The following is a 114,905-nucleotide window of genomic DNA, read 5'->3' as shown; positions in this document are numbered from 1 at the left end:
CCCGCGCTGCAGCTCCTTGAGCAGCTCGATCACGGCGGACGCTACAACCGTGTCGAGCGCTGAGGTGATTTCGTCGCAGATGATGAGCTTCGGACCGGCCGCCAGCGCGCGCGCGAAGTTCACGCGCTGCTTCTGGCCACCCGAGAGCTCCGAGGGATGACGGTAGCGCAGCGACCTCGGCAGGCGCACCATGTCGAGCAACTCGTCGACACGCTTCGAGCGCGCCTGCCTGTCGAGCCCGTGATAGAAGGCCAGCGGTCGCGAGATGATGTCCTCAATGGGCTTGGCGGGATTGAGCGCGGTATCGGCATACTGGAACACGATCTGCATCTCGCGCAGTTGGACGCGAGTGCGTTTCCGGGCGGCGCGCTCCAGTGCCTTGCCGTCGAAGACGATATCGCCGGTCGCCGCTGGATGAATGCCCGCGATGGCGCGCGCCAGCGTCGATTTTCCGCAACCGGACTCGCCGATGACACCGAGATTGCGGCCCTTCTCCACGATCAGGCTGACGGAATCGACCGCGCGGATAACCGGCTGCCCGTCACGTTTCACCGGGCCGTATCCGGCTATCAGATTGTCGATGCGAAGCAGCGGTTTTGGTCCGGAATCTTCATCGGCCCGTATCTGCCTCGACTTCGGCTCGAAAGCGGCCAGCAATTCCCGTGTATAGGGATGCTGGGCAGCCGAAAGGATTCCGGCCGTCGTGCCGGTCTCCTGCACCTCCCCGCCCTTCAGCACCACGATGCGATCTGCGATCTGGGCGACGACCGCGAGGTCGTGGGAAACGTAGACACCCGCTATGCCGCCCGCCTTCATCACCGACTTGAATGCTTTGAGCACGTCGATCTGGGTCGTCACGTCGAGTGCGGTCGTCGGTTCGTCGAAAATGACCAGTTTGGGATCGCCGATCAGCGCCATGGCGGCCGCCAGCCGCTGCAGTTGCCCGCCTGAAACCTGGTGCGGATAACGGGCGCCGATCCCGTCCGGATCAGGCAGCGACAAGGCCCGGAACAGCTCGACCGCGCGCTTTCGCGCCTGCTGGGGTGGCATCAGGCCGTGAATGCGCGTGACTTCGATCACCTGCTCCATGATGGTCGACGAGGGGTTGAAGGCGGCGGCGGCGCTTTGCGGAACATAGGCGATGTCGGTGCCGCGCAACCTGGCGCGTTCCCGCTCGGTAAGCGCAGCCATGTTCTTGCCGTTGACATTGATCTCGCCGCCAGTAATCCGGCAGCCGGGCCGCGCATAGCCCATGAGGGAGAGCGCCACCGTCGTCTTGCCGGAGCCGCTCTCGCCGATCAGGGCGACGATCTCGCCATCGGCGATGTCGAGGCTGACGCCCTTGATGATTTCGACCAGACGTCCGGCGTCGGTCTTTGCCTCGATCCGAAGGTTTCTGACCTCGACGAGATTGGTCATGCGTCCCGGTCCCTGATCTTCTGCGGCAGGTTGTCGATTAAGAGGTTGACGCTAATGGTCAGGCTGGCGATCGCCAGCGACGGCACGATGACGGCCGGGGCCGCGAAGGGCAGGCCGCCGATGTTCTCGCGCACCAGCGCGCCCCAGTCGGCTAAAGGCGGCTGCAGACCGAGCCCGAGGAAGGACAGGCCGGAGAGCAAAAGCACGATGAAGACGAAGCGCAGGCCGAAGTCGGCAAGCACAGGCCGGATAATGTTCGGCAGGATCTCGGAGCCGATGAGATAGATAGTGCTCTCGCCGCGGACGCGGGCGACGGTCATGAAATCCATGGTGTTGATGTTGACGGCAAGCGCCCGCGCGAAGCGGTAGGCGCCCGGGATGTAGATGACGGCGAGCGTCAGGATCAGCACCGGGATCGATGAGCCGACCGCGGCGACGACAACAAGGCCGAACAGCTTGCTGGGGATGGAGTTCATGGCGTCGAGGAAGCGGCTGAGGCAGGTATCGAACCAGCCGCCGGTGACGGCCGCGATCATCCCCAGCACGACCCCTGAAAAGCAGGCGATCGAGACGGCGGCAAGCGATATGCCGACGGTGTAGCGTGCTCCCATGAGAACCCTGGAGAGCATGTCACGCCCCAGATAGTCCGAGCCGAGCCACAGCCCCTGGCGCATCGGGCCGAAATAGTCGTCGTCGACGATGTCGCCGATCGGATGGGGAATGATGAAGGGCGCGAAGATCGCGACCAGCGTCCATGCCAGAATGACCAGCGAGGCCACGACGCCCACGACGTTGTAGCTGTGGCCCAGGAAGGACCGTCGGGAGGATGCCGCGCGCGCCACTGTCATCTGAGCCTCGGGTTGGACATGATGGCGACGATGTCGGCGGCCGTGATGAGCAGGAGATAGCCAAGGCAGAAGATCATCGCGCAGCTCTGGATCAGCGGCAGGTCGCGGGTCGCGACCGCATCGACCATCAGCTTGGCGATGCCGGGATAATTGAAGATCGTCTCGACGATGATGACGCCGCCGACCAGATAGGACAACGAGAGCGCGACCGCGTTGACGATCGGCCCAAGCGCGTTCGGAAGGGCGTGCTTGAGCACCATGCGGCTGCGAGAGGCGCCTTTGAGAAGCGCCATCTCGACATAAGGCGTTGAGAGCGTTTCGATCACCGCGGCGCGCGTCATGCGGATCATTTGCGCCGAGATAACGAAGGTGAGGGTGATCACCGGCATCGAATAGATGCGCACGAGGTCGGCAAGCGAGTGCGCCTCGTTGACCGAAGACAACGCCGGAAGCCATTTCAGATAAACGGCAAAGAGCAAGACGGCGAGGGTCGCGACCATGAATTCCGGCACCGAGATCACGCCGATAGAAAGCACGGTGACGGTGCGGTCATAGACGGAGCCTCGTAGCATCGCGGCGGTGATGCCGAGCGTCAGCGCCAGCGGCACCGAGATCAGCGTGGTGATGCCGGCGAGCTTCATGGTGTTGACGAAGCGCCCGCCGATCAGGGCCGCGACCGGCATTTCGTTTGCGTAGGAGGTCCCGAGATCGCCATGGAGCAGACCGACAAGCCAACGCAGGAAGCGCAGGATCGCCGGATCATTGAGATGCATGGCCTCGCGCAGACCGGCGACCGCCTCGGGCGTCGCCGCCTGGCCAAGCAGGATCGACGCCGTGTCGCCCGGCAGCATGCTGGTGGCGAAAAACACGGCGAACAGGACGATCAGAAGGGTGACGATCGCGATCGCCAGCCGCTTCAACACGAGGTTTAGAACCCCAGACTTCATGGAAGCTCCCTGCGGTTGCGTTCGGCCAAACAATCTTGCGCAATGCAGTGCAGGGGACCGGCTGACCGGTCCCCTGCAGGCGCCTCTCAGGCTTCGAGCCAGAGGTATTCCGCCATTGCGTACCCCATCATGCCACCGAGCGGGTTCGCCTCCAAACCCTTCACCTTGCTGGAAAGGGCATCGACGTTGGAGATGTAAGCCGGGATGATGGTGCCTGCTTCCTCGGAGATCATGGTCTGCATCTGCCCGTAGATCTCCTTGCGCTTGGCCTGGTCGAGCAGGCCGCGCGCCTCGACGAGCAGCTTGTCGAACTTCTCGGACTTGTACTGGCTTTCGTTCCAGGGCGCGTTGGAGGCGTAAAGCAGCGAGAACAGGATGTCCGGCGTCGGGCGCGGATTGATGTTGCCGAAATGGACAGGCGCCTTGAGCCAGTAATTGTCCCAGTAGCCGTCGGATGGGACCCGCTGAACGTCGAGCTTCATGCCGATTTCCGCGCCGGCGGCCTGGATGATGACCGCCATGTCGATCGACGAGGTCGCGGCGTCCGAGGCGACCACCGGAATGGACTGGCCGAGCAGGCCCGCCTTCTTGAAGTGGAACTTCGCCTTGTCCGGATCGAAAGCCTTCGGCTTGAGGTCCGCATTGTGGAAGATGTTCGCCGGCGAGACGGGCTGGTCGTTGCCGATTTCGCCGAGGCCGCGCAATGCCGATTTCACGATCTGCTCGCGTTTGACGAGGTATTTCATGCCGGTCACGAAATCGGCCTTGCTGCCCGGATCCATGTCGAGCCGGATGTTGAGGTCCGTATAGTTCCCCGAGGTCGTCTTCGACAGTTCGAAACCCTGCTGGCTCTGCAGCAGCTTCATTGCGCGCGGATTGATCGCGGCAGCAAAATTGATATCGCCGGAAAGCAGGGCGTTGACCCGGGCGCTGTCGTCGCTGATGGCGATGAATTCGAAGGAGTCGAGATAGGGCTTGCCCGACTTCCAGTAGTTCTTGTTCTTGGTGACGACCGAACGGACGCCCGGTTCGAACGTCTGCAGCACGAAGGCGCCTGTGCCGTTGCCCTTGGAGAAGTCGGTGGTGCCGTCGGCCACGATCATGAAGTGGTGCAGCGCCAGGATGGTCGGAAGGTCGGCATTCGGATCGGCGAGGGTGATTTCGACCGTCGATTTGTCGACCGCCTTGAAGCCGGTCATCTGTGCGGCGATCTTGGCGACCTTGGAGCCGACCGACTTGTCGAGATGGCGCTTGAGCGAAAAGACGACGTCGTCAGCCGTCAGGTCCTTGCCGTCGTGGAAGGTGACGCCCTTGCGCAGCTTCACCGTCCAGGTCTTTGCGTCCTTGCTGTCGATGCTTTCGGCCAGTTCCATCTGCGTCTTGCCATCCTTGTCGAGGAAGGTCAGACGGTTATAGAGCGAGCAGCAGCGGACATAGTCCGTGGAGAGCGATGCCTTTGCCGGATCGAGCGTGTCGGCCGTCGATGACGACCAGCCGGCCGCCTTGAAATTTCCGCCGGAGACCGGCGTGGCGGCGACGGCCTGCGTGGCACGGCCAAGCACAACGCCGCCCGCGGCAACCGCGGCGCCGCCCGCCAGCAGCATCTTGAGGAGTTCGCGGCGGCTCGCGCCTCGCCGGATGGCGTTTTCGACCATCGCATCGTCTGCTCCGGTCCAGTTGGTGATCTTGTCGGTCATGTCATTCCCCTTTCGTTGGTTGGTCAGGACGCGCGTCTTGCTGCGGCTTTTCCGGGCTTGGGTTCAGGTTCGTTCTTTCATGCTCTCCCGCACGGCCGCCGCAAATGCGGCCATCGAGGTGAAGTGGTAGTCCGGCACGGTGAAGCGCTCGGGCTCGATCGTGCCGCCATAGCCCTTCTGGGCATGACGGCGCTCGATCCAGCAGTTGGTCATGCCGAGCGCCCGGGATATGCCGATGTCGTGATGCTGGCTTTGCGCGACGTGCAGGATGTCGTCCTTGCTGTCGCCGCGCGACGCCACGAAATCGAAGACTTTCTGGAAAAAGGCGGGATCCGGTTTTTCCGTGCCGGTATCGTCGGCAGTGAAGGTGGCAAAAAAGGGCGATCCGAGCTGCTTCTCGAAATGGTCGAGAGCCCAGCGCCGGGCATTGGTCATGGCAATCAGCTTATGAGACGTCGCAAGGTCGGCCAGCGCCGCCCTGCTGTCGGAGAAGCCCTGCCAGACGCTGGCCGAGTCCCGCAGGCGGGCGCCGTATTTCTCCTCGGCCGGCAGGCCGAGCCGCGGTGCGATGACCATGTAGACACGTGCGAGATCGTCGGGGAACAGGTTCGCATCGGGCGTGTAGCGGGCCTGCCGGTAAAGGGCCAGCGCTTCTTCGCCGTCGATTGAGACACCGGCGTCCGCAGCGATCCCGGCCAGGCAGGTCGTTATGCCGCCTTCGAAGTCGATCAGCGTGCCGACCACATCGAAGGTCATGTATTTGAATTCGCTAAAGCCCCTGGCCAAGACTGGCTCTCCTCTGCGCGCGGCCGAATTACTGATGCTGAACAGAACAAAATTCCGTGCTGTCCGGGGCGTCGGCCTTTTTCAAAAGCCCGGAAATCCGGGCTTTCTGGCCTTGTCTTAAAAAGCAGTCTGGCACTTCCCCCGCGCTGGATTCGCCGAAAAGGCGCGAGGTAGCGGCACAAAATTGCGAAATCGTCTGCCGCGGCGATATTTCGAGATGCGAAAAATGCGTCGCCCTTCATGCAAGCGCCCGGCGGACATCGGCGTCGTCCAGCGTCTGGTCCAGCGTCCGGCGCGTGCGCTCGATGATCGCATCGATGTCGCCGTCGGTGCAGCAGAGCGGTGGGGCGTAGCCGAGAACCCCATGCGCGAAGGCGCGGATGATCAGGCCGTTGTCCCACGCCCTGTCGAAGACGCGCCGCGCCGGCATGGCCGAGGCCGGAAGCGGCGTTTTCTTCTTTTTGTCGACCACCAGCTCGATGGCGGCAAGCATGCCGCGACCCCGCACATCGCCGACCAATGGATGGTCGCTCAAGGCAGACAAGCCCGCCATCAAGCGCGCGCCGGCCCTGGCGCCGTTCTCCAGAAGGCCTTCCTCATAGAGCTTCAGCACCTCGAGCGCGACGGCGGCGCTGACCGGATGGGCGGAATAGGTGTAGCCGTGGCCGACCGCCGAGGCGCCTGCGCCATCGGCGATGACGTTATAGACATGATCGGCCATGAAGACAGCGCCCATTGGCACATAGCCCGAGGTCAGGCCCTTCGCGGTGGTCATGAAGTCGGGAACGATATCCTCCTCCGTGCAGGCAAACAGGGGGCCGGTGCGGCCGAAACCGGTGATCACCTCGTCGGCGATGAAGAGGATGCCGTATTCACGGCAGAGCTCGCGCATCGCCTTGATCCAGCCTTTCGGCGGGACGATAACGCCACCCGAGCCCTGGATCGGCTCGGCGTAGAAGGCGGCGACCCGCTCCGGCCCGACCTCCTCGATCTTCGCCTTCAGCGCGGCGAGCGATGCGGCGATGATCGCGTTCGGGTCATCGCCAACCGGATTGCGATAGGGATAGGGCGAGGGGATCTTGTGCTGCCATTCGAACGGAATGCCGAAACCGGCATGAAAGGCGGGCAGGGCGGTCAGGCCCGCGCCGACCACCGACGATCCGTGATAACCCTGCTCAATGGAAATAAACTGGTCGCGTTCAGGCTCGCCTCTGGCATTCCAGTAGTAGCGGACGAACCGGATCGTGCTGTCGACCGCGTCCGATCCCCCGAGAGTGAAATAGACGTGATTGAGATCCCCGGGCGCCCGGTCGGCCAGCTCCGAGGCGAGCCGGATGGCGGGCTCCGAGCCGAGATCGAAATAGGCGGTGGCGTAGGGCAACTCGCGCATCTGCCGGGCCGCCGCCTCGACGATGCTGTCGTGACCATAGCCGGCATTGACGCACCACAGTCCGGCGAAGCCGTCGAGAAGTTGCCGGCCGGACGCATCGGTCACGGTAGCACCCTTCGCCGATTTCAGCACCCGCACGCCGAGCGCCTCATGGCCGCGATATGAGGCGACCGGATGGATGAGATGGGCGCGGTCGAGTTCGATCAGGGAATTGGCGAGCATTGTTGTCCTCCGGACTATCCGAGCGCCTGGTTGGCGAGGGCGTAAACTTTTGGCCTGGCCTGTTCGGCCCCATTCTTGGCCGGACGGTCCATAGCGACGCCGCCGCCGACATGAGCGAGGCCGATTTCTCCGAGCCAGCCGGCGATGCCGGTCCTGCTTTCGGTATCCACGCGCAGGAAAGCGCCAGGGCGAGACGCGGCGAAAAAGCTGATCAGGGCCTTGGCGTCGTCTGCATTTCCCGCGATGACGGGGCCGATCACCTCGCCGCGTCCGAACGGGCGGATTGCGGCATAGGCCGCGATGACGCCACTGCGGCGGATGACTACGAATTCACCCCGCTCGGCCAGCGCATCGATCAAAGCTTCTCGGTCGGCGCCGTAGGCGTCACGGTCCAGGGCCTTGATTTTCCGCAGGTCGTGGGTGCCCGCGGCTTCCACACCGCCGGGAGCCTCAAGCGCTGCCACCTGGCCCTGATGCTGAAGAATCGTGCCCGAGGGCACGAAGCCAAGCTTCTCATAAAGGGGCATGCCGTCGGTCGTGGCGACGAGCCGCAGCGGACGGTCGCCGGCAAGGGCGAAGGCCTGTTCCATGAGCCGGCGCCCGAGCCCTTTGCCTCGCGCGTTCCTGTCGACGATCACCATGTTGATCATGGCGCAATCGGCGCCGTAAGGCGTTACCAGGATTGTCCCGGCGACCCGGCCCTGGTCGTCGAGCGCAACCGCGCCGCTCGAAAGCTGCAGCGCCATCTGCCAATCCTGCGGGCGATGCGGCCAATTCTCCTGCCGAGATAGCGCGACTGCACCCTCGATATGATCCGGCCCGAAGTCCTGGAGTTCGATCTCGCCTTGCTGCATGACGCACCTTTCAGTCTGACCCCAAGTCTCGATCATCAGTGCGCCGCAGATCGTCTGAAGGTCTCGACTTCGGCGGTATCATTCGCCGTTGCTGAGGGCGTGCGCCGCATCTTGTGCTGGCCCCTATGGAACTGGATGCGTTTAGCGCCTCGACCGGCGGCATCCTTCGACGCTCAAGATGCTACAGCGTGCCAAACGGAACCGCGGATACGGAACTTTCTGCTTTCGGCAGGCGCTTTTCGGTCAGGTAGGTCGCTTCCTGCCGGCCTATAATGAAAGACGTCCCAACGCGGATGTGCTTCCACCGGAGATCGACGGATATGGCTTCTTTCAGGCCCAAATACATCACCTTCGACTGCTACGGCACGTTGACCAATTTCCAGATGGCGGAGGCGGCGCGTGACCTCTATGGCAGCCGACTCGACGAGCCGCGCATGCAGGCGTTCATCAAGAACTTCGCGGCTTACCGGCTCGACGAGATCCTGGGCGACTGGAAGCCCTATGCCGACGTCGTCCACAACGCGCTCGAGCGCGCCTGCAAGCGCAACGGCGTTGCCTTCAGCCCGGACGACGCCACGATGGTCTATGAGCGTGTCCCGACCTGGGGGCCCCACGCGGACGTTCCAGCTGGCCTGGCGAAGGTTGCCAAGGAAATTCCGCTGGTCATCCTCTCCAACGCCATGAACGCGCAGATCATGTCCAATGTCGAGAAGCTCGGCGCGCCATTCCATGCCGTTTACACGGCCGAACAGGCGCAGGCCTACAAGCCACGCTTCAAGGCTTTCGAATATATGTTCGATAGGCTGGGCTGTGGTCCAGAGGATGTTCTTCACTGCTCGTCCTCGTTCCGCTACGACCTGATGTCGGCGCATGATCTCGGGATCAAGAACAAGGTCTGGGTCAATCGCGGCCACGAGCCGGCCAACCCCTATTACGGCTATGTCGAGATCGCCGACATTTCCGGTCTTCCGGGCGTGGTCGGGCTTTGAAACTGACGGATTGCAAATGAAGCTGGTCTCCTACTGGCACGACACCGCTCCAGTTTTTTCCGGCGGGGCGCAAGGCCCGGTCGAGGGACACTACGACGCCGCCATCATCGGCGGCGGCTTCACCGGCCTCGCCGCCGCCCGCCAACTGGCGAAGGCCGGCGCCAAGGTGGCGGTGCTGGAAGCAGAGCGGGTCGGCTGGGGTGCGTCGGGACGCAATGGCGGGCACCTGAACAACGGCCTCGCCCACAGCTACCTTTCGGCCAAGGCGGAGCTCGGCAAGGAGCGCGCGATCGCGCTCTACCGGGCGCTGGACGATTCCGTCGACACCATCGAGGCGCTGGTCGCCGAGGAGGGTATCGACTGCAACTTCCGCCGCGCCGGCAAGCTGAAGCTCGCCTCCAAGCCGCAGCATTTCGAAGCGATCGCCCGTAACTTCGAGGCCGTCCATGCCGAGGTGGATCCGGATACGGCGCTGCTGTCGCCGAACGATCTCAAATCCGAGATCGGCTCGCCCTTCCATGGCGCGATGCTGTCGAAGAAGAGCGCCATGATGCATATGGGCCGCTACGTGGCCGGGCTGGCGACGGCCGCGGTTCGCCATGGCGCCGTCATCCACGAGAATGCGGCGGTGACGGATCATAGGCAGTCGGGCACGCGGCATCAGCTGACCACCTCCCGCGGCCGCATCAGCGCCGACAATGTGCTGGTGGCGACCGGCGCCTACACCACGCCGAATTTCGGCTATTTTCGCCGCAGGATCATTTCCGTCGGCAGCTTCATCATCGCCACGCGACCGCTGAGCGACGCCGAGATCGCCGCGACCATGCCCGGCAACCGGACATGCGTGACCTCGATGAACATCGGCAACTACTTCCGGCTTGCGCCCGACAAGCGCCTGATCTTCGGCGGCCGCGCACGCTTTTCGGCGACATCGGACCAGCGCTCCGATGCCAAGAGCGGACAGATATTGCGGGCAAGCCTCGCGGCGATCTTCCCGCAGCTCGCCAGGGTGGAGATCGACTATTGCTGGGGCGGGCTGGTCGACATGACCAAGGACCGCTTCCCGCGGGCCGGCTACCAGGACGGGGTCTGGTACGCGATGGGCTATTCCGGCCACGGCGCCCAGCTTTCCACCCATCTCGGCATGATCATGGCCGATGCCATGCTTGGTCGCGCGGACCGCAATCCGATGAAGGGGCTCGAGTGGCCTGCCATTCCCGGCTATTCCGGCAAGCCCTGGTTCCTGCCGATGGTCGGTCTCTACTACAAGGCGCTCGACCGGATCCAGTGATCGGGGCTGGGGTTTAACCCAGCCCGCCCATGTGGAAGCTCTTCAGTTCCAGATATTCCTCGATGCCGGCCTGCGCGCCCTCGCGCCCGAGGCCGGACTGCTTGACGCCGCCGAAGGGGGCTATCTCCATCGAAACCGAGCCGGTGTTCAGACCCACCATGCCGAACTCCAGCGCCTCGCCGACGCGCCAGGCGCGCTTCAGGTTCTCGGTGTAAAAGTAGGAGGCAAGCCCGTAAGGTGTGCCGTTGGCAAGCGCGACCGCTTCCTCTTCCGTCTCGAAACGGAAAAGCGGTGCGACGGGACCGAAAGTCTCCTCGCTGGCGAGTTCCATTTCGTTTGTCGCACCGGCCAGCACCAGCGGCGCGACATATTGAGGACCCTCCGGCAGCACCGGCTTCTCGGTGACGATCGTCGCGCCTTTGGCAAGCGCGTCCTCGACGTGCCGATTGATTTTCTCGACCGCCGCCATGTTGATCATTGGGCCGATGGCGACACCGGGCTGCGTGCCCGGTCCCACCGTCAACGCATTGACGCGGGCGCTGAGCTTGGCGGAGAAGGCGTCATAGACTCCGGCCTGGACGAGAATGCGGTTGGCGCACACGCAGGTCTGGCCGCCATTGCGGAACTTCGACGCCAGCGCCCCCTCGACGGCGAGGTCGAGGTCGGCGTCGTCGAAGACGATGAAGGGCGCGTTGCCGCCGAGCTCGAGGCTGAGCCTTTTCACGCTGTCGGCCGCTCCGCGCATCAGCAGCGAGCCGACCCTGGTCGAACCGGTGAAGGAGATCTTGCGCACGGTCTCATTCGCCATGATCTCGTTGCCGATCTCGGCCGGCATGCCGGTGACGATGTTGATGACGCCGGCGGGAATACCCGCGCGTTCGGCGAGCACGCCGAGCGCCAACGCCGAATAGGGCGTGAACTCGGACGGCTTGATCACCACCGTGCAGCCGGCGGCCAGCGCCGGCGCAACCTTGCGGGTGATCATCGCATTGGGAAAGTTCCAAGGCGTGATGATGCCGCACACGCCGACGGGTTCCTTCAGGACGATGATGCGGCGGTCTGATGTAGGCGAGGGGATGGTGTGGCCATTGATCCGGCGCGCCTCCTCGGCGAACCATTTGACGAAGGACGCTCCGTAGCGGATCTCGCCTTTGGCCTCGTCCAGCGGCTTGCCCTGTTCCGTGGTCAGGATCAGTGCGAGATCGTCCAGATGCTTAAGCATCAGACCATGCCAGGCCTCCAGCAGGGCGGCGCGTTCGGCGTGGGTCTTCTTTTTCCAATCCCGATAGGCGGAAGCCGCGGCCTCTATGGCCGCGCGGGCCTCCGGGCCGGCCATGTCGGGCACTGTGCCGATCGATATCTGTGTTGCCGGATCGATCACATCGACCGTTCTGCCGGAACCTGCCGCGACCCATCTGCCGCCGATCAGACCGGCCTCGCGGAAGAGAGTTTTGTCTTTCAGGCTTTTCATCGAAAACGACCTCGCAAATCAGGTGAGCGCCGCGACAACGGCGGATGTGATGGCGTCCGTACGATCTTTGCCGGCCGTGGTTCCCACCCCTCGCGCCGTTGTCGCTTCGATCGCGTTCATGACGCGGCCGGCTGCGTCCTTTTGGCCCAGATGTTCAAGCATCATTGCGCCCGACCATATGGCGGCGATCGGGTTGGCGATGCCGAGGTGGGCGATGTCGGGCGCGGAGCCGTGCACCGGCTCGAACATGGACGGCGCCGAGCGGTCGGGGTTGATGTTGGCGGAAGCTGCGTAGCCGAGCCCGCCCTGGATCGCCGCGCCGATATCCGTCAGTATGTCGCCGAAGAGATTGGAAGCGACGACCACGTCGAGGCTCTGCGGATCCATGATCATGCGCGCAGCGAGTGCGTCGACATGATAGCTGGTCACGTCGACGTCCGGATAGTCGGCGGCCAGCTTGCGCGTGATCTCGTCCCAGAACACCATCGAATATTTCTGCGCGTTGGACTTGGTGACGGAAGCCAGCCTGCCGCGCCGCGCCCGTGCCTGCTCGAAGCCGAAGCGCAGGATGCGCTCGACCCCGGCCCGGGTGAAGATCGAGGTTTCCACCGCGACCTCGTCCAGCGTGCCTTGATGCACACGCCCGCCGGCGCCGGAATATTCGCCTTCGGTGTTTTCGCGGATGCACAGAATATCGAAGCTCTCGGCTCGCAGCGGCCCCCTCACACCCGGCAGCAGCCGGTGCGGCCGGATATTGGCGTATTGCACGAATGCCTTGCGGATCGGCAGCAGCAGCCCGTGGAGAGAAACGGAATCCGGCACCTCCGTCGGCCAGCCGACGGCCCCGAGCAGGATGGCGTCGAAGCGGCGCAAGGTCTCGATGCCGTCCTCGGGCATCATGCGACCGGTTTCCTTGAAGAAACGACAGGACCATGGAAACTCGGTCCCAGTCAGGGCAAAGCCGGAGTGCTTCGCCACGGTTTCCAGCACCGTCCAGGCGGCGGCGGTCACATCGCGACCGATGCCATCACCGGGGATCAGGGCGATCGAGTAGGTCTTCATCGGCATCTCTTCACAGGCTGATCAGGACGCTCTTGGTCCTGCGGTTGGCGAGATAGGCCTCGCGGCCAAGGTCCTTGCCGATGCCGGAGCGCTTGTAGCCGCCGGTCGGCAGGATGTGGTCGCGCGAGCGGCTGTAGCGGTTGACCCACACGGTGCCCGCTTCGAGCTTGCGCGCGAGACGGATCGTGCGAGACAGATCGGCGGTGAACAGGCCGGAAGCCAGTCCGTAGGTCGGATGGCTGGACAGCGCCAGCGCCTCGTCTTCGGTCTCGAAGGTCTGGACCGTCAGGACCGGGCCGAAGATTTCCTCGACGATCGCCGGATTGGCCTGGTCGACATTGGCGATCAGCGTCGGTTCGTAGAAATAGCCGGGGCTGTCCATAAAGGTGCCGCCGGTCAGGCATTCGCCGCCGCCCTCGACCGCGGCCCGCACGATGGCGTCGACACGTCCCCGCTGCCGTTCCGATATGATCGGCGAATACCGCGTCGTCTCGTCCCAGGTCGGGCCGGGCTTCACCGCCTTCATCTTTTCCAGAATCGAGGCCGTCAGCTTGCCGGCCACACTCTTCTCGACGATCAGGCGCGTGCCGGCCACGCAGGCCTGGCCGGCATTGAAGGTGACGCTGCCGGCGATTGCGGCCGCCGCCTTGTCGAGATCGGCATCGGCAAAGACGAGCTGCGGGCTCTTGCCGCCGAGCTCCAGCGTCATCGGCTTGACGCCGGTGCGGGCGACCTTCTCCATGATCGCTGAGCCGGCGCGGGTCGAACCGGTGAAGCTGACCTTGGCGATCTCGGGATGGCCGGTCAACGCCGTGCCGGTCGTGGGACCGTCGCCGAGCACCACGTTGATAAGTCCTGCCGGCAGGCCGGCTCTGACGGCGAGCTGCGCCAAATGAACGGTCGAGAACGGCGTCATTTCGGACGGCTTCAGCACGACTGCATTGCCCGCGGCCAGCGCCGGGCCGAGTTTCCAGCCGGCCATCGAGATCGGAAAATTCCAGGGCGTGATCGCGGCCACGACGCCATAGGGTTCGCTCATGATCATGCCGAAACTGGCGTCGTCGGTCGGCGCGAGTTCGCTGCCTTCCTTATCGGCGAACTCGGCAAAGAAGCGGATCTGCTCGGCGGTCACGGCGATGTCGCCGGCGGCGAGCTGGCCGACGGGCCGGGTCGAGGACAGTGCCTCGATCCTGGCGAGCGTTTCGGCTTCCGCTTCCATCAAATCGGCCCAGGCGTGGAGCGCCCTGGTGCGCTCGCGCGGCCGGACGCCGCCCCAGTTGCTGGCTTTCAGCGCCGCCTTGGCACTTTCCACCGCCCGGTCCACCAAGTCCGCACCGGCCACGGGGCAAGCGGCATAGGACTTGCCATCGGACGGACGGCGCATTTCGATCGCACCCCCGGCCGAAATCAGCTCTCCATCGATGAAGTGGCCGACGGGAAGCGAGATTGTATCGGGATCGAAGCTCAGGCTCATGGGCAACCACTCGGCAGCATCGGCCTCAGCCTAGCCCGTGCCGACACGCAGCATGCGCTGTTCGGCGATCCGCCGCCGACGAATGTTGCGTGCTGGGGACAAGAGACGGCAAAATCTTCCGCGGCGGTCAGGGCCTGCGCGGGCGCTCGCTAGCCCACTGTGACGTAGATCTTGCGCACGGTCTCGATGGTCTTCCAAACACCCGTGAAGCCCGGCTTCATGACGAAGCTGTCGCCGGCCCGGTAGGTCACCGTTTCGCCGGCGTCGGGCGTGATTTCGACCACGCCGGCGAGGATATGGCAGAACTCGAAGGTTTCCCCCTTGATCGAGCGCGTTTCGCCGGGCGTGGCCTCCCAGACGCCGGTATGGACAAGGTCGTCCTTGGCCACGTCCTGCGCCCAGGTTTTGAAGGCGGGATTGCCGGCAATGAGCCGCTCCGGCAGCGCGGTCGATTCGCGGGGCGAAAAGCTCGGGTTGATATCGATGGACTTGAGCAGGGACAAAGGATGGCCTTTCCAGTTGAGTTTCAATAACCGCGCGACCGGTCGACGAGCCCGATGGGATCGAGCCCGGCGCGGTGGCGCTTGATGTTGTCGATGACGGCCTGGGCGGCGGTCGCGGGTTGGGTCACGCTGGCTATGTGCGGAGTGAGGATGATCTTCGGATGCGACCAGAACGGATGTCCCGCGGGCAGCGGTTCGGGATCGGTCACGTCGATCATCGCCGACGACAAATGGCCGCTATCGAGCGCGGCGACAAGCGCTTCGTGATCGAGCTGCGGGCCTCGACCCGTATGAACGAGAGCCGCCCCGTCAGGCAGTTTCGCGAACAGGCCGGCGTTCAGAAATCCGCGCGTCTCCTCGGTCAGTGGCAGCAGGCAGATCAGTATGTCACTGGCCGCCAGCATCTGCTCCAGCCCAAGCTCGCCATGATAACAGGTCACCCCTTCGAGCCGCCGCGGGGAGCGGCTCCATCCGGAGAGCTGGAAGCCGAAAGGTTTCAGCCGGTCGAGGACGGCTTGGCCAAGCTGTCCGAGGCCGAGCACGCCGATCCGGCGCGACGCGGCTTGAGGCTGAGGGATGTCGCGCCATTCTCCGGCGCGCTGCTGCGCCAGATAGGCCGGCAAGTTGCGGTGGAGCGCAAGCACGGTGAGCGTCACATACTCCTGCATCATGCGCACGATGCCCTCCTCGACCATGCGCACGATCTTCACCGGGGCGGGCACCGCGTCGAAGCGGAACTGATCGACGCCGGCGCCGATGGAGAACAGGATTTCGAGGTTGGTGTAGCGGTCGAGGTTCTCCGGCACCGTCCAGGTGATCAGGTAGCGCACTGCGTCGGGATCGACCGTAGCGGCATCGATCGTGAAGGGGAGGTCCGGCAACTCCTTAGCGAAGGCCTCGGCGAAGATCGCGCCACGCCGCGCGTCGGAATTGAAGAGGAATGTCATTCCGGCTGCTCCTTCAGGCCGCGCATCGCGCGCCCAGCGCCTCGATCATCTGCTGGCAGGCGGCGAGCTCGCTGGCGAGAATATATTCGTCCGGCTTGTGGGCGCGCCCGATATCGCCGGGGCCGCAGATGATCGCATCGAGCCCGGAGCCTTGGTAAAGTCCGGCCTCCGTCCCGTAGCTGACGGCGGCTAAAGGCGCTTCGCCGGTCAATTCGCGCAGCAGTCCCGCCAGAGCCGAGTCTTGCGGCAGCGACAGCGCCGGATAGGCGCTAATCGGCTTCCATTCAACAACATAGCCTTGAGCGGCAAGAGCTTCAGCCCGCGCCTTGACCGGGGTGAGCAAGCCAGCCGGTTCGATGCCCGGTATTGCGCGCGCCTCCAGGTCGAGCGTGCAGCTGTCGGGGATGATGTTGACCGACTGGCCGCCTGCGATCACACCGGCCTGCAGCGAGGAATAGGCCGGCTCGAAGGTTGGGTCGGACGGGCCATGCATCAGCCGCTCCGCTTCACTCACGGCGGCGCTCAGCACATCGGACATCGCATGGATGGCGTTAAGCCCAAGATCCGGTCGCGAGGAGTGGCCGGAGCGGCCGCTGATGATTACGCGGGCGGCCGCCTTGCCCTTGTGGCCGCGCACGGCGCGCATGCCGCTCGGCTCGCCGACGATGACGCCGAGCGGCTTGGCGCAAAGCTCGGGCAGCCCGGCGATCAAATGCGGCACGCCCCGGCACCCGATCTCCTCGTCATAGGAGAAGGCGAGGTGGATCGGTCTGGCGAGGCGCAGCCGCACAAGCGCCGGCACGGCGGCGAGCGCGGCGGCGAGAAACCCCTTCATGTCGGTGGTGCCGCGTCCGTAGAGCCGTTCGCTCTCCCGGCGCAGCGAAAAAGGGGCCGAACTCCATTGCGGCTCGCCGGCGGGGACGACGTCCATATGGCCGGATAGGATGTAGCCCGGAACCTCGGCCGGGCCGATGGTGGCGAAAAGATTGAAACGGTCGCCCTCTGGCCCTGGGAGCAGGCTGACCTTCGCGCCTTGTTCGGTGAGATGAGCCTCGATCCAGCCGGCAATGTCGCCGTTCGGCTTGCCGGCGACCGACGGAAAGGCGACGAGACGGTCGAGGATGTCGAAGACGTCCATTCCAGCCCTCAAGGCATTCAGGGTTTTGCCGGCATCGAGCCGCATGCTGGTGAATTTCCGCAGAGGATGGGTGCGTTGCCACGCGATTGCATGCCGAAAGCGGAAGTGTTTCAGTTGAATCTTGCGTTGGTGCACGGCTTTCGAGCAAATCCTGTGGGGTTTGCTTGTCTAGCGTTGGCGGGCACGGGGCAGCGGTCTGCTCGCCCGTTGATTTTTGAGGGTTCTTTATTTTTGAGGGTTCTTTCAGGGCCATGGAAGTGAAGCCGTCCGAGAGCTTGAAAATCGATGCCTTCTCCATGCGTATCGGCGACGTCCAAGATGTCGACCTGGAGAGGTTGCACGCGCTCTCCCTGTCGGTGGGATGGCCGCATCGCGCCGAGGATTGGCAATTCCTGCGTGAATCGGGCCAAGGCTTCGTGGCGCTCGATGAGATCGGCCGGGCTCTCGGTTCGGCCATGTGGTTCCCGCACGGCGCCAATTTCGCCACCTTGGGGATGGTCATCACCTCGCCGCGGCTTCAGACGCAGGGGGCGGCGCAATGGCTGATGAAGCGGATCTTCGACAGGATCCCCGGGCGCGATCTGCGCCTCAATGCAACCCGTGCTGCGCGGCGGCTTTATCTCTCCCTCGATTTCCAGCCGGAGAAGACCGTCTATCAATGCCAGGGCATCGCCCGCGTGCCGACAGCGGGCCGGCCGACGGAAGGGTGCGGCAACGTCCGGACCTTGGACGCGGGCGATATTGCGGCGGCGATCGCGCTGGACGCGGCGGGATTTGGCGTGAGGCGGACAGCGCTCATTGAAAAGCTCTTCGAGCATTCGGCCGGCTATGGCCTTTTCGACGGGAACAAGCTGACCGCTTTTGCCCTCTGCCGACCGTTCGGACGGGGCCATGTCATAGGGCCGGTGGTGGCGGGAAGCGACCCCGACGCCCTGGCGGTCGTCAGGCCGCACGTGGCCGACCATTCGGGATATTTCCTCAGGATCGACACGCACATGGACAATGGCGAGTTCGCCGCCTTCCTGTCGCACAGCGGAATGCCGGTCTTCGACACGGTGCTGACCATGTCGAAGGGCAAATGCCTCGCCGATTTTTCCGACGGCGGCTCGGCTAGGCCGAAGACCTATGCCTTAGCAAGTCAGACCCTCGGGTAGTTGTCTTCGGATTGCTTCCTTCCCCCGGACGGATGGTTGCCGAGCCGTCAGCCTAAACGGCTTCTACATGGGCGTTGGCTCGTTCCATGATCCACCCTCTGACGGTCCTCACCACGCTGCCTTTCGAGAGCTGGCTCTCCGAAAGATAATAGGTCCATGGACTGGCGGCCCGCACGGGAAAAGGCTCCACCAGAAGCCCGCGGCTGATATAGGTTCTGGCCAGCGAATATTGCGTGGCGACGCAGCCCGCACCCATCGCCGCCAGTTCCAGCGCGATGTTCGAGGCGTTCGTGGTGATGCCTTTCTCATAATCCGAAATGTCGATCTGCAGCGCGTCGCCCATGCATAGCCAGTATTCTTGGCGGCCATGCACGAAGATCCAGTCGACGTTGAGGATATCGCGCGGCGAGCGCAGACCTTTCGGGCCGGACAGCAGGCCGGGTGCGCAGAGGATGGCGAGCTGGTCGTTCCACAGCGGAACGCCACTCGGAGGGCGGTCGTCGAAGCGGCGGGTCGAGATGGTGATGTCGGCGATCTGCTCGCTGAGGTCTTCCCAGATCGTGCCGTGCAGAACGACCTCGATCTCCGGATGGATTTGCCGGAACGCCGCCATGCAGCCGGCCAGCCAGTTTTCGGCCAGGCTCATCGGACAGGAGATGACGACCGTCCTGTTGCGCGAGGAGGCGACGATCGCCTCCGTGGCGTGATCGATCTGGTCGAGCGCCTGCCGCAGCGTCGGCAGGAAAGCCTCGCCCATTTCGGTCAGCTTCAGGCTGCGCGGATAGCGCACGAAAAGCTGCCGGCCAAGATAATGTTCCAGCCCCCGCACATGATTGCTGACCGCCGCCTGGGTATAGCCGAGCTCGTTGGCAGCAAGGGTGAAGCTGAGATGCCGCGCGGAGCACTCGAACGAGCGGATATAGTTCAGTGGGGGTGGCGGCTTCATGCGATCGCTCCTTGGCAAAGCGAAAACTAGACCGGCGTCGTTGGCCTCCGCAACCGCCTTGACCTCGATTTTTTTGTGCGATGGCGCCAAACTAATTACGTGCCTGGCCCATGAGACCAAATTATTCGTAGTTACCTTGGAGCGATCGGGACGCGAAAGGTGGCGCCATGGACCAGCGGACGGCGGAAGGTGAGTCTGCTTCCACCGTATTTGCCCGTGTTGCCGACTTCGTGCTGCGCAGGTTGGCCGGCGCGTTCCCGCGCGACGTTCTGAAATCGGCAGCCCTCCAGTTCCTCGACACGATGGGCATTGCCATCGCCGCCGGCCCGATGCAGGCCGGACAAATCGCGCGCGATGCCGCGGTTATGCTCTACGGTTCCGGCGCCGACCGGCACGCGGCGAGGATGATCTTCGACGGCAGGCGCGCCAGCATGGCCGGCGCCGCCTTCGCGGCGGCGACCCAGACCGACAATCTCGACGGCCATGACGGTTACCCGCCGACCAAGGGGCACATCGGCGTGGCGGTTATCCCGGCGCTGCTTGCGCTCGCAGAAGAAAAGCCTGAGTTGACCGGCCCCGAGGCGCTGGCCGCGATCGTCGTCGGCTATGAGATCGCGGGGCGGGCCGGCATTGCGCTGCACGCAACCGTCTCGGACTATCACACCTCCGGCGCGTGGAATTCTCTTGGCGTGGCGGCGGTCGCGGCCCGCCTGCTTTCGCTTGACGACGATCAACTGCGCCATGCTTTCGGCATCGCCGAGTATCACGGGCCGCGCAGCCAGATGATGCGCGAGATCGCAACGCCGACCATGCTTCACGACGGCTCAGGCATGGGGGCGCTGGTCGGGCTGTCGGCCGCCGTGCTTGCCGAAGCGGGTTTCGCCGGCGCGCCGGCCATCACGGTCGAGGCGCCGGAGGTCGCGGCACATTGGGATGACCTCGGCCTGTTCTGGCAGATGACCCGGCAATACATAAAACCCTATCCGGTCTGCCGCTGGGCCCATGCGGCGATCGACGCGACGCGCGCGCTTTGCCTGCAGCATGGGCTTCGGCCGGAAGACATACGCAAAGTCCATGTCAACAGCTTCCACTATGCGGCGACGCTGTTTGCCGGCATGCCGGACACGACATCAAAGGCGCAGTACAGCCTGCCCTTCGCCGTGGCCACGATGATCCACTATGGTCGAATCGGCGTGGAGCACATTTCGGGCTCGGGTCTGCGCGATGCCGCCGTCGCGGATATGCTGAAGCGCGTCGAGGTGAACGAGGCGGCGAAGCACAGCGACCGTTTCCCCGCCGGGCGCTGGGCCGACGTGCAGATCGAGACGGTTGACGGCCGGCGGCTGGAGTCCGGAGATGTCCACGCACGCGGCGGCCCCGAAGCCCCGTTCAGCGAAGACGATATCGTCGCCAAGTACATGGAGTTTGCGTCGCCCGTTCTCGGCTCGAACAGGGCCGCCGCGATCCGGGACGGTATTCTCGGCCTGACCGACGCCGACCACCGGTTTTCCGAGGTGACCGCTCTGGTCTACGATCCTCCTGGCGGCCAGGGCAGCCATGCCGCTTAGGCTTCTCAAATACGGGCTTAGCCGCGACTATCCGGTGACGGGCGACATTCCTGCGACGCCTGAGCTGAAGCCGTCCTATGACGTGGTCATCGTCGGTGGCGGCGGGCATGGCTTGGCCTGCGCGCATTATCTGTCGAAATACCATGGTATCGCCAGCATCGCGGTGCTCGAAAAAGGCTATCTGGCCGGCGGCAATACCGCACGCAACACCACGACGATCCGCTCCAATTACATCACCCAGGAAGGCGTCGCCTTCTACAAGGAAGGCGTTTCGCTCTTCGAAGCGCTGTCGCAGGAACTCGACTTCAACGTCATGTTCTCGCAGCGCGGCCAGCTGACGCTCGCACACACGGAAGCGACGCTGCGCGCCTTCCATCTGCGCGCCGAGATGGGCAAGCATATGGGCACGCGCACCGAGGTGATCGACGCAAAAGAGGTCGAGAAGCTGGTGCCCGAACTCAACATGGATCGCGACGGTGCGCTCGAGATCCTCGGCGGCCTCTGGCATGCCGATGCCGGCACGGCCCGCCACGATGCGGTTGCCTGGGGCTTCGCGGCGCAGGCCTCGCGCCGCGGCGCCGAAATCCACCAGCGCACCGAAGTTCAAGGTTTTGAGGTCGAGAACGGCCAGGTGCGCGCTGTGGTGACGAACCGCGGACGGGTCGCCTGCGGCTCCGTGCTCATCGCCGCCGGCGGCATGAACTACGATGTTGCGATGATGGCCGGCGTGGAACTGCCGATCCGCTGCTACCCCTTGCAGGCAATGGTGACGCAGCCGCTGAAGCCCTGGCTGCACACGCTGGTCTCGTCCGTATCGCTGCACACCTATCTGGTGCAATCCTCGCGCGGCGAGATCGTCATCGGTGGCGGCTCGGATCCGTACCAGCTCTATTCGACCCGCTCGACGCTGGACATGAAGGAGCATCTGGCGGAAGGCGCCGTGCATCTCTTTCCCTTCCTGCAAGGTGTGCGGGTGCTGCGGCAATGGGCCGGCATCACCGACATGACGCCGGACTACAGCCCGATCATGGGCGCCAGCCCTCTCGCCAATCTGTGGCTCGATTGCGGCTGGGGCACCTGGGGCTTCAAGGCGACTGCGGTCGCCGGCAAGCGCATGGCGGAAACCATCGCCAGGGGCCGGGTTCCCGACCTGCTGAAGCCGTTTGCGCTGGAGCGCTTCGAGAAGTTCCGACTGCTCAACGAAATGGGCGCGACGGCGGCGAGCCACTGACCATGAAGCTGCTTGACTGCCCCATGAACGGCCCGCGCAACATCGACGAATTCCAGTCCTTCGGTCCGCTGCGGCAGAGGCCCGATGCGGACGCTGCCGCCGACGCTGCCGCCGACGCTGAGTGGGCAAGGCATCTCTTCCGCGCGGACAATCGAAAAGGTGTGGTGGTCGAGTGCTGGCGGCACGTGCCGAGCAACTTCTTCTTCCTCGCCGAGCGCGACGTCGTCACCAACGAGATCATCCGCACCTACGCCATTGGGAGCCGGCCATGACGCGGCTTGGCACGCCATACGGTTCGCGCCTCGACCGGACGCGGCCTGTCCGCTTTACCTTCGAAGGCAAGGCTTATCATGGCTTTGCCGGCGACTGCATCGCCAGCGCGCTGGCGGCCTCGGACCAGTGGGTCCTGTCGCGCTCGTTCAAATACCACCGGCCGCGCGGCATCATGACCATGGCCGGCGCGGAAGCGAACACGCTGGTGCAATTGCCGTCGGAGCCGAATGTTCCCGCCGACCTGACGCCGCTCCAGGACGGCATGATGGTTACGGCGCAGAACGTCAACGGCTCCCTGGAAAACGACCGCGATGCGGTGATCGACCGCTTTGGACGTTTCCTGCCGGTCGGCTTCTACTACCGCACCTTCATGGGTCCGAGACAGGACAGCTGGCTCCGCTTCTGGGAGCCGATGATCCGTCGCAAGGCGGGGCTCGGGATCGTCGACGTCAAGGCGCCGCATCTGAGTTTCGACAAGGCGCATCTTCACTGCGACCTGCTGGTCGTCGGCGCGGGGCCGGCGGGTCTATCGGCTGCGATCTCGGCCGCACAAGCCGGCGCCGACGTGCTGTTGTGCGACGACAATCCCGAAATTGGCGGTTCGCTGACCTATCGCCGCTGCGATCCGGGCATATTGTTCAGTCTGGCAGCCAAGGCAGCCAAGCTCCCCAATCTGCGCATCATGACCGGCACCATCTGCAACGGCTGGTATGAGGACAATTGGCTGCCGCTGATCCAGGGCAACCGGCTCTACCGAACCCGCGCCCGCGAGGTTGTCCTGGCAACAGGCGCCATCGAGCAGCCGGCGGTGTTCCGCAACAACGATCTGCCTGGCATCATGACCGGCGGCGCCGTGCAACGATTGCTCCGCCATTACGCGGTGCAACCTGGCCGGCGGGCCGTCGTGCTGGCCGCCAATGACGATGGCTACGACTCCGCGCTGGATCTGGTCGAGGCTGGCGTCGAACTGGCCGCGATCGTCGATCCTCGGCCAAATGCCGGCGACCGCGCCGGTGAGCTTCGGGCCAGGGGGATAGGGATCCTCGCAGGCGCCCCGATCGAGGAAGCGTCCGGGACGCGCGGCAACAAGCATGTGACGCGGGTCCGCATTGGCAGCCGCTGGATCGACTGCGATCTCGTGGCGGTCTCCGTCGGCTCGGTGCCTGCCTGGCAGTTGCCCTGCCATGCGGGAGCGATAGTTGGCTTCGACGATGCGACGGCGCGAATGACGCTCAGTCTGCCGGTGGGCGCGGCCGTCCGGCTGGCAGGCGCCGTTGCCGGCAAATCGCGGTTGCAGTCTGCGATGGCCGACGGCCGCCGCGCCGCGCGCGAGGCTCTCGAGCGGCTCGGCCACGGCGATCCTCCTGACGTGCAGAACGAATACGAGCCCGAGCCAGCTGCCTGGGCACAACCGCTCGCCGGCAACGCAAAAGGTCGCGACTTCGTCGATTTCGATGAGGATCTGCAGGTCAAGGACCTCAGGAATGCGGTCAAGGAAGGCTATCGCGAACTCGAACTGGTGAAGCGCTTTTCCACCGTCGGCATGGGGCCGAGCCAAGGCAGGCATTCGGCGCTCGCCACGGCGCGGATTGTCGCCGAAGCGACGGGGCGCGGGGTTGGCGAGGTGGGCATCACCACGGCGCGGCCGCCGACCGGACCGGAGAAGCTCGGCGTGCTCGCCGGCCATCACGAGCCGTTGGAGCGGCGCACCGCGCTGCATGCGCGCCATCTCGCACTCAACGCTCGCATGAAGCCGATCGGTGCCTGGTGGCGGCCGTATTTTTACGGGCCGGAAGACCGGATAGACCGCCTGGTCCGCGAAGAGATCGCCGCGGTCCGCAACGGCGTCGGCATGCTCGACGTGTCGACTTTGGGCAAGCTGGAGATCCGCGGTCCTGACGCCGGCGCCTTCCTCGATCGGATGTACACGATGGCGCATGCCAACCAGCGCGTCGGCCGGGTCCGCTACTGCCTGATGCTCAACGAGATGGGCACGGTTATCGATGACGGCGTCGCCTATCGTCTCGCCGATGACCTGTTCTACGTCACCGCGACGACCGGCGCCGTCGCCCGCGTGCAGGCCGACATGCTGTTCTGGAATGCGCAGTGGCGGCTGAAGGTCGACGTGCTCAACGTCACGGCAGCATTTTCCGGCATGAACGTCACCGGCCCGAAGGCGCGTGAGGTCTTGCAGGCGCTAGATGGCGACATCGATTTCTCGCGCGACGCTTTCCCCTATCTCCACGGGCGCGAAGGCATGCTGGCCGGCCTGCCGGTGCGTGTGATGCGGATCGGCTTCACGGGCGAGGTGAGCTACGAGCTGCACTGTCCTTCGAGCTATGCGGTCGCGCTGTGGGACGCTTTGTCCGAGGCCGGCAAGCCGCATGGCTTGCGTCCCTATGGACTCGAGGCCTCGCGCATGCTGCGGCTTGAAAAGGGGCATATCCTGATCGGCCAGGATACCGACGCGCTGACCACGCCCAACGAGCTCGGTTTCGGCTGGGCGGTTTCGAAGAAGAAGCCCTTCTTCGTCGGCAAGCGGTCGATCGAGATGCGGACGAGGCTTGGCGAAAGGCGCCGGCTCGTCGGCCTCTCTTTCGAGGGTGCAAGCAATATCCCCGGCGAGTCCTGCCTGGTGCTGCGCGGCGGCAACCCGGTTGGGCAGATCACTTCGATTGGCTTCTCGCCAACGCTTGGCCACACAATCGCGCTGGCCTATGTCCATATCGACGACGCTGCTCCCGGCAGCAAGGTCACGGTGAAGTGTCGCAGCGGCGAATTGGTGCAGGTGCCGGTGATCGGTCACGCCTTCGTCGATCCGCAGAACGTCCGGCAGGAGATGTAACGATGGCCGGTCTTGCCATGCGGACATTTCCCCTGTCGCCGAACGGCTCGGCCGCTGAAGCAGTTCTGCCAAATGCGCAGCTGATAGTGACCGATCTGACGGCCCGATCGCGCTTCGGCATCAAGGGTCCGGGCAGTTCAGCCTGGCTCGAAGCGCAAGGTCTCGCCTTGCCGCCCGTCAATCGCATCGCTAGGCAGGGCGGCGTCAGGCTGCTGCGTCTAGGCAGCGAAGATTTCCTCGCGATTGACGATATCGCCGGTGGCGCCGTCGCAAAGCTCGTCGCTGCCTGGCAGGCCGAGAAAGGTTCGCGCGGCTATTGGTCCTGGCGCGAGGAAGGCTGGAGCTGGATGCGGCTTTCCGGCCAGTCGGCAGAAGCGGTGATGGCGAGGCTTTGCGCACTGGACCTCAGGCCTGGCCGTTTTGCCGATGACGAGATCGCGCAGACGCGCGTCGCGAATCTCGAAGCCGTGCTGGTGCGCAGCGAGGCAGGCTTCCACGTCTTCTTCGACATCGCCTCGACAGCATTCTTTATCAGAACAGTCGACGCGGCAGCGAAGCTCGCCGACGGCGACACGACGACCCGGGAGAACCATCGATGAACAGCGTGCAAGGCATCATTGGCCCCATCCTGACGCCCTTCGACAAAGACGGCAGCGTCGCCCGCGATCTGTGGGTCAACCATGCGAAATGGGTGCTTGCTCAGGGCGCGCATTACCTTTCGCCGTTTGGGACGACCGGCGAGGCGCTGTCGCTGTCGCCGCGCGAACGCATGCAAGCCCTGGAGTGGCTGGCCGAGGCCGGCATCCCGGCGGATAAGATGATGCCCGGCACAGGCGTTACCGCGCTGCCCGAGACGCTCGAACTCAGCCGGCATGCCCTGGAACTCGGCTGCGCTGGCGTCATGGTGCTGCCCTCGTTCTTCTACACCGCGGCGGGCGATGACGGGCAGGCGCGCTACTATTCGGAACTGGTCGAGAAAGTCGCCAGCCCGAAGCTCAAGCTGATCCTCTATCACATCCCGCAGAATTCCGGGGTGCCGGTATCGCCGGTGCTGACGGCGCGGCTCAACGCGGCATTTCCCGAAACCGTTGTCGCCTACAAGGACAGTGCCGGGAACTGGGACAACACCGCCGCCGTGATCGCGGCGGCGCCCAACGTCTCCGTCTTCCCGAGTTCCGAGGGCCAGCTTACCCAAGGCCTGGCCGCCGGCGCGGCGGGCTGCATTTCCGCTTCCGTGAACCTCAACGCCAGGGCTATCCGCGCCGTCTATGACGGCGCGCGCGCCGGCCGCGACGTCTCGGCCGCCGATGCCGCCATAAAGGAATTTCGAAAGGCGGTTCAGACCGCCGGGCTGATCGGCGGCATGAAAGCGGCACTTGCCGTGCGCTCCGGCGACCAGCGCTGGCTCAATCTGCGCGCGCCGCATGAGAACACCAGCCCGCAGGCAGGCAAGGCTTTGCTCGAGGCGCTGGGTTCTCTTGCCGATCACATTCCAGGTCCGAGGCGGGGCTGAAATGTCCGCGCGGCCGACAATCATCGTCAGCAGCGACGCGCCGGACGGGCCGATTGCGGTGCTGGCGGAAACCCATCCAGATATCAGGGTGCTTGGCTGCGACAGCTACGAGGCGCTTCCCGACCTGATTGCGGACACCGGCGCCGAGGTGGTGTTCACCATCAAATTCGACCGGGGATCGTACTATCCGCGCGCGGCGCTGGTCGAGAGCCCGACCGTGCGCTGGGTTTCGGTCGGCGGCTCCGGCACGGATCACCTGCGCCCCTGGGATCCGACCAAGGTGACGATAACCAACTCAGCCGGCGTCGCCGCCGACATGATGGCCGAATATGTCTTCGGCGCGATGCTTTCCTTCTCGCTCGGCCTGCGCGGCTTCGCGCGCGAGCAGGCTGCCAGGAGTTGGACGGCCGGCAAGGTCGAGCCGATCCAGGGCAAGACGCTTCTGATCCTTGGGCTCGGCAAGACGGGGCAGGCGGTCGCCGCCCGGGCCAGGGCCTTCGGCATGACGACCCTGGGCGTGCGCGCCAGGCCGAAGCCGACCGACCACATCGATGAGGTGCACGGCATGGCCGACCTGCCCAGGCTGTGGGGCCGTGCCGATTTCATCTTGTGCGCCGTGCCGCTGCTCGAAAGCACACGTGGCATTGTGGGCAGCGAGGCCTTCGCGGCGATGAAGCCTTCGGCGGTGCTGATCGACGTTTCCCGCGGCGGCGTCGTCGACGAGGCGGCGCTCCTTGCGGCGCTCGACGGCGGCCGGATCAAGGGCGCGGCGCTTGACGTCTTCGCCGTCGAGCCGCTGCCGCCGGCGCATCCGCTGTGGGGCTACGAGAACGTGATCGTCACGCCGCATTGCTCGTCCGTCTACGACGGCTGGGACGTGAAGTCGGCACGCATGTTTGCCGAGAATCTCGCCCGCTACCGGCGCGGCGAGCCTTTGGCGAATGTCGTGGATCCGGGACGCGGCTATTAAGGAGGACAGGCCGATGACAGCGCATGACAGGCGAAGCGGCGGACGGCGCACCAGAGCGGCCGGGCGCAGTGGCGGCGGCATTGCGCAACTGCCCTGGCAGCGCGTCACAAACCCCTACGCGCCGATGCAGATCCTCGACGAGGAGCAGATGGACAAGCTCCACCGCACCTCGATGCGCATCCTGTCCGAACTCGGCATCCGCGTCATGGGCGAGAAGGTGCTGGGCATCTTCGAGGCCGCGGGCGCCATCGTTGATCGGGCCGAGAACACGGTGCGGATCGACGAGAGTATCGTCAGAGAAGCGCTTAGGAACGCGCCATCGTCCTTCTCGCTAACCTCGCGCAATCCGGACAAGCAGATCCGCATCGGCGGCAATTCTCTGGTGTTCGGGCTGGTCGCCGGGCCGCCCAATGTGCATGACCGCATCAACGGCCGCCGGCAGGGCAATCTGGCTGACTATGAGAACTTCATCCGCCTCGCGCATCATTTCAACGCCATCCATATCATCGGCAACCAGGTGGTGGCGCCTATGGAGCTGCCGGCGAATTCGCGCCATCTCGACACCTATCGCGCCAATCTCACGCTGTCGGATCTGAGCTTCCATTGCTCGGCGATCGGCCGCGGCCGCGCCATGGATAGCATCGCCATGACGGCGATCGCACGCGGCACGACCATCGAGGCACTGCGCAATTCGCCGGGGGTCACGACGATTATTTCCGTCAACTCGCCGCGCCTGTTCGACGAGGCGATGGCCGAAGGCCTGATCGCCATGGCCGAGCACGGCCAGCCGGTGACGATCACGCCCTTCACCCTGATGGGCGCCATGACCCCGGTGACGCTGGCCGCGGCTCTTGCGCAGCAGAATGCCGAGGCCCTGTTCGGCGTGACGCTGACGCAGCTGGTCAATCCCGGCACGCCGGTGATGTATGGCGCCTTCACGTCCAATGTCGACATGCGTTCCGGCGCGCCTGCCTTCGGCACGCCGGAGAACGCCAAGGCCAACATCGTCGCCGGACAGCTGGCGCGGCGCTATAACCTTCCCTACCGCACCTCCAATGCCAATGCCTCCAATGTCGTCGACCTGCAGGCGGCCTATGAGACCGAGATGGCGACCTGGGGCGCGGTGCTCGGCGGCGCGAACCTGATCTATCACGCCGCCGGATGGCTGGAGGGCGGGCTGACAGCCTCCTACGAGAAGCTCGTCCTCGACGTCGAGATCCTGCAGAACATGATGGAGTTCCTGCGGCCGATGCCGTTCGAGGAGGACGACCTCGGCTTCGAGGCGATCAAGGCCGTGCCGACCGGCGGACATTTCTTCGGGTCGGAGCACACCATGGCGCGCTACGAGACCGCCTTCTACCGGCCGATGCTGTCCAATTGGCAAAATTACGGCAGCTGGCAGGAAGCGGGCGGCCACGATGCGCTGGAGCGGGCGACGCAGCTCTGGCAGCAGGCACTCAGCGACTACGAGGAACCGGTTATGGATCCAGCCATCCGCGAGGAGCTGGACGCCTATGTGGCGCGCCGCAAGGAGGAGATCGGCGCCGGCGAGCCCTAAGCGCCTGGAGTTCAACGAAAGAAAGGGGAAGCGCATGACAAGACAGCATTTGCTGGGCACAGTGTTAGCCCTCGCTCTTACCGCATCGGCACACGCCGCGAACGTCAAGGTGATCAATGACGACGCTTGGTTCGCCGAGGGCCCGATCTGGTACCAGGACAAGCTCTTCTACGTCGAATACGGCCGCGGCACTGTGGACGTTTGGGACGGCAAGAAGAACGCGATTTTCTGGAAGATGGATGGCTGCGGCCCTTCGGCCGTGCTGCCGACCGCGACGGGCGAATTCGTCGTCACCTGCTACGACAACAACACGATCGGCCGCATCTCGGCCGACGGCAAGACGCTGCCGGCCTACGACAAGGACACCGACGGCAAGCCGTTCAGCGGCCCCAATGATTTCGCGCCGGACAAGGAGGGCGGCATCTACTTCACCGGCTCCGGCAAGGGCGGTCCGCTGATCGACGCGTCGGCCTACTACATCGGCAAGGACGGCAGCGTGAAGAAGGTGGCTGGCGACCTGCACAATGCCAATGGGCTGGTCATGTCGAACGACGGCAAGATGCTCTACCTGGTCGAAACCGAGGACAACCGCATCATCGAGTTCGATGTCGGGGCCGATCACAGCTTGAGCAACCGTCGCGTCTTCCTTCGGCTCGACGATCTGTTCCCGAACCAGCCGCATATCTGGCCGGACGGCATCAAGATGGACAAGGCTGGCGAGATGTATATCGGCCAGAGCCCGCGCTCGCTCGACGCGCCGGGCAAGATCATAGTGGTGGACAAGGACGCCAAGCTCTTGCGCACGCTTTCGGTGCCGTCGCCGTCCATGCCGAACTTCGCCTTCGGGCCCGATGAAAAGGAGCTTTACGTGATGGCCCTCGACCAGATCGATGCAGCACCTTGGCACGGCAAGGTCTACGAAGTGCCGAATAAGTAGCTGCGATCGTCGTGATCGTCGGATAGGAAGGAGGCCGGCCGCTTTGCAGCCGGCCTTTGCTTTCGCGCGATGACCGCTCAGCCGGCCATCCAGCCGCCGTCCACCATCAGGTTGATCCCGGTGACGTATGTCGCAAGGTCGCTGGCCAGGAAAAGCGCCGCGCCGGCGACATCGTTCGGCTCGCCAAGCCGCGGCCATGGCGTGCGGCGGCGCGAATAGTCGAGCGCATCAGGGTCGTTGGCGATGCCCGGCTTGCCGGTGATGATCTTGCCGGGAGCTATCGCATTGCAGACGATCAGGTCCTCGGCGTGATCGACCGCGATCTGGCGCGTCATCTGCACGATCGCGCCCTTGCTGACCGAATAGGGGAAATCGCCCGGGCAGGCGACCATACCGTGCTGCGAGGCGATATTGATGATGCGCCCGCGTACGCCGTTGACCGGCTCCTGCCTGAGCATCTGCAGCACCGCCTGTTGCGAGCAGTAGAAGAAGCCGGTGACGTTGACGTCGATCACCTTCGCCCATTGCTCCGGCGTGGTCTGGAGCAGATTGGTCGAGGTATAGACCGCGGCGTTGTTGACCAGGATATCGAGCCGCCCGAACCGGTCCACCGCCTGCCGCATCATGGTTATGACGGCCTCCTGATCGGCGATGTCCGTGGAGATGAAGATCGCCTCACCGCCAGCCGCTTCGATCAGCCGGACCGTTGTTCCGCCGCCTTCGATAGCTTCCTCGCGCGTATCGGCGACCACCACCTTCGCGCCGTCCTGCGCGTAGCGTTGCGCGATGGCGCGGCCGATGCCGGAGCTCGCGCCGGTGACAATGGCAACCTTGCCGTCCAGAAGACCCATCTTGCCTGCCTCAGCTTTCCCACCGCACCACTTGGCCTTGTCCCGGGTTGACCAGCGCGCCGTCACGCGTGATTTCCTCGCCGCGCAGGAACACCTGCCGCAAGGTGGCTGAAACGCTCCAGCCGTCAAACGGCGTGTAGCCGGCCTTTGACTTCTGGTCGGCATCGCGGATGGCAAAGGTTCGCGTCGGGTCGATGATGAGGATGTCGGCATCGTGGCCGACGGCCAGCCTGCCCTTGCGCCGGCCAAGCCCGAACCGGTCGGCCGGATTGGCCGCGCACAGGCGCGCGATGTCGCGCAGCCCAATCAGGCCTTCGTCGACGAGCTTGAGCATGACGGACAGCAGCGTCTGCAGTCCGGGCATGCCGCCCGGGATGTCCGCGAAAGCCGGATAGTCGGCGGCCTTCTCAGCAGGGCTGTGTGGCGCGTGATCGGTGGCGATGATGTCGATCAGCCCGGCCGCTACAGCCTCGCGGAGGCGCTGCACATCTTGCCTCGGCCGGAACGGCGGTGATCCCTTCAGCCGCGCGCCTTGCTTTTCGTAGTCGTCCGCACAGAAGAACAGGTTCTGGGGTGTCGTCTCGACGCTGGCATCGGCAAGATCGCGCAGGCGCCGCCAGGTCTCGACGCCGAGCGAAGAGTTGATCTGGCGGACATGAACGCGCGCGCCGGTCTCGGCCGCCGCCAGCAGCGCCCGCGCGATGCCGTTGGCCTCGGCCAGTGGGGGCCGGCTTTCGCGGAACGCTGCGATGTCGCCAGAATGAACGCGCGCGGCGCTGCCCACCAGCAGCGATTGATCGCCGGGCGAGATGCCGACGATCGCCTTGAGCGCGCTCATCCGCTTCAGCGCGTGAAGAACGGTGTCCACCGTCGGAAAAAGAAACGGCTCTGGGACATCCGCCGTGAAAAGCTCGAACGACACCGGGGCAAGCGCCGCGAGCCTTTCGAGACTGTCCAGCCTCTCGCTGACAACAGCCTGGAAGCCGACATCGACGTTGAGCTTGCCTTCGGCCATCGACATCTTCTCGGCAAGCTGGTCTGCCGTCGCCGTCCAGGGCTCGTCGGTCGGCATGTCGAGCACCGTCGTCACGCCGCCGAGCGCGGCCGCATGCGTGCCCGACAAGAAGTCTTCCTTGTGGGTCAGTCCCGGTTCGCGCAGATGCGCGTGCGCATCGACGAGACCGGGCAGCAGCATACAGCTGCTGGCGTCGATCACCTTCCGCGCTTCGGCCGCGTCTCCTGGCTGGATCAGGGCCGCGATCCTGCCGGCGTTGATGGCAATGTCGCGGCGGGCTTCGCCATCTGCGTTAACGATCGTCGCGCCGCGGATGAGGGTTTCGAACATTCCGCTGTTCAGCCGGCACGCTTGCCGGCCAACGTCCGGTGATTGTCCAGCCAGTACCGCGCGATGCCTGCGCGCCGCATGAAGATCGCGCCCGGCGTCTTTTGCACGTGCTCGATCACCTCGCGCAGGCCGGAAGCCCGGTTCGGCTGACCCATCCAGCGCGCATGCACGCAGATGTTGAGCATCCGTCCGCCCGTCTCTTCCGCCTCCCAAAGCATGTAGTCGATGGCCGAGCGGCAATCCTCGGCGAAGTCGCGCGGATTGCTGTAACCCGGCGCGATGAGGAAGCGGCTGTCGTTGAGCGTCTTGGAATAGGGCACGACGAGGATTTTCTCCTCACCATGGTCGACGAAATAGGGCAGCTCGTCGTTGCAGGGATCGGAATGGTAGAGAAAGCCGCCCTCGCGCACCAGCAGATCGCGGGTGTTGACGCTTGGAAACGAGCGGCAGTTCCAGCCGAGCGGCCGCCGGCCAAGCACCTTCTCGTAAAGCGCGATCGCTTCGTGCAACTGCCGCTCCTCTTCCTCGCGCGGCATGCCGGGATAATCGGTCCAGCGCAGCCCGTGACCGAGCAGGTCGTGGCCGCGCGCATTCATCCACTCGGCGACGGCGGGATTCTTCTCCAGCGCCACCGCGCAGGCCGACACCGTGATCGGCACATCGTAGCGGTCGAACAGCCGGGCCAACCGCCAGATGCCGGCGCGGCTGCCATATTCGAAATGCGTTTCGGTGCCGAGATCGCGATGCGGTGAAAGGCCGGGGTTGTTGTATTCGCCCCAATTGTCGTTGCGGCCGTCATCAAGCCAGTTGTACTCCGACCCTTCCTCGTAATTCAGCACCAGATTGATCGCGACTTTCGCGCCGTCCGGCCAGGTTACATTGGGCGGGTTCGGTCCATAGCCGACGAAGTCGCGCGGCTGGACCGGTTGTGAGGCAGCGCTTGTCATGGCAATCCCTCTCACTTCGTCTCGTTGGCCGAAATCCAGTCCATATAGGCGTGGAACGCCTCCTTGCCCGGCCGCGGGCGCCATGCCGTATCACGCATGATCCGCGCGATGTCGTAGGCGCCCCACATGCCGCCTTTCAGCAACACGTCCTGTACGATATTGGCGTCTTCTCCGGGTGTCACCTCAACCTTCAGCGCCGGAACGCGCTCCTTTGCCCAGGCGATGATCTCGCCGATGGTCTGGCTGGAGCCGGAGCCGATATTGTAGTGGCGGTAATTGAGGCGCGGCGCATCGAGCAGCGCGAGGATCGCGGCAGCGACATCTGTCGAGGCAAGATAGTCGCCCACCGGCTCCAGACTGTTCGGCCGGATCGTTTCGCCGGCCAGGGCCATGTGCGCAACACGGTTGGGGACATGGCGGAAGTTGCGGCTCTCGGTCGCGCGATCCATCGGGCCGTAGACGGAAGCAAGCCGGACCGAAACCGCCGACAGGCCGAACAGGTCGGCATAGCGGTTGGTCACCATCTCGGAGGCGAATTTGGAGATGCCGTAAAGCGTCAAGGGCGCGACGTAGCCGTCCTCCGGCAGCGGCTCGCCGCTCCAGTCGGGGCCATTGTGCCGATAGATGGCTCCCGAACTGACATAGACGAAGCGCTTGACGTTGGCCCGCGCGCGTGCCCATTCGAGCATGCGCACGGTGCCCATGAGGTTGATATCGACGATGCGAGCCGGGTCCTCGGCCTCCGGCTGGCGCTTGGCCTCCGAGGCGCTGCCGCGCGAAATCGGTGTGATGGTCGCGCCATGTACGATCGCGGTGACGTGCTCGTTGTCGAGCGCGCCGGACCACCCCGTCGGATCGAGGATATCCGCGCTGATCACTTTGAGCCGGTCGCGCACCGGAGCGAAATGCCTTTCGGCCGCGGCGTCGAGGCCGGCGCGATCCAGGATGACGGCGCACGCGCCAGGGTCGCGGTCCAGCCAGGCACGCGCCACCACGCTCATGACGAAGCCGGTGCCGCCTGTGACGAGAAGGGTCATGTCTTGGAGCCTCCTATGCTGGAAATTGATTCAACGCACCGCATAGCCGCCATCCACCAGGAGGTCCGTGCCGGTGACGAAGGAAGCGTCGGACGAAAGCAGAAAGGCGCAGGCGGCTGCGATCTCTTCGGGCTCGGCAATTCGTCCGAGCAGATGCGCAGGTCCTAGACCCTTGTCGGCCGCCTCCAGACTGGACCAGCGCTGCAGCAGGCGGGCGGTCGCGACCGCTCCGGGCGACAGGCTGTTCACCCGGATGTTCTGATCCGCATGGTCGATCGCCATCGCCTTCGCCAAATGCACAAGCCCCGCCTTCGCCGCGCAATAGGCCACCGCCTTGCCGACGGCGACGCGCGCGAATTGCGAGCCGATGAAGACGATCGACCCGCCGCCGCTCGATGCCATCAGCGGCACGGCGAATTTGGAGATCAGGAACGCGCCGGTCAGGCTGACGTCGACTTCCAGCCGCCACTTGTCGACGGCAAGGTCGGCCACGGTGCCGTCGGTCGAGGGAGCCGCGGCGTTGTGGACCAGACCGTCCAGCCGGCCGAATGCTTGAGCTGTCGCGTCGACAGCATCTTGGACCGAGTCCTGATCGGTGACATCACAGTCGACAGCCAGAGCATTCGGCCCAAGGCTGGCGGCAAGTGCCTTCGTCGATGCTGTGTCCCGATCCGAGCAGGCGACACGGGCTCCCTCGTCGGCGCAGCGGCGCGCGATCGCCGCGCCGATGCCGCTCGCGGCGCCCGTGATCAGAACGAACTTGCCATCCAGACGGTGGGCAAGGGCGCTGTTCACGGCTCGCCTCCGCACGGCTGCGCAACCGCGACACCGACCGGCCGCCGCCGCAGATTGATGCAAGCCGCAACCGCCACCAGAATGCCGCCGGTGCCGAGCACAAACAGCATGGCCTGCGGCGCGGTACGCTCCATCAGTCCCGCGGCGAGACCCGGCGTCAGGATGTTGCCGATCGAATAGAGCAGAAGCAGCGTGCCCGAAGCCGCCACCATGTGCCGGCTGTGCATGCGCGAATTGGCGAAGGCGATGGCCACAGGATAGACCGTGAGCGCGGTTGCCCCATAGAGGAAGAACAGCAGGAAGAGCAGCGGTAGCGGTCCGCTGCCCAGCCAGGCGATAGAGGCGCATAGCGACACGGAAAGCAGTCCCTGGACAAGCAGCATGATGCGCCTGTCGAACCGGTCGGACAGCCATCCGATAGGCGTCTGCGCCAGCATGCCGGCAATGCTGACGGTCGTCACCAGGCCGACAGTGGCGGCGGCGGACAGTCCGATCTTGGCGCCGTAGATTGGCGTCAGCACGAAGATGTTCATGTTGGTGATGCCTGCCTGGAAGATGCTGACCACCGTTACCGGAGCGAGACGCAGCAACTGGATGACGCCGTAGCGTTCGTCATGCGCCGGGATATCGGCCAGGGACGGCTCGGTTTGCTCGGCGGGCAGGGCAGGCCAAGGCCTGGAGACAAACCGTGCAAGCGCCGACAAGAGCACCGTCGCCGCGCTGACGGCGAACAAATGCGGCGAATGCGCGCCGACGATCTCCAGCAGCAGCTGTCCGAACAGCACCGCGACCGCCGTCGTCAGCATGTAGATGGAAAACAGCCTGCCGCGATTGTGCTGGTCGGCATAGAGGTTGATCCAGCTTTCGCAGACAACGAACATCGCCGCCATGGCAAGGCCGCCGAGCAGTCGGAAGCAGAGCCATGCCGGCATGGAATCGGTGAGCGCGAACCCCGCGGCGGCGAGGCTTGCAAGCACGGTTATGGCGAAGAAGGCGCGCTCATGGCCGACGCGCGACACCAGCGGACGCGCGACGAGGCAGCCGATGAGAAATCCGACCGGGTAAGCGGTCAGCACCAATTGCACTTCGGAGGGGTCGATTCCCGGCGCGCTCAATGCAAGCGAGACCGCGGTGGTCAGCATGGCGCTGCCGGTGCCGGCCAGGCAGATGCGCGCCATGATCGACAGGATGGCGCGCGACCGTTCGGCCTGACGCCAGAGGCGGCCCAGTGAAGCTGGCCTCGTCATGAACGGTCGCTCGCCTCGTCCGGATGCCTGGGACTCTCCAGCGCTTCCGCCGGAATGTGGCAGGCGATCTCGTGCGTGGCGGACATCCTGCGGATCGGTGGCGGTTCCCTGTCGCAGATCGAACCCAGCTTGCGATGGCAGCGGCTGGCAAAGCGGCAGCCGCGCGGCACATCGACGGGGCTCGGCGTGTCGCCGGTCAGCGTGATGCGGTTGCGCTCTGCCCCTTCCGGTTTGGTGCTGCGGATCGCCGAGATCAGCGCCTCGGTGTACGGATGGGTCGCACCGCCGAAGATCTCCTCGACGGTGCCTTTTTCCATCACCTTGCCGAGATACATCACCACGACCTTGTCGGCGACGTGGCGCACCAGCGCCAGGTCATGGCTGATGAACAGCATCGTCGCATGCCGGGTCTTCTGGATGTCGAGCAGCAGCGTCACCACGGCCGCCTGCACGGAGACATCCAGCGCCGACACAGGCTCGTCGGCGACGATCAGCGACGGATCGGAGGCGAAGGCGCGGGCGATGGCGATGCGCTGCTTCTGCCCGCCGGACAACTGGCTCGGCCGGCGGGCGGCGAAGTCCGGCGAAAGCCGGACCATCTCCAGCAGCTCGCGCATGCGCTGGTCGATGGCCGCCTTGCCCTTGCGGATGCCGAACTTCTTCAGCGAGCGACGGATCGAGAAGCCGGCGCTGTGCGACGGATTGAGCGTCGAGTCCGGGTTCTGGAACACCATCTGGATCGATTGCAGCAGGGGCTTCGGCCGCGCGCTCGCTTCGATCGCGGCGATGTTTTCGCCAGCCATGCGGATTTCGCCCGAAGTGGCGCGGTCGAGGCCGGTGACGATACGCGCCAGGGTCGACTTGCCGCAGCCGGATTCGCCGACCAGCGCGACGATCTCGGCCTTGCCGGCCTCGAAGGATACGGCCTCATTGGCCTTCAGCGTCTTGTGGTGACCGAGGTGATAGAACTTGGTGATGTCGGAGAAAGTGATCTCGGCTGCCGGTGCCGCACTCTCGCCGGATAGCGGCGGAAGCTCGCGATGAGCCACCTCGAGTTCGGGCCAGCGCACGCAGCGCACAACATGCCGCTCGCCGACCGGTTCCAGCGTCATGCCGGGCCGGTCGCACAGGCCGGCGCGGAAACCGGCGCAGCGCGGACCAAACAGGCAGCCGCGCGGCCGCTCCGACGGCAGCGGGATATGGCCCGGAATGGCGGCAAGCGTGCGACTGTGCTTGCCGTTCCCGATATCGGGAATGCAGTCGATCAGCCCTTGCGTGTAGGGATGGCGTGGCCGGCCGAACAGCTCGCACGTCGGCGCCTCCTCGACCAGCTCGCCGGAATACATGATGCCGACCCGGTCGCAGCTTTCGGCGATCAGACCGAGATTGTGCGAGATGAACAGCAGGCTGGTTCCATAGCGACGGCGCAGCTCGCCGATCAGATCGATCACCGCCGACTCCACCGTCACGTCGAGACCGGTGGTCGGCTCGTCGAGCAGGAGCAGCGACGGCCGCCCGAGCAGCGCCATGGCGATGACGACGCGCTGCTGCTGGCCGCCCGAAAGCTGGTGCGGATAGCGCTTCAGCATGTCGCCGGCATCGGGCAGGCGCACGTCTTTCAGCATGGCGGCTGCCATGTCGAGCGCCTCGACGCGACTTGCGCCGAGATGAAGCATCGGCACCTCGGCAAGCTGCGCGCCGATCGTTTTGACCGGATTGAGCGCGCTCATCGGGTCCTGGTAGACCATGGCGATGCGCCGTCCGCGTATGGCGCGCAACTTATGCGCCGGTGCGTTGACCAGTTCCTCGCCTTCGAAGCGGATACTGCCGCCGGCGACGACGCCTGTCGCACCGAGATAGCCCATGATCGCCATCGCCGTGGTGCTCTTGCCGCAGCCGGATTCGCCGACCAGCCCGAAGCTTTCGCCGGGCTTCACCTCGAAAGACAGCTTCGGCACCGCAACGATCGTCTCGGCCTTCCCGCGAAACTCGATGCGCAGATCTCGGACAGCGAGGAGCGGCGTCTCGGACGCACGCTCGCCTTTCGTCGAAATTGGCTCGGCGACCTTCGTCATGGCTTCCAGGCCTCCCGCAGGCCGTCGGCCAAAAGATTGAAACCCAGAACCAGGCTGACGATGGCGATTGAGGGCAGCACCGACATCAAAGGCCAGACGTTGAGCACCGTCGTGCTTTCCTTGACCATGCCGCCCCAGTCGGGATTGGGCGGCGGCAGGCCAAGGCCAAGGAAGCCGAGGATGCCGATGGTGATGATGGTGTAGCCGATGCGCAGACAGGCATCGACGATCAGCATGCCGCGGCAGTTGGGCAACAGCTCGACAAGCATGATGTATAGAGTACTTTCGGCGCGCAGCCTTGCGGCGGCGATGTATTCCTGCTCCTTCAGGCCGAGTACCAGCCCGCGCGTTATTCGCCCGATTCCTGGCGCCGAGGCGATCGTCGTGGCGATGACGATGTTGATTATCGATGGCCCGATATTGGCGATCAGGATGACGTAGAGGACCAGCACCGGGAAGGCGAGGATGATGTCGGAAAGGCGGCTGATCACGGCATCGATCCAGCCGCCGTAATAGCCGGCGATCATGCCGAGCGTGATGCCGACGATCATGGCGACCGCAACCGAAAGCGGCGCGACGACCAGCACGGTGCGGGCGCCGAAGATCAGGCGAGACAGCTCATCGCGGCCGAGAATGTCGACGCCGAGCCAATGCGCCGCCGATGGCGTCGGGTCGGCTAGCGCCATCACATCCTGCTCGGTCGGAGAATAGAGCGGCAGCACCGGTGCGAGGATCGCCGCAAGCACCCAGAAGCCGACCAGGAACAGCCCGACCAGTGCGGTAGGCGAGCGCAGGATGCGCGCCCATTTCAGGCGTGCCCTGCCCGTTGCCTTGACGGCTGTCGCCTCCATAGCTCTCTGCTCGACCAGTGCGCTCATCGCAATCTTATGCGTGGATCGAGCAGCATGTAACCGAGATCGCCGACGAATTGCGTCGTGACCGCGATGGCGACGGTGATCAGCGTGGCCGCCTCGATGGTCGCGATGTCGCCGAAGAGGCTGGCATCGAGCAGCAGCCGACCGAAGCCGGGATAGGCGAAAACGAGCTCGGTCACCACCACGCCGCTGATCAGGAAGTTGATCTGCAGGAGCAGCACCGTGAACGGGGCGATCATCGCGTTTCGCAGGGCATGGCCGATGACGACTTGGCGTGTGCTCATTCCCTTCAGCACCGCGGTGCGGATGAAGGGCTTTTCCATCACCCCGATCATGGACACGCGGATCATGCGCGCGACATAGCCGAAATCATAGATGACGAGCACCGCCACCGGCAGCACGAGCTGCGAGGGAACGGACCAGCCGCCCTCTGTATCGAGCGGGCTGGTGCCCGGCAGCACGGGCCAGAGAATGACGAATAGGGTGACCAGAAACACGCCCGACGCGAATTCCGGGATCGAGGTGAAGGTTATGCAGATCACCGACAAGAGCCGGTCGAGCACGCCGCCTTCCTTCAGGCCGGACAGGATGCCGAAGACGATCGACAGCGGCACGATCAGCAGAAAGGCCAGCCCGGCCAGGATCGCCGTATTGCCGAGCCGGTTCCAGATGACGTCGTTGACGGGCAGCTTGTTCAGCGTCGAATAGCCGAAATTGCCGAAATACTGCGCGCCGCGCGGATCCTTGAAATTAAGCCCGGTGCTCGGGTCCTGGAGCGGATCCGGAATGATGCCGAGCAGCACGCCCGCCCAGCGCCCGTAGCGCACCAGCAGCGGATCGTCGGCCCTCAGCTTCTTGGTCAGGAAATCGACCTGCTCTTGCGTCGCGAACGGCCCGAGCGATTTGCGCGCGACGCTGCCCGGGGTGAACTCGCAGACGGCGAATACCAGAAACGACGCCGCGACCATGGTGAGCAGCATCATCGCCAGCCGTTTCGCCACGAATATTGCCATCAGCCGGACGTTTCCGTTCTGGGTGCGAGTGGAAAGGAACGCCCGGCCGTTCTGTCGCCGGCCGGGCGCAGCGTGGTCTAGGCGGAGGCGACCGCATAATCCTTGGCGAAGATGTACTGTGATGGATGCAGTTCGAAGCCCTGCACCTTCTTGTCCATGACGGTCGAGAAGATGCGCCAGAACGGCTGCACGATCGGGCCCTCGTCCTGCATGATCAGCTCGATCTTCTCCATCACCTTGCTGCGCTCCTTCGGGTCGAGAATGCCCTCGGCCTGGGTGAGCAGCTTGTCGAATTCGGCGTTCGAGAAATGCGATTCATTCCAGGCGGCATTGGAGCGGTAGGCGAGGCCGAGCGTCATGATGGCGAGCGGGCGGTGGCCCCAGGCGGTCAGGCTGAAGGGCGCGCTGGTCCACACTTCCCAGTACTGCGCGCTCGGCAGCGACTTGATGTTGGCCTTGATGCCGATGTCCTTCAGCTGTTCGGCCATCGCCTGTGTCGTGTTGAGCTCCCAGATCGGGTCGGGCCGCGTCACCAAATCCAATTCGAAACCGTCGGCATGGCCGGCGTCGGCCATCAGCTTCTTCGCCTTCTCGACGTCGCGAGGCCATTTGGGCAGCGCGGCATATTCGGGGTGCGACGGCGCCACATGGTGGTCCTCGGCCGGCGTGCCGGCGCCGAGCAGGACGGTCTGGATGATCTTGTCGCGGTCGAGCGCATGGCGCATGGCCTGGCGCACGCGCTTGTCCTTGAATTGCTCGACATCGGGATGCATGCGCATGACGATGGTCTGCGTCGTCTCGACCTTGTGGACCGAGACATGCGGGAAGGCCTTCATCGAATTGATCTGCACCGCGTCGGCTTCCGACAGGCCATCGACCTGCTTGGACGCCATCGCGGCGATGCCGGCGCCGGGATTGTCGCCGAGATCGACGAATTCGAACGTGTCGAGATGCGCGGCACCGCCCCAATAATCGGCCCGCGCCTTGTACTTCGCGCCCTTGCCGACCGTGTATTCGACCATCTCGAAGGGACCGGTGCCGTTGGCGCTCGGGCCGAAGGCGCCATTGTCCTTCGGATCGAGGATGAACATCGGATAATGGAAGAGATGTTCGGCGACCGCGATCTGCGGCGAGAACAGGTTCAGCCGCACCGTGCTGTCGTCGACCTTCTCGATCGCCTTGTCGGACCAGAGCCGGCTCGACTTCTTCGGATTGCCCTTGTCGTCCTTCTCGCCGGTATCGTACTCCTCGACGAGATAGCCGGTGAACAGGCCGAGCACCGAGGAGCCGACTTTGGGATCGCTGACACGCTTCAGGTTCCAGACCACGTCGTCGGCATTAAGCGCCCTGCCGTCACGCCATTTCACATCCTTGCGGATGTGCAGCGTCCAGGTCTTCAGGTCATCGCTGACGTCCCACTTCTCCAAGAGATAGGGGTGAGTGATATTGTTGCGGTCGGTAAAGGTCAAATATTCGCAGACCTGGCGGATGACGTTGGATTTTTCGGCGAAGTCGGCCAGATGCGGATCCTTGATCTCCATGCAGCGCATGCCGATGCGCAAATTGCCGCCTTTCGGCAGGTCGCCGGCACGCGCTTGCGTCGCCGGGTCGATGATGCCGGCCATGGCATAGGCCGCGCCGGCCGAAAGCCCGAGCAGCGTCGACTTGCGCAAGAAGTCCCTGCGGCTGATCTCGCCCTCGTTAAGCTGATCGAGCAGTGTCGGAATATAGGGATGCGATGTCTTGTCCAAGGTCTTAACCTCCGAGTTGTCGCGATGCGCGTGCCGGACAGGGCGCTTCGGCGCTGTCTTTTCGACTGGTGCGGAACCGGTTTTGAAGGCCGCGGCGCGACCGCGCCGCCGGACCGTCAAGACGCATGGACGACGAGAGGCATGCCGGTCTGACCGGTCTGTATCCGCGCTCGGAATGCAGGTCCATGGCGGGTGGCTCCCATTGGTGGCGCCGCTGGTCGCGGCTGCTCAATTCCCCGCCAAAAGCTACACCCGGCCTCTATGCCTACAAACGAAGATTGATGTGGCTATGACCTCGTTTTTTTTGCTCTTAACTGCCCCGAAAAGCAGCAGCCAGCCCCAATAGCAGGCTTTACAGTCGTTTCCCGAGCTTTCTACATTGCCGGCGTTCGAAAAAGTGGGGTCATGTTGTCGGCACAAGAGCCAGCACGGACCCCTGTTGTTATCCGGCCCGTCGCCCGGCCGTCCGGCTCCGGCACACAGCCACAAGGAACACGTAAATGCGGACTCATGCCCAGGCTGTTGTGATCGGCGGCGGCCTGATCGGATGCTCGATCCTCTATCATCTGACCAAGCACGGCTGGAGCGATGTCGTGCTGTTCGAGCGCGACGAGCTCACCTCGGGCTCGACCTGGCATGCTGCAGCCAACATTCACGGCTTGCACGACTCGACCAATATCAGCCGCCTGCAGCATTACACCATGGCGCTCTACAAGGAGCTGGAGAAGGAGACTGGTCAGGGCTGCGGCATCTTCCAGCCGGGATCGCTTTATCTCGCCCAGACCGAGGCGCGTGAACATCAGCTCCGGCTGCAGGAAGCCAAAGCGCGCCGCTACAAGATGAACTTCTACGAGGTCGAGCGCGCGGAGGCCGAGCGGCTGCACCCGCTCGTCGACTTCGACGGCATACGCTGCATCATGTACGAACCCGAAGGCGGCAATGTCGATCCTTCGGGCGTGACGGCCGCCTACGCGGCCGGCGCGCGCCAGCGTGGCGCCGAAATCCACCGCTTCACCGCGGTGACCGGAACGGAGCAGCAGCCGGACGGCAGCTGGATCGTGCGCACCACCAAGGGCGACGTCCGCACGCAATGGGTGGTGAACGCCGCCGGACTGTGGGCGCGTGAGGTCGGCGCGATGGCCGGGTTGGCGCTGCCCCTCATACCGACCGAGCACCAGTATTTCGTCACCGAGACCATCCCAGAGATCGCCTCGATGGGCCGGCGTCTGCCTTCGGTCGCCGACCGCGATGGCGAATATTACCTGCGTCAGGAGGGCCTCGGCCTGCTGATCGGCGCCTATGAGCGGGCGATGAAATTCTGGGCCGAGGACGGGACGCCGCAGGATTTCGGCCACGAGCTGTTCCCGGACGATCTGGAACGCATCGAGGAGAACATGATGCGCGCGATCGCCCGCGTGCCGGCGGTCGGCGCTGCCGGCGTCAAGAGGGTGATCAACGGACCGATGATCTGGTCGCCGGACAGCGCCGCGCTGTTCGGCCCGGTGCCGGAGCTGCGCAACTATTTCTGCTGCGCCGGCATCATTCCGGGCTTTTCGCAATCCGGCGGCCTCGGGCGCCTGGCGGCCGAGTGGATGATCGAGGGCGAGCCGACGCTCGACATGTTCGGCTGGGATCTCGCCCGCTTCGGCCACTGGGCGGGCAAGGCATTCGTCAAGGCGCGCGTGCAGGACCAGTACAGCCATCGCTTCAAGATCCATTTCCCAAACGAGGAGCGCGCCGCTGGACGGCCGGTGCGCACACGGCCGGCCTATTCCATGCAGAAGGAAAACGGCGCGGTGTTCGGCCTGAACTTCGGCTGGGAGCATCCGCTGTGGTTCTCGATCGACGGCGAGCCGCGCGAGGAGACGATCGGCTTCACCAGGCAGAACTGGTGGCACCCTGTCGGCCGCGAGGCGCGCATGCTGCGCGACCATGTCGGCATCATCGACATCTCCAACTTCGCCAAATACGAGGTGAAGGGGCCGGGCGCCGAGGCCTGGCTGAACGCGCTTTTCGCCAACAAGATTCCCTCGCGGGTCGGACGATCCTGCCTGACGCCGCTGATCGGCAAGCGCGGCGGCATCGCCGGCGACTTTACCGTCACCAAGCTGGCGGAGGACGAGTATCGCGTCTTCGGCTCCGGCATGGCCGAGCGCTATCATCAGCGTTTCTTCAAGATGCTGCCCTTGCCGGAGGGCACGACGTTCCGCTCGCTCACCGAGGACATGTGCGGCTTCAACGTCGCCGGGCCGAAGTCGCGCGCGGTGCTGCAGCGCCTGACCAATGACGATTTGACGACGGCGTCGTTCCCCTTCATGGCCTCGCGCCGCATCACCGTTGCCGGCCTCGATGTCATTGCGCTGCGCGTCTCCTTCACCGGCGATCTCGGCTGGGAGCTCTATTGCGAGGAGAAGGACCAGACCGCTCTTTACAACGCCCTGCTCGACGCGGCGCGTCAGGAAGGCGGCGGGCCGGTCGGCTCGCGCGCGCTGATGTCGCTCAGGGTGGAGAAGGGCTATGGCAGCTGGGGCCGCGAATACTCGCCCGAATATTGGCCGCAGGAAGTGAAGTTCGACCGCCTGATCAAGATGGATAAGGGCGACTTCCTCAACCGCGACGCCTATGCCGCGCTGGCATCGAAGCCGGCTCGCGACGAGCTGATCATGATCTCGATCGAGGCGAAGGATGCCGACGCCACGGGCGGCGAGCCGATCTTCCTTCCCGATGGCAAGCCGGTCGGCCAGGTCACGTCTGGCGCCTACGGCTATCATGTCGGCATGTCGCTGGCGCTCGGCTATGTGAAGGCGGGCTCGGTGAAATCCGGCGATGCCGTCACCGTCGCGATCCTCGGCCGGCCGCACAATGCCGTGTTGCTCGAGAGGCCGCCCTTCGATCCCGATGGCAAGCGGCTGAGGGCCTGACCGGTGCTTGCCTGCCCGGTGACCCGCAACAGCACAGCGGCGTGAGCGGCACGAATGGCGCGGCGCTCGCATCAGCTGGTCGTAAAAGGCGGTAGGGTCGCTTTGGATGACGGTTGGCGGGATTGCGACGTCGGCATCGATGACGGCCGCATTGCGGCGATCGATTCAGGCCTGCAAGGTGGGCAAACCATTGACGCCGCGGGCCTGTGGGTGATGCCTGGCGGCATCGATGCCCACTGCCATCTCGACCAGCCTGTTTGGGGCGGGGCCGGTAACGCCGACGATTTTGAATCGGGCTCCATCTCGGCCGCATTCGGCGGCACGACCTGCATCGTGCCCTTCGGCATGCCGGGTCCAAATATGACCACGGTGGATGCGCTCGAACGGGCGATGGGCTGCGCGGCCGGCCGTTCCATCATCGACTACGGCCTCCATGCGGTGGTGACGATGGGGACCGGCGCCAACGTCGAGGCACAACTTAGCCAACTGGCCGGGCAAGGCATTGCTTCGGTCAAGCTTTTCATGACCTACCAGGGCTTCGCGGTCGACGACGACCTGTTCTTCACCGTGCTCGATACGGCGAGGAAGCTCGGCTGGATCGTCATGGTTCATGCCGAGAACGATGCCGCCATTCGGCGCACGCGGCAGCGGCTGATCGAGCTTGGCCGCACCGAGATGCGATATCACGCCGTGGCGCACAGCGAGATCATGGAGCGCGAGGCGACCCATCGGGCTCTGGCGCTGGCGGAGATGACCGGCGCCCGTATGACCATCGTCCATGTGTCGTCGCGGCAGTCCGCCGAGGAGGTCGCGCGGGCGCGTCAGCGCGGCGTCGACGTCGCGGCCGAAACCTGCCCGCAATACATCTTCCTCGGTGCCGCGGACCTCGACCGCCCAGGCAGGGACGCCGCCCGCTTCGTCTTTTCGCCGCCGCCGCGCACGCCGCATAGCCGCGAGCATCTCTGGCGGCTGCTGGCGGACGGCGGCATCGACCTCTGGTCGTCCGATCATTCGCCCTATTATTTCGCCGACAAGATCGGCAAGGCGCCGGAGCCAGGTTTCACCACGACATTGAGCGGTATTCCGGGCCTGGAAACCAGGCTGCCGCTGCTGTTTTCCGAAGGGCTGCTGACGGGGCGCCTTTCGCTGCAGCGATATCTGGATCTGACCTCGCGCAATGCCGCCGCGATCTACGGTCTCGACCACCGCAAGGGTCGCATCGCCCCCGGCCTGGACGCTGATCTCGCGCTCTGGGACCCGGCACGCAAGTGGACCATCGGCCACGAAATGCTGCACTCGCGCGTCGACTTTTCGCCTTACGAAGGCAAGGCGGTGACGGGCAAGCCGATCACCGTGCTGCTGCGTGGTGAGCCGCTGATCGCGGGCGAAAAGCTGCAGGCGCAAGCTGGTTTCGGCGGCTTCGTCGCGCGCCGTCCGTCCGATCCGGCAAAGGCCGGCACGGCTGTGGAGGACACCACGCCATGGCTCGACCCCTGATTGGGCGACTTGGAATATCGGCCTGGCAGAACGTCGGACTTACAGCTTGGGTCGCAAGGTCCGAAATGTGACCGAGTAGCGGTGTTCTGCGAGCGGCGGAATGCTGTGCTCCCATTCGTTGCGCGCCGGACCGGCCATGAGATAGGCGGATCTCGGCTCGACCTCGATCGTCTGCCGGTCCCATGTCGCGCCGTTCCTGCGGCGCAGCCGGAAACTGCAGGATGCCAGCAGGGAGACGCCTGCGACGAGCTCGAAATGGGGCTTGTCGCGATGCCAGCCGATGCCCGCGCCAGGCCGGTATTCGTTGATCAGCACCTGCGAGAACTCCGACGCGGGCCGACCGGCGAAGTCGGCGACCTTGTCGCGAAGCGGCAGCAGGAAGTCGGGTATGGCCGGTGCTTCCACGACCTCGCGGCGGTCGTAGTCGTAACGCAGCCCGAAGCCGACAACCTGCCTGTTGGCTAGATGGCCGTGGAAGTCGAAGGGCTTGAACGGCAGGCCTTCGATGCAGCGCACCAACGCGCTTTCTTCGTTGCGCGTGATCAGCTCCGGCCGGTAGCGGAATCCTTCCGGCAGGCTGTTCGGGACACCGAAAAGATCTCCTTGGCGGACTTGCGCCGTGGCGCTCGATTTCGTTGACGGCATAAACCTCAGATAGGCAATTCGGCGGTCTCGCAAGGCCCTGATCCGTCGGCAGCCGGTGCGACGGAACCCATTGACAGCTCCGGGAATTACGCATTGGCCAACGGGGCGCTCGTCATGCCTTCCACCGCCATCCGGAACATCTATTACGACCCGGCGACGAAGATCCTTTCGGTATGGTTTGTCCCGAGCGGCGACCGCTATGACTATGAGCAGGTTGAGCCAGAGACCTACGCGGCATTCAAGGCTGCTCGGTCCAAGGGCCGGTTCTTCAACGAGTTCGTGCGCGACCGATACAGCTTCCATCTGGTGGCGCAAGGACCGCAGCATTGAACCAGAGCCCCGCTCCCATGCCCTGCTCGAAGCCACCCCTCCTGTCGTTGGGCAGGGCCTGTTAGCCTTATTGCTCAGCTACGGTTCGAACTGGGGAATTGGTATCTACCGGTGTGACTTTCGATCGGTTGTGCGAGCTTGCGCAGCGCCGGTGCGCACCGCCGCGTGGCAGTCAACCTCCCTTGCGCGGAACGTTCCTCTGCTGTCCCGGCGTGCTCTGCCTCCGACTTCCGTCGATGCTGTCACAGTCGCGTGAGCTTCCGGGCCTTCGCCTGCAAAATTCGGAACAATGCCCCCGTTGAGAGGTTAGCGCCCCATAGCCAGCCCCGATGACAGCCAGCCTGGGAGCGAGCCATGTCCCGAATTTCCGCGCCAAGCCCGACCGGCCTCAGCCGGCGAAGCTTCATGACAGCTACTGTCTCAGCCGCCGCGGCGGCGCCCTTGCTCAGCTCCCCAACGAGAGCGGCAAAACCGGCCGCGACCCGTTCCGGCTTGAGGGAAAAGGTCGCGGTGTCCTTGCGCATCAACAAGCAGCCTTACGAGCTTTCGCTGGATGCCAGGACCAGCCTGCTTGACGCCCTGCGGGACCATGTCGGCCTTACCGGCACGAAAAAAGGTTGCGATCATGGGCAGTGCGGCGCCTGCACCGTTCTGGTGGACGGAAAGCGCGTGCTCTCCTGCTTGAGCTTCGCCGTGATGAACGACGGCAAGGAGGTGACGACCGTCGAAGGGCTTGCCTCGAGCGACGGCAAGCTGCATCCGATGCAGCAGGCCTTCATCGACCACGACGCGTTCCAGTGCGGCTACTGCACGCCGGGTCAGATCATGTCGGCCATCGGCTGCGTCAACGAAGGCCACGCCAACTCCGAGGACGACATCCGCGAATATATGAGCGGCAATATCTGCCGCTGTGCGGCCTACCCGAACATCGTCGCCGCGGTCGTCCAGGCGCGCGATCAGGCGAGAGGAACCTGACGATGCGCCCCTTCATCTATGAACGGCCGACAGATGTCTCCGCCGCGGTCGCCATCGCATCCCGCTTTACCACCGAGGACGACCAGCCGACACGGGCGAACGCGCAGTTCATCGCAGGCGGCACCAATCTTGCAGACTATATGAAACTTGGGGCGGCGGCGCCCAACCGGCTGCTGGACCTCAACCGGCTCGAAGAGCCAGGGCTGAGGCAGATCAGGGTTACCGACGACGGCGTGCGCTTCGGCGCCCTGGTGCGGATGGGCGAGGCTGCCGACCATGGCGAAGTCAAACGCCGCTATCCCGTCATTGCCGAAAGTTTGCGGCTGGCGGCAAGCGGCCAGATCCGCAACATGGCGAGCCTTGCCGGCAACATGCTGCAGCGAACGCGCTGCGAATATTTCCGCGAGTCCTCCTGGGCCTGCAACAAGCGGGTGCCGGGTTCGGGCTGCGCGGCGATGGAAGGCTTCAACCGCCAGCACGCGGTGCTGGGCGCCAGCGATGCCTGCATTGCCACCTATCACGGCGACTTTGCCCAGGCTCTGATTGCGCTCGATGCCGTTATTCGAGCCGAGGGGTCTCGCGGAGCGCGCGAAATTCCCTTTGCCAGGCTGCATCGGCTGCCCCGCGACACGCCGCATATCGAGACGGATCTGGCGGCGGACGAGATCATCACCGCCATCGAGGTGCCTGCCTTACCGTGGGCCCGGCGCTCGCGCTACCTGAAGATCCGCGACCGCGAGTCTTATGCCTTTGCGCTGGCCTCGGCGGCCGTTGCGCTCGACCTCGACGGCGACAGCGTCCGCGAGGCAAGGATTGCGCTCGGCGGGCTCGCGACGGTGCCGTGGCGCGCCGGCGAGGCCGAAGCGGCCCTGCAGGGCAAGAAGCTCGACGAGGCATCGGCAGGTGCGGCGGCGGACGCTGCCTTTGCCGGTGCCGAACCGCGCCAGCACAATGCGTTCAAGATCGAGCTCGGCAAGCGGAGGCTGGTGCGCGCGCTGCTCGAAACGCGAGACATGAAGGTGTGACCATGGACCCAGCCGCTCCGAAGCCCAAGGAGAACATGGGCGAACCGCTGCCGCGCGTCGATGCGCGGCTGAAAGTCACCGGGCAAGCCCACTATCCGGCAGACCTGCCGACGGCAAACCTAGCCTATGGCGCGCTGGCCACCAGCAGCATCGCCAAGGGCAGGGTGACGAAGCTTCACCTGGACGATGCCCGTGCCGTGCCCGGCCTTCTCGACATCGTCACTTATGGCGACATGGACAAGGTCGAGAAGCCGAAATTCGGCAACGCCGGCGCGACCTCGATCGGACCGCTGCATGACAGGACGATTTTCCACGACGGCCAGATCATCGCTTTGGCCGTTGCCGAGACATTCGAGGCGGCGGAGGAGGCGGCCCAGTTGATCCGCGCCGATTACGAGGAAGAGAAGCCGTCCGCGAGTTTCGATAGTCCCGGCACCAAAACCATTCCCGCCGCCGGCAAGAGTCCGCTGTTCAAGGAGGATGTGAAAGCAGGCGATTTCGACGCCGCCTATGCAGCCGCCGCGGTCAGGATCGACGCTCGGTATTCAACGCCCACCCAGCACCACAACCCGATCGAGCTGTTCTCCACGACGGCATTTTGGCAGGGCGATCAGCTCATCGTCCACGAGCCGTCCCAGAACGTCACCGGCTGGAAGGCCGAACTTGCGAGAGAATTGAAAATCGATCCGGCCAATGTGCGCATCGTCAGTCCCTTCATCGGCGGCGCCTTCGGCTCAAAAGGACCGATGACGCCGCGCACCGCCATCGTCGCAGTAGCCGCAAAACGTCTCGGGCGTCCCGTGCGCTGCGTGACGAGCCGCATGCAGGCTTTCGGCACACAGACTTACCGGGCCGAAACCCGCCACCGCATCCGGATCGGCGCCGGCGAGGACGGCCGCATCACCGCTTTCGCGCACGAAGGATGGGAGGTGACATCGCGCCCTGATCCCTATGTTGTCGGCGGCACCTCGGCGACCGGCCGCATGTACGACTACGGCTCGGTGTTGACGCATGTGTCGCTGGTCCAGGCAGATCGCAACACGCCGGGCTACATGCGTTCGCCGCCCGAGACACCTTACGTCTACGCGCTGGAAAACGCGATGGACGAGATGGCGGTGGCGCTTGGCATGGACCCGGTCGAGTTCCGCCGCATCAATGAGCCGAAGGCGGAACCGATCGGCAAGAAGCCCTTCTCCAGCCGCTCGCTGATCCAATGCTATGAACAGGCGGCCAATGCCTTCGGCTGGGCGAAGCGGGACCCCAAAGTCGGCGCGATGCGCGACGGCGACTGGCTGATCGGCATGGGCTGCGCCACCGCCATCTACCCCACCGCGGTGGCACCATGCGCGGCGCGCGTGCGCCTGACGTCGGATGGCGATGTGCGGGTGCAATGCGGCTCGCATGAGATCGGCACCGGCGTCCGGACAGTGGCCGCCCAGATGGCCTCGCAACGTCTTGGCGTTTCGATCGACAAGGTGACCGTCGAAATGGGCGACAGCAGCCTGCCTCCGGCCCCGGTCTCAGGTGGTTCGATTTCCACCGCAAGCGTCTGCTCGGCGGTTCTGAAGGCTTGCGATGCCATCCGGGCGAAGCTCTCCGCCGGAGCCACGGCCGAAGGCGGCCCGCTTGCCGGCTCACATAACGAGGAACTGGACCTTGACGGCGGCAAGCTTGCGGCCAGGGGCGGAGCGTCCGCGAAGATCGAGGACGTCTTCAAGGCGATGCAAATTGGCGCGATCGAGGAATATGCCGAGTTTGCCCCGAAAGGCGCGACGCCTGAGGCAGTGAAGAAACTCTATGCCGGTCAGTCGGAATTCCATGGCGGCGATCAGGACGAGGACTCGGTGAAATACGCCTTCGGCGCGGAGTTCGTCGAAGTTCGCATCAACAGCTATACTCGGGAAATCCGTGTGCCGCGCAACGTCGGCGCTTTCGCGGCCGGCCGCATCATGAACACGCGCACCGCGCGCAGCCAGCTGATGGGCGGCATGATCTGGGGCATCGGCCAGGCGCTGCATGAAGCGACCGAGGTCGACAGGCGCTATGCCCGCTACGTCAACCGCGACCTGCAGGATTACCTCGTGCCGGTCAACGCCGACATCAGGGACCTGCAGGTGATCCTGGTCCCGGAGGTAGACCACGCCGTCAATCCGGCCGGCGTCAAAGGCTTGGGCGAACTCGGCAATGTCGGCACCGCCGCCGCCGTTGCCAGCGCGGTCTACCACGCGACGGGCAAGCGCATCCGCGATCTGCCGATCAGGATCGACCAGCTTATCGCTTGACGATGCGGCGAGCGGCAGCGCACCGCGATCTGCTCATCAATCCGCTGATTGCCGAGCCGCCGGTGCAATGCGAGCACCCCCACCCGCATTGCACCGTCGGATAGCTTCCGTTCACAACCCGTCGAATTTTCCCTGCCCGCTTGCCAGCGAGCACCCCGCTTCGGTTTCGGCGAAGCAAAGGACAGAAAAGACTTCTTTTTGCGATCCGGCCCGGATGTTCTCTTGCCGACCCTAGAACACGCGAACGCTCGCCTGGGAGGCGACGCATAACGAGAGCGGCTCGAAATGTCCGCCCTTCCGCCGTTCGATCGCGCATCTGCGCCGTTTTGGCGAGGTGCAAGGTTGCGGGCGCCGGGTCCGGCAGCTATGTCGGGCCGGACATTCCCGGCGAGAAGGCAGAACCGATGAACGTCCTTTCCACGTCCAAATCGCACGGCGGCATCCAGGGCGTCTATTCGCACGCGTCGGAAGTCTGTGCTTGCGACATGACCTTTGCCGTCTTCGTGCCACCCCAGGCGAAGGACGGGCCTTTGCCGGTTTTGTGGTATCTCTCGGGGCTCACCTGCACCCATGCCAATGTCATGGACAAGGGCGAATACCGGCGCTTGGCGGCCGAGCTTGGACTCGTCGTCGTCTGCCCTGACACCAGCCCGCGCGGTCCGGACGTTCCCGATGAGAAGGACAATTGGCAGTTCGGCTGCGGCGCCGGCTTCTACGTCGATGCCACGCAAGCGCCCTACGCGAAGAACTATCGCATGTACTCCTACGTCACTGAGGAATTGCCGGCGCTTATTGAGGCCAAATTCCCGGTCGACATTTCGCGCCAGTCGATCTTCGGCCATTCGATGGGCGGGCACGGCGCGCTGACCATCGCACTGAAGAACCCGGGGCGCTTCCGGAGCTGCTCGGCCTTCGCGCCGATCGTGCAGCCGACGACGGCGGGCTGGTCGCGGCCGGCGCTGGAAAAATATCTGGGATCAGACGAAAAGAGCTGGCGCGCCTGTGACGCCACGCTGCTCATCGAGGACGGCCATCGTTACGGCGAACTGCTCGTCGACCAGGGCAGCGCCGACGGCTTCCTCCAGGATGGTCTTCGTCCCTGGCTGCTCGAAGAGGCGTGCAAAAAGGCAGGCATCGCGCTGACGCTGCGCATGCAGGAGGGCTACGATCATTCCTACAATTTCATCTCGACCTTCATGGACGATCATTTGAAGTGGCACGCCGCGCGGCTGGCATAGGCAGCGCAAACGCCCGGCAGCCCTGAACCGGAAGTTGGATGGCCGCGACGCAAATCCGGCGATCCAACGCGTCTTGTCATTGCGGTGAATAGGTCTCTGGAGTAATTTAGAACTTGGTTGGATGAGACGCATGCCCGCTGTCGTTATGCATGCGGTCTGCTCTGGTCCCGGCAGATTGTGAACTCTTTAACAGACCTCGGCGCCGCAAGCTGCGTTCCTGTGGCCGACAGGTCATAGCAGTTAAGGATTTGCCATGCTGCGATGCTGCGCGTTCCTTGCAGCCCTGGTTCTCGTGAGCTTCACGGCCTTCGAAGCTCATGCGGAGCGCAGGGTCGCCTTTGTGATCGGCAATTCCGAATACCGCGACATCCCGGCTCTCAAGAACCCGGACAAGGATGCCGAGGATGTGTCGAACACATTCCGCCTGGCCGGCTTCGACGTGTTCGTCGCCAAGGATCTCACCAAGCTTCGGTTCGAGGAGCAATTCCGCAACTATCTCGCCGCGGCGGACGGTGCCGATCTCGCCGTCGTCTACTATTCGGGCCACGGTTTTCAGATCGGCGGCGAGAATTTCCTCATCCCGGTCGATGCCTCGCTAAAGGCCGCGGCCGACATCGAGGTCCAGGCGATCAAGCTCGACGACGTACTGGAGCAGCTGCGGGCGAAATCGAAGATCCAGGTGATCATCCTCGATGCCTGCCGCAACAATCCGTTCCCGCGCAAGGACTATTGGTTGCGGGACCAGCTGATTGCCGCGGGCGGCACCGGACTTGCGCAGGTGAAGAGCTCGCTGAACACGCTGATTGCCTTCGCCACCGAGCCGGGAGCCGTCGCCTATGACGGAGCGGATGATCTCAGCCCGTTCTCGTCCGCCTTCTCGCGCCGGGCGCTGGCGCCCAACCAGGAGATCCGCACGGTGATGGCGGCGGTTCGCCGCGACGTGGTCAAAGCCACCGATGGCAAGCAGGTTCCTTGGGAGAATTCGTCGCTGATCGACGAGGTGGTGCTGATGCGCCGCGCCAGTCGACCGGCACTGCCGCCGGTGCTGGAAAAGGTCGTGCCGTCGGGCGTCGGACCGGTGGCGCTTGACCTGCCGGAGCCGGTCGATGTCGACGGCGGCGCGGTCACCGTCAGCATCGAAAGGCCGCCGGCGCTTGGACGCCTGACGCTGGACGGCAAGCCTGTCGCTGTCGGCCAGCCGATTGCGGGCAAGGATCTGCCGCGTCTTAAGATGGACATGCCGAAAGGATCCGGCGCGCAGGAAGAGGTCGACATGCTGGCCTATGCCACGCATGACAATTGGGGCGGTCAATCCCAAGGTATCCTGGTGTTTCGGGTCAAGAACGGGAACGCGGCCGAAGGGCAGCAGCTCACGGCTTCGCTCGAGGCCGAGCAGGAGCAGCAGGTGCTGGAGCGCGGCATTCACATCACCGGCGCCGCCGAGGCGATCGAGAACCGTGACGTAACCGTCCCGGTCGGTGTCGGCCCTGTGCCGCTGAAGCTCGTTTTTCCGACCAAGGATCCCACCGTCAGCGTGAAGCTTGCAAGCTATCCGGCAACGGGAACGCTGTCGCTGCCGGACCGGACCTTGTCTCCGGATTCAAGCCTGATGGCCGATGAAGTCGACCACTTGCGCTACGAACCCCAGATCGGCGCCGTCAAGCCGCTGAGCGTCGGCTTCGAAATAAGGGCCGACAACACGCCGTCGAAGCCGGCGACGATGAAACTGTCGCCAAGCGTCGACGCCTGTGACAGGGAGGCCGGCGAGCCTCTCGACCTGCAGGGCGTCGTCCCCGGCCTGCTGCCGAACGAAATCAGCAGCAACGCCGTGGATGTCTGCCGGGCAGCGGTGAAAGCCTATCCCGACGTCGCCCGCTTCCGCTACCAGCTCGGGCGTGCGCTGCTTGTTGCCGGCAAGGTCGACGAGGCCAAGAAGGCGATCCAGGAGGCTGCCGACATGGGGCATGTCCGGGCGGTGTTCGAGCTTGGCTATCTCAACGCCACGGGAACGGGAATGCCCGTCAATCGCAAGCAGGCCAATACCTTCTATGCCGCAGCGTCCGACAAGGGCGATCCGTATGGAATGACCTCGTGGGGTCGCGCTTTGTTCAACGGCTATGGCGTCGATCGTGATGCCACCAAGGGCCTGGACCTGCTGCTCAAAGCGGCGGCGATGGGGCACACTTATGCCATGAACGACCTCGCCGCGATTTTTACGGAAGGTCGTAACGGCGTACCTGCCGATCCGGCTCGCGCCGTGGCCTTCCTCAAAGCGGGCGTCGAACGGCAGGACATGTATTCGATGAACCTGCTCGGCCGAAATTATCTCGCCGGCACTGGGGTTGAGAAGGATCCCAAGAGCGCGCTCGAACTCTTCCAGAAATCCATGGATCTCGGCCAACCCTACGCTCCCGGCAGCTTGGCGCGTATGTACAGGGACGGTGTCGGTGTGCAGCAGGACCTTGCTGAGGCGCAACGCCTTTTCGAGGTAGCGACCGACCGCGGTGATCAGTCGGCCGCATATGATCGCGCGGCTCTGGAACTGCAGCGGGGCGACAAGGCGGACCAGCCTCTCGCCGTACGTTACCTTGCTTTCGCGGCCGCGCTCGATCTCCGCAACGAGTTGCCGAATGCCAAGGCGACGTTGGCCAAATTTGGAACGAAGGCGAAAACGGCCGCGCTCAAGAAGTTGCGCGGAGAACTCAAGTCGAAGATCGCCGCGAACGGTTCGATGGACGACCAACTGATCAAGGTGGCGCGAGCGGTCTGGGAACAGGCCAATCCGCGCCGGGATTTGTTCTGAGCAACAGGGAGGCAATTGTGGGCAGGGCATTGAAGCAAGCACTCATTGGAACAATGTTATCCGGCGTCCTCGCGACGCTCATGGGCTGCACGTCCCTGTTGCCCAAATCCGAGCCGACGCCGGTAGCCGCGCGGCCTCAGCCGACGGTGACCAGCACGACAACCGCGCCGACGGTCGTCAAGCAGAAGAAGGCGGCCTTCAAGAAGGTGACCAAGCCGGTTGAAGAGGAGCCCAAGCCTGTCGTGGCCCCGCCGTTGGGCGGTGGGGCTGGTGGCGGTGGCGGCTGGGGTTGATAACATTGAGGGGCGGCCAGTCGCAAGCCTAGGCATCGGCCGGTTGCTGCTGCGCCTCCATCTCCGCCATCTCGATGCCCATTTCGACGAAGGCTGAAAGCACGGCAAACCGGTCCGCGAGCGATACCCGCGCAAGGCCCGCCAGTATCCCCGCGCTGACGGCATGGGCGGTCGGAAATCCGGCTGTCGCCTGATCGATGGCCGAGCCGCCGTCGCGCCCGCCTGCTGCCAAAGCGATCCAGGAAACCGGCGTCGCGGGCGGCACCTCCACGGCCTGGGCCACCGCCTCGCGATGGTCGGGATTGCCGGGTTCGCCGACCCAGTCGCCCACGAGCGCCAGCAATTCGAGATCCTTGTCGCCGAGGAGCTCGGCAAGGTTGCTTAGGCACTCATGCGCCCACCAGATCGCAGGGCGCTCGGGCAGCAGATAGGCGCAGAAGGTGATTGCTTCCTCCGGCACGCGCCCGGCGAGCAGCGCGCGGCAAAACTCGATCGAGGGCTGGTCTGTCGGGACCGCTTTCATGTCCCGGGCAATGGCGGGGCAAGCGCTGAAGAGATCCCGCGCCGTCCTGAACTGGAGCCCCCTCGCCATGGCTGCCACGCCCTTATTAGGAATAGGGATACTGAAGCCCCGGCGGAGGCGCTGGTCAAGCGTTAGCTTTAGCAAATGACGGGCGCACGCAGCGTGTGTTTGTTCACAGACAATCGGCGCGAGATTTGCTATCGTCCGCCGCAGCGAAATCCGCTCAAACAGGGAGTAACGGTCATGCGGTGGGCCAGTTCAGCCGTTGCATTGGCGGCCGTGCTTTTTTCGACGCACGTTTCCGCTGATCCGCTTCAGAAATCCGAAGACATCGTGAAGTTCTTCACCGGCGCGGGCAATCTCGGCGCGACGCGCGGCATTTGCGTCGGCACTGAAGAAGAGTGCAAGAGCAAGAACGACCAGACCGCGGCCCCCACCAAAACCGGGCTCGACATGATGATCAATTTCGCGCTGGATTCCGCCCAGCTCGACCAGACCGCGCGCACCGAGCTCGACGAGTTCGCCAAGGCGCTGAAAGACAACCGGTTGAGTTCGTTCAGCTTCGTTGTCGAAGGCCACACCGATGCTTCGGGTTCGGATCGCTACAATCAGGAGCTGTCGCAGCGCAGGGCGAAATCGGTTGCCGCATTCCTGACCGCGAACGGCGTACAGGCCACCCGGCTCGAAGCTATTGGTCTCGGCAAGTCGCACCCGCGCGTCGCCAATCCCTACGATCCGGTGAACCGCCGCGTCGAGATGCGGATCAGGACGGAGTAAGCCGCACGAATCACTCACGCTGCGAACAGCGATCGACGGCAGCGCGGCAGAGCCTCAAAGGGTCGTCCGGATCGAGCTTATCAGGGCCGTGACGGCCTGCTTGTACTTCTCGAACTCCGGCGATGTCTGTCGGACCTGGGTCGTGGTCGTCTGCTGGTTCTGATCGGACGACGCCACGCGGGTCACCTTCTGACCCATTTTCCGCTCGGCCCAGTCGACGACGTAGCTGGTAGTCTTGCCGGTAAGGAAAGGGTTGGCCTGGATCACGGCGGAGCCGAGCACTGCGCTCAATTGCGCCGAGCCGGGCGCCGCCAGCACCTGGGCAGCCCCCTCCATGCCCAGGAAATGGCAGAGATAGAGCCGCCCGGCGGTGATCTGGTGCCCGCGGGCGCGAAGATAAGCTTCGCCCTCGCGCGCCAGATTGCGCACCATCTCGCGCGACAGCGTGGCATCGTAGCGGAGCGCGAGCAGGTCGGCGGTCGACAGCGAGCGGGCGAGATCGGGCCGATAGGTGTTCATCATCCGGATCCAGGTCTTGGTGATGAACTGACCGGCACCGGTCGCCGAGGAGAGCGGGTTCTTGGCTCGCGCTTTGCCGCCGCTTTCGACATGGACGATGCGGTCGGTCAGCGTCTCGACGGCAGCATCGCCGTAGCCGCCGCCGGCGCCGCCGGAAGCATAGGTGGCGACCGCGGTGACCGTACCCAGCGGATCGATCGCCTGGCCGCTCTGGTAGAGCTCGAAATGCAGGTGCGGGCCGGTCGAAAGTCCGGTGGTGCCGATATAGCCGATGACGTCGCCGGCCTTCACCTTGGTGCCGACGCCGCTCGCGATGGCGAATTTCTGCATATGCGCGTAGCGCGTCTCGCGCCCGTTGGCATGCGTAATCTTCACCAGATTGCCATAGCTGCCGCCATCGCCCTGGAAGGTGATTTCGCCGTCGAAGGCGGCCATGATCGGCGTGCCGACCGGCGCGGCCCAGTCGACGCCTTTATGGATACGAACGGTGCCCAGGATCGGGTGTTTGCGCGGGCCGAACGTCGAGGTCATCACCCCGCTCACCGGCGTGACCATGCCGTTGGTGACGCTGAGCGAGCGAACCTCGTCATTGCCCGTCACACACGCATACTGGCCATCGCTCTGCTGGAAGACGAAACAGTCGAGCGTCTTCTCCGTGCCCTGAACGCCGACATAGAGGACCCGTCCGGAGATTTCGCCCTGGCCGCGCGGCGTCTGCGAGTAGATCAGCACCAGCCGCTGGTCCTCGCTGGCGAAGGCGTCGAGATCCTGTCCTCGCGACAGATACATGATGGCCTCTCCGATCACGCTGGTCGGAACCTTGTTGCGGGCGGCCGTCGAATATATCGCATCGAGCAGGCGATATTGGCGCTTGGGCCCGCCTTCGTCGGATGCGCCTGAATAGTTGAAAAGGTCCTCCCGCACCCACGGGTCGACGCCCGACACGAACGCGCCCGCAGCATTGCGCGTCAGCGTGCCGACATAGACATTCCTGGCGTAGATCGAGACCTGCATAAGCGACATGGTGGTGGTCTCGCGGTTCGGCCTGAATCCGCGCATCGCCACGACAAAGCCCGCCCCCAGCCCGTCACGGTTGAACAGCGTCTTCAGCGCTTCGCCCGCCAGCTTCGCGTCGTCGGCGGAGAAATGCGCATCGGCGACGACGCTGTCCAGGCTGCGGTCGTTGAGGATTTTTACGAATGTGTCCTCGGTCGCTTCGAAGCGCTGGTATTCGCTGCTGACGGTCGCAACGGTCGTGTTGTTCTCGATCTGGGTCTTCTTGAAAGCGGGAAGGGCGGCCTCGCCCTGGTCGACGGTCTCGCCCCAGCCCGCTTCCGGATCATCGGCATCCGCCTTGGGCGCTGAACTGGCAGGGGCTTCGCTCTCGTCGGGTGCGGCCTGAAGATCGTTCTCAAGATCACCTTGCTGGTCGTCGGCTGCGCCCGGAGCGAGGGGGGCGGCTTGCTCATCGTCCGGCGCCGTTGCAGGAGATTTCGGCGCGGTCTGCCGCTGCGCCTGGAAGAAGGCGAAATCCTCTTGCGTCGAGGGGATCGTCGTCATGAATTTTTCGCTGGCGCTCAACATCACATCGGACAGGATTTCGATCTGCGGCGAGGCGCCGGAACTGTCGAGCTCGGCCGGGCGCGCGACGGTCTTGCCCTTGGCCGTGTCGGCATCGGGCGCCAGCGTGATCCACATCGGATCGCCGGCGAGGTCGATAATGGCCGGCACATAGACCGAAGCGTCGGGCGGCACGTCTTCCATCCCCTCGACCGGATGCAGTTCCTCGTCCTCGTCGCCGAAGGACCAGTAATCGCGTGTGAGGTAGAAACCCGTGGCTGTCGAGACGAGGACGAGTGCCGCAACTCCGGAAAGAATCCAGCGCCACAGCTTGCGTCGCCGCTCGGCAAGGCGCGCCTGCTTCTTCAGTTTGAAGCTCGTGTCGATGCTGTGCGTCACGGGCCGTTCCCGCTCAGGAAATAGGTCCAGCGCACCTGCTCCTGCGTGTCGACCTCGACAAAGCGCGCCGCGATATGGCCGCGCTGCCAGCATTCGTCGATGCCGCGGATCGAGAAGCGGCGCCGGTCGATGCACATCTCGATCGATCCGGTGAGGATCGCATGGCCGAAGACGTCCGTGGCGTAGATGTAGATGTAGCGGTTGGTCAGCTCCTCGCGGATGACGTTGACGCACTGGTTGGCGCCGATCGTCCACCAACCGTTGGTCTGGTCGGCATCGTCGACCTTCTGTCCGACGGCGAGGTTGACGACGTCGAGCGTCTGGTTGCAGACGGTGAATTCGGCATGTGCCTTGTTGACGGATAGCACGGAGAGCAACGCCGTGCCGGCAAGCGCAGCAAGCTTCATGCGGCCGATGCGATCAGCAACAGGCCGGATCGGTCCGCGCTCCTTGCGTGACTGGGACAGGGTGGAAGAGAGCAGGCGGCAGAGAACCATCGGCGTCCGCGCTATCCGCCAAGCCGGAAATACTTGGCGGTGGCCGAAAATCCGGAATCGTCCGCCTGGATCTCCTTAAGGATCCGGGGCAGCACTTCCGAGGCGGGGGTCGGGCCCGCGAACATCGCGGCCTGGACGTCCCGTGGCCCGGTGATCACCAGGATGACCTGAGGCAAAGCCTTGCCGGCCGCCTTGTCGTCAGCGGCGAGATCGATGGCGATCTTGAAGGTCGCCCTGTCCGGCTGCGCGACCATGCGGCTGTCGAGGTTGAAGGCGGTGCCATTGTGGTTGATCAGCAACACGCTGGAGATGAGCCCCCCGCGCGTCACCAGCGTGCCGCTGATCGGTGATCCGTCGGGCACCGATGTCCGGTCGAGCACGAGCTGCGGTCGTTCAGCTTCGCTTCGGTCGAGAAGGTGCAGGAAGGTGGGTACGCCGCATTGTGATGGGGTAATCAGGCGCACGCTGATGTCCGGCTCGACGTTGAACCTGGACTGGAACGCGCCGAGCAGTTGCTCGAAAGGCTGCACGGCCGTTCCGAATCCCTCGATCGCCGCGGATGTGCCCGTTGCCGATGTCAGGGTCGCGTAGAAGCAATTGCCGCCGCTGAAGTCGCGCACCCAAGAGGCGCGCTGAGCCAACGCGTCGGGTTTGTTTGCCGGCGGCGGAACCTGGGGCTTTGGCAGATTGATTGCGACGTCGGTATTTTGAGATGGCTTGTTGGCCGGCGGTGGCTGCGGCAGTGGTGCCGGTTGTGTGGTCGAGACTTTCGGCCTTGCCGGCTGAGTAGCCGCTTCGGGCGCTGCCGGCTGGCGCGCAGTCGAAGCCGGCGCCTGATTTTGGTTTTCCGTAACTTGCGGCGCCGGCGTCTTCGACTTCGACAATTTGGACAGAGCGTCGACGAGGTCGGATGCGCTCGGTTTCGTCGCCGGCGGTTTTGCTTCCGGCGCCGCAGCAGCTTCCGCCGTCGGGCTCGACGGCTTTTGGTTTTCCGCTGCTTTCGGCAGGGGTGCCGGCAAGTTCTCGACCGACGGCTGAGCCGGTTCGGCCTCCGCCGGCTGCGAGGCTTTCGCCTGGTTGTTTTTGGCCAAGCTCTCTGAAGGGGCAGGCGGTGTCGGCTCGGATTTCTGTCCGGTCTCTACTTGCGCCTGTTTCTGGGCGGTCTTGTCCTGCGGTTGCGGCGCAGCCGATAGGGCAGGCTGTGTCGGCTTCTGCTCAGTCTCGGCCTGCTTCTGGACGGGTTGTGTCGTGTCTTGCGGTTGCGGCAGAGCCGGAGCGGCAGGCTTTGCCGGCTCAACGGCGGCTGAGCTGTCCGCCTTCGGTGCTTCCGGCTGCGGTTCGGCCGGCGCTTGCGGCCGAGGTTGCGGTGCTTCTGGCTGAGGCGTCGGTGCCTCCGCTACCGGCTTGGGCGCTTCCGCGACGGGTTTTGCCGCCGGCTTCGGCGTAAGAGGCCCAGGCTTTTCAACGGCGGGCGGAGTGACCAACGCGCCGCTGAAATAGACGCCGGCCGCCGCCAGGACTGCCAGAACCGCGACGCCGCCCGTTATGGCCGGGATCCGCGAGGGCTTTCGCTCCGCAGGTCGGCTTGACGCACTGGCCGGAGCCGCCGCCGGCCTCGGTTGCGACAGGTGCGCAGGCCGCACATGCGGAACGAAACGCGGTTCGTCGGGAACAGCAGAAGCCGGGGGACTGGTGTTTGGCAAGGCCGTCCAGCCGGCGCGCGGCAAGCCGGATCGTTCCCGCGGAGCAAACGATCCGGGCGGCGGCAAGGTCGCGTCGAGATCGTCGTCACGCGTTGCCCTGGCGATCTCGGCCATGCTGGCGGGCCGGTCTTGAGGATCCGGCTGCAACATCGCTTCGATGAGTTCGCGGAAATCGGGATCGATGTCCGACAAGTCCGGCACGGTGCGGCGCTTCTCGATGACCTCATATTGCGAGCCGCTCATGTCGAGCGGCTTCCCGCGCAGCGCGGCCGCCAGCACCAGGCCGAGGCTGTAGATATCGGATTGCTCGCTGACCTCCCCGCCATAAAGGCCGAGCTGTTCGGGCGAGACGTAATTGTATTTGCCGGCGAATTTGCCGCCGATCAGCGTCTCGCCGCCGACATTCGCCGAGCGCGCGATGCCGAAGTCGATGATCTTGGCTCGCTCGACCCGGCCGCCCGGCAGGATAATGTTGTCGGGCGAAAGGTCGCGGTGGACCGCGCCGGCCTGATGGACGGCGCTCAGGCCCGAGGCGAGGCGATGGCAAAGCCGACGCACGTCCGGTGGCGCCATCGGGCCGCGCCGCATGACATCGAACAGCGACTGGCCGTCGACGAACTCCATCGCCAGGTAGGGGCGGCCGATGCCCGTATCGATGGTGAAGACGTGGTATCGCACCACCGCGTCATGCGACAAATGGTTGAGGATCGAGGCTTCCTTGCGGAACAGCGACAGGATGGTTTGGTCGCGCGCGAACTCGGGCAGCACGATCTTGATCGCGACATGGTCGCCGGTCTGGATATTGTGGCCGCGATAGACTTCGCCCATGCCGCCGGATGCGATGCGCTCGTCGAGCTCGTAGATGCCGCTGAGCTGCGTGCCGACGCCGGTATTTGCGAGGTTCGGCGAAATCCGCGTCCTGTCGTCGTCGCTCATCTGTCTCAGCCCCTGGACCGATCCGCATCGAGCGGTCCGTTGCGTCCGTCGCCGATCCTGACCAGCACGATGGTGACATTGTCCGTTCCGCCGCGCGCCAGCACCGTCTCCAGCAGCTTCTCGCACGCGGCTTGCGGCGGCGCGGACTTCACCGCCGCTTCGATCTCCGCGTCGCTGACATGCGCGGTGAGCCCGTCGGTGCTCAATACGAAGATATCCCCCGGCATCAGCTCGCCTTGCTGAAAATCGATCTCGAGTTCGTCGCTGACCCCGACGGCGTGGGTGATCACATTGCGGCGCGGCCAGGTGAGCGCTTCCTCCGCGCTGATCATGCCCCGGTCTAGCAGCTCCTGGACTTCGGTATGATCCCTGGAAATCTGCGAGATAGCGCCGCCGCGTACCAGATAGATGCGGCTGTCGCCGGCCCACAGGCCCGCGAACCGCCCCTCCATGGCGAGCAGGGCGGCGAAGGTGGAGCCGATGGTGATGCCGCGCGAACGCGATATGTTGCGGATCTCGGCATTGGCGCGGCTCAGCCGGTCCTCGAAACGGGCGCGAAGGTCCGGCGCCGAGCTCGCAATGCCGATCGTCGCCAGGTGGTCGACGATGCTGGCCGAAGCGACCTCGCCGGCCTCATGGCCGCCCATTCCGTCGGCCACCACCCAAAGGCCGGCTTGTTGCTCGACCAGATAGTTGTCTTCGTTGTGGTCGCGCACACAGCCTTTGTGGCTGACGCCGAAACTCTCAATGGAAAGGGCGACAGTGCTCAATTTGCCACCAAGCGCTTCGCGAGCGTCCTCTGTGACGAACGATGGGCCGCGTGCCCAGGCCAGTTTGCCACAAGCGCATACTTTAGAGTATCAAAATGAAGGCGGGAGACGGTGCTGCTCGGGAACGATCCGATCGACCATGACGGCGCCATCTCAGAATGCCTTCGGACAGCTGAACCCGGACAGCGCCGGGAGCAGGAAGGGATTGGCGCCAGAGCCGCTCTCCATCTTGTAGGCGACGTCGCGTCCGCCGATCACGAAGCGCGCCTCGGCGCCGGCGCCGTTGCTGGTGACGCTCGCCTTGTCCAGCAGGCGCTTCAGAGCCCATGGCCCTTCGAATTTGAGGGCGGACTCGCGGCCGGGCATCTCCGGCGTCAGGCTGAGGCTCGCGGATCCGGAAGCGCCGCCGCCCGGCCATGTCACCGTGCTCGGCGCATTGCCGGCCTGCGTGCTTTGCACCGTCTGCCCATCTATGTTGAGCACCGCGCTGTCGACCTCGCTGTTCAGAGAGGAGGGCGTGAAGGTGATCGAGACCGACGGCGCCGAACCGCCTGAGGGGAAGAAGGCGCTGCGGACTTCCGCCGCCGCCTGGAACGCCTTCAAGGTCGATTTGGCGAGGTCGCGGCTGGAGCGGGCCTCCTGCTTCCAGGTCCAGTCCTGGCCTGTCATGTCGATCAGCGGCGCCAGGTTCTGCGCAAAGAACCGGTCCATCAGGCCGCCCGGTGCGAACAGCTTGGCGAAATCGGCAAGAGAGATTTCCTCGCTGCCGTCGCCGGCAAACGGATAGTGGCCGTTGACGGCTTCCTCGCAGGGGCGCGTGACCGTCTCGTCGAGCATCTGGTTGAGGTTGGCTACCGAAGTCTCGGCGACATTGCCTTCGAACTCGTCCGCCGCCGCGTCGACCATGCGCGCGAGCTGCTTGGGCAGGCGCGAGGCATTGGCGCGCATCGTCGAAATCTGCAGCTTCAGGTTCGCGTTGACGCGCTCCGTCTGCGCGGGGACATCCGCTGCCAGCTTCACGCTCTGGTAGATGTCGTGGAAGTTTTGCGTCAGCGCATCGAGCGGGCGGCGACCGCTGGAGCCGCTCACCAGCGCTTGGAACGGCCTGAACTGCGCCTCGACGGTGGCGCCGGCATTCTGCGTGGCGGACGAGCTTGCCCCGGCGCGGCTCTGCGACTTGCCGCCGGCGATCTGCAGACCGATGCGGGCGAGACCCTTGGCCATAACGACCGGGTCCTGCTGCGCCGTTCCGGTGTCGCCTGCGAAGGCGGCGCCGTCTTTTGTCAGGGCGGTTTCATCGGCAATGGCCGTGAACAGCCGGTCCAGCGGCGAGTCCGGCGAGGCGGCGGCCGAGAGCGTGATATATTGCGGCTTGTCCTTCAGCATCGCCTTGAATTTCAATTGGTCGAGCGCGCCGTTCCAGGCGGAGGCGAACTCCTTGCCGTAGCGATCGATGAGTTCGGGGCCGAGCCTGGGCAGGTCCTGATCGATGCCGCCCTGCTCGCCGCCGCCGCCGAGAACCCACTGGTCATCGACCAGCATTTGCGCGATGCGCGAGAGCTGCGGCAGGTAAAAACCGTTGAACCCCGCCTTGGTGTAGAGGCCGGGAACGCCAAGGTCGGCGAGCTCTGCGCCGTCCATGCGTTCGAACAGGAGCTGCGCCTCCGGACCGGCTTTGGCGGCAACGGAAAAATCCTGGAGCCTTGCCGCATAGACCGCCGATCTGATCAGCGCCGACGCGCGGTCGGCAAGGCTCATGCGTCCGAGCGATCGTTGCGCGGCCTCGACCAGCGGCTGGTTGAGCTCGAACACCGGGTCGTAGGCATCGTCGAGCGCCAGCATGGCGCGCAGATGCTTTTCGAGCTGCGCGCGGCCTTCGCGGTTGTTCTCGCCGGGGTAGCGGTTTTCCTCCCAATCCTGCTTCATCCAGGAGACGATCAGCTCGTCGTCGACCTTGGGCGCCTTGCCGCCCAGCATCAGATAGATCTTCAACGGTTCGTAGAGCGCGATCGGGTCGGCCATCTTGGCCTGGATCGTGCGCTCCGCCTGAACCAGCAGACGCGAGCGGAAGCTACGCTCCAGCGCCTGCCGATAGGCCGATTTGGACGCCGACAGAAGCCTCTCCCGCTGGCTGAGCCCGAAACTCTCCTCGATCGGCTTCGTTTGGCCGGCGGTCTCATATCCCGCCGGCAGGTTGCGCAGTTGATCGAGCGGGCCGATGACGTTTTCGAGGTCGACATCGGTAACTGTCGTGCTCCTGAGCAGCGAATCCGCGCCGTCCCGATACTGCGCCATCGCCTGTCTCGTGGAGCCGATCAGCGACTCGTTGGCAAAGTAGCTGAGGCCCAGCACGCCGAGCGCTGCAAAAGCCGCCAATGCGATCGCGGCGAGGCTGCCAAATCTGGCGAGCCTGGCGCGCCGCTCCGCTGTCCTGTCGAACGAGACCCAGCCGGCCTCGGGGAAGATCACCTTCGCCAGAAGATCATGCAGGAAGAAGCTCTTGCCGGTACCGGAAAGATGCGCCTGCGAAGCGCTGCCGAAATTGCGGCCGATCGCGCCCAGCACTTGGTCGATCGGTGTTCCTTCCTGCGTGCCCGACGAGAAATAGAGGCCGCGCAGGCTGACATTCACCTGGGCCCGCGAGGCATCGAAAAGGCTGGTGACGAACCGCACGACGCGGGTTCGCAGCGCGGCGAACTGGGCCGGGAAGCCGAAGATCGCGATGCGCGCCACCGGATCGGCCTCGTCCTGCAGGCGGTCGGCGATCTCGTCCGCAAGCTGCCTGGCCAGCGCGTCGAACTCGGCCGAGGTTTCGCTGACCATGTTCCTGTTGCGGTCGGTGGTCTGGAACGTCGCACCCCAGACCTTGCGCCGGCGGACTTCATCGAAATCGCCGAAATAGTCCATGAAGCCGGCAACGAGGTCCGCCTTGGTGAAGAGCAGGTAGACCGGGAACTGGATCTTCAGCGTCTCGTGCAACTCCCGCAGCCGGCTTCGTATCTCGGTGACATGCGCATCGAGCTGCTGGTCGTCGAAGCCGATCAGATCGGCGACGCTGATGGCGAGGATCACGCCGTTGATCGGCTGCCGGGTGCGGTACTTCTTGAGCAGTCCAAGGAAGCCGAGCCAGCTCGCCTTGTCGCGCTCGGCATCCGAATCCTGCGTCGTGTAGCGGCCGGCCGTATCGATCAGCACGGCATCCTCGGTGAACCACCAGTCGCAGGACCGCGTGCCGCCGACCCCGGCCAGCGGCTGGGCATTGCCGGAGCGGGCAAGCGGAAATTTCAGCCCCGAATTGACCAGCGCCGTCGTCTTGCCGGCGCCCGGCGGGCCGATGATGATGTACCAGGGGATCTCATAGAGGAAGTTGCGCCTGCCGCTCGACTGCTTCAGGGTCGCGATGGCCTCGCTCATACGCGCTTCGAGCACCCCTGAATCGTCGTTGCGGTCGCCGCTGCGAACGATGCCCGTCTCAATCGCCTTCTGCGCCTTGCGCGCTTGCCAGAAGCGGATGCCGTAGAAGATTGCGAGCAGCGCGACGGCCACGCCGATGATCGTTGTCCGGAGCCAGACCGGTCCGAGCGGACGTGTATCGGCATACCGGATCAGCGGCCCGGCATACCAGACCGCAGCCGAGAAGCCGGCAAGCGCGAGCAGGCTGAACAGCCGCAGCACCCAGCGCATCAGTGCCGCTCCACGCCGCGCGCGCTCACAACGTCTCCTCCTTCGGGATCATCACGTCGACGCGGCGGTTTTTGGCGCGGCCGTCCGCCGTCGCATTGTCGGCGATCGGTTCGTCCTCGCCCTTGCCGTCGACCGCGACCCGCGATGGGTCTTTGAGCTCGTTTGCCACCATTGACTGGACGGCTTTGGCGCGCGCGACGGAAAGATCGAAGTTCGATTTGAACTGGCTCGACTTCTTCGGCTTCACATTGTCGGTGTGGCCGACGATCCATATTGGTCCGGGCTCGGCATCGAGAGCCGTGGCGATGTCCGCGGCGATGGGCTGGAACTCCGGCTTCAGCTCGGCTTGCCCGGGCGTGAACAAGAGCTGGTTGCTGATTTCGACCACGATGAAGTTGCCCTTGGTGCCGACCGTCAGCCCGCCGCCGGCGATTTCGCTGGCGAGCGCGGCGCGTATGCGGTCGATCTGGGTTACGGTGGGAACGGCAGGCGGCGGCGGGGTGGCTTCCGGCGGAGCGGCTACAGCCGGCTCGGCGACCGGAGCGACGCTCGCGCGCTCGATGGTGACCGGCGTCGAGGGATTGAGCGCCAGCAATTCGACGGCTGTTGCGTCGCCCTCGTCGGTGATCAGGATCCGTAGCCCGAAGAAGGCCGCCGTCACCAGCGTCGCCGCGGCGGCCGCGACCGCCCATAGCGGCAACCGCGCCCGGGGCTTTGACAGCGCCGCCGCCATGCCTTGCCAATGGGGCGAGATGTCGTCCCCGGCGCGCGGTTGAAAATAGCGGATCGTGTCGTAGACGTCGCGCCGGACGCGTTCGAGCGCGTCCCGTTCGCCGACCCTCCCACGATACTGGCCCTCGAACCCGAGCGACAGGCAGGCATGCATCAGTTCGAGGAGGTCGTGATGACCCTCCGGCCGGGCCAGGATATTGTTCAGCGCCTCGTAGAAACCGGCTCCCCCGGTGGGCTTTGTGTGGAAGAACCGCGCCACCAGGCTGTGCCCGATCCAGCCCTCGTCCTTCGGCCAGGGCAGGTTGCCGACCAGATCGTCGGCGGTCTCGCATAGAGCAAATTTAGCAATCCGCGCGTCTTCCTCGGCGATGCCGGCTTTCGCCATCTCCCGCTCGAATGTCTCGATCGCTTCGGTGATGTGCTCTGCCAAAGGGGCCGCCTGCCGCTCGACCGGCATCAGCCGCAACTGGCTGAACAGCACCAGCAAGGGCGCCGCCGCAGCGAGGACTGGATTTGCCGCGGCGTATTTCACGCCATCCGCGGCGCTGAGCAGGATTTCCTGTTGCAATGCGGGTGCCGCCGCTGCAGCGGCAGCCCCGGGGGCCGGGTTTTGAACGACCACGGTTCCGGAGGACCAGCCTGTCGGCATCCGCCGGCCGACGCCGGGGTCGAAAACCGTCGGTTCCCTGGCGGGTGTCGCAGCGGGCTTAGCGCCAGCCGAAGAAGAACTCGCGGGAGCCGCGGGCGAGCGTTGTCTTGGCCGTGGCGCTCGGATGACGGTCTTGTCCGCCGGCCGGGAGGGATCGTCCTTCGAACTCATCGGCGATCCACCGTCGTGGCGCGGCGAACATTTCCTTGACGGGAAATGAGGTCGGCTTGCGGCTTTTCAAGCCGAGCTTTGGGGGCGGGCCGGATGGAAAGGCTCATCTCGCCGAAACATGACATTGCTGCACACGCCCCAAGCCACGCCGCTTTGCCCGCCAGGCAAGCTTCCGTACGCTATCCTAACCGTACAGGCAGCTGATTGAAATCGGAAAGCAGGATGCTCGAAGCAGCGCTTTCTTCTGTGAGACCCGTCACATAGCCCGGGGTCCACCTACTTCTGCTTGCTGGCCTTGGCATAGGCTTCGCTGAAATAGGCCAGGAAGACGTCGAGCATGCCGTTTTCATGCTTCTCCTCCATCGTCCGCCAGGTGGCGACGAGGGCATCCCACGCCTGGCTCTTCTTCGATGAGAAGGAGGCCGGCGGCAGCTTCCTGGCGATGGCCTCCGGCGACAGGTCGTCGAGCAGCCTGGAAAGCGCCGCCTGCATGGCGGCGTAAGTGGCCAATTCATGCGTCTTGAGGTCCCGGAAGGCGTCCTCGACGCTGTGCGCGGCGTCGAGATAGCCGGTCCGGCGTTTGGCGAACATGATCTCCAGTATGTCGTCGGTGCCGGGAACGAATTTCAGCGGGTTGTTGTTTTCGGCGCTGATCATCGTGCGGTTGGCGCTCTTGGCCAGCACCTTGGCCGCCGAGCGCGCCTTGAGCAGCAGCGACAGTTGCTCGACGGTGGTCCTGAGCACGGTACCGATCTCGGACGCCACCTCATGCGGAGCGCGCGATTGAAGCAGGTCAGGCGAAATGCCGGCCGCCTTCGCGATATCCTGCAGCAGCATATCGGTTCCCGCGGGCTGGCCACCCGGCTTTGCCGGCGTTGGGGGCGGCCGCAGCGCCGAAGATGTCGATGCCGCTCCCGTCCCGGGCCGCTGTTCCGTCCGACTGAAGAAGGGCTCTTTGCCGAGCTCCAGCGGTCTGCCCGTCGATGGCGGCAGCTCGCGTTGCGTCGACGCTGGCTGGGTTCGCGGGTGGCCGGCGGCGGTGCCTTCCTCGTCAATTGATACCGCAACGACATAGCGGCCGATCAGCATCCGATCGCCATGCGCCAGCCGGTGCGGACCGGCCATGCGCTGGCTGGAGCCGTTGACGAAGGTGCCGTTGCGAGAGATGTCGTAAAGCCAGAAGCCGCCCGCCTGGAAGCGGACTTCGCAATGCCGGCCCGAGATGATCTTGTCCGGATCCGAAAGCGTCCAGTCGCAATTCTCGCGCCCGATCTCGAAGCTGCGGTCGCGGGCGGCGTAGCTCGCGGCGGCGCCGGATGGCAGCCTGTCGACATTGCTGATCTGGAGCGAGATGAACATCCGGAAGCGTCGCCGAACTTGGTCAACAAATGCTTATTTTTCACGCAACTCCGAACGGAAAACCGCTATGCGCGGTTCCGAGAATTGCTCTGGCATTCTAGCAGCTTGCGAGCGCGGCGGGAGAGGAGCGTTTCACACCGGCGCTTGGCGGGTTTAGCCACAGCTGTTATTTGGCCGCCACCAAACATGTGCTAGGCTGAAAAAGGTCCGGTGCGGTGGGTGCGAAAAGTTCCCGAACGTGATGCGGTTAACATAGCGGGGGCTTCAATCCATCATACTGGCGGCCGCGTCCAGGAGGGGCACGACCCATGCCGAACGAACGCGCCACGGTTGTGCAGACGCCCGTTGGCGGCGATGTGCTGACCTTCACCCATCTCGTCGGGCGCGACGAGATCAGCCGTTGTTTCGCCTATACGGTCGGCTTCGTCTCCAAAAGCCACGACGTCGATCCGCTGAAGATGCTGGGCGGCGTCGTTTCGGTCGAGGGCGAATCCGATCCGAAACGCTGGTTCAGCGGGCTTGTGTCGGAATTCAAGCTCATCCGCATCGAGGACAGGCTCGGCTTTTATGAGGCGATGGTCAGGCCATGGCTCTGGTTCCTCGGCAACACCACCGATTGCCGCATCTTTCAAAATATGACGGCGGTCGAGATCGTCGAGAAAATCTTCTCGAAATACGGCATCGCGAAATTCGAGAAGCGGCTGCAAGGGTCTTATCCGCAGCGCGAATATTGCGTCCAGTATGACGAAAGCGATCTGGATTTCGTGCAGCGGCTGCTTGAGCACGAGGGCATCTTCTATTTCTTCGAGCATGACGAGGGCAAGCATACCCTGGTGCTCTGCGACACGATGAGCAAGCTGAAGCCGGCACCCGGCTACGAGAAGGTGCTCTACAATTTCGAGGGCCAGGGCTCGCGGCGCGACGTCGAGTACATCACCGAATGGATTCCAGGCAGCGCGGTGCGGCCGGGGGCCTATGCCCACACCGACTTTGATTTCGAGAAGCCCGGCGCGGATTTGATGGCGAAGTCCGCCCAGCCGTTCAGCCACAAGGAGGCCGCGGGCGAAAACTATCGCCAGCCCGGCGCGCATCTCGATGTCGGGCGAGGCGACACGATTGCGGGAATTCGCCGCGAGGAGCTTCAGGCCGTGCACCAGCGCAGCACGGCGGTGGGCACCGTGCGCGGCCTCTTCTCTGGCTGCAAGTTCAAGCTGGAAAGCTTTCCGCGCGACGACCAGAACCAGGACTATCTGGTGATCAGCGCCGAGTACCGGCTGTTCGATCCGGGCTACCGGACCCAGAACGAGGCCCATAGCGAGAATTTCAAGGTGGTGCTCGGCGTGGCGCCCGCCACATTGCCCTACCGGCCGCCGCGCATCACCCCGCGGCCGATCATGCGCGGCCCACAGACAGCGACGGTGGTGGGCCCCTCGGGCGAGGAAATCTTCACGGACAAATATGCGCGCGTGAAGGTGCAGTTCCACTGGGACCGCCTCGGCAAGAAGGACCAGAACTCTTCCTGCTTCGTGCGCGTGTCGCAAACCTGGGCCGGCAGCGGCTGGGGTTTTATTCAGATCCCGCGCATCGGCCAGGAGGTGATCGTCGACTTCATCGAAGGCGACCCGGACCTGCCGATCATCACTGGCCGGGTCTACAACGCCTCGCAGATGCCGCCCTACGGGCTGCCGGGCAATGCGACGCAGTCGGGCTGGAAGTCGAACTCCTCGAAAGGCGGCGGCGGTTACAACGAGCTGATGTTCGAGGACAAGGCGGGCTCCGAGCTGGTCAATTTCCAGGCGCAGAAAGACCACCATCTGCTGATCAAGCACGACCGCAACAAGCTGGTCCAGCACGACCAGTCCGACCGCATCGACCACGACGCCAAGCACTCCGTCGGCCACAACCTCGACGAGGACGTCGGCAACAACAAGACGGTCAAGATCGGCGTCGACCAGACGACGAATATCGGGTCGAACGATACCGAAACGGTGGGCGCGAACCGCTCGCTGACGGTGATGGCGAACGAGACCATCCATGTCGTGGCGAACTCGACGGAAAACATCGACGCCAACCACTCGCAGACGGTGGGGCTGGTGCAGACGGTGACGGTGGGTGCGGCGCGCGTCGATACCGTGGGGGCGGCTGAAGCGAGGACCGTGGGCGCTTCGCAGACGAACACGATCGGCGTAACACGATCCGTCAGTGTCGGCACCAATCAGAGTCACGATGTCGGTTCTGCGGATAGCTGGAACATCGGGGCGGCTCAAACCGTCAATGTTGGCGCCGATCAGAGTTTCACCGTCGGAGGGGCACAGTCGTCCCAGATAGGCAAGGCACGAACAGCCAAGATCGGAGCGGATGACGGGACCGATGTCGGCGGGGCACATGCTCTCAAGGTCGGGAAGAGCAGCGGCATCGACATTGCCCAAGACAGTTCAATCAAGGTTGGCAAGAACCTGATGATCGAAGCGGGCGACTCGATCACGCTCAAATGCGGCTCAGCATCGATCACGATGAAAAAGGACGGCACCATTGTCGCTGACGGGAAGGATATTGCAATCAAGGGCAGCGGCAAGATCACCGTCAAGGCCGACGGCGACGTGATCGTCAAGGGCAGCACGATCAACAACAATTGAGGGCATCATCATGGAAGTGCTGGAGCGTATCGACGGCGTCGTGATCGGCCTGCTTATCGGTTTCGAAGGCGGAGCGCCACTGGTGGTCTTCGTCGGCAATCCGCACGAAACCGCGATTGCGGCGCGGAGCCTAACCGAACTGGACCCGGCGGCCATCGGTTCGGAACTAGCCCTTCTGTTCGAGGAGGGTGACCCGACGCGCCCGCTGGTCGTTGGACGCATCGTCGATCCGGCCCACAAGAACAGGGAGCTGCAAGTTGACCGTGACGGCGAGCGCATCGTCATCACCGGCGATGAGCGCATAGAATTGCGCTGCGGCTTGGCATCAATCATTCTGGACAAGAATGGCCGCGTGACCATTCGTGGCACCCAATTGACCAGCCAGGCCAGCGGCACGAACCGCATTCGCGGCGGGGCAGTGCATCTCAACTGAGGCGAGCCGAGCCGATGCACCGCATCGCGACCATCGCGCCCATCGTGGACCAGCATGCCGAGGACGCGGCTTTCCTCTGGCTGCGCCGTCGTCGGGAGATCGACGGTCCAATCTTCGGTGAGTCCGACATCGGCCGCATCGACCAGCGCCTTGAGGCTAACCTCGAAGGGCTCATGGCGGCCGGCAAGGCCGGCTGGGAGTCTGCTCAAGCGCACTTCGCTGACTATGCTGAGCCCGGGGAACTTTTCGTGCTTGGCACTGTGGCTATGCGTTGGAGCGATGCCAAACTGGTGAGCTCCGCAATCGACGCCGGTGCAAGCCTGGGTGAAGCCGGCATTTCGAGCCTGTCCGCTGCGATCGCGCGTACCCCACGCGAAAGCCTGAGGCCGTTCGTGGCGCAATGGCTGGGCACACGCGATGCGCGACTACACTGCCTTGGGCTGTCTGCGCTCTGGCATCATCGCGTCGATCCGGGACCGCGCCTGCAGGATCTGGTAAGCCATCCCGACGCCGCTGTGCGCCGGCGCGCCGTTCGGCTCGCCGGTGGGCTCAGGCGGCGCGACCTGCTTCCGGCAGTCCTGGCCAGCCTTGATGGCGAGACGGCGAAAGAACGTCTTGCAGCCGCCTTCGCCGCTTGCCTGCTTGGCGAGGCGCGATCAGCGCACCCAGTGATCGACAAGAACTTGGTGACGGAGACGAGCCAGATGGAGGCGGGGATTGAGATACGCCTCCTCACAACGCCGCCCAATGCCGCGAAAGCCTGGTTGCAGACGCGCCTCGGGCAGCCGCAGCTGCGCGTGGCGGCGACCGCCTCGCTCGGACTGTTTGGCGATCCCTCGGTGATGCCTTGGCTGATCGAGAAGATGCGCGAGCCGGAGCTTGTCTTTGCCGCCGGGCTGGCGATGCGCGATCTGTTCGAAGTGGATTTCAACGACACCAACCTGTTTACGATAGACCCGGCCGATCTGGGGAAGGCGTTTGAATCTCTGAACGACAGCCCGTTGCCTGTCGCTGATCGCGTTGCTTCTTGGTGGGATGAGGGACGGGCCGGGCGGGGCCACAGGCCGTTCCATTCGATGCGCCGGTTGCGGCTTGACGCGTTGCGGACAGCCTTCGCGGCAACCGATACGCCGCTGGCCGACTGGCGAAGGACGCGCCGGTTTCCGGCATGGCTGTAATCTATCGGCGGTTCATCCGCGCCACGACGGCGGCAGCGCGCAATCCGTTCTCGGATGCGACTTCGCACATGGCAATCGATCCGGGCGCATAATCCTGGACAAGACTGTCGGCGGCCAGCATCAGCGTCAGCGCGCCGCTGGCCGCGCCGGTGTCGCCGACCGTCATCGCCGGATAGGCCGTCGCCATCAAGGTGCGGTGCGTGCGATAGAAGCGCGGTCGGGCAATCAACATCTCCCAACCATGGTAGCGCTCGCCATTGCCGTTCGAGACGACGAAGTCGATATCGGGTTCCGATGGTCCCGATCCCGAAACGGCGCCGCGCAGTGCGCCGAGCATGGCGCGGCCTTGGCTGTAGCGCTCGGAAAGGATGCTGTCCGTCTCCTGGGCCATGCCGACGCCATGGATAGCGGCCACGACAGGCCCGCGGCGGGGTTCCCGCTGCAGGCGCACAAAGACGGCGGCCTCGCCGGGAACCAGTCCTTGGGCGTTGTCCGCACCCTGTAAACGCCCGGTCCGGCTGAGCCGACCGAGGTCGGTATCATTGACGAGGCTGTCGACGCCGCCGAGCAGCACTTGCGCCACGCCTTGCTCCTCCATCAGCCCCAGCGCCCGCTCGATCAGTCCCACGCTTGCGGCCGCGCCGCCGTCGATGACGCGCGAGGCGTGATGGAACCTCAGGCCTGTCGCATCGCCAACCGCGGCTAGGAAATCGCTCGCCGGAATATCCTCGAACCCCGGATGGTTGCGAAAGCTCTCCGGCGCGGTGATAAGCAGCGCGGTTGCCGCCGCGACACCCGGCTCGTCCGTGCCGAGTGCCTCTTTGATGGCGCGAGCGGCCATGTTGACCAGCCATTCGCCTTCGTTGCGGCGCAGATGCCGGTGAGTGGGAATGCGCGCGACAATCTGGGAAATGCCAAACGGTTCGGCGAGCGAGATTTCCTCGAAGGCCGAAAGGCTCGCCCGAATGGCCGCGATCGTTTGCCTCGCGTTCAGCCCGGCGGGCGTGACGGCGCCGCCGCCGGCGAGGTAGAGCGGCCGCTTCATGGCTGCCACACGGCGCGGTCGACGGTGCCGTCGCCGCCGCGCGGGCTAAGGTAGGTCTTGCGCTTGCGCCGGGCAACGAGAAAGGCGGGCGTGACATGGCCGAAGACGATCTCCCGCAGCGCCGACGTGTTTCGTTTTGTCACGTGTGAAAAGCGCGCTTTCAGTGTGACGCGCCATAGATCCGGCTCGACAATCACCGTGTCCGCGACAAACGGACGTTCCTCGACGCGGTCGTCATAGATCAGCCGCACAGGCGCAACAACGCGCGGCAGGCGGAAGTCCCAGCGGCCGTTCGGTGTCATGCCGATGATCGTGACAGTCTCACCACCATGGATTGCTGGCAGGTGCTGATCTGCCGGGGCGCACAGATTGTAGCGCGGATCGAAATCTCCAGGAGGCAGTGGCCACTGCGTGTCGATCCAGGCCTGGTCATAGGTTCCAGCGAGCGGCAGTCTCGGCATCCAGCCCCGCCCGAGCGGGCCGAAGCCAGCCGGTCTGGGGCGATCGGAGGGGCTAAGATAAGGTTCAGCGGGATAGGTGACATTTGGGGCGTGTGTGCGCACTGCCGGATCGGCGGAGGAGGCATGGTGATAGCCGACGCCGACCGGGTTGCGTCGATCAAGCCGACCATCCGGCAGCGTCCCGCCAAAGGCGCGCTCGTAAACGATCGGCATGGTTCGGAACAGGGCCGGCGCGCTGTAGCCGCCAGCGTCATAGACGCGGTCTCCGACGACGTTGAGCACCTTTTGCAAGCCACCGACGCGGAAACCAACCTGCATCTCCGCCACCGGCCGGCCATTCGGCGCGTGCGCCGAACCGTTGACAAGGATTTCGGCGGCCGGCTTATGCGGCGCAATATCGGCTTCGTAGCGATTGGAGGAATTGGCCGGATCGCCGAACGGGATATCCCAGAGCGCGACCGGCATCTGGTCTTCGCTGACGTCCAGTGCTGGTGCGCCGTCAAGCGCATCGAAGGTTGCCGAAAACATGACGACCAGGACTTCCTGGCCGTCGACGTCGAGTTGCACATGTGTTGCAGTGGCGAAGGGCGTACGATTCTCGATCCCGACCGCGAACACCATCGCTCAGCACCAATTGCCGTGTTCGTCGAGGCCGATCGGCCAGTAGGGCATGGCGGTCAGCAGCATCGCATAGTCGTCATGGCCGCCTTGGATCAGCCACTCGAGAAGGAACACTTCGGGAGGCACTGCGCTCGACGCGGAACGCCGGTTTTCCTCGTCGCACGCCAGCCAATATTTTCGCACGAGCCAGACCACTCTCGGGTGGCCGGCGGGGCCGGCAATCCCGTTGGCCTCGATCGTTCGGAGGATTGCCTCATCCTTCGGCAGGCCGGTCTCCATGCGCTCTTCGACACTCGCGTCCCACGTCTCGGAGGCGACAGCGAACACATCCTCGAAATCGAGCAGATAGGCGGCGAACAGGTCGCGATGGTCGGCCGTGCCGATCACCGGCGCCGCCGCTTGCGCGCGGCCGCGGACGTCGCCGGGTGCCCGCAGCAGCCGGTAGGTTCCGTTCTTGATGTTGTGATTGACAAGCATCGCCATCGCTCAGCACTCCTCGAATTCCGGATCTTCCCCGACAGGAATGAAGTCGAACCTCCTCATGAAGTCCGCCAGCTCGGGCTCGGTATCGTCGAGAAAGGAGAGCAGCAGCGTCACCGGCGGGACCGGCCCAGCCCCGTCGCTTTCCTCAGTCGATTGCTTAGCTTCGGAGCCCCACATCTCGTCTCCATGTTGCGGCACGCCACTCAAAAGCGAATCGTTCAGCCTCGTGGTTTCGAAGTAGTACTTCCGAAACAGGGCAATGACGCGAGGATGACTCGCGGGCCCTGCCGGCCAGCGAGCGTCGACAAGTTCTTTATTGACTTCATTTGCATGTAGATCATGCCACCAATCAAGTAAAGGTGGAACGACATCCTTCAAATCAGATGTCCATAGATTATATATTTCTTGATGTTTTGCAGAAATCATTTCCCACCTCTATATGTTGAGGCCTCTGATATTCGCGTTCATCGTGTCGTATAGCTCGCGGCGATCCAGCTCGCGCATGTCCCTGGACTGTTGCATGCTGTGGGCATGACAGTGCGGCTGGCACGGAAGGTCGCGCATCCGCTGGGCGAAGCTGTCCGCATCATGGCACGCTCCCATCTCCCATGCGACCTTCTGCGGCGGCTGGTGATCGGCGATCATCGTGACCTTGCCGTCGGTTTGCTTCTTTATTTTCGCGTCGATTGCCTTCAGCGCCTTGTCCTTCGCTGGCCCTGGAGTCCGACGAAGGATGTTGGCGCGATCCTTCTTGCATTGCCAACAGGCCTGCCCCTGCACGGAGGCGCGCTGGGTCTCGGTCGTGGGCGTATAGTCCTCCGAGTACTTGTAGTCGCGCGGGCAGTCTTCCTTCATCGCGTCCTTGCCGAGCACCACCGAGAAGTCCACCATGGCGGACACGTCGACCGTGTTCGGCAGCGGGCTCGCAGTATTCTGCTCCATCGGATCGCCGTGGCGGCAGACCCCCTTGCCCTCGACCTTGACCGTGAACGACCAGAGCTTGAACGAGCCCTTGCCCTTGATGCGATGGGTGATCACGCCGGCGCCCAGTCCCGGCGTAGCCGCCTCGTTTCCCGTACTCAGCGCCACTTCGGAAGAGTTCTCTAGCGCCGTCGGTGTTCCCTGCACCTTGACGCTCTTGCTGCCTTTGATGAGGTCGCTGGCCGAAAGCATGTTGACATACGGAACCGGCACCGGTCCCGCCGGCGGCGGCGGCGGGCTGAGGCAGACATCGCCCGGCGCGATGCCCTTGCCGCCGCTCGCCTGGTGGAAGAAGCCCATCTTTTCGGCGTACACCGTGTTACCCATGGCTCAGGCCTCCACCATTTCCGGCCCTGCCCGCGCGCATCGCGGGCAGGGCATTTTGGGCGAGGTCGTGGATGTCGGCGAAGCCGAGTTCCACGACCTCCCAGTCGTCGCTCCAAAATGCGATCTTGTCGGTCGCGGCGGCGGCGCCCGGACGCGGCAAAATCTGAAGGCCTTCGGTCAGCCGGCTCTGCGCCCAGTAGTTGTCGATGCAGTTCCGAAGAAGCGAGGCCACGGCATCGTACCACGGGTCGTCCGGCTCCGGCGGGGGCCCCAGCTGGACGATGGCGAACGGATAACGGCGGCCGACGCGATCCTCGCTCATGCGCCAGGCGCCGGCACACGGCTGGTCGCCGAAAATGCCGCCCTTGACAATGAAGCGCCAGACTCTTGTATCCAATTCCCCTTCATCCGGCCGCGCGTGCAATTCCATCGACATCCAGCGGTCCCAGCGGTCGATAAAAGTCCGCGGCAGGTTCCAGGCGACGAAATCTCCCGTCGCCGGTATCTTGCCATAGAAGCCGGTGCTCATATGTGCGGCGGACATGTGAACTTCTTGAACATCTCGAGTGTGTAGGGGTTCTCGACGCTGGCCGCCTTGAGCTCGAAATCGGCATACATGCCTTTCGTGCCGAGGCGCAGGCTATAGACGTCGGAAAGGTTGGTTCCGGCGAACTTGCCGCTGCGCAGCATCCTCAGCCACGCCCAGCTGCCGGTCTCGTTGAGCATCACCTCGGGTGAGCCGTCGACCGGCTGGAACGCAAGCGAGATCACGCCGGTGCCGTCCTTGCCGGGCCATGTCATCGGCTGCGGCCGGGTCGCGTTGTTGTAGTAGACGAGGTTCTGGCCATCGAGGTTGAGCGTCACCCGCGCCACGTTGGGCGACAGGTCCTTTGGCTCCAGCGTGAAGTTCATCACCGGGCCGGTGCCGCCGGGAAACAGGTCGTCGCGGATGTGCCGTGCCTGCTCGAACGCCGCCAGCGCGGCCGCGTCGAGGCCGAAATCGGCGCGCCATTTCCACGGCTGGCTGGCGGTGTCGACATAGTTGATCAGATGGTCGTTGATGAAGGCGTCGATCAGGCCGGCGGGGCCGAAGAGGCGCTGGAAGTCGCGCACATTGACGTCGACCGCGCTCTCTGGGCTGAACGGATAGCGGTTGTTGAGCGCAGCCTGGCAGAAGGGCAGGATGTCGGCGCGCCAGATGGCATTGAGCTCGTTGGTGACCGCCTTCTGCGACAGGCCGCTGGTGTCGCCGGCAATCCCGCCCAGCCAGTCGTTGATCGGCGAAGGCAGGATCTGCGCCTGTCTTGCGACCGCCCCCGTCAGCTCGGCCAGGCCGCCCTGCTTCTTGATGGCGTCCTGCGGGTCGGGGTTGGCCGACACGGTCTGCAGCACATTGGACAGCGCCGTCAGCGCCACCACGGCTGCGTCGAGCGCCGGCGGCTGGCCGTCTACCTCGGCGATCGTGCCTTTGAGCGGCTTGAAGTGTTCGGCCACCAGGCTGCCGGTCATGTCGACCTGCTCGGCCGAGCCCGCGCGCGGCAGTAATTTCGCTCCCGTCTTCACGACCTTGCCGAGTTTGCCGAGCTTGGAGAGCAGCTTCGAGCCGCTCTTGGCGGCGGCGCCGTTCTTGTTGTCAGCCGGCGCTTCGTCGGAACGGGTGAGATCGAGTTCCTGCACGACGGCGGTGAGGAGGCGTTTCAGCGCGGAATCGGCGCTCGAAAGGTCCTTGAGATTTTCGCTTGCGACATTGAGGTCGGTCAGCGGCGCCAGCCGCATGTCGCGCAGGAAGCTGTCCCACTGCGAAATGTAGTCGTCGTAGTAGAGCTTCAGAATGTCCTCGGACAGCGCCGAGACCGAGGTCTCGGCATTCTCCGAGCAGCCGCCGGCAAACACCGCGCGATCAAGCGCCGCCTGCGCCGCCACGTCCTCGACGCGATCGAGAACGGCGTCGTGGAAGCCGGCATAGGTGTAGGCGCCGGGAACGCCGACGCGCAGCGTCTTGGCGGAGCGGCGCGCGAACACTTTGGCGCCGTTCGGGCCGGCGAAATTGGCCGGCACCCATTCCTTGACCGCTGCCACTTCCGGATCCGCGAGCAACTGCTTGTAGGCGCGCTCCGGCAGCGAGATGGTGCACACCGTCTTCAGCGCCTCGGCCACCAGCTCCTTGTCCGGGGCGATGTAGCTGTCGTCGACCGCCATGCGGCGGATCGCGGCAAGCTGGTGCTGTTCGGCGTCGGCGGTCGGGAAGGGCGGCGCGGGCGCGAATTCCGGCAGACTGTTCACCCACCAGTTCTGCACGAAGTCGGTGTCCATCTGCGACAGGCCGGTCATCATGCGATAGGTCTTCAGCGCGCCGAGCATGAAATCCGGATCGCGGATCTGCCGCCACATCGTGGCCTCGAGCAGCGCCACCATATGCGGCTCGAGCACATTGCGCAGCGCGTGGTCGTAAGTGTCGGTCTGGGCGCGCACGAGCTCGGCCGAAGCGGTCGGGCCGAGCAAATTGTGGACAGCATCCGGCGGTGCGGTGCGTGCCGTCGCCACCGCGTCCATCGCGGCCAGCGCCCCATCCATCGTCGGCTGCTCCACCGAAGCCGGCGTGGCGGAGACGTCGGTGAGCGGCGCCTGCAGCGCCTCGAACTGGCCGGCCTGCTCGGTGATCGCATTGCGGTTGTCGAGATAGGACCAGGTGAACAGCCCGCCCGCCAGAAGGGCGGCAAGCGCGCAAGCCGCAGCCGCGCCGCGCCAGCTCCAGGCGCGCCGGCGCTGCGCCAGCGGATCGAACGTGCCGAGACCCGCTTCCTTGAAGATGACCTCGGTCAGGAGATTGCGCAGGAAGAAGCTGCGCTTCTCGACGCGCGGCGCCAGCATCGCGCGGCGCGGCGGCAGTCCGAAGGAGGAGGACAGCGCCGCCGTCAGCCGGTCGATCGGCGCGCCTTCCTGTGTCGCCGAGGTCAGATAGAGGCCGCGCAGCCAGGCGGCTTCCTCGTAGCGGCTTTCGCCGAACATCGCCTCGATCAGCACCTGGATCGGCTCGGAGAGGCTGGCGAGCTGGGCCGGGAAACGGAAGATTTCCGCGCGCGATCCGAGCTTGTCCTCGTCCTCCAGACGCGGCACCAGCCGCCGCTCCAGCTCGGTGGCAAGCGCGGCGAGCTCTCTTTCGATGGTCTTGGCGTCGATCCGGGCATCGAGCGGAAAGGTCGTCCCCCATACCTGCTCGCGGGCGGCGGTCGAGAGACCGCCGAAGAAGGCCTCGAAGCCCTTGATCAGGTCGGCCTTGGTCAGCATCAGGTAGACGGGAAGGCGAATTTCGAGGCGGTCGTTCAGCTCCGCCAGCCGGCGGCGGATCTTGCGGCCATGCGCCTTGATCGCTTCGTCGCCTTCCGAAAGCGCATCGATCGACAGCGCGACGATGACGCCGTTGAGTGCGCGCCGGCCACGATGCTTCTTGAGAAGATCGAGGAAACCCAGCCATTCCGTCGCGTCGACATCCGGCTGGCTTTCCTGCTGGACGTAACGGCCGGCGGTGTCGATCAGCACCGCATTCTCCGAGAAGAACCAGTCGCAGTTGCGCGTGCCGCCGACGCCCTGCAGATCGTCGGTGAGATCGATCGGGAAGTTGAGGCCTGACTGTCGCAGCGCCGTGGTCTTGCCCGTGGCCGGCGGTCCGACGATGACATACCAAGGCATCTCGCGCAGGAATTTGCGGCCGCCGAGCTTGCGTCGCTTGAGCTCCGCCATCACCTCGCCGAATTTGGCGCCGACCGCGGCAACGCTTTCCTCGCCAGGAGTGAGCTGCTTTTCCGCCACGGGCGCGGCGATCTCGGCGACGAACATGCGGTTGGCGCGGATCGCGCGGCGCTGCGCGATGATCAGCCAGATCAGCCACAGGATGATAAGCCCGGCGATGATGGCGATGCGCACATTGTCGGAATCGAACGGCGCATACGGGCCGACCTGGACGATCGGGCCGAACACCCAGATCAGCAGGGAAAGCAGCGCGATGCCGATCAGCGTCCAAAGGAAGCGCGAAGTGAGAACCGCCCAGAGGAAGCGCAGGATGAACATCAGAGCCTCTTCTCGACCAGGACCTCGACGCGGCGGTTGAGCGCGCGGCCCGCGCGCGTCGAGTTGTCGGCCACCGGATCGGTCTCGGCGCGGCCTTCCGAATGAATGCGCTCCTGCGGCACGCCGGCCTGCACCAGAAGGTTGGCTATGGTCTCGGCGCGCGCTTCCGACAGCCGCTGGTTCGACGAAAGCGGGTTGGATTTCTGCAGGCGCACATTGTCGGTGTGGCCGACCACCGTGACGTTCCCGATGAGTTCCTGATTGGCGAGGATCACCTTGGCGATCGATTCGATCAGCGGCTCATAGCCCTGCGTGAGTGTCGGCCGCGCCGACTGGAACAGTTCGGGATTGGAAGACTGGATGACGAGCTTGGCCAGCGACACGCTCTCGGTCCCGCTCAGCGCCGGCTTGAGACCATCCGGCGCCTCGGCCTTGAATTCAGGCAGCAGCGCAAAATCGACCGGTTCCGGCTGCGGCGCCTCGGGTTCGGGCGCGTCGACCTTGGGCGCGGCGCGGGTGACGTCGCCCCGCGAGGGCGGCGGCAAAGCGCGGACCAGGGCGGAGAGCTCGACCGCCTGGCTGCTCAGCCCCATCGACAGGCCGACATAAGCAGCGGCGGCGATGACCACGGCCGCCAGCGCCATCACCCAGATCGGTACGATGAAGCGCTGCGGCTCGTCCGAGGCGATCACGCCCTTCCAGTTCGGCGACAGCGGCGCATCTTCGGCATCGGCATTGCGCAGGAAGCGCGCCGCCGCCACGCGAACGGCATTGAGCGAGCGGTCGCCGGCGCGGCCAGGCACGCGATATTTGCCGCGGAAGCCGAGCGCCAGGCAATAATATTGCAACTCCAGCATTTCGCGGTCGCGGTTCGGATGCCGCTCCAGTTCGTCGAGCCGCGAGAAGAACTGCGTGCCGGCATCGACGTCGCCGCGCAGCATCACCACCAGCGGCTGGCGTGGCCAGGCGCTGGCGCCGCCCCAGGGCGTGTTGAGCGCGAGATCGTCGAGCAAGGCCGCCACCGCCCAGGCGGCCTGATCGGCCCGCTCCAGCGACGAGCCCGCGGCCATCGCGGCGTCGCGTGCGCGCACGAGCTCCTCGAGCAGGCGCGTGCGCAGCACTTCCGGGTTCTCTGGCGCCAGCGCGCTTTCCAGCTCCGGCGCGAATTCGAGCAGCGGCGCGAAGCTATTGATCAGCACATTGGGATGGGCGCGCGCGCGCTTCACCGGCGCGCCCGGCGCCAGCGGCGCCATCGGCCGGGGCGAAGCGCCCGTCAGCCTGATGCGCGTGCGTTCGCGATCCTCCGACAGTCCGAAAGGATCATCCCGGCTCATGGCCTCACCTGTTCACCGAATAGCAGTCGACCTGCGGCTCGCTTGGCAGCACGCCGGAAACGCCGATGACGAAACCGGGGGCGTCGAGCAGCGAGGCCCAATGCTCGCTCTTCTGGTCCAGCTCCAGGCACAGTCGGTCGCCGTCATAGGGGATCTCGCGCGGCTGCGAATGCAGCGGCTTCAGCGGAATGCCGGGCAGGCGCGACTTCCACAGCCCCTCGAACTGGTCGGCGGACCCGACGGTGGCCTGGTTGACGAAGATCTTGCGCAGCGCGTCTTCCGACAGTTCGGAGCCGACGCGGATGACGATGCGGCTGGCCACCAGAAGTTTCGGGTTGTCGATGCGCACCTTCCAGACATTGGTGGCATGCCGCATGACCGGCAGCGCGCGCGATTTCGGCTCGATATACCGCAGGCTGAGGATCAGCGAGCGCAAGGCGTCCGCCAGGGCCATATAGGCAGGGCCGGGCGCCATGTGGTCATAGGCCGGCAGCTCGCCGAGCCGGCGCGAGCTGGAGCCATAAGTCGCCATTTCGCCGGCGAGGCCGGCGAGCTCGAGGTAGAGCTCGGCCGGATGGAAGACATCTTGCGCCAGCATGTGGGCGAGCCGCGGCTTGGCCGCATTGGCAAGATGAAGCATCAGCAGGTCCTCGACGCTGCGGCCGGGGCCTCCCATCACCATCTTGCCATGCGCTTCGGCGATCTGGTCGAGACCGGTGACGACCTCCTGCAGCAGTTGCCGATACCAGGCGACCGCGCCCGTGATCAGCGTCGGCGGCAGGAAGCTCTCGTCGAGCGAGACGCCGCCGTCGGCCCGCACGCCCTTGATGTCGGCGACCGGCAGCGCGGTATAGCCGCCGACCGATTTGCCGGGCGCAAGCAGCACCGCCTGCGGGCGGGCGATCTCGATCTCTTCCGGGTCGGCGCCGCCCTGCACGGAATCGCGCACCGACACGATCCTGCCGTGATAGCGCGCGCCGGTCGACGCGGCATGCGCCGGGTCGAAACCGACGCCGCCGGGCGGCTCGAGCGGCAGCGCGACCAGCACCGGCCCGGCGCCGGTATCCGCCGTGACCGGCAGCGGTTTCGGCGCGTCCATCATTTCCGGGATGGAGAAGGGCGTGCCGTCGGGGAAAATACCCCGGGCGGACACGATAGAAACCTGGCCTGCATCGAGCAGCGATTGATCGAGCGTTAGCTGCTGGAAGCCGAACGTATGGAGCTGGCCGGCCTGCAGCGCGCCCCGCACCATCGCCTCGAAGAACCGGTCCTGCTGCTGGAAATGCTGGGTTCTCAGGAAGAGCCCCTCGGACCATAGCACCCTGTTTGCGTCGCTCATGCCGCTGCTCTCTGCACTGCCAACTTCTGTCTCGCCGTCAGGCGGAAATACCGCCGCCGCCTAGCGTGACGTTGATGGTCAATTTCGATCCCGCCGACACCGACTTGGTCGTGCGCCAGTTGCGTCCGCCGGGTTCGCGGATCAGCGCGACGAAGCCGAGCGCCGTCGCGTTCGGTTCGACCGTGATGGTCTTGGCCGCCGTCTTGCCCGGTGCGACGGAGATCGAATCGGATCCGATAAGGTCGGCTCCAAGTGCGGACCCCGCATCGCCCTGCAGCGCAAAATAATCGGCCGAATTGAACTTGCCGGTGCTGGCAAGCCGCATCACCAGCACAGTCACCGGTCGATCGCCGCCGCCGGGTCCCGGATTCATGCCGGCGCCACCGGTCACGTTGACCGAGATAACCGATGGTTTCGGCGGGCCGCTCTGGCAAGCCGCAAGCAGCCCCGTCGCGCCGAGGGCAACGATGAATTCGCGTCGATCGATCATGTCCTACTCCTCTTCGTATGCATCCCTGAAGTCTGCGCCGATCTCGCCCAGGAAACTCGATTCCGCGCTTTGGGCGATGTCGCGATGGCGTTTCTGGTAAAGCTCCCACAGCTTGGCGTTGCGGCCGCCCGCAAGCAGGTTGCCGATCGCGGAATTGGATTTCAGCTCTTCCTCGATCGTCGCCGGATCGAACCGGTCGATCATGCGCCGCAGCGCTGCCTGAACGCCGCGCCAGGCGCGCACGTGGTGCTGCGCGAGATCCTTCACCGCATCGCCGATCGCCGCCTCGCCGGAGAGGAAGCCGGGGCTGCGCTCCGAGATTATGGTGACGATGACATCCTCGACCGTCGGCAGGAATTTGAGCGGGTTGACCTCGGAGGCGCCGACCACCGTCTGGGCAACGCGCGCGCTGCCCTTTTCCTCGGCGCGCTTGCGCAGAAGCTGCATCAGGCCGTCCAGCATCAGCCGGTACTCGCGCCCGAATTTTTCCATCTCGGCGATCGCGTCGCGCCCGAGAAAATCGGCCTCCTCGACCCCCATGCCGCGCAGGAAGGCGGCGCGCAGCGCCATATCGCCGGGCAGAGGCTGAGCTGCACGGGACGGCCTGGGCGCGGGAGCCGGGCGCGGCGGAGGAGGCGGCTCGGGCGTGCGCGCCGGCAAGTCCCGCGGAGGAGCGACCTGCGGCTTTTCGGCCGGCTGCTCGCTGCGACGGGCCGTATGCGCGCCGTTGGCGGAGGCAGGCGTCGCGGCTGGGCCGAAGCCGAAGTCGTCGAAGCCGGTCGGTTTCGGCGCCGGCTGCGCCGTATCGCCGCGCGCGGGCATGTCGCCGAAGCCGAACGGATCGGACCGGCCAGTTGCCGAGTCGTCGTCCGAGGCCGGTGTCGCTACCGGGTCGAGGCTGAATGGGTCGTCGAAGGCGGGCGAACTGCGCTGGTTCGAGGCGCGGTCATACGCGCCGGGCACAGGCTGCTCGAACGGGTCCGGCAGATCGGCCGGCCGCGGCCGCCGCGGCTCCTCCTCGACCTTGGCCGAAAAGAAATCGTCGCCGCCAATGCTGGGCGAAGATCGCTGCTGAGGCGCCGACCAGGCGGCGGCGGAATGGTTGGCGGCCTCACCGACCGAAGTCTGGCTCGCGCTTGGCTGGACCTCGACATAGAGCACGTAGTCGCCCAGTCTCAAACGCATGCCGCTTTGCAGCCGTGCCGACCTGCCGGTGCCGAGCGGGCTGTCGGAATCGTCGATGAACAGCCCGCTGCTCGATGTATCGGTGACGAAGTAGCCGTCGCGGCCGCCGCTGATCTTGCAATGGGCGCGCGACACGAACATGTCCGGATCGTCGATCTGCCAGCCGGCATCGGCGCTGCGCCCGATCACCAGCTCGCCTTCGTCCAGCCGGGTCTGCCTGACCACCTGGGAGCGCGGGCCTTGTTCCAGCGTCAGCAGCAGGCTCATGCGGCCGCCTCCGCCATTTCCGGCCGCCAGCCGACGACAGTGCGGAGCTTGAGATCGTCGGCGTCTCCCTTCTCGGCGGGGCGAGCAAGCCAGGAGGTTCGGCCGAGCTGGACGGTGCCGATCTTCGGCGGCGGCACGGCGTCGCGCGCAAGCACGATCCGCAAATCGACATCCAGCGCTTCGCCGATCATGTCGCGCACCGCTTTCTTGAAGAGGGCGAGGCGCCGCTCTCCAGGCAGGAAGGACTTGAAGTCGTCGAGATCGAGCGGGCCGACGCGCAACTCGATCCGGCTCTGGCGGCTGAAGACGCGCGGGCCGATCGTCGCCCCGCGCCCGAGCGCCGCATAGGCCTTGCCGACGCGGCTCTGCAGTGCCGCCGGTATGGTGATCCAGGAAGCGACGAATTCCTTGATCTCGACCGGCACCTTGAAGGCCGTGGCAAGAAACAAGGTCAGCCGTTCCGGACCGTCAACCTGGCGGGCCAGCGAGCCGGCCTGGCGCAGCCGCACCGCGTCGAGTTCGGCATCCTGGGTGCCGGGAAGGCCGATCCCCGACATTGCTTCCAGCATGGCGCGGACGCGCCCGCCGACCGAGCGCTCGACCTGCACCGCCGGATGAGCGTCGGCCCAGGCGCGATAGTAAAGCGCGATCATCCGATGCTGCAGGATGTTGACGAAGTCGACGAAGGTTGTGTCGCTGGTCTGCTCCGCTTGCGTGCCGGTGAACCAGCGCTGCGACAGCCGGTCGAGCACCCAGCGCGTCAGATGCAGCGGCATCGGCCCTTCGGGCCCGAGCAGTCCGAGATTGGCGACGGTCACCCGCGCCGGAGCCTTTTCGCCCGCTTCCTGGAATTTCATCACGTCCCTGGCCGAGAAGCTCAGGCGGACATGCTGGCCGAGCCGCGCCGGCTCGCGATTGGCCTGGCCGGAATAGCCGAACAGCCCGCCCCTCTGCTCCAGCCGGCGCAGCAGCTCGAAGAAGTCGAAGCTTTCCGACAACGCCCCGATTCCGTCTGGGGCGGCTTCGCTCGGGGCGGGTCGTGCTAGATCAGGTAGCGATTGCCGGGCGTCATCGGCCATGGCACATCCTCCTGCTTCTGCAGCAGCCGCGTGCGTGTCCGCACGAAACCGTTTATCCCGGCATGGCGGGCAAACAGCCGCGCCAGCAGGGCCGAAAGCAAAAGCGTGCTTTGGCCCGCCAGCACCGACTGGTCGACATGCAGCGTCACTTCCGTGCCCCGCCCGAAGCACATCGGCCCGTCGATCTTGAGCCGCTCGATCACCGGGCGCGAGTCGATGCGGGTGATCGAATGCACGTTGCGGGCGAGGCTCGGGTCGCCGCGGTCGGCATAAAGATCGAGCAGCGCGTGCAGCGGATCGACGCCGCGGCCTTCCTTGGCGAGACTCAAGAAGTTGAGCGAGAGCTGCGCCACCAGCCGCCAGGCAAGATTGTCGGCGCGGGATTCGCCTTCGGCGCCCGCCGGCAGCGACGCCGGGATCGACGGCTGGGGCGGCCGCAGCGCGCCGAGCAGCCTGACGGCCTCCACCGGGTCCGCCGTCTCTAGCGTCAGTGTCGGTGTGTCGTCGAGGATCGGCAGGTCGCGATTGGTGCAAAGCGCCATGATGTCGAGGCGCTTGAGCGGCCGGTTGGCCGGGCTGCCGGCCGGGCGCGACACCGAGAGGAAAACGTCGTCTCCCGTGTAGGAGGTGCGGGTCAGGCCGTCGCGACGCTCATCTTCGGTGGCCCTGCGAGGGCGCCGCTCGGTCGAATACACCCAGCCGCTGCCGCGGTTCTGCCCCAGGCTGAAAAGCTCGGGAATCTCGGCCTCGCTGCCCTCCGCGTCGGCATTCTCCACTCGGGTGACGCGGAAGATCTCGAAATCGCGCGCTCTGGTTCGATCGGCATGCAGCACTTGCCTTGTCCTGCGCGGATCGATCTCGATGACGTTGCATTCGCGCTCGAAGAGATTGATCAGCGGCGTCACGAAGAGCTCGAAATCGGCCGGCGCAACGTCGGCGAGCTCGGGCACCGGGCGGCGGAACAGGAAGATGATCTCCATCCCCGCCTCGCATCTGCGCACCACCGGCTGCAGGCCGGCGACCCGCACATAGTGGAAGCGTTCGGGGACCATGAAATATTCGCGCAGCAGGCGGTAGCCCTCGAAGGTCGGGCGGGTGCGCGGCATCAGCGCCTCGTCGTCGCGGATGCCGACCATCTCGGGCTCGGGCAGCGCCGATAGCGGATTGGTCTTTCCTTCCGCCCGCGCGCCGACGGCCGAGCAGGCCCCGAAGATCGCGTCGAACAGGAGCGGCGCCTTGGTGCGACCGGCGAAATAGAGATCGAGACGGTCGAGCGACAGCTCGCTGAGCTTGCCCTTTCCGGTGCGCGCAAGCGCGACGCGCAGCGCTGCCTCGCCGCGCGCGCCGGCGACTGGGCCGATGCCGGCGGCAGCCAGCGCGCTGCGATCCTGGAAATAGCTGACGGAGGTGATCGCGATCGGCCATAGCGTGATCTCTTGCGCGGTGCTGAAGGTTGACCGCGTCGACAGCCCCGGATGCAGGCTGGAGACCAGTCGTGTGCCGCGCGCGACTGTATGACCGGCGATCATCGACTGCACTTGCTGGCCGGGTTTCAGCACCGCCATCGCCGTTGCCGGCGCCGGGGTGACCAGGTCCGGGTAAAGCACGTCGAGCACGGCGCGCGAGAAGCGCGAGCGCTCGGCGTCGACCTTCAGCCGCGTGCGCGCGGCAAGGAAGGCCACGCCGTCGAGCAGCCGTTCGACATAGGGGTCCGGGCAGGGAACGGTGTCGAGGGAAAGATTGCGGGCGACTGCCGGATGCATATCGGCGAATTCGGCCGCGAGCGCCCGGATATGGGTCAGTTCTTCTTCGTAATATTCGACGAAGACCCGATCCATCTCAGGTCTCCCGGAATTCGGTTCGCGCCAGGCCGTTGTCGAGATTGATCGTGGTGCGCAGCCGCATGCGCTCCGGCGTCGGCGTCATGATCAGCACGGCGTCGATCTCGATCTTCAGGCCGACGCTCTTGTCGCCAAGGGTGACATTGACCGTCGTGGCGCTTTCCTTGAGCCGCGGCTCGAAGGTGGCGAGCACCGCGCGGATCTCGCGCGCCAGGGTATCGCGGTCGAAGTCCCGCGAGGAGCGGCCGGAGAAGGACGGCACGCCGTAGTTCACGACGCTGCGGCGCACCTCCGGAAAGTCGGCAAGCGACGGCAGCTCGTCCAGGGGCTGTTCGTGCTCGGCATCGGAAAGCATCGGAACGGACTCGAAGCGCTCGGTGTTGAACAAGGCTTCGATGTCGCGCCGGACGGCTTCCCTGAGCACCCGCGCCGACACCACCACGCCGCGGCTTTCGATCTCGGCGCGATGTTCGGCCTGGAACACCAGACGGTGCAGGCGCCGCTTTTGGTCGGGGGTGAGTTCCGCATCGGCATCGATGGTGCGTGCGCTGCCGGCAAGAAGAGCCTCGACGCGCTCGGCGCCGAGTTCTTCTTCCAGCAGGCGACGCAGCCCCTCGATCTCCGACGTCAGCCCGGGCAGGTCGTTGATGAGGCGGTCCCAGAGGGAGGGCTGGACCGCCTCGCGCTTTGCTCGCGAACTGCCGGCGAGCTGCGCCCTTGCGCCGGGCCTTTTGGCCTCACTTGCCGACATAGACATCCATTTCGATCTCGTCGTCCTTGTCGTAGACGAATTTGATCTTCTTGTAGGCGAAGCTCACTTCTTCCTCGATCAGGTCGGCCTCGTCATCGGCCTGCTTCATGTCGTATTCCATGATCGAAGCGTCGGTGAGCGTCACCACCAGATAATCGCTGGTCTCGCCGTCGATGGTGCGGCGCGCCGAAAACACCACTTCGTCGAGCGCCTTGTTGTCGAACAGCGCCTTCTTCAGGTAAGGCGACGCCTTGTCGTAATGCTTGGTGAACTTGATCATCCCCAAGGATACGCGCCCGCGGCGCGAGAGCGAATTGGGATCGTAAGGCGCGATCATCTTGTAGTCGACGCCATGGACTTCGATCTCATCTTCGTGGCCGTCGCGCACGCTGGGACCCTTGATGTCCGGAACTTTCAGAAAACCATCGATCTTCATTGAAGGCATTGTCTTTCTCCACCGCTCTCAAACCAAACAAGATGACTATGCTTGCGATTTCACCCCTTCACTGACGGCAGTTCGGACACCAGCCGGAGCGAGGCATTGATGCCTTCCAGCTGGTAGTGCGGACGCAGATAGAAACGGGCGTTGTAGTAACCGGGCCGGCCTTCGACACTGTCGACCTGGACCTCGGCCGCGGCGAGCGGGCGCTTGGCGCGCGCCTTGTCGTCGGCAAAGGCTGGATTGGCCAGCACGTACCGGTTGATCCATTCGGTCAACCAGATCTGCATATCGGTGCGTTCCTTGAACGAGCCGATCTTGTCGCGCGCGATCGCCTTGAGGTAGTGGGCGAAGCGCGAGACCGGGAACAGGTAGGGCAGGTTGGCGCTGAGCCGCTCGTTGGCCTGCGCGTCGGGATCGACCAGACGCCCGGCTCGGGTCTCGTCGTCCTGCAGCGAATGGGCGCCGATGAAGGCCGCAAGGTCGGTGTTCTTCCGGTGCAGGATCGGCATCAGGCCGAGTTTGGCGAGCTCCGCTTCGCGCCGGTCGTCGATAGCGACTTCCGTCGGGCATTTCATCGCGATCGATCCGTCGTCGGTCGGAAACGCGTGCACCGGCAGGTTGAGCACCGTGCCGCCGTTTTCGACGCCGCGGATCTGTGTGCCCCAGCCAAAAAGCTTGTGGCTGCGGTTGATGTTGACGCCCATCGGGAAGGCGGCGTTCATCCAGACATATTTGTTGTGGTCGCCTCCCACCTCTTCCTCGAAGGTGAAACCCTTCACCGGAACGGTTTCCGAGCCGTAAGGCAGGCGCGCCAGCACCCGCGGCATGGTGAGGCCGATATAGCGGGCGTCCTCGCTCTCGCGCAGCGACTGCCACGAGGCATAGGCCGGGTTGTTGACGATCATCTGCAGGTCCTGCGGGTTGGGCAGTTCCTGCCAGCTGTCCATGCGGAACAGGCGCGGCGAGGCGGCGGCGATGAAGGGCGTGTGCGCCGAGGCGCAGACGCCGGAGATGTTGCGCAGCAGGCCGACGTCGCGCGGATGGTTCGAGAATTCGTAGGCGCCGAGAATGCAGCCGATCGGCTCGCCGCCCAGCATCGAATACTCGTCCGTATAGACCTTCTTGAAGATCGGGCTCTGGTCCCACATCTGGCCTTCATAGTCTTCCAGCGTGTCGGCCAGCTGTTCCTTGGAGATGTTCATCACCCGGATCTTGAGCTTCGTATCCGTCTCGGTGTTGTTGACGAGATACCAGAGGCCGCGCCAGGTGCCTTCCATCTCGCGCACTTCCGGCGCGTGCAGGATCTCGTTGACCTGCGTCGTCAGCATCTTGTCGATGCCGGCGATCAGCGACTTGATCGACTTGATCGCATTGGACGAGATGGTGGTGGTTTCGGAGCGCGACTGCGCCGCCAGCGCCAGGTTGCGCACCAGCTGCTGGAGCTTCTCGCTGTCGTCCTTCTTGACCTTGAAATCCTTTTCCAGGAGGCCGCTGAATTCGCCGAGGTCAATCGCTTCCGCCTCGGCGGTGGCGGCTGCGGTTTTTTGCTGTTCAGCCATGACTTACTCCTCGCCCTTGCCCTCAGAAATCGCCTGGCCGGCGATCTTGCTCAGCAGCGGTTCGTTGTTCAGAAGCTGCGCGATGCGCTTTTCGGCGTCGACGCGGCCGTCCATGAAGCCGAGCAGCTCTTCGAGCTGCCGGCGCATCTTGAGGATCTCGGCCAGTTGCGGGACCTGCTCAGCGATCTTGTCCGGCGCGAAATCGCCCATCTTGGAGAAGGTGAGATCGATCGCGAGCTCTTCGTCCCGCTCGGCGCCCTCGGCTTGCGGGAGTGTGTTCTTTACTCGTGCCTTCACCCGCGGCCCCATGGCCTCCATGAACTTCGGGAACCGATTGGCGTCGGTCTCGACGAAGTTGCGGTCGAGCACTGACTTCACCGCTTCCTTGGTCTGTGAAGCGCCGGAAAGATCGGCCATCACGGCCATGACGAACGGCAGTTCGATCGTTGTCGGGCTGCCGTAGGTCTCGACGTCATAGGCGATCTGCACGCGCGGGGCGCGGTTTCTTTCGATGACCTTCGCTTTGCTCTCTGCTGGCATGCTTGTTACCTTTCATCCTTCTGGGCCGGCTTCTTCGGATCGGGGACACCGGCAAGCAGCCGGAACTCCTTCAGCCCCGATGGGGCGAGATCTTCCATCAATTCCACGAAATCCATGTGCACCATGCGGCGCACGCGGCGGGCGAGATGCGGGATCGGGCTCGACGGCTCGGTGCGGTCATAAAAGGCGACGACGAGATCCAGGCATTTGACGACGTCGTCGCGCGAGGTGATCCGGTCGGGCAGCCCGGCGCCCGGTTCCGCATAGCTTGCGACACTTGCCATCGATTCGGCTCCCCTCGCTTCGGCGCCCATCCTTTCGGCGCCATGGCCGTTTGGGCCGGGCGCTGCCGGTTCCGCCGGCTGCGGGATTGGCTTTGCGGCCCCGTTCGCCCCGGCACCGGCGGCGGAATTCCGCTCCAGCGTCGTCAGCAATCGCTGCAGGAAGCGTCTCAATTCCGGAATGGCGGGGCCATTGCCGTCGATGCGCTTGTTGAGGGCGGCGTCGACCTCGTCGAGAGCGGCGATCACCGCGCGGGCGTCGGCGAGCAGCGAGGTCATCGCCTCGCCGGCCTGATCGACTTGCGCCTTGCACCCGGTGCGCACCCGGTTCACCAGCTGGTTGTGGCCGCTCACCAGCGCCGCCTTTTCCGCCGCGCCCAGTCCCGAAGCAGCCTCCTGCAGCATGACGTGTTCGTCGAGGCTGCCCTTCTCCAGGTCCTCTCCCTTGATCGGGCCGACCGTGCGCGGCGCAAAGAAGACCATGCCGCGCAGATCCTTGAGCAGCCCGTCCTGGCTGTTTTGCAGGTCGATCAGCGCATTGATGCGCCGCAAGGCAGCCTCGCGCGGCGTGGCGCCAGAGCGCAGTGCCGGATGCATCGTTTCCCAATGCCTGTCGAAGGTTTGGGCGATCAGCGTCAGGCCTTCGGCGAGCCCGCCCAGCTGTTCTTCGTTGGCAAGGGCACGCACAACCAGGACGAGTAGGCGCAGGTCCCGCCCGTGCGACCGCAACTCCTCCGCCTTGGTGAGTACGACGGACCAGTCGACCGGAACATCGACTTCCGATTTGTTGTTTCCTTCGTATTCGACCTTTTTCTGCTGTTCGGTCAGGCGCTCCAGCTCATGAAAGGCCGGGTCGTTACGCAAGTCCTCTCCCGACGGATTTTCACCGTTCAGAGGATTCAGCCAGAGTGCGAGATCAATCACACTAACCCCCAGCCAGCGGCCCTGAGACCCTATGTGACGCAACGTTACCACCGGCCTCGCGTCACGACAATTGAGCAGCTGCTCAAAAACTAACGGATGCTAAACGCGACCGTTTCTTTCAGCAAAACCCATTGCGCGATTGCCGGGCCGGGTATGTGAAATGGCTCGCATAGCCCGCACCGCAATCCGGTATTTCTTGCACGACATTGCAGAGCTTGTGTAACCGGGCAGTGCCGCCCGGATGGATCCAAACGCCTTATCCGTCACACGGCTTTGTCAAGCCGCCGCTTATATGGCAGGGTACGGTTGGCAGATTGCGGGAGCAGGTTCGAATGGAACAGCGCCGGTCATCGCAGAGCTTCAAGCGTAAGGAACTGGTCGCCAAGCTCAACGCCACGGGGGTGCGCGCCTTCAAGGCCGCGGCCGACACGGCCAAGCTGCGCGGCAATCCTTATGTGGAGCTCGTCCACTTCATCCAGCAACTGGTGCTGTCCGAGCGCTCGGACGTGCAGATGATCATCGCCGATGCCGGGTTGGACGTCAGCCGGCTGACGGCTGACATGACCCGGGCCATCGACAAGCTGCCTTACGGCGCGACCTCCGTCGAGGAATTCTCCGATCACATCTTCCACGCCATCCAGGAAGGCTGGAACCTGGCGACGCTGGAGTTCGGCGGCGAGGAGGTGCGCAGCGCCCATATCCTCCTGGCCTGCCTGAGGACGCCGGTACTGGAAGGCCTGGTGTCGAAAATCAGCGCCGAATTCGACAAAATCGATGCCGACGGCGTCGTTTCCCGTTTCGCCGATGTCACCGAAGGCTCGCTCGAAGCCGGCACACCTCCCGCCTCTGCCGCCGCCGAACAGCCGATGAAGCGCGGTCCGGGCGGAGATTCGGCGCTGGCCAAATACGCGACCGACCTCACGCTGCGCGCCCGCGACGGCAAGATCGACCCGGTCGTCGGCCGCGACCCGGAAATCCGGCAGATCGTCGACATCCTCATGCGTCGCCGCCAAAACAACCCGATCCTGACCGGCGAGGCCGGCGTCGGCAAGACGGCGGTGGTCGAAGGATTTGCGCTCCGCATCGCCCAGGGCGACGTGCCGCCGACGCTTGAGAATGTCAGCGTGCGCATGCTCGATGTCGGGCTGATGCAGGCGGGCGCCAGCGTCAAGGGCGAGTTCGAGAAGCGGCTGAAGGCGGTCATCGACGAGGTTCAGGCCTCCGAGGTGCCGGTCATCCTGTTCATCGACGAGGCGCATACGCTGATCGGCGCCGGCGGTGCCGCGGGCACCGGCGACGCCGCCAATCTTTTGAAGCCGGCGCTGGCGCGCGGCGAGCTGCGCACCATAGCCGCCACGACCTGGGCCGAATACAAGCAGCATATCGAGAAGGACCCGGCGCTGACGCGCCGCTTCCAGGTGGTCAAGATCGAGGAGCCGTCGGAAGCTGTGGCCGTGCTGATGCTGCGCGGCGTCGCCGGCGTCCTGGAGCAGCACCACAAGGTCCAGATACTGGACGAGGCGATCGAGGCGGCGGTCGCGCTCTCGCACCGCTACATTCCGGCCAGGCAACTGCCGGACAAGGCCGTCAGCCTGCTCGACACCGCCTGCGCCCGCGTCGCGGTCTCGCAGCATGCGACGCCGGCCGAGGTCGAAGACATTCTGCGCCGCCGCCAGGCGCTGGAGGTCGAGAGCGGCATCATCGGCCGCGAGGCGGCGATCGGCATCGAGGTCGCCGACCGTCAGGCTCGCGTCGATGCCGGGCTGGCGGAAACCGAGACCACCTTAGCCGCCGCCCAGGCGCGCTGGGATCGCGAGAAAGCACTGGTCGCCGAGATTCTTGACCTGCGCGCTAAACTGCGCGGTGAAGGTGTGCCGCTCGATGCGGCGGGGGGGGAGGCCGGGGAGGAAACCGTAGCGGCTGAGCCGGCTGCGTCCGAAACTCCCGAAGCAAAGGCGCCCGAGAGCAAGGCGGCTGAAACCAAGCCCGCGAAATCCAAGGGCTCGAAAGCCAAGGCGGCGAAGGGCGAGGCGGTCGAACCCGAGGCGGTCGTCGGAGAGACGATCGCCGAGGGATCGGCCGGTTCGTCTGCCGATCTCGCGCGGCTGCGCGAGCTGATGGCGGAGCTTGCCGCGGCGCAGGGCGAGACGCCGCTGATCCTGCCTTCGGTCGATCGCAATGCGGTCGCCGCCGTGGTGCAGGATTGGACCGGCATCCCGACCGGACGGATGCTGTCCAGCCAGACCGAGAAAGCGCTCAGGCTGGCCGCGACCCTTTCGGAACGCGTGGTCGGCCAGGATCACGCGATGGAGATGATCGCCAAACGTGTCCAGACCAGCCGCGCCGGCCTTGGCGCGCCGGAAAAGCCGGTCGGCGTATTCCTGCTCTGCGGCCCCTCCGGCGTCGGCAAGACCGAGACCGCGCTGGCGCTTGCCGAGACGCTTTATGGCGGCGAGCAGAACCTGATCTCGATCAACATGTCCGAGTTCCAGGAAGCGCATACCGTCTCGACGCTCAAGGGCGCGCCGCCCGGCTATGTCGGTTACGGCAAGGGCGGCATCCTGACCGAGGCGGTGCGGCGCAAACCCTATTCGGTGATCCTGCTCGACGAGGTCGAGAAGGCGCATCCGGACGTCCACGAAATCTTCTTCCAGGTCTTCGACAAGGGCATGATGGACGACAGCGAGGGCCGGCGCATCGATTTCAAGAACACGCTGATCCTGCTCACCTCGAATGTCGGCTCCGACGTCATCATGGACCGCACCAAGAGCGGCACCGTGCGGACCGGCATTGACGATCTCGACGCGGCCCTGCGCACGCCGCTGCTGAAAGTTTTTCCGGCCGCCTTCCTCGGTCGGGTGGTCACCATACCCTATTATCCACTGTCGGATTCGATGATCGAGGCGATCGCCCGCCATCAGTTCGGCAAGATCGCGCGGCGGCTTAAAGCAACCAACGATGCCGAACTGGTCATCGGCGACGGCGTCATGGATCTGGTCAAGGCGCGCTGCACCGAGATCGAGTCCGGCGGCCGCATGATCGACGCCATCCTCACCAACACGCTGCTGCCGGAGCTCAGCCGCGGCGTGCTCAACCGCTCGCTGGAGGGCGCGAAGATGACGAAGGTCACCGTCGGCGCGTCCAAGGAAGGTTTTACCTACTCCTTCGAGTAGCCGCAGCAACTCCGGGGAAGGAGTGTAGCGCCCAATCGGGCCAAGCTATTTTGAATGTGGAGTCGGGGAACTTTTGCTCCGCTGCCGATTTTGGATATGCTGCTGATTCGAATGGCCGGAAGGGTGCCGCCGATGACGAAAAACCTTGCGATCTCCGCTCTCGTTCTGGCCACGGCCATTGGCGTGTCCGGCGCGACGTTCGCCGGCGACCGGCAGCTCAAGCGCCCGGTCGAGCAGGAGCGCTACGTTCCGGCCGAAGGCGACCTCATCGACATCCTGTTCGGCGGACCGCGCTACTATGACGCCATGCTGGTCACTTCGGCGGCGGGCGCATGTTCGTACCACCGGAGGGGGCCGGACGCGAACGCGCTGAACAAAATCAACGACCATCACTGCGGAAAATGAGGTCTGCCCCGCGCCATTCGTACGGGCCAGCCGTCGGCAAGCCGCGACCGCCCCATTGATCATGCCGCGAACTGATCGTTCGCCGAGGTGGCTGGCCGTTCGGACAGCCAGTCCTCAGCCTGCCCCGCGGTTGGGCCGCTCTGCCGTCGCACACATTCAGCCCAAACATTGTATACAATAACAAAGAAATCTGTTGACAATCTGTCCCAGGCGGCTTCCCATAGGCTATCCGCGCAGCCAATGAGCAAAAACAAAAGCGCGATAACCAGAAGGGAACCGATATGATCAACCGACGCTCGACTTTGAAATCGCTGGTGCTTGGCGCCGCCTCGACCCTGGCCATGGCCGCCATAGGCATCCCGTCCGCGCAGGCTGAAAACAAGGAACTGAAGATCGGCTTTGTTGGTGTCACCAGCGGTCCCGCCGCCGCCTGGGGCACGTCCAATGTGCGCTCGATGCAGACGCGCGCCGCCTGGCTCAACGAAAAAGGCGGCGTCAAGATCGGCGACGACACCTACAACATCAACATCGTCACCTTCGACGACCAGAAGGATCCCAAGCGCGCCATCGCCGGCATGGAGAAGATGGCGCAGGAGGGCATCCACTATGTCGTCGGACCCAATGTCGATGACGGCGCTGCTGCGGTGCGCCCTGTCGCCGAGGCCAACGGCATCATCTATTTCCCCTACGCCTTCCCGAAGGCGCTCTACCAGAAGCCGGCCTCGAACGCCGTGCTCGGCATGATCGCCAACTACCAGTCGGGCCCGGCGATCTATAAATACCTCAAGGAAAACAAGGGCGTGAAGACGATCGCCTTTGTCGCCGCGAACGAATCCGACCCGCTCAGCCAGCGTGACAGCGGCGTCGAGGCGGCCAAGGCGCTCGGGCTCGACGTCGTCGCGCAGAACGACACGTACCAGAACGACACCCGCGACTTCACGCCGGTGCTGACCCCGATCGTCGCGCTGAAGCCCGATCTGCTGGTGCTGTCCGGCGTGGCGCCGGCCAACGCGCCGCTGCTCATCCGCGCCGCCCGCGAGCTCGGCTTCGAGGGCCTGATCTCGACCGAGACGGCGCAGGACGCCAAGGTTCTGGAGGAGGGCGCCGGCGAATACGCCAACGGCTTCATCTCCGTCGGCGGTGCCTCGACGCCGGAGATCGCTTCCGACGAGATGAAGGAGTTCGTCGCCCGCTACACCAAGATGTTCGGCGAGTATAACGACGAGTCCAATACCAAGGTTTACGCTTTGGAGTACATCATCGAGACGATGAAGGCCAATCCGGCCGCCATCAACAATGTCGACGAATTCAAGAAGACCATGGACACCTTCTCGGCGCCCAACCCCTTCCTCAAGGGCGACGCCAAGCTGAGCTATGTCGGCGCGACCTCCTTCGGCCAGAAGCGTCAGCTAGCCGTGCCGATGGTGGTCAACGAATACAAGGACGGCGCTTTCCAGACCCTGTTCGTCGGCTCCGTCGACTAGGTTTGGGTTCTAAGGTTACTTCCTCCCGAATGCCGGGGGTCCGGGCGATGCTCGGACCCCGCGGAAGATCGAAGGGATCCATGGAACAGGTCATCGCCAACGGATTGTATCTCGGCGCCCAGTACGCGCTGATCGCGCTCGGGCTAACCCTGATCTTCGCCCTGATGAACGTGCTGAATTTCGCCCACGGGCAGATGTACGTTCTGGGCGGGTTCATCACCTACACCGTCTACGGCCAACTCGGCCTGCCTTTCGTGGTGGCGCTGCTGGGCTCCGGTGTGACGCTCGCCGTCATCGGCGCGCTGATGGAGAGATTCCTCTTTCGAACGGTTATCCGCCGCAGTCACCGCGAGGAGAGCACCATGCTGCTCGCCGCCGCGACGGCCTTCTTCTTCGACGCCGTCATCCTGCTCATGTTCGGTGAGAAGCAGCGCGGCGTTCCCAAGATCGTCAAAGGCGTCTTCAACGAGGCCGGCATCATCATGCCTTATGACCGCCTGGTTGTCGGCGCTCTGGCCATCGTCTTCATCGCCGCCTTTGTCCTTTACATGCAGTACAGCCGGGTCGGCCGCGCCATGCGCGCGCTCGCTCAGGACCGTGTCGCGGCCCAGCTGATGGGTGTCAGGGTCGACCGCTATTCCATGATCGGCTTCGCGCTCGGTGCCATGCTGGCGGGCGTTGTCGGCGGCCTGCTGGTCACCATCACCGGCGTCAATTCCGGCATTGGCGGCCCGATCTCGATCAAGGCCTTCCTGATGGTGATGATCGGCGGCGCCGGCGTCGTCGGCGGGGCGATCGCCGGCGGCTTCATCCTCGGCATGATGGAATCGGTTGGCCTCACCGCGCTGCGCGAATATGGCGACGTCACCTATCTCGTCATCTTCGCCGCCCTGATGGTGTTTCTGTCGATCCGCCCCAACGGGCTGATGGGCAAGCCGTGGGGTTGATCGCGCCATGACCCGCAATCGCAATATGAAGATCGCTTCGGTCGCAGCCTTCCTGGCGATCGTCTTCATCGCCGTGCCGGCCGCGATCTCGGCCAGCGGCCGCATCGACCTCTACTACACGCTGACTTCGGTGGCGCTGCTCAGCATCGCCAGCGCCGGCGTGTGGCTCACCTTCTACATCGGTCGCATCAATATCGGCCAGGGCGCCTATGCGCTGATGGGCGGCTATGTCTCGGCCATACTGGTGATGAACGGCTGGTCGTTCTGGCTGACGCTGCCTGTCGCGGGTCTCTTCTGCGCCGGCGCGAGCGTGCTGATCGGTCTGCCGATCCTGCGGTTGCGCGGCGTCTATTTCGCCATGGTGACGCTGGTTCTGACTGAGGTCGTGCGGCTCTTGGCGCTGGCGCTGCCGATCACCAACGGCGCCAAGGGCATCGTCAGCATCCCGCTGCCCGGTGCGCTCTCGGTCTTCGGGCTGACCATCATCCCGGACTTCGCCACGCTGCAGAATTCGCGGCTCGCGTTCTACCTGCTGGCGGTCACGCTGATGGTGGGCTGCTTCGCGGTGATGTATCGGCTGGTCAACTCGCGCATCGGCAAGCTCTGCCAGTCGCTGCAGCAGAACGAGGAACTCGCCTCCTCGATCGGCGTCAACATCGCCTATCTGCGCGTCATCGCCTATGCGGTGTCCTCCTTCTTCGGCGGTCTCGCCGGCGCCATCTTCGCCGCCATCTCGCAGTCGATCTATCCGTCGAGCTTCACGGTCACCGATTCCGTCAACTTCATGCTGAACTGCTTCCTCGGCGGCCTCGGCTACGTGTTCGGTCCGATGCTCGGCACGCTGGTGCTCTATTTCGGCTGGGACCTCTTGTTCCAGACCGGCCAATTCCAGCTCCTGATCTATTCCGGCCTGATGATCGTTTTGATGCTGGTGCTGCCCAACGGCCTGCTCAGCCTCACGGTTCCGACCCGGAAGAAGGCTTGAGCCATGGCCGAAATGCTCGAAGTTTCCGGCATCACCAAGCGCTTCGGCGGTCTCGTCGCGGTCAACAACGTCTCCTTCTCGGTGCGCGAGAAGGAGATTCTCTCGGTCATCGGTCCGAACGGCGCCGGCAAATCGACGCTGTTCAAGCTGATCTCGTCGTTTCTCAGGCCAACGTCCGGCGAGGTCCGCCTGAAGGGTGAACGCATCTCCGGCATGGCGCCGCATATCGCCGCGCGCAAGGGCGTCGTGCGCACCTTCCAGGAAACGACGATCTTCAAGAACATGAGCGTGCGCGACAACGTCATTATCGCGCATCATCTGCGCTCGAAGGCGAGCCTCGTCGGCTTCTTTCTCGGCACCGGCACGGCCAAGGCCGACGAAGCGGCTTTCGGCCAGTCCGCCGACGAGATCCTGGCGCTGCTCGGCCTGGCCTCGCTTGCCAGTGAGATCGCCCGCAACCTGCCACATGGCCATTTGCGGGCGCTGGGCATCGCCATCGGCCTTGCCACCGATCCCTCGATCCTGCTGCTCGACGAGCCCTTTGCCGGCATGAATCACGAGGAGACGATGCGCATGGTGGCGATGGTGCGGCGCCTGCGCGATCTCGGCCTTACCATCCTGCTCGTCGAGCACGACATGCCGGCCGTGATGAAGATCTCGGACCGCATCGTGGTGCTCAATTTCGGGCAGAAGATCGCCGAGGGAACACCGTCGGAAATCCAGGCCAACGAGAAGGTCATCGAAGCCTATCTCGGCAGCGAAGACGAGGCGATCGGGCTATGAACCAGATCCTGAACTTCGCCGGCGTCGAACTCTATTACGATCACGTATATGCGCTGAAGGGCGTCTCGCTCGAGGTCAATGAGGGCGAGACCGTCGCGCTGATCGGCGCCAACGGCGCCGGCAAGTCGTCGATCCTGCGCGCCATTACCGGGCTCAACCGGATAAGGTCCGGAGAGATCCACTACAGCGGCAAGCGCATCGACGGTGCCGCTCCAGACGAGATCGTCAAGATGGGCATCGCCATGGTGCCGGAAGGGCGCCGCGTCTTTCCCTATATGACGGTCAGGGACAACCTTTTGATGGGTGCCTTCACGCGCTCGAGCAAGGCCGAGATCGCGGCGACGTTGGAGATGGTGCTGGGGCGCTTTCCCCGGCTGAAGGAGCGCTTCTCCCAAGCTGCCGGCACGATGAGCGGCGGCGAACAGCAAATGCTGGTCATCGGCCGCGCGCTGATGGCCAAGCCGAAGCTTTTGCTGCTCGACGAGCCGTCGCTCGGAGTCGCGCCAAAACTTGTCCAGGACATCGCCCGCTCGATTGTCGCCATCAACCGCGACGAGAAGGTCAGCGTTCTGTTGGTCGAGCAGAATTCCCGCATGGCGCTTCGCATTTCGCAGCGCGCCTATGCGCTGACCACCGGCAGCGTCGCCCTGAGCGGCAACTCCGCCGAATTGCTGAGCGACGACCGGGTCAAACGTCTTTATCTCGGCGGCGAGATCTGAGGCTGATTTTAATGCGCATACTCGTCATCAACCCCAACACGACCGCCTCGATGACCGGCAAGATCGGCAAGGCGGCGACAAGCGTCGCCTCATCAGGAACCGAAATCGTCGCTGTCAATCCGGCCGATGGTCCGCCGAGCATCGAGGGCTATTTCGACGAGGTGTTCGCCGTACCGGGCATCATTGCCGAGATGAGCAAGGCGCCGGCGGCGGATGCCTATGTGATCGCCTGCTTCGACGATACCGGGCTCGACGCCGCGCGCTGCGCGACCGAAGCGCCGGTCATCGGCATCGGCGAGGCGGCCTTCCATCTCGCCAGCCTTGTCGCCGGCAAGTTCAGCGTGGTCACCACGCTTGCCCGCTCAGTCCCCGCCATCGAGCACAACCTTGCGAAATACGGTCTTTCCTCGCGCTGCGCCAAAGTGCGCTCGTCGGAAGTCGCCGTGCTCGAGCTTGAACGGCCAGGCTCGAACGCCAGGCATCGGATCTCGGACGAGATCGCGCGCGCCATTCGCGAGGATCACGCCGAGGCGATCGTGCTGGGCTGCGCCGGCATGGCCGACCTTGCGCACAGCCTGTCGCAAGAGCATGGCGTTCCGGTGCTTGACGGCGTCGTCTGCGCCGTCACCCTGGCCGAGAGCCTGTTCAAGGTCGGCTTGAAGACATCGAAGATCGGCGGCTATGCCGCCCCGCGAGGCAAGCGTTTCGCGGGTATCTTCGCTTCGGCGTCTCCCCCGGGCGCCGGTTCGCCCGGCTGAACGTGGCCCCGGGAGATCGATCCCGCGGGATTGACCGGGGCGCGAGCGCCATTAGATTGGACCGGCCGCTGGCGATTTGGGGGCAGAGCGGGCCGCGTCGGGCCTGCGCATTGAAAGCATGTTGACGGTACTCAGAGAAGACGATCGCGACGACAAGCCGGCAGCGCGCTGGTCGCCGATCTACTATGGGCTGAGAGACGCCATCGTCAGCCATCGTCTCGCTCCGGGCACCAAGCTGCCCGAGGACGAGCTGGCATCGATCTATTCAGTGAGCCGCACCGTCGTCCGCGCCGCCTTGCAGGCCCTTGCGCATGACCGGCTGGCGCGGCTGGAGCCCAATCGCGGCGCCTTCGTCGCGCAGCCTTCGAAGATCGAGGCGCGCGAAGTGTTCGAGGCGAGGGCGCTGATCGAACCCAAGGTGGCGGCGCTCGCCGCCAAGGCGGCGGTACCCTCCGACATCGCGCAATTGCGAATGCATCTCGAGAAGGAGCATGAGGCGCTGCATGCCGGTCGCGATAGCGACGCCATCATGCTGTCGGCGCGCTTCCATGTCGGCATCGCCGAGATCGCGGCGCATTCGGTATTCACCAACTTCGTGCGCGACCTCGTCTCCCATTCCTCGCTGATCATCGCGCTCTACTGGAAACGCCGCGACGCGACCTGCGAGAAACATGCCCATCACGCGTTGGTCGACGCCATTGAAGCCGGCGACAGCGCCGACGCCGCGGCGCTGATGAACAGCCATCTGGTCGATCTGCTCTCGGGGCTCGATCTCACCGACAAGGTCGAGAAGTCCGACAGCCTCGCTGATCTGCTCCGCATCTGAGAGAGGCGTGTGCCCGGTCGATCGGTCTGATGCGTTAAGCCTGAGCCTGCCGTCCCCTCGGCCGTTTTCGGGTGGTCTCGGCGCCGCCTCGATACCTGATGTGATCGATGAATGCGCGCAGTTTGGGCAGGACCTGATGTTTTTCCGGATAGTAGAGGAAGACACCCGGCGATGTCGCGGCGAAGGCCGAAAGCAGCGTTTCGAGGCGCCCGTCTGCGAGCGCCGCGGCGGCAATCGGGCTTGGCACCTGGGCAAGCCCGGCGCCCTGGATCGCAGCGCCAAGCAGCGTGGGATAGTCGTGTGCAATGAACGGCCCGGAAACGATTGCCTCGACCGCCTTGTTGCCCTTGGTGAAGCGCCACGGCGCGACCGAACCGTTCGATCGGCGCAGGCGCAGGCAGGCATGGTGGCGCAGATCCTCGATGCGCTCCGGCGTTGTTCGCTGGCGTAGATAGCCGGGACTGCCGACGACCACCATCGGAAAGGACGGCGTCAGTCGAACCGCGACCATGTCGGCCGCGATGAGGTCGCCGAGCCGGATACCGGCGTCAAATCCCTCGGCTGCGAGGTCCGCCAGTTCGCCGCTAGCGACGATCTCCAGCTCAATCTCGGGATAGGCCTGGCAGAAGGATGCGATCATCGGCTCCAGCAGCGTCGGCACCACCGCAGGCGGAACCGACAGGCGCAAAAGTCCAGCCGGCCGCTGGCCGATTTCGCGCGCGACCTCGCTTGCTGCTATCAATTCCTCGAAGGCTGGCCGGGCGCGCGAGAAAAAACGCTCGCCGGCTTCGGTCAGGCCGACGCTGCGTGTCGTGCGGACGAACAGCGCGGCGCCGATGCGCCCTTCCAAAGTCCGCACCGCCTGGCTGATCGCCGACGGCGTGACGCCAAGCTCCGCCGCCGCCTTGCGGAAATTGCGATGCCTGGCGACGCTCAGGAACGCCTCGACGCCGTCGAGCGCGCCATGCCGGACTGTGAAGTTTTGCTTCATGACCCATGGAGATTATCGCGGATAGTTCCCGGCACAAAGCGGTCGTATCTGTGTTGTCGATTGGAAGGCTGAAGGGAAGTGGCAATGACGGACGATTTGGATCGCGTGCGGTTGCGGGCGTCGGGGCCGCCGCCTTCGCTAAATCTCGGCGTCGTCATGGGGCCGGGTTCCGCGGATTATGCCGCCAATCTTGGACGCAATCTGTTGGAAGGCCGTCTCGGTATCCTGACGGCGGTATTCGAAGCCGTTCCAGCCAATGTCTGACGGGAGACAAAGAATGACGCCGGCCACGATCTTCAGCATCCATCTCCTCCTGGGCTACGTCCCGTGGCTGCTTTGCTTCGGCGCCTATATCTGGCCGAGGCTCAGGCTCATGGACCGCGTCGAGGCGCAGCGCGCCATCGCGACGCTGCACAGCTTCCGATTTTTCGGGCTGGCCTTCCTGGTTCCGGGCGTCGTTGGCCCGAACCTCCCGGCGGACTTCGCCGTCTTTGCCGCCTATGGCGATTTCGCGACCGGGCTGCTGGCCATGCTGGCGCTGCTTGGCGTGAGGCGGCCCTCGATCTTCTGGCCGTCCGTCGCAGCCTTCAATCTGGTAGGAATAGTCGACCTCGTCGGCGACTACTATCACGGCACCGTGCTTCATCTGCCCGAGCAGGCCGGGCAGCTGGGCGCCGCATACGCGATCCCGATCATCTATGTGCCCCTGCTGATGATTACGCACGTGGCCGCCCTTTATCTTCTGGCGCGACCTCAGCCCAAGACCGAGCCGGGCGCAGACAATAAGAAGGCGAGCGGTCTCAGTTCCCTTCGCTCTCCTTCATCCGTTCGATGATCGATCGGGCCGAAGCGCCGGCCTTTTCGACGGGCTTCGTCTGCTCATTCTGCACCATCGCCAGCGCCGTTCCCGGCTCGCCCTCCCACAGGATCAGGCTTGCCGCGCCGACCAGCCCGGCGCGATCGCCGAGCTCGGCCGGCACGATCGGCACGTCGCGATAGGCTTGCATGGCGCGTTCCTCGACCGTCGCCCTGATGCCCGGCGCCAGCAGATCGAACCCGTTTGCGAGGCCGCCCCCCATGACGATCAGGTCCGGCGAATAGAGATGCAGGAGATTGGTGAAGCCGATGCCCAGCCATTTCGCCTCGGTCTCGACCAGTTCGCGGGCGGCCGCGTCGCCGGCGCGCGCGGCATCCACGACATGCCGGGCCGAGACGTCGCCGTCGTCGGAAAGACGTCTGAGCACCGAGCCGTCGCCTGGCTTGGTGAGGCGGGTCGCCCGGCGCCCGAGCGCGGTGCCGGAAGCAACGGCCTCGAAGCAGCCGACGTTGCCGCAGAAACAGCGGTCGCCTTCGCCGGTGATGGTCATGTGGCCGATCTCGGCTGCGAGCCCGCGCCTTCCATGGTAGATGTGGCCATCAGCGACCACGCCGCCGCCGATACCGGTCGAGACGGTGACGAAGACCAGCGAGCCCGCGCCGCGGCCGGCGCCGAAACGCCACTCGCCGAGCGCCGCGGCATTGGCGTCGTTCTCCAGCCGTACCGGCAAGCCGAACTGGCGGCTGAGGATGTCGATCAGCGGCACGTTGTGCCAGCCGGCGAGCGTCGGCGGCCCGATGACGATGCCTGCCTTGGGGTCGAGCGGCCCCGGCGCGCACATGCCGATGCCGCTGACCTTTGCCTGCGGGTGTTCTTTAAGCAGCCTGTCCGCCAGCGCGATGATCTGGCCGATCACCGCTTCCGATCCGGCGCCGGCAAGCGTCGGCGCCGAGACGCGCTCGACGACTTCGCCACTGCGCTCGACCAGCGCGCCGCGCAGTTCCGTGCCGCCGAGATCGAAGGCAAGGGCGATCGTGCTCATCAGGCGGCGGCCTTCAGTCCATGCAGCCAGGCCATGCGCTGGGCGAGATTGGGATCGCCGAAAGCGAGCGAGCCCAGCACCACCGTGTCGGCGCCGGCGGCGCGCAGCAGCGGCACCGTCTCATGGCGGATGCCGCCATCGGCGGCGAGCCGGATGTCGCCCTCGCGGCCGGCCTTCCTCATCAGGGCGCGCGCCTCGACCAGCCTTGGGCAGGCTTCCTCGGACAGACTCTGTCCCTTGACCCCGATCGAGGTGCCGAGCAGCGTCACGAAGGCCACGCGTGGCAGGAACGGCTCGATCGCTTCAAGGGGCGTCTCCAGCCGCAGCACCACTCCGGCCTCTGCGTCGAGCTCACGCGCCAGCTTCACGGCGCGCAAGCCTGCCGCGCCATTCTCGGCATGGATGGTTACGAGATCGGCACCAGCCTCGATGAACTGGCGCGTCTGAGCCTCGACGATCTCGGCCTCGACCATCAGATGGACGTGGATCGGCTTCGCCGTCAGCTTGGCGATGCGCGCCACCATGTCGGGAAAGAACAAGAAGCCGGGGGTGAAGCGGGCGTCCGCCACGTCGATGTGGTGCAGATCGGCATGGGCTTCGATGCGCTTCAGGTCGCGCTCCATATTGGCGAGATCCGCCGACCACAGCGAGAATTCGCCGATAAGCCGGTTGCGCGGCAGTGCGGCTATTGCCGCGGGTCCGGAGACGGGTTTGGCGGTCATGACGGAATGAGGCTCCGGGCATTCGAGTTGGACTGGAGGAAGGAACTGATCTGCTCGTGCAGTTCGATGAAATGTCTGGCGCTGTTGCGCGCCTTCGGCGTGATCTCGGCGAAGACCGCGTGGGGCATCGCGGCGGCAAGCGTGTAGGCGCTCGACAGCGGATGCACCGCGTCCATCGGATTGCCGACGACCAGCGCAGGAATGTCGAGCGCCGCGACGTCGCTGTCGCAAACGCCTGGACCGTCGCTGGCGATGTCGGCGAGCACTTGCGCGAACCCCTTGGCGTCGGGCCGGTCGAAATAGCCGAGCAGCGAGGCCAGATTGTCGGGCGCCTCGCGGTAGAGCCGCGTGGCCGTGTCCGATCGTGCGAAGATCGTCCGCCCTTTGTCGGCCCCGTGTTCCAGGATGAGCTCGGCGGCCTCGGTGATCGGCCGCATGTTCTGCGGTGCCGGCGAAAACGTCCATGCCGGCCGCACCAGGACCAGGGCGGCGACGCGCCGCGGATGACGGCAGGCGAGGCGAAGCGCGATCGCGGCGCCCATCGAGACGCCGCCGGCAACGAAGCGGTCGAGGCCGGCACGATCGGCGGCGGCAAGCACATCGTCAGCGAAGATTTCGAACGAGAACGGCCGCCGCTTGCCAAGCCCAGAGCCGCCATGCCCGCGGCATTCCAGCGTGATGCGCCGGAAGCCTGCGGGGAAAGTCTGCGCGACCTGCGCCTCGCCGCCGCCGAGCCCATGCTGAAAGACGACCGCCAGGCCTTCGCCGGTGTCGGTCATATGCAGCGTGGCACCGTCGCGCAGCAGCGTGCCCATCACATGAGCCCCTTGAGGAAGCGGGCGACGCCCGGCGCTTCCTCGGCCGAAAGCCCGTGCGTCACCAGCGGCCCGTCGAAGCCTGTGGCCCTCAGGCGAGCGACGAAATCGTCGAAGTCGACCACGCCTCGTCCGGCCGTGGCGAAGCGCCCATCGGCGAAACGGTCCTTGGCGTGCGCAAGCGCGACATGACCCGCCGTGCGCTCGACCGCTTCGGCAACGATGCCGCGTGCCTCGTCGGCATTCGCTCGCTCGAACAGATTGGCGGGGTCGAGCACGATGCGCAGCCGGTTCGAACCCATTTCGGAATTCAGCCGCGCGGCGTCATCGGCGGAGGTGACGATGTTGGCTTGCTCCGGCTCGATGCCGAGATCGACGCCGTGGTGCTCGGCGAGCTGAAGCGCCTTCTCCATTTCCCGCGCCATGTCGGCCCAAGCCGAGGGATCGGCATTGTCGGGGTGGTGCGCCCATTGGTCCTCGGCGTTGCGCGTTCCGGTGCACAGTGTCACCAGCGGGATCGAAAGCCTGGCGGCTGCCTCAATGACCACCCCGAGCCGCCGCAGCCCGTCATCGCGCACCCGGCTGTCCGGATGCGCCATGTTGTAGGTTCCCGACAGCGCGACGAGACCGACGCCGCTAGCCTTGGCCGCTGCGTCGATGGCGCGGATCGTCGCGTCGGGAACATCGTCCGGCATCGACGGCAGGCCGGCGCAGCCAAGGTTGAACTGGGTGACTGCGAAGCCCGCTTCGCGAACGGCGGCGAGCACGCCGGCCGGCTCGCCGCCTGGAAAAATCTTGGCGAACACCCCGACCTGCATCAGATCGCTCCGGTGACGCCGGCGAGCTCAACGCGCTGGCCGCTTTCGACCGAGCGGGCGATCGCCACCATGGCGCGGATCGAAGCGAGCCCGTCCTCCACGGTAGCGCCGCGCTGCGGCTCGCCGTTGAGCACCGTGTCGGCGAGGCCTTCCAGTTGGCGGCGGAAGAAGTGGCCGTCGGCGCCGAGCGGCTTGCGCGACGTCGCGTCCTTCTCATGAAAAATGTCGACCTCGCTGGCGCGGAAATACCAGGGATTGAAGGTCTTCGCGATCACCGAGCCGTTCTCGCCATAGAGCTGGAAGCCCTCGTGCCAGTCCATGCGCACCGCAACGGTCAGGTCGAGATGGCCGAGCGCGCCATTGGCGAACTCCGTCTCGACGAACCAGCAATAAGCGCCGAAGCGTTCGTTGAGCCGCGCGCGCACGGCCGTGATGTCGCCGCACAGGAAGCGCGCCGTGTCGACCAGATGCGAGCCATGCGCCAGCATGAAATACTGTCTCAGGTCCGCCTTCGGATTGCCGGCCGGCTTCCTCGCCAGCTTGCTGGTGACGGGCAGCGGCTGCACGGCGTCGGTATTGGTGTAGCGATGGGTGGAATCGCAATACCAGGCCTTCAGCGCCAGGATCTCGCCCATCTCGTCGCGCACGAAATCGCGCGCCGCCTCCAGCGCCGGGTCGAAGCGCTTCATATGCCCGACCTGAAGCACCTTGCCGGAGCGCTTGACCGCTTCCGCCAGCCTCTCGCCTTCTTCGACGGAAATGCCGATCGGCTTTTCGCAAAGCACGTGCTTGCCTGCTTCGAGCGCCCTGATCGACATCGGCACGTGGTAGGCGTCGGACGTCGCGACGATCACCGCCTCCAACTTGGGGTCGGCGAGCATCTCGTCATAGTCGCCATACATTTTTTGCGGCTCGTAGGTGGCGCTCATGCGCGCAAGCAGGTCGGGCGCCGCGTCGCAGATCGCGTAGAGGTCGGCATTGGCCGCCTTCACGCAGGATTCCAGATGCGCGAACTGCGCGATCGGCCCGCAGCCGAGCACACCGACACGAAGACGACGGTCTTGTTTGCGGATCATCGCCTCAAGCCCCGTAGCCGCGCATGGTCTGGCGATTGGTCTTCACCGCGCCAGCCGGATCGGCGGCGGCGGTTTCGGATTCCTCCTCCAGCACCAGCCAGCCGTTGAAGTTGGGCGCGGCGCTTGCGATCTCGATCACCTTAGCCGTGTCGCAGACACCCTGGCCGAGCATCGCCCAACTGCCGTTGGCATCGACGTCTTTCAGATGCACATAGCGAATGCGGTCGCGATAGGTGGTGAGCGTATCGGCCATGTCCTGACGGCCGCGCAAGATGTGTCCGGTGTCCGGCACCCAGCCGACCAGCGATGGGTCAAGCAGGGAGAAGATGCGGTCATAATCGGCGCGGTCGAAGAGCAGCGTGTTGTGATGCGAGCTCGGATGCACAGCCACCTGCACGCCGGCCTTGCGCCCAAGTTCGCCGGCCTTGTTGTAGACCTCGGCGGCGATGGCGAATTTGTGGTCGCGCGGGCCGTCGGAGACGACGGTTGCCGAGCCCATCGACACCAGCGCTCCCGGAAAGGCGGCGGCGAAGTCGATCCAGCGACCGGCGGTTTCGAGGTCCTCGCCGATTTTCTCCTTGAGCGTGAAGCCGCTCTTCGAGCCGAAGGCGAACGAGACCAGCATGAGGCCGGATGCCTTCAACGCGGCGGCGAACTCCGCAGGCTTGCCGGCATAGCGACCGATCATCGTGTCGGTGATCTCGATGCCGGCATAGCCGCCGTCGGAAATCGCCTTGATGAGATCGTCCGGGCCGCCGCCAAAACGGTCGCCGAGCATCTCCCAGGTAAAAGTCTGGCAGCCGACTTTGAGGTCTTTCACGTTCATTCTTTCATTCCTTGATACCGCCCATTCCTTGGTGTCGCTCTGCGTCTTCATGGGAGGGACGTCCTACTTGACCGAGCCCGCGGTCATGCCTGCGAGGAAGAATCTCTGGGCAACGAGGTAGATGAGCAAAAGCGGTAACGAGCCGAGCACGCTCATCGCCATCATCTGGTTCCATTCGAAGGCGTGCTGCCCCATCAACAGCTGGATGCCGATCGGCACGGTGCGCATGGACGTCGACTTGGTCAGCGTCAGCGCAAAGAGAAATTCGTTCCAGCATAACAGGAAGGTGTAGACAGACGTCGCCACGATACCAGGCAGCGAGATCGGGACGATCACCCGCCAAAGCGCTGTCCAACTGGTGCCGCCGTCGACAGCCACCGCTTCATCGAGATCGCGGGGCAAGGTGTTGAGATATCCCGTCATCAGCAGGATCGCGTAGGGCAGCGTAAACACCAGGTAAGTCAGGATCAGCGCGATATAAGTGTCAAAGATGCCATATGAGACGACAAGCCCGAAGAAGGGGATGAGAAGCGTGATCGGCGGAATCGTCTGCGTGCTGATGATGAGTGTGTTCAGGCTGCCCTTGCCGCAAAAGTTGAAGCGGCTGAACCCGTAGGCCGCCAGCAAGGCGATCAGCACCGTCAGCACGGTCACCGCTGCCGCCACGAAGTAGCTGTTGAAGAAGAAGCGCAGCTTTACCGGGTCGCCAACGATGGCTGCGTACGCTTCCAGCGTGAAGGCCTTCGGCAGGATGGTTGGTGGCAGGGCAAAGATTTCAGTATTCGATTTGAACGAGCTGCTGAGCATCCAGTAGATCGGGAAGGCCGCGAAAAAGAGCCCCGCGACAAGCGCTACATGGAGCGCGACGGTGATCAGCTTGTCTTTCGGCGTGTGCCTTTTCCTCATGGACTACCGAGCCTTTTGATAACGGATGTAGAACAGCGTCAGGCCAAGCGAGATCAGCAGGATGACCACAGCGCTCGCCGACGCCTGAGACAGGTTGTAGCTCGAAAACGCCAGCTTATAGGTGTAGGTGCTGAGGACCTCGGTCGAGTAGATCGGACCACCGCCCGTCGTTATCCAGATCAATGGGAAGACCTGCATGGTCCAGATGAAGTCGAGCAGCGAGATGCTGATGATGATCGGCATCAACTGCGGGATCGTGATGAAGATCAGCTTCTGGTAGGCCTTGGCGCCGTCGATATCGGCGGCCTCGTAGAAATCCTTGGGAATGCCCTGCAGGCCTGCGAGCAGGCTGACCATGAAAAGCGGGTACCCCGCCCAGATATTGGCGAAGGTGACGGCGTGCAGCGCGGTCTCGGGCGAGGAAAACCACTCGACCTTGGAACCGATGATGCCCATCTGCATGAGAATGCTGTTCACGACCCCGTTCGGCTCAAGCAGGAGGCGCCAGATCACGGCGATAATCACCGCAGTGAACAGCCAAGGCAGTATGTAGAGCACGCGCAGAATATTGCGCAGCGTCGGATTGATGCGGTCGCTGTTCAGCATGAGTGCGAAGACCATGCCGATGGTCATGTGGAAAACGACACTCATGCAAGTGAAGTAGAGCGTGTGCCACAGCGAAGCCCAAAACACCGGATCGGCAAAGATCGCCTGGTAGTGTTTCAGTCCGGCAAAGGATGGGTCACGGCGCAGCACCGCGCTGTTCTGGAACGAATAGGCAATCACCGTCACCATCGGCAGCAGCATCAGAAGACCGATTATGAGGAGCGAGGGCGACAGATAGAGATAGGGTGCGACCGCTCGTTTCAGTCTGTGATGGGAGCGCTTCTGCGGGGTCATGTGCCAACCTTGAAATACGCCTTCAAGAGAAGGTGAGCTTCGGAACACGGGTCCACCGATCCGTTGTGGCCGGGTGGCCTGCCCGAAGTCAGGCCACCCGGTCGAGAAAGTGAACGGGGAACAGGCCGATCAGAATTTCGCCATCCAGCCCTTTTGAGCGTTGGCTGCGGCTTGTTCCGGAGACTGCTCGCCGGCAAGCATCTTCTGGGCTTCCACGTCGAACTGGGTCATCAGGTCTTCCGCCACCGGCAGACCCGTGAACTCGTTGGCGAGATAACCGGTCTTGAAGATTTCGAAAGCCTTTGCGAATGCCTTGTCGGACGTCACGAAATCGGGCTTGGCGTTGACGTTGCCCGGGAAGGCGTTTGCAAGCGACACGAGCTTGGCGTTCACCTTTTCACTCATCAGATATTGGACGAGCTTCCAGGCCTCCTCCTGGTGCTTCGAGCCGGCAGAGATACCGATGCCCCAGGAGGCATAGGGAAGGCCGCGCTTGCCGTTGTAGTTCTCCACGACCGGGACCGGGATGAGGTCGAAGTTCAGCTTGGGATTGCGTTTGCGGATGAGGTTCACATGCGCGAGCGAGTCGATCATCATCCCGACCCGGTCGTTGACGAATTCCTCGACCTTCTCCTGTTCCGTCTTGGTGGCGATGCCGGGCGAGATGGTGCCGGCGTCGTTGAGCGATTTCACGAAGCTGAGCATATCCACCACCGGTTTGCCCTCGAGGTCGGGCTTGCCATTCGCCATCATCGACTGGCCCGAAGCCCAGACCCACGACATCATGTCGTTCTGGACGCCGGACGGTGTTTGCAGCGACAGGGGCAGAACCCAGCCATACTGGTTCTTGTCGGCATGGGTCATCTTCTTGGCGGCTTCGAGGAACTCCGCGCGGGTCGACGGCAGCTTGCTCACGCCTGCCTGGGCGGCGAGGTCCATATTGACGAAGACCGGATAGACGAACGAAGCCACGGGAAACATCACCGCCTTGCCGTCCACCTTGATGATATCGGCGACCTGGCTCTTATCGAAGCCGCTCGCATCCATCATCGGGTTCATGTCGGCCAGCGCGTTCTGTGCGTTCAGATTGTTCACCCAGGCGCCATCGAGACCGACAACGTCGCTAAGCGTTCCGGTCGCAGCACCGACCGAGATCTGGTCTCGCGTGGTCGCATAGGGGCCGCTGACCAGCGTCACCTTGATCCCGGGGTTTGCAGCCTCGAACTCGTCCATGATTTTGCGCAAGGAGCCTGCGGGCAGCTCTGGCTCCCACCACTGCGTGAATTCCAGCGTCGTGTCCGCCATGGCGCCGGTTGCGCCGAGCAGCCATGCGGCCGCGGCCATTTTCAGCATCGCGGGTCGTATCCGAAACGTCATTTTCTCCTCCTTC

98 protein-coding genes (1 of these 98 cut by a window edge) are annotated in these 114,905 nt (G+C 64.7%); 36 read left to right on the top strand and 62 right to left on the bottom strand.

Annotation, left to right across the window (positions count from 1 at the left end; all coding sequences use genetic code 11):
- The 7 genes from EOD29_RS09650 to EOD29_RS09620 all read right to left on the bottom strand — a co-directional run.
- Positions 1 to 1,419, bottom strand: the 5' portion of a protein-coding gene (locus EOD29_RS09650; RefSeq protein WP_127246554.1) for an ABC transporter ATP-binding protein. 237 nt of this gene lie to the left of the window's left edge; only the first 1,419 of its 1,656 coding nucleotides appear in the window; the start codon lies at positions 1,417 to 1,419; its stop codon lies off the left edge, out of view.
- On the bottom strand, positions 1,416 to 2,267 hold the full coding sequence (locus EOD29_RS09645; RefSeq protein ID WP_067327451.1) for an ABC transporter permease: 852 nt from the start codon (positions 2,265 to 2,267) through the stop codon (positions 1,416 to 1,418). Before EOD29_RS09645 ends, EOD29_RS09650 begins: the two co-directional genes overlap by 4 nt.
- Positions 2,264 to 3,214, bottom strand: a complete 951-nt coding sequence (locus EOD29_RS09640; protein ID WP_066989177.1) for an ABC transporter permease — start codon at positions 3,212 to 3,214, stop codon at positions 2,264 to 2,266. Before EOD29_RS09640 ends, EOD29_RS09645 begins: the two co-directional genes overlap by 4 nt.
- Before the next feature lie 86 nt (positions 3,215 to 3,300).
- Entirely contained in the window at positions 3,301 to 4,911 is a 1,611-nt protein-coding gene (locus tag EOD29_RS09635) for an ABC transporter substrate-binding protein (protein WP_127246553.1), read from the bottom strand.
- Positions 4,912 to 4,974: 63 nt separating this feature from the next.
- Positions 4,975 to 5,697 carry an HAD-IA family hydrolase gene (locus EOD29_RS09630; RefSeq protein WP_127246552.1) on the bottom strand — a complete coding sequence of 241 codons (723 nt, stop codon included), beginning with the start codon at positions 5,695 to 5,697 and terminating at the stop codon, positions 4,975 to 4,977.
- Positions 5,698 to 5,935: 238 nt separating this feature from the next.
- Positions 5,936 to 7,309: an aspartate aminotransferase family protein gene (locus tag EOD29_RS09625; RefSeq protein WP_127214253.1), complete on the bottom strand. Its 1,374-nt coding sequence runs from the start codon at positions 7,307 to 7,309 to the stop codon at positions 5,936 to 5,938.
- Positions 7,310 to 7,323: 14 nt separating this feature from the next.
- Complete coding sequence (locus tag EOD29_RS09620; protein WP_127246635.1) at positions 7,324 to 8,163, bottom strand: GNAT family N-acetyltransferase; 840 nt, start codon at positions 8,161 to 8,163, stop codon at positions 7,324 to 7,326.
- A gap of 320 nt (positions 8,164 to 8,483) precedes the next feature.
- Here EOD29_RS09620 and EOD29_RS09615 point away from each other — a divergent pair, with 320 nt between their 5' ends.
- Together EOD29_RS09615 and EOD29_RS09610 are read left to right on the top strand one after the other, a co-directional pair.
- Positions 8,484 to 9,152 carry a haloacid dehalogenase type II gene (locus tag EOD29_RS09615; RefSeq protein ID WP_067327464.1) on the top strand — a complete coding sequence of 223 codons (669 nt, stop codon included), beginning with the start codon at positions 8,484 to 8,486 and terminating at the stop codon, positions 9,150 to 9,152.
- A gap of 16 nt (positions 9,153 to 9,168) precedes the next feature.
- Positions 9,169 to 10,443, top strand: coding sequence for an FAD-binding oxidoreductase (locus EOD29_RS09610; RefSeq protein ID WP_127246551.1), 1,275 nt, complete (start codon positions 9,169 to 9,171; stop codon positions 10,441 to 10,443).
- A gap of 13 nt (positions 10,444 to 10,456) precedes the next feature.
- On the opposite strand, the gene EOD29_RS09605 is transcribed toward EOD29_RS09610, so the two are convergent.
- The 6 genes from EOD29_RS09605 to argE form a co-directional block, all read right to left on the bottom strand.
- Positions 10,457 to 11,914, bottom strand: a complete 1,458-nt coding sequence (locus tag EOD29_RS09605) for an NAD-dependent succinate-semialdehyde dehydrogenase (protein WP_066989163.1) — start codon at positions 11,912 to 11,914, stop codon at positions 10,457 to 10,459.
- An 18-nt stretch (positions 11,915 to 11,932) separates the two neighbouring features.
- Positions 11,933 to 12,976 (bottom strand): tartrate dehydrogenase, encoded by a 1,044-nt coding sequence (locus EOD29_RS09600; protein WP_127246550.1) that lies wholly within the window; start codon positions 12,974 to 12,976, stop codon positions 11,933 to 11,935.
- 10 nt (positions 12,977 to 12,986) lie between these two features.
- A complete protein-coding gene (locus EOD29_RS09595) occupies positions 12,987 to 14,450 on the bottom strand; it encodes an aldehyde dehydrogenase family protein (RefSeq protein ID WP_127246549.1) in 1,464 nt (487 codons plus the stop codon).
- A 149-nt stretch (positions 14,451 to 14,599) separates the two neighbouring features.
- Positions 14,600 to 14,953, bottom strand: a complete 354-nt coding sequence (locus EOD29_RS09590; RefSeq protein WP_067328000.1) for a cupin domain-containing protein — start codon at positions 14,951 to 14,953, stop codon at positions 14,600 to 14,602.
- 23 nt (positions 14,954 to 14,976) lie between these two features.
- Positions 14,977 to 15,900, bottom strand: coding sequence for a glyoxylate/hydroxypyruvate reductase A (locus tag EOD29_RS09585; RefSeq protein WP_127246548.1), 924 nt, complete (start codon positions 15,898 to 15,900; stop codon positions 14,977 to 14,979).
- 13 nt (positions 15,901 to 15,913) lie between these two features.
- Positions 15,914 to 17,038 (bottom strand): acetylornithine deacetylase, encoded by a 1,125-nt coding sequence (gene argE / locus EOD29_RS09580; RefSeq protein WP_067328001.1) that lies wholly within the window; start codon positions 17,036 to 17,038, stop codon positions 15,914 to 15,916.
- A 251-nt stretch (positions 17,039 to 17,289) separates the two neighbouring features.
- On the opposite strand from argE, the gene EOD29_RS09575 reads away from it, so the two are divergent.
- Entirely contained in the window at positions 17,290 to 18,192 is a 903-nt protein-coding gene (locus EOD29_RS09575; protein WP_127246547.1) for a GNAT family N-acetyltransferase, read from the top strand.
- 52 nt (positions 18,193 to 18,244) lie between these two features.
- On the opposite strand, the gene EOD29_RS09570 is transcribed toward EOD29_RS09575, so the two are convergent.
- Positions 18,245 to 19,138, bottom strand: coding sequence for a LysR substrate-binding domain-containing protein (locus tag EOD29_RS09570; protein WP_127246546.1), 894 nt, complete (start codon positions 19,136 to 19,138; stop codon positions 18,245 to 18,247).
- Between the two features lie 167 nt (positions 19,139 to 19,305).
- On the opposite strand from EOD29_RS09570, the gene EOD29_RS09565 reads away from it, so the two are divergent.
- The 9 genes from EOD29_RS09565 to EOD29_RS09525 are packed head-to-tail and all read left to right on the top strand — an operon-like array spanning position 19,306 to position 30,033.
- Positions 19,306 to 20,706 carry an MmgE/PrpD family protein gene (locus tag EOD29_RS09565; RefSeq protein ID WP_127246545.1) on the top strand — a complete coding sequence of 467 codons (1,401 nt, stop codon included), beginning with the start codon at positions 19,306 to 19,308 and terminating at the stop codon, positions 20,704 to 20,706.
- Positions 20,696 to 21,937, top strand: coding sequence for an FAD-dependent oxidoreductase (locus EOD29_RS09560; RefSeq protein ID WP_127217458.1), 1,242 nt, complete (start codon positions 20,696 to 20,698; stop codon positions 21,935 to 21,937). Before EOD29_RS09565 ends, EOD29_RS09560 begins: the two co-directional genes overlap by 11 nt.
- Before the next feature lie 2 nt (positions 21,938 to 21,939).
- On the top strand, positions 21,940 to 22,209 hold the full coding sequence (locus EOD29_RS09555; RefSeq protein WP_127246544.1) for a sarcosine oxidase subunit delta: 270 nt from the start codon (positions 21,940 to 21,942) through the stop codon (positions 22,207 to 22,209).
- Positions 22,206 to 25,055 (top strand): 2Fe-2S iron-sulfur cluster-binding protein, encoded by a 2,850-nt coding sequence (locus EOD29_RS09550; RefSeq protein WP_127246543.1) that lies wholly within the window; start codon positions 22,206 to 22,208, stop codon positions 25,053 to 25,055. The genes EOD29_RS09555 and EOD29_RS09550 overlap by 4 nt, the downstream gene beginning before the upstream one ends.
- 2 nt (positions 25,056 to 25,057) lie before the next feature.
- On the top strand, positions 25,058 to 25,654 hold the full coding sequence (locus EOD29_RS09545; RefSeq protein ID WP_127246542.1) for a hypothetical protein: 597 nt from the start codon (positions 25,058 to 25,060) through the stop codon (positions 25,652 to 25,654).
- Positions 25,651 to 26,568: a dihydrodipicolinate synthase family protein gene (locus tag EOD29_RS09540; RefSeq protein WP_127246541.1), complete on the top strand. Its 918-nt coding sequence runs from the start codon at positions 25,651 to 25,653 to the stop codon at positions 26,566 to 26,568. Before EOD29_RS09545 ends, EOD29_RS09540 begins: the two co-directional genes overlap by 4 nt.
- 1 nt (position 26,569) lies before the next feature.
- Positions 26,570 to 27,538, top strand: coding sequence for a D-2-hydroxyacid dehydrogenase (locus EOD29_RS09535; protein ID WP_127246540.1), 969 nt, complete (start codon positions 26,570 to 26,572; stop codon positions 27,536 to 27,538).
- A gap of 13 nt (positions 27,539 to 27,551) precedes the next feature.
- Positions 27,552 to 29,096 (top strand): trimethylamine methyltransferase family protein, encoded by a 1,545-nt coding sequence (locus EOD29_RS09530; RefSeq protein WP_127246539.1) that lies wholly within the window; start codon positions 27,552 to 27,554, stop codon positions 29,094 to 29,096.
- A 34-nt stretch (positions 29,097 to 29,130) separates the two neighbouring features.
- A complete protein-coding gene (locus EOD29_RS09525) occupies positions 29,131 to 30,033 on the top strand; it encodes an SMP-30/gluconolactonase/LRE family protein (protein ID WP_164763720.1) in 903 nt (300 codons plus the stop codon).
- Between the two features lie 77 nt (positions 30,034 to 30,110).
- On the opposite strand, the gene EOD29_RS09520 is transcribed toward EOD29_RS09525, so the two are convergent.
- The 10 genes from EOD29_RS09520 to EOD29_RS09475 all read right to left on the bottom strand — a co-directional run bounded on the left by EOD29_RS09520 (position 30,111) and on the right by EOD29_RS09475 (position 41,969).
- Positions 30,111 to 30,884 carry a glucose 1-dehydrogenase gene (locus tag EOD29_RS09520; RefSeq protein WP_127239906.1) on the bottom strand — a complete coding sequence of 258 codons (774 nt, stop codon included), beginning with the start codon at positions 30,882 to 30,884 and terminating at the stop codon, positions 30,111 to 30,113.
- A gap of 10 nt (positions 30,885 to 30,894) precedes the next feature.
- A complete protein-coding gene (locus EOD29_RS09515; protein ID WP_127246538.1) occupies positions 30,895 to 32,229 on the bottom strand; it encodes a dihydroorotase family protein in 1,335 nt (444 codons plus the stop codon).
- Between the two features lie 8 nt (positions 32,230 to 32,237).
- A complete protein-coding gene (locus EOD29_RS09510; protein WP_127246537.1) occupies positions 32,238 to 33,176 on the bottom strand; it encodes a polysaccharide deacetylase family protein in 939 nt (312 codons plus the stop codon).
- A gap of 11 nt (positions 33,177 to 33,187) precedes the next feature.
- Positions 33,188 to 34,213, bottom strand: a complete 1,026-nt coding sequence (locus EOD29_RS09505; protein WP_127246536.1) for an NAD(P)-dependent oxidoreductase — start codon at positions 34,211 to 34,213, stop codon at positions 33,188 to 33,190.
- A 30-nt stretch (positions 34,214 to 34,243) separates the two neighbouring features.
- A complete protein-coding gene (locus EOD29_RS09500) occupies positions 34,244 to 35,008 on the bottom strand; it encodes an SDR family oxidoreductase (RefSeq protein WP_127246535.1) in 765 nt (254 codons plus the stop codon).
- Positions 35,005 to 36,255: an MFS transporter gene (locus EOD29_RS09495; RefSeq protein ID WP_067327525.1), complete on the bottom strand. Its 1,251-nt coding sequence runs from the start codon at positions 36,253 to 36,255 to the stop codon at positions 35,005 to 35,007. The genes EOD29_RS09500 and EOD29_RS09495 overlap by 4 nt, the downstream gene beginning before the upstream one ends.
- Positions 36,252 to 38,330 (bottom strand): ABC transporter ATP-binding protein, encoded by a 2,079-nt coding sequence (locus EOD29_RS09490; RefSeq protein ID WP_127246534.1) that lies wholly within the window; start codon positions 38,328 to 38,330, stop codon positions 36,252 to 36,254. Before EOD29_RS09490 ends, EOD29_RS09495 begins: the two co-directional genes overlap by 4 nt.
- A complete protein-coding gene (locus tag EOD29_RS09485) occupies positions 38,327 to 39,208 on the bottom strand; it encodes an ABC transporter permease (RefSeq protein ID WP_245299494.1) in 882 nt (293 codons plus the stop codon). The genes EOD29_RS09490 and EOD29_RS09485 overlap by 4 nt, the downstream gene beginning before the upstream one ends.
- Complete coding sequence (locus EOD29_RS09480) at positions 39,205 to 40,218, bottom strand: ABC transporter permease (RefSeq protein WP_066989127.1); 1,014 nt, start codon at positions 40,216 to 40,218, stop codon at positions 39,205 to 39,207. The genes EOD29_RS09485 and EOD29_RS09480 overlap by 4 nt, the downstream gene beginning before the upstream one ends.
- A 77-nt stretch (positions 40,219 to 40,295) precedes the next feature.
- Entirely contained in the window at positions 40,296 to 41,969 is a 1,674-nt protein-coding gene (locus EOD29_RS09475) for an ABC transporter substrate-binding protein (protein WP_066989416.1), read from the bottom strand.
- A 500-nt stretch (positions 41,970 to 42,469) separates the two neighbouring features.
- Between EOD29_RS09475 and EOD29_RS09470 the strand changes: the two genes are divergently transcribed.
- Positions 42,470 to 44,890, top strand: a complete 2,421-nt coding sequence (locus EOD29_RS09470; protein WP_127246533.1) for an FAD-dependent oxidoreductase — start codon at positions 42,470 to 42,472, stop codon at positions 44,888 to 44,890.
- Between the two features lie 54 nt (positions 44,891 to 44,944).
- Positions 44,945 to 46,387: a dihydropyrimidinase gene (hydA, locus tag EOD29_RS09465; RefSeq protein ID WP_127240260.1), complete on the top strand. Its 1,443-nt coding sequence runs from the start codon at positions 44,945 to 44,947 to the stop codon at positions 46,385 to 46,387.
- Positions 46,388 to 46,426: 39 nt separating this feature from the next.
- Here hydA and EOD29_RS09460 read toward each other — a convergent pair whose 3' ends face one another.
- On the bottom strand, positions 46,427 to 47,032 hold the full coding sequence (locus EOD29_RS09460) for an alpha-ketoglutarate-dependent dioxygenase AlkB (protein WP_067327538.1): 606 nt from the start codon (positions 47,030 to 47,032) through the stop codon (positions 46,427 to 46,429).
- A gap of 93 nt (positions 47,033 to 47,125) precedes the next feature.
- Here EOD29_RS09460 and EOD29_RS09455 point away from each other — a divergent pair, with 93 nt between their 5' ends.
- The 7 genes from EOD29_RS09455 (at position 47,126) to EOD29_RS09425 (ending at position 55,978) form a co-directional block, all read left to right on the top strand.
- Positions 47,126 to 47,362, top strand: a complete 237-nt coding sequence (locus EOD29_RS09455) for a KTSC domain-containing protein (RefSeq protein WP_348630417.1) — start codon at positions 47,126 to 47,128, stop codon at positions 47,360 to 47,362.
- A gap of 354 nt (positions 47,363 to 47,716) precedes the next feature.
- Complete coding sequence (locus EOD29_RS09450; RefSeq protein WP_127246532.1) at positions 47,717 to 48,337, top strand: (2Fe-2S)-binding protein; 621 nt, start codon at positions 47,717 to 47,719, stop codon at positions 48,335 to 48,337.
- 2 nt (positions 48,338 to 48,339) lie between these two features.
- A complete protein-coding gene (locus EOD29_RS09445) occupies positions 48,340 to 49,362 on the top strand; it encodes a xanthine dehydrogenase family protein subunit M (protein WP_127246531.1) in 1,023 nt (340 codons plus the stop codon).
- A 2-nt stretch (positions 49,363 to 49,364) separates the two neighbouring features.
- Positions 49,365 to 51,644, top strand: a complete 2,280-nt coding sequence (locus tag EOD29_RS09440) for a xanthine dehydrogenase family protein molybdopterin-binding subunit (protein ID WP_127246530.1) — start codon at positions 49,365 to 49,367, stop codon at positions 51,642 to 51,644.
- Between the two features lie 404 nt (positions 51,645 to 52,048).
- On the top strand, positions 52,049 to 52,882 hold the full coding sequence (fghA, locus tag EOD29_RS09435) for an S-formylglutathione hydrolase (RefSeq protein WP_127246529.1): 834 nt from the start codon (positions 52,049 to 52,051) through the stop codon (positions 52,880 to 52,882).
- 253 nt (positions 52,883 to 53,135) lie between these two features.
- Positions 53,136 to 55,685: a caspase family protein gene (locus tag EOD29_RS09430; protein WP_127246528.1), complete on the top strand. Its 2,550-nt coding sequence runs from the start codon at positions 53,136 to 53,138 to the stop codon at positions 55,683 to 55,685.
- An 80-nt stretch (positions 55,686 to 55,765) separates the two neighbouring features.
- Positions 55,766 to 55,978 (top strand): hypothetical protein, encoded by a 213-nt coding sequence (locus EOD29_RS09425; RefSeq protein WP_245475292.1) that lies wholly within the window; start codon positions 55,766 to 55,768, stop codon positions 55,976 to 55,978.
- Between the two features lie 28 nt (positions 55,979 to 56,006).
- Here the strand turns inward: EOD29_RS09425 and EOD29_RS09420 are convergent, their stop codons facing one another.
- Entirely contained in the window at positions 56,007 to 56,570 is a 564-nt protein-coding gene (locus EOD29_RS09420; RefSeq protein ID WP_189413765.1) for a hypothetical protein, read from the bottom strand.
- 174 nt (positions 56,571 to 56,744) lie between these two features.
- Between EOD29_RS09420 and EOD29_RS09415 the strand changes: the two genes are divergently transcribed.
- Complete coding sequence (locus tag EOD29_RS09415) at positions 56,745 to 57,278, top strand: OmpA family protein (RefSeq protein ID WP_189413772.1); 534 nt, start codon at positions 56,745 to 56,747, stop codon at positions 57,276 to 57,278.
- Positions 57,279 to 57,332: 54 nt separating this feature from the next.
- Here the strand turns inward: EOD29_RS09415 and EOD29_RS09410 are convergent, their stop codons facing one another.
- The 8 genes from EOD29_RS09410 to tagH (EOD29_RS09380) form a co-directional block, all read right to left on the bottom strand.
- Positions 57,333 to 59,756: a M23 family metallopeptidase gene (locus tag EOD29_RS09410; protein WP_127246527.1), complete on the bottom strand. Its 2,424-nt coding sequence runs from the start codon at positions 59,754 to 59,756 to the stop codon at positions 57,333 to 57,335.
- A complete protein-coding gene (locus EOD29_RS09405) occupies positions 59,753 to 60,253 on the bottom strand; it encodes a DUF1036 domain-containing protein (RefSeq protein ID WP_245475291.1) in 501 nt (166 codons plus the stop codon). Before EOD29_RS09405 ends, EOD29_RS09410 begins: the two co-directional genes overlap by 4 nt.
- Positions 60,254 to 60,264: 11 nt before the next feature.
- Positions 60,265 to 62,892, bottom strand: a complete 2,628-nt coding sequence (locus tag EOD29_RS09400; protein ID WP_127246526.1) for a serine/threonine-protein kinase — start codon at positions 62,890 to 62,892, stop codon at positions 60,265 to 60,267.
- Positions 62,893 to 62,897: 5 nt separating this feature from the next.
- Positions 62,898 to 63,662, bottom strand: a complete 765-nt coding sequence (locus EOD29_RS09395; protein WP_066989102.1) for a protein phosphatase 2C domain-containing protein — start codon at positions 63,660 to 63,662, stop codon at positions 62,898 to 62,900.
- A gap of 153 nt (positions 63,663 to 63,815) precedes the next feature.
- On the bottom strand, positions 63,816 to 67,346 hold the full coding sequence (gene tssM, locus EOD29_RS09390; RefSeq protein ID WP_206520457.1) for a type VI secretion system membrane subunit TssM: 3,531 nt from the start codon (positions 67,344 to 67,346) through the stop codon (positions 63,816 to 63,818).
- Positions 67,347 to 67,371: 25 nt separating this feature from the next.
- On the bottom strand, positions 67,372 to 68,646 hold the full coding sequence (gene tssL, locus EOD29_RS09385; RefSeq protein ID WP_245475290.1) for a type VI secretion system protein TssL, long form: 1,275 nt from the start codon (positions 68,644 to 68,646) through the stop codon (positions 67,372 to 67,374).
- A gap of 139 nt (positions 68,647 to 68,785) precedes the next feature.
- Positions 68,786 to 68,968 (bottom strand): hypothetical protein, encoded by a 183-nt coding sequence (locus EOD29_RS37065; RefSeq protein WP_245418631.1) that lies wholly within the window; start codon positions 68,966 to 68,968, stop codon positions 68,786 to 68,788.
- A gap of 206 nt (positions 68,969 to 69,174) precedes the next feature.
- Positions 69,175 to 70,257: a type VI secretion system-associated FHA domain protein TagH gene (gene tagH, locus EOD29_RS09380; protein ID WP_127246523.1), complete on the bottom strand. Its 1,083-nt coding sequence runs from the start codon at positions 70,255 to 70,257 to the stop codon at positions 69,175 to 69,177.
- A 308-nt stretch (positions 70,258 to 70,565) separates the two neighbouring features.
- On the opposite strand from tagH (EOD29_RS09380), the gene tssI reads away from it, so the two are divergent.
- Genes tssI through EOD29_RS09365 form a run of 3 tightly spaced genes read left to right on the top strand, consistent with a single transcriptional unit; the run spans position 70,566 to position 74,504 of the window.
- Positions 70,566 to 72,893, top strand: coding sequence for a type VI secretion system tip protein VgrG (gene tssI / locus EOD29_RS09375; RefSeq protein WP_127246522.1), 2,328 nt, complete (start codon positions 70,566 to 70,568; stop codon positions 72,891 to 72,893).
- Between the two features lie 7 nt (positions 72,894 to 72,900).
- Positions 72,901 to 73,326: a DUF6484 domain-containing protein gene (locus tag EOD29_RS09370; RefSeq protein ID WP_127246521.1), complete on the top strand. Its 426-nt coding sequence runs from the start codon at positions 72,901 to 72,903 to the stop codon at positions 73,324 to 73,326.
- A gap of 14 nt (positions 73,327 to 73,340) precedes the next feature.
- Entirely contained in the window at positions 73,341 to 74,504 is a 1,164-nt protein-coding gene (locus EOD29_RS09365; RefSeq protein ID WP_127246520.1) for a hypothetical protein, read from the top strand.
- 1 nt (position 74,505) lies between these two features.
- On the opposite strand, the gene EOD29_RS09360 is transcribed toward EOD29_RS09365, so the two are convergent.
- From EOD29_RS09360 to tssA, 18 genes are read right to left on the bottom strand one after another with little or no spacing between them, the layout of a single operon-like run.
- Entirely contained in the window at positions 74,506 to 75,549 is a 1,044-nt protein-coding gene (locus EOD29_RS09360; RefSeq protein ID WP_127246519.1) for a hypothetical protein, read from the bottom strand.
- Positions 75,546 to 76,631: a DUF2169 domain-containing protein gene (locus tag EOD29_RS09355; protein WP_127246518.1), complete on the bottom strand. Its 1,086-nt coding sequence runs from the start codon at positions 76,629 to 76,631 to the stop codon at positions 75,546 to 75,548. Before EOD29_RS09355 ends, EOD29_RS09360 begins: the two co-directional genes overlap by 4 nt.
- Positions 76,632 to 76,634: 3 nt before the next feature.
- Positions 76,635 to 77,114, bottom strand: a complete 480-nt coding sequence (locus EOD29_RS09350; RefSeq protein ID WP_127246517.1) for a hypothetical protein — start codon at positions 77,112 to 77,114, stop codon at positions 76,635 to 76,637.
- A 3-nt stretch (positions 77,115 to 77,117) separates the two neighbouring features.
- Positions 77,118 to 77,540 carry a hypothetical protein gene (locus EOD29_RS09345; protein ID WP_164763719.1) on the bottom strand — a complete coding sequence of 141 codons (423 nt, stop codon included), beginning with the start codon at positions 77,538 to 77,540 and terminating at the stop codon, positions 77,118 to 77,120.
- Between the two features lie 9 nt (positions 77,541 to 77,549).
- Positions 77,550 to 78,395, bottom strand: a complete 846-nt coding sequence (locus tag EOD29_RS09340; protein ID WP_164763718.1) for a DUF4150 domain-containing protein — start codon at positions 78,393 to 78,395, stop codon at positions 77,550 to 77,552.
- A 19-nt stretch (positions 78,396 to 78,414) separates the two neighbouring features.
- Positions 78,415 to 78,966 carry a type VI secretion system-associated protein TagF gene (gene tagF / locus EOD29_RS09335; RefSeq protein WP_127246514.1) on the bottom strand — a complete coding sequence of 184 codons (552 nt, stop codon included), beginning with the start codon at positions 78,964 to 78,966 and terminating at the stop codon, positions 78,415 to 78,417.
- The gene (gene tssM / locus EOD29_RS09330) at positions 78,948 to 82,490 is read right to left on the bottom strand and encodes a type VI secretion system membrane subunit TssM (RefSeq protein ID WP_127246513.1); all 3,543 of its coding nucleotides are present in this window, start codon (positions 82,488 to 82,490) and stop codon (positions 78,948 to 78,950) included. The genes tagF and tssM (EOD29_RS09330) overlap by 19 nt, the downstream gene beginning before the upstream one ends.
- Positions 82,490 to 83,824, bottom strand: a complete 1,335-nt coding sequence (gene tssL / locus EOD29_RS09325) for a type VI secretion system protein TssL, long form (protein WP_127246512.1) — start codon at positions 83,822 to 83,824, stop codon at positions 82,490 to 82,492. The genes tssM (EOD29_RS09330) and tssL (EOD29_RS09325) overlap by 1 nt, the downstream gene beginning before the upstream one ends.
- A gap of 4 nt (positions 83,825 to 83,828) precedes the next feature.
- Positions 83,829 to 85,163: a type VI secretion system baseplate subunit TssK gene (tssK, locus tag EOD29_RS09320; RefSeq protein ID WP_067327608.1), complete on the bottom strand. Its 1,335-nt coding sequence runs from the start codon at positions 85,161 to 85,163 to the stop codon at positions 83,829 to 83,831.
- A 37-nt stretch (positions 85,164 to 85,200) separates the two neighbouring features.
- Positions 85,201 to 85,653: a type VI secretion system lipoprotein TssJ gene (gene tssJ, locus EOD29_RS09315; protein WP_127246511.1), complete on the bottom strand. Its 453-nt coding sequence runs from the start codon at positions 85,651 to 85,653 to the stop codon at positions 85,201 to 85,203.
- A gap of 3 nt (positions 85,654 to 85,656) precedes the next feature.
- Positions 85,657 to 87,105: a type VI secretion system-associated FHA domain protein TagH gene (gene tagH, locus EOD29_RS09310; protein WP_127246510.1), complete on the bottom strand. Its 1,449-nt coding sequence runs from the start codon at positions 87,103 to 87,105 to the stop codon at positions 85,657 to 85,659.
- Positions 87,102 to 88,184: a type VI secretion system baseplate subunit TssG gene (tssG, locus tag EOD29_RS09305; protein WP_127246509.1), complete on the bottom strand. Its 1,083-nt coding sequence runs from the start codon at positions 88,182 to 88,184 to the stop codon at positions 87,102 to 87,104. The genes tagH (EOD29_RS09310) and tssG overlap by 4 nt, the downstream gene beginning before the upstream one ends.
- Positions 88,148 to 90,022, bottom strand: a complete 1,875-nt coding sequence (gene tssF, locus EOD29_RS09300) for a type VI secretion system baseplate subunit TssF (protein WP_127246508.1) — start codon at positions 90,020 to 90,022, stop codon at positions 88,148 to 88,150. Before tssF ends, tssG begins: the two co-directional genes overlap by 37 nt.
- Before the next feature lies 1 nt (position 90,023).
- Positions 90,024 to 90,776 carry a type VI secretion system baseplate subunit TssE gene (tssE, locus tag EOD29_RS09295; RefSeq protein WP_067327620.1) on the bottom strand — a complete coding sequence of 251 codons (753 nt, stop codon included), beginning with the start codon at positions 90,774 to 90,776 and terminating at the stop codon, positions 90,024 to 90,026.
- A complete protein-coding gene (locus EOD29_RS09290; protein WP_170950255.1) occupies positions 90,763 to 91,212 on the bottom strand; it encodes an Hcp family type VI secretion system effector in 450 nt (149 codons plus the stop codon). The genes tssE and EOD29_RS09290 overlap by 14 nt, the downstream gene beginning before the upstream one ends.
- Positions 91,213 to 91,271: 59 nt before the next feature.
- Entirely contained in the window at positions 91,272 to 92,777 is a 1,506-nt protein-coding gene (tssC, locus tag EOD29_RS09285; protein WP_066989059.1) for a type VI secretion system contractile sheath large subunit, read from the bottom strand.
- Between the two features lie 3 nt (positions 92,778 to 92,780).
- The gene (gene tssB, locus EOD29_RS09280) at positions 92,781 to 93,317 is read right to left on the bottom strand and encodes a type VI secretion system contractile sheath small subunit (RefSeq protein ID WP_066989057.1); all 537 of its coding nucleotides are present in this window, start codon (positions 93,315 to 93,317) and stop codon (positions 92,781 to 92,783) included.
- A gap of 5 nt (positions 93,318 to 93,322) precedes the next feature.
- Positions 93,323 to 94,522 carry a type VI secretion system protein TssA gene (gene tssA, locus EOD29_RS09275; protein ID WP_067327623.1) on the bottom strand — a complete coding sequence of 400 codons (1,200 nt, stop codon included), beginning with the start codon at positions 94,520 to 94,522 and terminating at the stop codon, positions 93,323 to 93,325.
- Between the two features lie 332 nt (positions 94,523 to 94,854).
- On the opposite strand from tssA, the gene tssH reads away from it, so the two are divergent.
- The 9 genes from tssH (at position 94,855) to EOD29_RS09230 (ending at position 104,602) form a co-directional block, all read left to right on the top strand.
- The gene (gene tssH, locus EOD29_RS09270; protein ID WP_127246507.1) at positions 94,855 to 97,695 is read left to right on the top strand and encodes a type VI secretion system ATPase TssH; all 2,841 of its coding nucleotides are present in this window, start codon (positions 94,855 to 94,857) and stop codon (positions 97,693 to 97,695) included.
- A 96-nt stretch (positions 97,696 to 97,791) separates the two neighbouring features.
- Entirely contained in the window at positions 97,792 to 98,100 is a 309-nt protein-coding gene (locus tag EOD29_RS09265) for a hypothetical protein (RefSeq protein ID WP_245466744.1), read from the top strand.
- A 281-nt stretch (positions 98,101 to 98,381) separates the two neighbouring features.
- Positions 98,382 to 99,584, top strand: coding sequence for an ABC transporter substrate-binding protein (locus EOD29_RS09260; RefSeq protein WP_066989051.1), 1,203 nt, complete (start codon positions 98,382 to 98,384; stop codon positions 99,582 to 99,584).
- Between the two features lie 80 nt (positions 99,585 to 99,664).
- Entirely contained in the window at positions 99,665 to 100,531 is an 867-nt protein-coding gene (locus EOD29_RS09255) for a branched-chain amino acid ABC transporter permease (RefSeq protein WP_127246506.1), read from the top strand.
- A gap of 7 nt (positions 100,532 to 100,538) precedes the next feature.
- Positions 100,539 to 101,516, top strand: a complete 978-nt coding sequence (locus EOD29_RS09250; protein ID WP_127217174.1) for a branched-chain amino acid ABC transporter permease — start codon at positions 100,539 to 100,541, stop codon at positions 101,514 to 101,516.
- A 3-nt stretch (positions 101,517 to 101,519) separates the two neighbouring features.
- Positions 101,520 to 102,299 carry an ABC transporter ATP-binding protein gene (locus tag EOD29_RS09245; protein ID WP_095776295.1) on the top strand — a complete coding sequence of 260 codons (780 nt, stop codon included), beginning with the start codon at positions 101,520 to 101,522 and terminating at the stop codon, positions 102,297 to 102,299.
- Entirely contained in the window at positions 102,296 to 103,018 is a 723-nt protein-coding gene (locus EOD29_RS09240) for an ABC transporter ATP-binding protein (protein WP_066989044.1), read from the top strand. The genes EOD29_RS09245 and EOD29_RS09240 overlap by 4 nt, the downstream gene beginning before the upstream one ends.
- Positions 103,019 to 103,029: 11 nt before the next feature.
- Complete coding sequence (locus tag EOD29_RS09235) at positions 103,030 to 103,776, top strand: aspartate/glutamate racemase family protein (protein WP_095823899.1); 747 nt, start codon at positions 103,030 to 103,032, stop codon at positions 103,774 to 103,776.
- 118 nt (positions 103,777 to 103,894) lie between these two features.
- Positions 103,895 to 104,602 carry a GntR family transcriptional regulator gene (locus EOD29_RS09230; protein WP_095823898.1) on the top strand — a complete coding sequence of 236 codons (708 nt, stop codon included), beginning with the start codon at positions 103,895 to 103,897 and terminating at the stop codon, positions 104,600 to 104,602.
- A 34-nt stretch (positions 104,603 to 104,636) separates the two neighbouring features.
- Here the strand turns inward: EOD29_RS09230 and EOD29_RS09225 are convergent, their stop codons facing one another.
- A complete protein-coding gene (locus EOD29_RS09225) occupies positions 104,637 to 105,593 on the bottom strand; it encodes a LysR family transcriptional regulator (protein WP_127246505.1) in 957 nt (318 codons plus the stop codon).
- Positions 105,594 to 105,677: 84 nt separating this feature from the next.
- Here EOD29_RS09225 and EOD29_RS09220 point away from each other — a divergent pair, with 84 nt between their 5' ends.
- Positions 105,678 to 105,857, top strand: a complete 180-nt coding sequence (locus EOD29_RS09220; protein ID WP_245322305.1) for a hypothetical protein — start codon at positions 105,678 to 105,680, stop codon at positions 105,855 to 105,857.
- Between the two features lie 13 nt (positions 105,858 to 105,870).
- Positions 105,871 to 106,428: a hypothetical protein gene (locus EOD29_RS09215; RefSeq protein WP_245475289.1), complete on the top strand. Its 558-nt coding sequence runs from the start codon at positions 105,871 to 105,873 to the stop codon at positions 106,426 to 106,428.
- Here the strand turns inward: EOD29_RS09215 and EOD29_RS09210 are convergent.
- From EOD29_RS09210 to EOD29_RS09170, 9 genes are all read right to left on the bottom strand, one after another.
- The gene (locus EOD29_RS09210) at positions 106,394 to 107,452 is read right to left on the bottom strand and encodes an ROK family protein (protein WP_245475288.1); all 1,059 of its coding nucleotides are present in this window, start codon (positions 107,450 to 107,452) and stop codon (positions 106,394 to 106,396) included. The two genes, EOD29_RS09215 and EOD29_RS09210, sit on opposite strands and share 35 nt — an antisense overlap.
- A complete protein-coding gene (locus EOD29_RS09205) occupies positions 107,452 to 108,174 on the bottom strand; it encodes a ribulose-phosphate 3-epimerase (protein ID WP_067327651.1) in 723 nt (240 codons plus the stop codon). The genes EOD29_RS09210 and EOD29_RS09205 overlap by 1 nt, the downstream gene beginning before the upstream one ends.
- Positions 108,171 to 108,989 carry an alpha/beta hydrolase gene (locus EOD29_RS09200; RefSeq protein ID WP_127246504.1) on the bottom strand — a complete coding sequence of 273 codons (819 nt, stop codon included), beginning with the start codon at positions 108,987 to 108,989 and terminating at the stop codon, positions 108,171 to 108,173. The genes EOD29_RS09205 and EOD29_RS09200 overlap by 4 nt, the downstream gene beginning before the upstream one ends.
- On the bottom strand, positions 108,989 to 109,807 hold the full coding sequence (locus EOD29_RS09195) for a sugar phosphate isomerase/epimerase (RefSeq protein WP_127246503.1): 819 nt from the start codon (positions 109,805 to 109,807) through the stop codon (positions 108,989 to 108,991). The genes EOD29_RS09200 and EOD29_RS09195 overlap by 1 nt, the downstream gene beginning before the upstream one ends.
- Positions 109,807 to 110,883, bottom strand: coding sequence for a Gfo/Idh/MocA family oxidoreductase (locus tag EOD29_RS09190; RefSeq protein WP_127246502.1), 1,077 nt, complete (start codon positions 110,881 to 110,883; stop codon positions 109,807 to 109,809). Before EOD29_RS09190 ends, EOD29_RS09195 begins: the two co-directional genes overlap by 1 nt.
- 4 nt (positions 110,884 to 110,887) lie before the next feature.
- Positions 110,888 to 111,709, bottom strand: coding sequence for a sugar phosphate isomerase/epimerase (locus EOD29_RS09185; protein WP_095801123.1), 822 nt, complete (start codon positions 111,707 to 111,709; stop codon positions 110,888 to 110,890).
- Between the two features lie 63 nt (positions 111,710 to 111,772).
- Positions 111,773 to 112,615, bottom strand: coding sequence for a carbohydrate ABC transporter permease (locus EOD29_RS09180; RefSeq protein WP_127246501.1), 843 nt, complete (start codon positions 112,613 to 112,615; stop codon positions 111,773 to 111,775).
- A gap of 3 nt (positions 112,616 to 112,618) precedes the next feature.
- The gene (locus EOD29_RS09175) at positions 112,619 to 113,515 is read right to left on the bottom strand and encodes a sugar ABC transporter permease (RefSeq protein WP_095776286.1); all 897 of its coding nucleotides are present in this window, start codon (positions 113,513 to 113,515) and stop codon (positions 112,619 to 112,621) included.
- 129 nt (positions 113,516 to 113,644) lie between these two features.
- The gene (locus EOD29_RS09170; RefSeq protein WP_067327674.1) at positions 113,645 to 114,892 is read right to left on the bottom strand and encodes a sugar ABC transporter substrate-binding protein; all 1,248 of its coding nucleotides are present in this window, start codon (positions 114,890 to 114,892) and stop codon (positions 113,645 to 113,647) included.
- Positions 114,893 to 114,905: the final 13 nt, after the last annotated feature.

It is taken from the genome of Mesorhizobium sp. M1A.T.Ca.IN.004.03.1.1 (assembly GCF_003997555.1).
Lineage (GTDB): Bacteria > Pseudomonadota > Alphaproteobacteria > Rhizobiales > Rhizobiaceae > Mesorhizobium.
The sequence above is the reverse complement of the archived record's forward strand: the minus strand, read 5'-3'. Positions and strand labels throughout refer to the sequence as shown.

What these genes read in the sequence shown, in the direction of transcription:
- EOD29_RS09200 (WP_127246504.1), bottom strand. Translation starts at nt 108,989, where the DNA reads ATGGGCACGCTGCTGCGCGACGGTGCCACGCTGCATATGACCGACACC.
- tssM (WP_127246513.1), bottom strand. Translation starts at nt 82,490, where the DNA reads ATGTTCATCCTGCGCTTCCTCTGGGCGGTTCTCACTTCGCGCTTCCTT.
- EOD29_RS09520 (WP_127239906.1), bottom strand. Translation starts at nt 30,884, where the DNA reads ATGGGTCTTCTGGACGGCAAGGTTGCCATTGTCACCGGCGCGAGCTCC.
- tssG (WP_127246509.1), bottom strand. Translation starts at nt 88,184, where the DNA reads ATGGCCGATGACGCCCGGCAATCGCTACCTGATCTAGCACGACCCGCC.
- EOD29_RS09645 (WP_067327451.1), bottom strand. Translation starts at nt 2,267, where the DNA reads ATGACAGTGGCGCGCGCGGCATCCTCCCGACGGTCCTTCCTGGGCCAC.
- fghA (WP_127246529.1), top strand. Translation starts at nt 52,049, where the DNA reads ATGAACGTCCTTTCCACGTCCAAATCGCACGGCGGCATCCAGGGCGTC.
- EOD29_RS09565 (WP_127246545.1), top strand. Translation starts at nt 19,306, where the DNA reads ATGGACCAGCGGACGGCGGAAGGTGAGTCTGCTTCCACCGTATTTGCC.
- EOD29_RS09600 (WP_127246550.1), bottom strand. Translation starts at nt 12,976, where the DNA reads ATGAAGACCTACTCGATCGCCCTGATCCCCGGTGATGGCATCGGTCGC.
- EOD29_RS09490 (WP_127246534.1), bottom strand. Translation starts at nt 38,330, where the DNA reads ATGACGAAGGTCGCCGAGCCAATTTCGACGAAAGGCGAGCGTGCGTCC.
- EOD29_RS09570 (WP_127246546.1), bottom strand. Translation starts at nt 19,138, where the DNA reads ATGAAGCCGCCACCCCCACTGAACTATATCCGCTCGTTCGAGTGCTCC.
- tssH (WP_127246507.1), top strand. Translation starts at nt 94,855, where the DNA reads ATGGAACAGCGCCGGTCATCGCAGAGCTTCAAGCGTAAGGAACTGGTC.
- EOD29_RS09635 (WP_127246553.1), bottom strand. Translation starts at nt 4,911, where the DNA reads ATGACCGACAAGATCACCAACTGGACCGGAGCAGACGATGCGATGGTC.
- hydA (WP_127240260.1), top strand. Translation starts at nt 44,945, where the DNA reads ATGGCGCGGCGCTCGCATCAGCTGGTCGTAAAAGGCGGTAGGGTCGCT.
- argE (WP_067328001.1), bottom strand. Translation starts at nt 17,038, where the DNA reads ATGGACGTCTTCGACATCCTCGACCGTCTCGTCGCCTTTCCGTCGGTC.
- EOD29_RS09625 (WP_127214253.1), bottom strand. Translation starts at nt 7,309, where the DNA reads ATGCTCGCCAATTCCCTGATCGAACTCGACCGCGCCCATCTCATCCAT.
- EOD29_RS09460 (WP_067327538.1), bottom strand. Translation starts at nt 47,032, where the DNA reads ATGCCGTCAACGAAATCGAGCGCCACGGCGCAAGTCCGCCAAGGAGAT.
- tssE (WP_067327620.1), bottom strand. Translation starts at nt 90,776, where the DNA reads ATGTCGGCAAGTGAGGCCAAAAGGCCCGGCGCAAGGGCGCAGCTCGCC.
- EOD29_RS09180 (WP_127246501.1), bottom strand. Translation starts at nt 112,615, where the DNA reads ATGAGGAAAAGGCACACGCCGAAAGACAAGCTGATCACCGTCGCGCTC.
- EOD29_RS09350 (WP_127246517.1), bottom strand. Translation starts at nt 77,114, where the DNA reads ATGGCGATGCTTGTCAATCACAACATCAAGAACGGAACCTACCGGCTG.
- EOD29_RS09245 (WP_095776295.1), top strand. Translation starts at nt 101,520, where the DNA reads ATGGCCGAAATGCTCGAAGTTTCCGGCATCACCAAGCGCTTCGGCGGT.
- EOD29_RS09480 (WP_066989127.1), bottom strand. Translation starts at nt 40,218, where the DNA reads ATGGCAATATTCGTGGCGAAACGGCTGGCGATGATGCTGCTCACCATG.
- EOD29_RS09530 (WP_127246539.1), top strand. Translation starts at nt 27,552, where the DNA reads ATGACAGCGCATGACAGGCGAAGCGGCGGACGGCGCACCAGAGCGGCC.
- EOD29_RS09440 (WP_127246530.1), top strand. Translation starts at nt 49,365, where the DNA reads ATGGACCCAGCCGCTCCGAAGCCCAAGGAGAACATGGGCGAACCGCTG.
- EOD29_RS09505 (WP_127246536.1), bottom strand. Translation starts at nt 34,213, where the DNA reads ATGACCCTTCTCGTCACAGGCGGCACCGGCTTCGTCATGAGCGTGGTG.
- EOD29_RS09340 (WP_164763718.1), bottom strand. Translation starts at nt 78,395, where the DNA reads ATGGGCTTCTTCCACCAGGCGAGCGGCGGCAAGGGCATCGCGCCGGGC.
- EOD29_RS09575 (WP_127246547.1), top strand. Translation starts at nt 17,290, where the DNA reads ATGGAAGTGAAGCCGTCCGAGAGCTTGAAAATCGATGCCTTCTCCATG.
- EOD29_RS09170 (WP_067327674.1), bottom strand. Translation starts at nt 114,892, where the DNA reads ATGACGTTTCGGATACGACCCGCGATGCTGAAAATGGCCGCGGCCGCA.
- EOD29_RS09185 (WP_095801123.1), bottom strand. Translation starts at nt 111,709, where the DNA reads ATGAACGTGAAAGACCTCAAAGTCGGCTGCCAGACTTTTACCTGGGAG.
- EOD29_RS09195 (WP_127246503.1), bottom strand. Translation starts at nt 109,807, where the DNA reads ATGCAGGTCGGGGTGTTCGCCAAGATTTTTCCAGGCGGCGAGCCGGCC.
- EOD29_RS09425 (WP_245475292.1), top strand. Translation starts at nt 55,766, where the DNA reads ATGGGCTGCACGTCCCTGTTGCCCAAATCCGAGCCGACGCCGGTAGCC.
- tssC (WP_066989059.1), bottom strand. Translation starts at nt 92,777, where the DNA reads ATGGCTGAACAGCAAAAAACCGCAGCCGCCACCGCCGAGGCGGAAGCG.
- EOD29_RS09345 (WP_164763719.1), bottom strand. Translation starts at nt 77,540, where the DNA reads ATGATTTCTGCAAAACATCAAGAAATATATAATCTATGGACATCTGAT.
- EOD29_RS09365 (WP_127246520.1), top strand. Translation starts at nt 73,341, where the DNA reads ATGCACCGCATCGCGACCATCGCGCCCATCGTGGACCAGCATGCCGAG.
- EOD29_RS09230 (WP_095823898.1), top strand. Translation starts at nt 103,895, where the DNA reads ATGTTGACGGTACTCAGAGAAGACGATCGCGACGACAAGCCGGCAGCG.
- EOD29_RS09355 (WP_127246518.1), bottom strand. Translation starts at nt 76,631, where the DNA reads ATGGTGTTCGCGGTCGGGATCGAGAATCGTACGCCCTTCGCCACTGCA.
- EOD29_RS09225 (WP_127246505.1), bottom strand. Translation starts at nt 105,593, where the DNA reads ATGAAGCAAAACTTCACAGTCCGGCATGGCGCGCTCGACGGCGTCGAG.
- EOD29_RS09215 (WP_245475289.1), top strand. Translation starts at nt 105,871, where the DNA reads ATGACGCCGGCCACGATCTTCAGCATCCATCTCCTCCTGGGCTACGTC.
- EOD29_RS09220 (WP_245322305.1), top strand. Translation starts at nt 105,678, where the DNA reads ATGACGGACGATTTGGATCGCGTGCGGTTGCGGGCGTCGGGGCCGCCG.
- tssB (WP_066989057.1), bottom strand. Translation starts at nt 93,317, where the DNA reads ATGCCAGCAGAGAGCAAAGCGAAGGTCATCGAAAGAAACCGCGCCCCG.
- tagF (WP_127246514.1), bottom strand. Translation starts at nt 78,966, where the DNA reads ATGTCCGCCGCACATATGAGCACCGGCTTCTATGGCAAGATACCGGCG.
- EOD29_RS09250 (WP_127217174.1), top strand. Translation starts at nt 100,539, where the DNA reads ATGACCCGCAATCGCAATATGAAGATCGCTTCGGTCGCAGCCTTCCTG.
- EOD29_RS09175 (WP_095776286.1), bottom strand. Translation starts at nt 113,515, where the DNA reads ATGACCCCGCAGAAGCGCTCCCATCACAGACTGAAACGAGCGGTCGCA.
- EOD29_RS09470 (WP_127246533.1), top strand. Translation starts at nt 42,470, where the DNA reads ATGCGGACTCATGCCCAGGCTGTTGTGATCGGCGGCGGCCTGATCGGA.
- EOD29_RS09415 (WP_189413772.1), top strand. Translation starts at nt 56,745, where the DNA reads ATGCGGTGGGCCAGTTCAGCCGTTGCATTGGCGGCCGTGCTTTTTTCG.
- EOD29_RS09560 (WP_127217458.1), top strand. Translation starts at nt 20,696, where the DNA reads ATGCCGCTTAGGCTTCTCAAATACGGGCTTAGCCGCGACTATCCGGTG.
- EOD29_RS09450 (WP_127246532.1), top strand. Translation starts at nt 47,717, where the DNA reads ATGTCCCGAATTTCCGCGCCAAGCCCGACCGGCCTCAGCCGGCGAAGC.
- tssM (WP_206520457.1), bottom strand. Translation starts at nt 67,346, where the DNA reads ATGCGCTGGGTGCTGCGGCTGTTCAGCCTGCTCGCGCTTGCCGGCTTC.
- EOD29_RS09495 (WP_067327525.1), bottom strand. Translation starts at nt 36,255, where the DNA reads ATGACGAGGCCAGCTTCACTGGGCCGCCTCTGGCGTCAGGCCGAACGG.
- EOD29_RS09445 (WP_127246531.1), top strand. Translation starts at nt 48,340, where the DNA reads ATGCGCCCCTTCATCTATGAACGGCCGACAGATGTCTCCGCCGCGGTC.
- EOD29_RS09190 (WP_127246502.1), bottom strand. Translation starts at nt 110,883, where the DNA reads ATGATCCGCAAACAAGACCGTCGTCTTCGTGTCGGTGTGCTCGGCTGC.
- EOD29_RS09545 (WP_127246542.1), top strand. Translation starts at nt 25,058, where the DNA reads ATGGCCGGTCTTGCCATGCGGACATTTCCCCTGTCGCCGAACGGCTCG.
- EOD29_RS09430 (WP_127246528.1), top strand. Translation starts at nt 53,136, where the DNA reads ATGCTGCGATGCTGCGCGTTCCTTGCAGCCCTGGTTCTCGTGAGCTTC.
- tssF (WP_127246508.1), bottom strand. Translation starts at nt 90,022, where the DNA reads ATGGATCGGGTCTTCGTCGAATATTACGAAGAAGAACTGACCCATATC.
- EOD29_RS09420 (WP_189413765.1), bottom strand. Translation starts at nt 56,570, where the DNA reads ATGGCGAGGGGGCTCCAGTTCAGGACGGCGCGGGATCTCTTCAGCGCT.
- EOD29_RS09265 (WP_245466744.1), top strand. Translation starts at nt 97,792, where the DNA reads ATGCTGCTGATTCGAATGGCCGGAAGGGTGCCGCCGATGACGAAAAAC.
- EOD29_RS09405 (WP_245475291.1), bottom strand. Translation starts at nt 60,253, where the DNA reads ATGGTTCTCTGCCGCCTGCTCTCTTCCACCCTGTCCCAGTCACGCAAG.
- EOD29_RS09205 (WP_067327651.1), bottom strand. Translation starts at nt 108,174, where the DNA reads ATGACCGCCAAACCCGTCTCCGGACCCGCGGCAATAGCCGCACTGCCG.
- EOD29_RS09615 (WP_067327464.1), top strand. Translation starts at nt 8,484, where the DNA reads ATGGCTTCTTTCAGGCCCAAATACATCACCTTCGACTGCTACGGCACG.
- tssL (WP_127246512.1), bottom strand. Translation starts at nt 83,824, where the DNA reads ATGAGCCGGGATGATCCTTTCGGACTGTCGGAGGATCGCGAACGCACG.
- EOD29_RS09610 (WP_127246551.1), top strand. Translation starts at nt 9,169, where the DNA reads ATGAAGCTGGTCTCCTACTGGCACGACACCGCTCCAGTTTTTTCCGGC.
- tagH (WP_127246510.1), bottom strand. Translation starts at nt 87,105, where the DNA reads ATGAGCCTGCTGCTGACGCTGGAACAAGGCCCGCGCTCCCAGGTGGTC.
- EOD29_RS09510 (WP_127246537.1), bottom strand. Translation starts at nt 33,176, where the DNA reads ATGACAAGCGCTGCCTCACAACCGGTCCAGCCGCGCGACTTCGTCGGC.
- EOD29_RS09540 (WP_127246541.1), top strand. Translation starts at nt 25,651, where the DNA reads ATGAACAGCGTGCAAGGCATCATTGGCCCCATCCTGACGCCCTTCGAC.
- EOD29_RS09595 (WP_127246549.1), bottom strand. Translation starts at nt 14,450, where the DNA reads ATGAGCCTGAGCTTCGATCCCGATACAATCTCGCTTCCCGTCGGCCAC.
- EOD29_RS09605 (WP_066989163.1), bottom strand. Translation starts at nt 11,914, where the DNA reads ATGAAAAGCCTGAAAGACAAAACTCTCTTCCGCGAGGCCGGTCTGATC.
- EOD29_RS09640 (WP_066989177.1), bottom strand. Translation starts at nt 3,214, where the DNA reads ATGAAGTCTGGGGTTCTAAACCTCGTGTTGAAGCGGCTGGCGATCGCG.
- EOD29_RS09240 (WP_066989044.1), top strand. Translation starts at nt 102,296, where the DNA reads ATGAACCAGATCCTGAACTTCGCCGGCGTCGAACTCTATTACGATCAC.
- EOD29_RS09360 (WP_127246519.1), bottom strand. Translation starts at nt 75,549, where the DNA reads ATGAAGCGGCCGCTCTACCTCGCCGGCGGCGGCGCCGTCACGCCCGCC.
- tssK (WP_067327608.1), bottom strand. Translation starts at nt 85,163, where the DNA reads ATGAGCGACGCAAACAGGGTGCTATGGTCCGAGGGGCTCTTCCTGAGA.
- EOD29_RS09555 (WP_127246544.1), top strand. Translation starts at nt 21,940, where the DNA reads ATGAAGCTGCTTGACTGCCCCATGAACGGCCCGCGCAACATCGACGAA.
- EOD29_RS09210 (WP_245475288.1), bottom strand. Translation starts at nt 107,452, where the DNA reads ATGAGCACGATCGCCCTTGCCTTCGATCTCGGCGGCACGGAACTGCGC.
- tssJ (WP_127246511.1), bottom strand. Translation starts at nt 85,653, where the DNA reads ATGATCGATCGACGCGAATTCATCGTTGCCCTCGGCGCGACGGGGCTG.
- tagH (WP_127246523.1), bottom strand. Translation starts at nt 70,257, where the DNA reads ATGTTCATCTCGCTCCAGATCAGCAATGTCGACAGGCTGCCATCCGGC.
- EOD29_RS09515 (WP_127246538.1), bottom strand. Translation starts at nt 32,229, where the DNA reads ATGTTCGAAACCCTCATCCGCGGCGCGACGATCGTTAACGCAGATGGC.
- EOD29_RS09550 (WP_127246543.1), top strand. Translation starts at nt 22,206, where the DNA reads ATGACGCGGCTTGGCACGCCATACGGTTCGCGCCTCGACCGGACGCGG.
- tssI (WP_127246522.1), top strand. Translation starts at nt 70,566, where the DNA reads ATGCCGAACGAACGCGCCACGGTTGTGCAGACGCCCGTTGGCGGCGAT.
- EOD29_RS09235 (WP_095823899.1), top strand. Translation starts at nt 103,030, where the DNA reads ATGCGCATACTCGTCATCAACCCCAACACGACCGCCTCGATGACCGGC.
- EOD29_RS09400 (WP_127246526.1), bottom strand. Translation starts at nt 62,892, where the DNA reads ATGAGCGACGACGACAGGACGCGGATTTCGCCGAACCTCGCAAATACC.
- EOD29_RS09585 (WP_127246548.1), bottom strand. Translation starts at nt 15,900, where the DNA reads ATGACATTCCTCTTCAATTCCGACGCGCGGCGTGGCGCGATCTTCGCC.
- EOD29_RS09290 (WP_170950255.1), bottom strand. Translation starts at nt 91,212, where the DNA reads ATGAAGATCGATGGTTTTCTGAAAGTTCCGGACATCAAGGGTCCCAGC.
- EOD29_RS09620 (WP_127246635.1), bottom strand. Translation starts at nt 8,163, where the DNA reads ATGCAGCAAGGCGAGATCGAACTCCAGGACTTCGGGCCGGATCATATC.
- EOD29_RS09535 (WP_127246540.1), top strand. Translation starts at nt 26,570, where the DNA reads ATGTCCGCGCGGCCGACAATCATCGTCAGCAGCGACGCGCCGGACGGG.
- EOD29_RS09525 (WP_164763720.1), top strand. Translation starts at nt 29,131, where the DNA reads ATGACAAGACAGCATTTGCTGGGCACAGTGTTAGCCCTCGCTCTTACC.
- EOD29_RS09485 (WP_245299494.1), bottom strand. Translation starts at nt 39,208, where the DNA reads ATGAGCGCACTGGTCGAGCAGAGAGCTATGGAGGCGACAGCCGTCAAG.
- EOD29_RS09255 (WP_127246506.1), top strand. Translation starts at nt 99,665, where the DNA reads ATGGAACAGGTCATCGCCAACGGATTGTATCTCGGCGCCCAGTACGCG.
- EOD29_RS09260 (WP_066989051.1), top strand. Translation starts at nt 98,382, where the DNA reads ATGATCAACCGACGCTCGACTTTGAAATCGCTGGTGCTTGGCGCCGCC.